This window comes from Stenotrophomonas sp. STEN030 (genome assembly GCF_056759995.1).
In genome coordinates this window covers 1-115,343 of record NZ_JBRREB010000002.1, presented here as the reverse complement: position 1 = coordinate 115,343, position 115,343 = coordinate 1, and the positions used below count along the sequence as shown (strand labels likewise).

The window sequence follows — 115,343 nt, the reverse complement described above, 5'->3', positions numbered from 1 at the left end:
CGTCACGACCCCTCCCGCAACCCGCGCGCACCTCGCGGCAACACGCTCAACTGCAAATCCTGGCAGACCGAAGCGCCGTTCCGCATGCTGCAGAACAACCTCGACGCCGAGGTCGCCGAAGACCCGACTTCGCTGGTGGTCTACGGCGGCATCGGCCGCGCCGCGCGTGATTGGGAAAGCTACGACAAGATTCTGGAAACCTTGAAGCGCCTGGACGACAACCAGACCCTTCTGGTGCAATCCGGCAAGCCGGTCGGCGTGTTTCCCACCCACCCGGATGCACCGCGCGTACTGATCGCCAACTCCAACCTGGTGCCGCATTGGGCCAACTGGGAGCACTTCAACGAGCTCGATAAGAAGGGCTTGATGATGTACGGGCAGATGACCGCCGGCAGCTGGATTTACATCGGTAGCCAGGGCATTGTCCAGGGCACCTACGAGACCTTCGTCGAGATGGGCCGTCAGCATTACGGTGGCAGCCTGAGCGGCAAGTGGATCCTCACTGCCGGCCTGGGCGGCATGGGCGGCGCGCAGCCGCTGGCCGCGTCGCTGGCAGGCGCCAGCAGCCTGACCATCGAATGCCGCCAGAGCAGCATCGACTTCCGCCTGCGCACCCGCTATGTCGACGAACAGGCCAGCGACATCGACGATGCGCTTGCACGTATCGCCAAGTACACGGCCAGCGGTGAAGCCAAGTCGATTGCCCTGCTCGGCAATGCCGCCGAGATCCTGCCGGAACTGGTACGCCGTGGCGTGCGTCCGGACTGCGTCACCGACCAGACCAGCGCCCACGATCCGGTGCACGGCTACCTGCCGATTGGCTGGAGCGTAGAGCAATGGCTTGCCGAACAGCAGGCCAATCCGGAGAAGGTCCGCGACGCTGCCAAGGCGGCGATGCGCGTGCACGTCGAAGCGATGCTTGCCTTCCATGCCGCCGGCATTCCCACCGTCGACTACGGCAACAACATCCGCCAGATGGCCTTCGACGAAGGCTTGAAGAACGCCTTCGACTTCCCCGGCTTCGTGCCGGCGTACGTGCGTCCGTTGTTCTGCCGCGGCATCGGCCCGTTCCGCTGGGTGGCGCTGAGCGGCGACCCGGAAGACATCTACAAGACCGATGCCAAGGTCAAGGAAATCATCGCCGATGATCCCAACCTGCATCGCTGGTTGGACATGGCACGTGAACGCATCGCCTTCCAGGGCCTGCCGGCGCGTATCTGCTGGGTTGGTCTGGGCCTGCGCCACAAGCTCGGTCTGGCCTTCAATGAGATGGTGCGCAATGGCGAACTGAGCGCACCGGTGGTGATCGGTCGTGATCACCTGGACAGTGGCAGCGTTGCGTCTCCGAACCGTGAAACGGAATCGATGAAGGATGGCTCCGATGCGGTTTCCGATTGGCCGTTGCTCAATGCCATGCTCAATGTCGCCGGCGGCGCCACCTGGGTAAGCCTGCACCACGGCGGCGGCGTTGGCATGGGTTACTCGCAGCATTCCGGCGTGGTCATCGTCTGCGACGGCAGCGAAGCCGCCGACCAACGCATCGCCCGCGTGCTGTGGAACGACCCCGGTACCGGCGTGATGCGCCATGCCGATGCCGGCTACGACATCGCCATCGACTGTGCCAAGGAGAAGGGATTGGATCTGCCGGGCATCCTCGGCTGATCCAGGATCTTGGCTGTAACCGCAACGGGCAGGCTGACGGCCTGCCCGTTCTCCGTTGCGTGGTTGCAAGTTCCAGCAAGCAGCGATACTTAGCTGCGGCGCCCGTCCAAGGAATAGCGGCCGCCCCCGGTAACCATCAGCAACAGCAGCGCGCCTGCGATAGAAAGGTTCTTCAGGAACTGGACCAGATTCATCGCCCTGTCCGTACCTTCCATCGTCCAGAACGGATGACCCAGAAAACTCGCACCCAGCGCGAACACTGCGAGTAACAGGCTCAACGGGCGAACCCACAAGCCAAGCATCAAGGCGGTACCGGCAAAGAACTCCATCGCCACCGCTATCACTGCCGCCAGCAGCGGTATTGGCGCATGCAGGGAATCCATGTATCCCACCGTTGCCTGGAAGTCGGTCAGCTTTCCGAAACCCGAGTACACGAACACCGCCGCAATCGCGATGCGTGCAAGCAGGATGATTCCATCGCGATTATGTCCCACCAGTCTGTCCAACATGGTATTGCTCCCACGTTCTGCACTGCATGGCAGCTGATATCGCCGCCGTTCCTGAGTGCGCCCCTGTCCGCGCCCGCCAGCTTGCCTGTTACCTTCATTCGAACGATGTGTTATTGAAGGCCATCGTCACAGCAATGGTCTCCCCATGCGCGGCCTGTTTGTCGTTCTGCTGCTGTTTTGTACGGGAAGTACGTCCGCGCAGAACCTATCCGTCGTTGCGCCTGCGCGGCAGCATGATCGCGCCATCGATGCGACCATGCCTGAATTGGCTCGGGCCACCCTGGCCAGTGACCAACATGCTGACCCGCAACGTCTCCTCGACAACCGCTTCCGCCTGCAGCTTGTTGCAGGGCAGTACGCGCAGGCGATAGAGAGCATCCACCAGCTACGCGCACTGCGCAAGGATTCATCACAGCAACCACCGCTGTACCTGCAATACGAGGTGTATGCCTCGGCCAAGCAACTGCAGCACGATAGGCGCATCAGCTTTGCGGATGCGTGGAATCTCAGCTTCGCCAAGCACTTTTCGCAGCTGGATGACGCAACCGCGCTCAGAGCCGAATTTTCTTTCGGCAGCAATCTTCAGCGTTTGCAGGCCGATAGAGACAAGCAGATCGATGCCGCCGGAAATCTCGATACATTGAGCGAGGAACAGGCCATCGCACTGCTTCGCGCCTGGCAGGTTCACACCGCCTATGCGGAGTTTCTTCCCTTGGTTACGCCAGCGATTGCCGCAGACGATGCGCGCCGTTACCGCATTGATCGCGATGTCGTGGTCACCACCAGCGATGGCGCACGCATCTCCGCCATCTCCGTGCATCCGGCCAACGCCACGACGCTACCGGTGCTGCTCACCTTCACCATCTACGCCAATGACGACTGGGCGTGGATGGATGCAAAAACCATGGCTGCGCACGGCTATGGCAGCGTGGTTGCTTACAGCCGCGGCAAGGGCCGCAGCCCTGATCCGATCCGCCCATATGAGCACGATGGCAGCGATGCCGCAGCCGTGATTGCCTGGGCCGCCGCCCAGCCATGGAGCAACGGCAAGGTCGGCATGTATGGAGGCAGCTACAGCGGCTTCACCCAATGGGCAGCGCTCAAGCAGCGTGCACCCGCACTCAAGGCCATCGCTACCTCGGCAACCACCGCACCCGGTATTGATGTGCCGATGGAAGGTGGGATATTCCTGAACTTCATCTACCCGTGGCCGTTCTACACAACCAACAACACCTCGCTGGACGACGCCACTTATGGCGATAGCGCCCGATGGAATGCACTGAACAGCCGTTGGTATCAAAGCGGGCAATCCTATCGCGAGCTGCCAAAGCTGGACGGCACCGCGAATCCCTTGTTCGAACACTGGCTGCAGCATCCAACCTACGATGCTTACTGGCAGGCGATGATTCCGCATGGGCGCGAGTTCGCCGATATCGGCATCCCAGTGCTGGCGACAACCGGTTACTTCGACGGCGCCCAGATCGGCGCCCTGCACTATTTCCGTGAGCACCTGAAGCAGCGCCCGGACGCCGACCACACACTTCTGATCGGCCCCTATGAGCACTTCACCATGCAGACCGGCGTGCCGGAACAGGTGCAGGGTTACAGCCCGGATCCGGTGGCACGCATCGACCTGCAGGCGTTGCGACTGGCATGGTTCGACCACGTGCTGAAAGGCGCCGCCAAACCAGCGTTGCTCAGTGATCGGGTCAACTGGCAGGTGATGGGCAGCAATCGCTGGCGGCACGCAGCAACGCTGGATGCCATGTCTACGCGTCAGCAGCGCCTCTACCTGGTACCGGGAAACGACGGCACTCAACAGCTGGCCGCTGAAGCTGCTCCGGCGCGCAGCAGCCTGCAGCGCGTCGATTTCCGCGACCGCAGCGATGCGGGCTGGCAAGCGCCACGCGACGTCATCAACCAGACGCTTGACCCGCATGCCGGGCTGGTCTTCCGCAGTGAGCCGCTGATGCGGGAAACCGAACTGGCAGGCGCGTTCAGCTGCATGCTCGATTTCAGCCTCAACAAGCGCGATGCCGATGTGGCGCTGGCAATCTACGAGCTCACCGCTGATGGCCAGTATCTCGATCTCGCGTATTGGCTGCAGCGGCTCAGCCATGCGCAGGATCCAAGTCAACGCCAGCTTCTCGCACCCTCTCAACGTCATCGCGTACGCGTTGCCAATACCCGCCTGATCGGCCGAAGACTCGCTGCGGGGAGTCGCGTTGTGGTCACCTTGGGAGTGATCAAACAGCCGGACCGCCAGCTCAACCTCGGCAGCGGCAAGGACCCCAGTGACGAAACACTGGCCGATGCCAGCGCGCCGCTGGAGATACGCTGGTATGGCAGCAGCCATATCGACCTGCCCGTTCGTGATTGAATATCAGCGCTGCCAGCAAGCGCCGCGCGAAAAGTGCGGACATTCGCAGCAATTGCCACAGATGTTCAGATGATTCCTGTAGCCAAAGCGCAGGAGTGGGTCCCGACGATTGCTGAATGAACTCAGCCAGGGCTGGTCCATTCCAGACCTGCAACCGGCCTCTACATTCTCTTGCCCATCGCCGGGCTAGAATCGGCCGGTAACCCACAATGAGATTTGCCATGCTGGATCAGGATGCCCTGCTGGCCCCGATTGACGGACAAGCTGCGACCGGTGAAGACCTGTCGTTCTCTGTCGAGTTCGATCGGATCATCGAAAACCGTCGCGCCGACGACCCTACCCTGGACCAGGGGGCGTGGCAGACCGACATCAAATACGCCGACTGGGGCAGTGTGCTGCGCGACTGCAACCAGTTGCTGCAGACCCGTACCAAGGACCTGAGACTGGCCGGCTGGCTGTGCGAAGCAGCAACCCAACAGGATGGCTTCAACGGCCTTGCTGCGGGCTTCCGGGTCACTGCAGGCCTGTGCGATCGCTACTGGGACGATGTGCATCCCGTGGCGCAAGACGGCGACTACGAGGAACGCATCGGCAACCTGAGCTGGCTGCTGACCAATACCTCACAGTGGCTGCGTGCAATCCCCATTGCCATCGCACCGCAGGGGCGCTTCAGTCTGGCTGATTTCGAACATGCGCATGCCAGCAACGGCGACCATTCCGATGGCCGCCCGAGCCTCGACGTTCTTGAAGCGGCGCGCCGCAGCACCTCGCACGATGTCTATCGGCAGCTGGTTGCCGCCCTGCCCGACTGCAGCCAAGCGCTGGATGAGCTGCAGGCCGCCGTGGACAGCCGCCTGGGCATGGATGGCCCCAGCTTCAGCGCGGTACGCGAACAGCTGGATCACCTGCAGCGCACGGTTCGGCGCTTTGCCCGCGAAGCCGGCATGTTGCTCGATGGCGAAGTGGATGACCCCGCTGATGATGCTGGCGACACCTTCAACGCGTCCACCGCTGCTACCGAGCCAACCGTGAACAGTGCCGCGCCACGCGGCCCGGCAGGTGCCCCGACCAGCCGCAAGGAAGCCTTGGCTCAGTTGCGTCAGGTGGCCGAGTTCTTCCGCCGCACCGAGCCGCACAGCCCTGTCGCCTATCTGGCCGAGAAGGCCGCAAGTTGGGGCGAGATGCCGCTGCATGTCTGGCTGAAGCGCGTCATCAAGGACCACACAACACTCGAGCAGATGGAAGAAATGCTCGATGTCAAAAGCGAAAACGACGGGCTTTAAGCCCGTCGTTCTCTTTCATAACTGACAAAGCGCTTTTACTGGATCTTGAACTCGATACGACGGTTGCGCGCGCGACCGTCATCGGTGACGTTGTCGGCCACCGGCTCATCCGGGCCTTTTCCAAGCACGTCCATATGCGTGCTGGGAATGCCCTTGGACATCATGTAGCTCTTCACTGCAGCTGCACGCGCATGGCTCAAAGACAGATTGGATGCGCGCTGCCCCACATTGTCGGTATGGCCAATGATCAGGAAACGGCTGTCCGGCATCTGCGCCATCTTGGCGACCATCTCGTCCAGGATACTCATGCCGAACGGCGTCAACCTGGCGCTGCCGCTCTGGAACTCAATGATGCGGTTGGCCAGCGTCTGATCCAGCACGCCCTGCTGTGAACCCACCTTCAAGGCATTGTTGACCGTGTAGCTGGTGTTGCTGGCCAGGCTGAGATCACTGGCCACCTGCTGACGCAGGGCTTCATTGGCCACCTCGCCGGTGACGCGTACAGATTGGCCGTTGACCTCGAGCTTGCCCGGCGACACGCGCTTGAGCCCTGGATTGATCATCCCGGCAACGTAGTCACCCCAATTGGGCGGCGTGGCGATGCTTTCGACCTGGATACGATCCACAACGCGCTCCGCGCCGTAAACCGCGCGCAGATTGTTGAGCAGCTTCGCCTTGGTGGCCTGATCCGGCACCACGCCTTCGATCACCACCGGTCGCTCGGCCGCTGCAGGCGATGCCCCGACTACAGGCGCAGCGGTCTGTGCCAAGGCCGGCATGGCCACACACAGCAACGCGGCGATGTAACTGACTTTGAACAAATGCATCTTCAGGTTCCCAGGAAGGTCTCGCCAAACAGCCGACGCGCGGTGACCAATGCAAGGTCGTCACGCTCAAGGAAGCTGCCGAAGCGGTTCAAGTTGTAGTCGCCGTGCAGGTAGTCATCCACCCACTCCGAGTGCTGCAGGTGAATCAGGTAGTCGCCAGCTTCGGACGGATCCAATGCCGCGCGCAGCACCAAACGATCAGCGCCATTGAAGCCGATCACCATGGTCGGCTTGGCATCGTTGCGGATCAGCACCGCCAGCTCGAAGTCACCCCGGCTGACGAAGCTGGACACCAGGTCCAGCCAGAACGCTGCAACCAGCGGCCGGTAGGCCGGGTCGCGCACGAGCGGCAGCACGAGTGCCTTGTCGATACTCACCTCACCGCCACTCAGCACCGGCTGCAGCAGCAGGCCCAATGCCGGCAGCATCTGCCGCAACGAAACCTCACCATGCCCTGCCTCACGCAGGCGCTGTTCGAAGCTGGCGATGGTGGTGCCTTCGAGGAAGTCCTGGAAGCTGGCGTTGTAGTCGGCCGGATCGGTGCTGATGCTGAAGCGAGCATCAGCCAGCTGGCTCAGCGCCTGCGTTGCATCGGCATCTTCGTTGGCCTGCCGTGCCAAACGGGCAAGTCCCGACCATGCATTGGACAGTGCCAAGGGGCTGCGGCCGATGAACGGCAGTGGCTCAGGTGCCTCCAGCCGCAATGCGGACAGCAGCGGGAAGCGCCGTTCAGAGGCATCGCGACTGGCCAGAAAGTGGCCGCACACAAGCATCTTGCTGCGCGAGCCGAGGAAGGCGTAATTAATCTCTGGCGCCTCGTCGTAACGCTGCTTCCAGTCCGGGCTTTGGCTCAACAGCTCCAAGGATTCGCCAGCCCAGCGATCAAGCCAGCCAAGCAATTGGTGATTGTCGGCAGCGCGCACGAAGTCACCGCGCGACGGGACTTTTCCGAAGTAGGAAACTCCGGCACTGACGACGCGGCTCATCGTGCGCCTCCCGCAGCCTGCTGTGGCGCGGCTGGCGCGCTCGCAGGCGCCTGCCCTTCCGGTACAACCGGAGCAGCAGCGGCAACTGGTGCACCACCAGCCACACGCTCTGGAAGCTGCAGACCGCGCTGCCAATCGGCGCCATCGGAACCCGTGCCAGCGCGCCGCACCACGCGCATTTCCACGGTCACGGCAACACCGCTGCCTTCCCAGGTGATACGGCTGGAATCATCAAGGCGTTCGTACTGGCCTTCGGACATCAGGCGCTTGAAGCCATTCGAGCCCGGTGCGTTGAACACCTCCACCGTACGGCCATCACCCGTAACCGCCGAGATCTTCACGCCAGGAATCTGGCCCGCGTTCGGGTATTGCATGGTGGTCCACTGCGGCGGCGTATTGCGGTAACGCAGCTGCTGGCCGTCGATCTCGATGGTGTATTCAACCGCACCAGTTGCAGGCGACGGTAACAACTCGAAGATCGTCGTGTCCTGTGCAGCGCCTGCAGCCGCGCCACTTACCCAATTGCCGTAGTTGGCGACCAGTTCGGAAGACAGGTTGATACCGATGCCGGCCCAACGGCGTGCTTCAAGCAAGGGACCGCGCTGGATGACCAGCGCACCCATCGCATCCTTGTTGAAGGTAGCGATGCTGCCACTGGCACCGAAGATGGCAGCTATGTCGCTGGCTGCAGCATCCACATCCGAGTTCAGGTTGAACGGATACTGCTGGCCGATGCGCGCCTTGAAGGGATCGTAGACCTGGGCTTTCCAAGTCTTGTTGACCTCATCCTCGGTCAGCGGCACCAGGGCTGCAAAGGTCTGCGTTAACGGACGCAGCAACAACGGACGCAGTGCCTCGCGCTGCTTCTCGTCCAGCCCGTTCAAGACCTGCTCGTCGACCAGCGCCAAGGCCACACTCAGCTCGGAGCCTTCATTGCTGAAGGTGTCCTGCATCAGCTTGCGCGCGCCGACGCCCACGTCGCCTTGCGACTTGATGGCGTTCAAGCGTGCCCGTAGCTTGCCCAGCGTATCGAAGTAGGCCGCGATCACCGCCGGCTGATCACCGCGCGGCATGGTCAGCCGTGCGATGCCTTCAAACGCTTTGCCAATCGGCCCCACCGGCGCGGCAGCGGCGGCCGCCGCCGGGTCCTTGCGCAGGATGGTGCGCTGGAACCAGGCCACGAAGCCCTTGCCGGACTTGCTCGAACGCGCCTGTGCAGGCGGGTTGTCCCAGATGGTTTCCTCGTTGATCTTCTCAAGCAAGGTCCGCAGCGGCGAGTTGCTGGCATCACCAAGGCGGTTGATGCGCGCCGTGGCCTCGTCGAAGGTATTGAACTCGGCAACACTCAAGCCGGCAACGAACTTGCCCCACTCGCGTGCGTACTCCTGCTTGTACATCGTCACCAGTTCACGCGACACGTGTTCCGGGCTGCCGGCCAGCGACAGGTCGCTTTGTTCGGTCGTGCCCAGCACCCAGTCGGTGGTGCTCAGCTGGGTATTGGCCGCTTCCTTGATCGCGTCCTGAACATAGTCTTCCCAGGCCTTGCGGCTGAAGGCGCCGGAGATGGCATAGCTGCCATTGATCAGGCGCGCATTGCGCTCCTCGCCCACCAGCCCATCCACCGTCACCGTGCCAAAGCGCGCGCCAGCACGCGCCTTGATCTGCGCGAACACGCGCTCCATCGCCGGCGCGCCCTTCATCACCTGCGACAAGGCCTGGCGCGAATCGGTGACCAGCGTCACCTTGTTTTGCACCTGCGGCCAGCCCGGCTTGCCGGCCTGCGCCACATAGAAGGTCATCAGCTTCTCGGCGGCCCGCACCATCTCCTCGCGGCTCATCTGGCCGCGGTTTGCTTCCAGCCAATTGCGCCAGAACAGCGTCAACTGCTGCGACAGATGTGCGCCTTCCACATACTTTGGGTTGCCCAGCATCAAGTAGGTCTTGAGTGCGTTGTAGGCGTCGTTGGTGCTGGTCGGCGATGCGTTCTGGTACAGCGTTTCGCTTTCCGCCGCGCCTGCGTTGGTCTGGCCCAGCTTGTCGCGTTCGGCAACCACCTGCCCAAGATAGTTCTCGAGATTGGAAACGGTGGGTGCCAGCATTACCTGCTGCATGCCGTGGTTGTACTCGCGCAGCAGCTTGTCGCGGATCGCGTCGCCCTGGTACAGGCCGAGGCTGGTGGTGATGCCGCCTTCCTTCTTGTAGCGGTCCAGCTGTTCCATGCGGTCCTGCAACAGCAGCAGCGCATCGACGCGGGACTTCAGATCCATGCGGTCCTTCTGTACACGCACAGCCTGGTCGAGGTCCTTGGTGGCATTTGCCACCAACTGCGCATTGGTGGTGTAGGACCAGGTCCACAGGCCAAGCCCAAGCGCGAGTACACCGACGGCGCCGAGGAACACGCCGTAGCGCAGGCGATTCTGGTGCGGGCTTGCGTACTGCCGCACCAGATCCCGGTCAGCAAAGATCACCTTGCGGAACAGGTCCTTCAGGAAGAAGGCGGTCTGCCCACTTGGTGCTTCGTCCACGTTCGAACCGCGTTGCAGGCCAAACTGCCTGCCCACGCGCTCGGACGCATGGTGGACCGAGCGACCTTCCTGCAGCGCACTGCTGAAGTAGAAGCCACGGAACACCGGCTTGAACTGATAGGGGTTGTCTTCAAACAGCGTGGCGATAAAGGTGCGCAGCGCGGGTTTGATGCCAACAAACTCCAGCGGCAAGGACAACAGGCCCGGCGATACTTCGCGCCCGCGCTGCATCGCCATGTGGGTCAGGCTCATTTCCTTGATGCCGTCGGCCAGCTCGTCAAAATGCTTGTCGAAGGCCGTCAGTGCATCACCCTGCTGCAGCACATCGGCCGGCAACGTAGCGCCCCAGACGTTCTCGCGTTCCCCCGGATCCAGATTGCCAAAGAATTCGCTGAAACCGGCAATCAGGTCGGCCTTGGTGAACAGCACATACACCGGCGCGAACACTTCCAGCTGCTCGGTGACTTCCTGCACACGCTGGCGCAGGTTCTTGGCCAGCTCCATCGCGAACTCGGGCTTGCTGCCAGACAGCTCAGCAATGCTCACCGCGATGATCACGCCATTGATGGGCGCGCGCGGACGGTTCTTCTTCAGCAGCCCGAGGAAGGTCAGCCACTCCATGCGGTCTTCGGTACTCACCGAATAACGGCCGGCCGTATCCAGCACGATACCGTTGGTGGTGAAGTACCAGTCGCAATTGCGGGTACCGCCGATGCCCTGGATGACGTTGCTGCGGTTGTCCTCGAACGGGAACTGCAGCCCGGAGTTGAGGATCGCCGTGCTCTTGCCCGCTGCGGGATTGCCGATGATCACGTACCAAGGCAACTCATACAGCGCAGCTTTGCCTTTGAGCATGCCCATCCGCGAGGACTTGATCTGCTTCACCGCATCCAGCATGCGCTTGCGCAAGGCTTCGGTATCAGCACGCTGCGACGGTTGCGCGTTGGCCACGGCCTTGTCGGCCTCGCCCTGCACCATCGCCTCCACACGCCGCGCCGCGCGCCGCGCCATGATCCGCTTGATGATCCAGACGATCAGCGCAATGACCAACAGCGCTGCAAGCACGATCGCCGCCCAAATCCCGATCTGCCTGGCCTCGGCCTCACCGTATTTGGCCAGACCGGCGGCGCCGATAAGACCAATCACCATCCACAAGCGATAGTCGCGCAGGTAGTAGCTGAAATTGCTCAAACTCATGCAAGGAATCCAGGGTTCAGGAGACTGCCGGCATTGCAACCGCCAGCGTCGGGGAAGGAAGCGGCTCTACGAGACCAAACAAACGTTGCTGCGCGTCGGCAACGCCTAGCAACACAACTGCCTCGGACTGGCGCTGCAGCTGCGCTTGGGCCAAGGCCAACAAAGCGACCGGCAACACCGGGCCGAGCTCACCAGAGCACAATGCCAGGGCAAGGCTCTGTGAACTGAAATCAAGATCAGGGTTGATCGCAGCGGTGACTGCCGCTGTATCAACCAGCGATTCAGGGCGTTGATCGGAATCGTGCAGCACGAACTGCACCCGCGCCGCGTCGGCAAGCAAAGGCTGCAACCACTGCGTTGCCGCGGTGGCGAGCTGACGGCGGAGCTCTGCAGGACGCGCGCCGTGAACCGGCTCCAGACGTTCAAACTGCGGCCGCCAGAAACGCGCTGCGCCCTCACCTGCAAGCTGGCTGCTGGCCAGCAACACACCAGCGGCACCCTCGCCCGGCACGTGACCGTCGGCGTGTTGCGCGGTTGCAAGCAGGCCGCGCGCCAACCAGTTGTTGATGACTGCAGCGTCTATCGCGGAATAGCAGGAAGCGATCAAGTGCCAGCGTGGCGTGCCCGAACTCAAGGCATCCACTACGCGCTGCAGATGCGGCCACACATCGCCGGAACGCTCGAACACGCTGATGCGCACATCAAACCGCCGCGCATCCAACCCGGCCTGCAGCGCCTGCTCTTGCAGCCATGTCTGAGCCCAGTGACGCAAACCGTCCGACCAGGATGGCGAAACAACGAGCTCTACGGTAAGAACATTCTCGACCCGATCTTCTTCGCGCCGACGCAGACCAGCAATCACAACTTCTTCACCACCAACAATTGCCGGCATCGCGCCATAAGCCGCGTCGAGTAATTGTTCGAGAACGGGCTGCAACAACGCCATCGCGCGCCGCTCATGGGCAGCGGTATCAATCGTACCTTCGCGTTCGGACAACACCGTCCACTCGTCAAGACCAGCGACGGCACTCACACGAATAGGAAGATTGTTGGCGTCGCGGAAACGCGTGTCCAACTGCGGCCGTGGCAACGCCGAGGCGACGGCCAACACCGCGTTCGCATCGTTGCCCGCAGGCAGGTGAACGCTTCCTGCGGTGATTGCCACCGAGGAAACATGCGTGCTGTTGGACTCGACTGCAGCAGCAGGTACGGCCTCTTCGGCATTCGCGCTTGCTGCAACCGCCTTGTCAACGCCACGTGAAAGCATGCCGCGCAGCATGTAGCCCGCACCGCTCAACCCCACCGGCAATACGCCGAGGTAGGCCAGCATCTGCATGCCATTGGGGGTGGTGCCACTGCTACGCCAGTACATGATGGCCGCCGCCCAGGTGGCGACAAAAACCATCATTACGCTCCCCGAGTTCTTCAACCATCCTGCCATCAGTCGCTGTGCTCCATGCGCTGCTCCTGTACCGCGTGTCGCGCTCAGCCCAACCCAGTGCTGCTCTGTGTGGCCATCAACGTGGCCCCACATGCAGTGCGATCTCCGTCACGTGCTACAGGCTGCCCGTCGATTACGACGGTAGCGTCACCACTGATGATTGAAGTTGCCCCGTGCACCGCGCAGATGGCGCGGTCCCCGATGCGGGAAACTGGTTTGCCGTTCACGTCTGTCTGGCCAGTGCCAGACACCACGCTACCGCCATGACTTAACTTGTCGCCGACAACGATAAACGGTCGTGCCATGCATCACACTCCTTGATTCGCCGTGACCCGGTCTTTCCATCGCCCCTGTCCAACGGCGACCCGAGTCATCACCGGCGTACGATACCAGCACTTGTTCGCGCTTATAAGCCTTGGCGTCGCAGTTCATCACGCTTCGCGTTGCGTGCCACCTTGCATCGCGCCGTGGCCTCTACGTGCACATAGTCCTTGATGCTGCGCCAGTTGCCGCCCCAATCCAGACCTGCCTGTTCAGCAAGCTCGCCGTACAGAAAATAACCGCGCCGGGTCCACGGATCTTCCATGTCCCATTGCAGACGTCCGTCACGAATTGGCGCACTGTCCACACCCAAACCGTACTGGTGACAGCTTTGCCAGGCACCGGCACGAGTCGCCTTGCCACCGGCCATCAACTCGGCCTGTCGCTCGGGGCTGCGATAGCCTTCGATCAACACCATCTCGTAACCATACTGACGACGCATGACTTCGTAGATAGCCAGAACGCGTTGCTGCAGATCCGGATCAATCTGGTTCCATTTGCGGTCAGCAGTGACTATCTCTGGACGCAGGCGGCGAATTTCTGTGGTCGTGAACACCTCCGGTGGCGGCGCAGGCGGCGGCGTCAGACGCTCGCCACGCAGCAATTGCGCAACCATGGAGCCGGACTCGGCAAGATCATCACCGCGGAAATCAGACAGCACCACTGTCTGTCGTGACATCAGAATTATCACCGGAGGAATGCACAGCAAGCCTATCGCGATGGCCAACACGGGCCAGTGACGACGCAGCGTGCCGCGTACACTCACAACCTCTTCACGAACCCCACTGCGCACACGCGCAGCACCTGCGCCAGCGCGATCGCCTGCACGTCCCGCCCTTTGTCGCACTGCAACCCAACGCGCCCGCAGACCCGCAAACACCGGACCCAGCGACTCAGGGAACAACAGGCCCCAGCAAAGCAACGCAACAAGCAGCAACAGCACAATGGCTACAACGACAATTACAGTCACCGGTCCTCCATGACGACAATGCAGGTTGACGCATCGAGAGGCTTACTCTACAAATGCGCGTATTCGTTTCGGCACTAGCCGACTCAAACCAAGGGCTGGAAGCACTTGAATAATGGCGGAATAAATCGGCCGAGTCTGCTCTCAGGGGGAGCGCAGAACAACGGCCCGGCACCGAACACGGGCCGCATTCTCGCAGACATGGAAGGTCGACAGGTTGCCGCATCATCGCGCGCCACCAAAGACCACTCCCCCCAAAGCCGGCGTGTCTGGTTGTGGGTTGGTGCGGGTTGCGCACTGCTGCTTGCATTCACAAGCGCAACACTGTGGTGGCTCTCAAGCAGCAGCACACAGGACGATGCCGAGTACTCGTTGAACCCTGACGCAGTTCCAGATTCGTCTGCAACTTCTGTCACCGGACACCCCGATGCACCCGCAGCTGCAGGTAGCAATGGTGCCGCGATGATTGTTGATGCACCGGACACCACGGACGCAAACAGCCGCAATGCAGCAACGCCGGCGCAGGCGCTGCCTGCGACAGCAAGTACAACTTCAAGTGCAACGGCTGCAGCTCCTGCAAGAGAAGCGCGTGCGCAGCGCGCACCAGCAGCTGCACGCACCGCTGCAGGCAGCAGGACGCAGGATGAAAACCTGCTCGGCACGCTGCTGGGCATCATCAAGGAAGAAGAAAGCAAGAAGAAGAGAGCTGCTGCAGCGCCACAGCCTCAGACCATGGACGATCTGATCGCGAAGATTGAAGCAGACGACAAGAAGCGTGCCGATGACGAACGCGTCGCGTTCGAGCAGGTGGCAACGCGGAAGACTGCTTCAACAGAATCGACCATCCAGACCCAGCTGCGTGCCTGCCCTGGTGCAAACACTACCAAGGGCCTGGAGTGCCGCGCGAAGATCTGTGCAGGCGTACGTGGAAGGGATCCGGCTTGTCCTGCTATGTGATGGCGTGTGTGCTGCGCTTGGGCATCGACGGGAAGTCAGCAATTCCCGAACGACGCTGACTCAGCCATCGGGAGGCTCTGCACTGCTTCTCAACGAGCCCGCCTAAGCGGGCTTTTTCTTAAACGAAGCAGGCATCGAACTACAAGGGGTCTGTACCGCCCCTTCCGCGCTTCCGCTCACGATGAAGCTGCCTCATTCTCGCCACTACGTCCGGGCGCTCACCAAACTGGTCGATGTATTCAGGCTCTTCCCAACGCCCCTCGTCATTTGGATCAAATCTACTCTCCGCAACGGTCGCGGGCGAAAAATGGGGCGTCGCACATGTTGCCATAACCAGCCAACGAGTTAGCGCCAATACCCCATACCAAGGAAACAGGAAGTGTCTTAAGGGAAACAACGACCTGCCAAGCAAGAAGCAGGTCCAGCGATATGAGTTCCTAAAGCTGTTCTTCATGGACAGCGTAATGATCTTATCCGCCTCGTGAGCAACAGCATAATCGGGCCCGCCGTCCATGTACCTATTAATAAACTCCCAACGACCACGAACTCGCGAAGGATCGTCAGTGAAAGTCCCTACAGTAAACGTATCTACTATCGTCCTATTTTTATCTAAAATATGGCAACGAAGGTCGCACAACTCCTTGTTTTGATTGCCCCAACCCACAAAGAAGAAGAGACGTTCACTTCCCCAGGAAACAACAACCTCGCCATTCGCGCCGTTATTCCTAAAAATATGAACCTTCTTCGTCAGCCTATTGAATCTAATCGGATAGTAACGGCATGCAAATAAGTCGTGTCGAAGCACCAGGTTCCAAAAAAAATATACCAACCCGCTCACCAGCAATAGAAATAGAACCACAACCGTGAACTCGGTCAATGTTGGATTCACCGGAAAGACCAAAACCACGGCGCAAATAGCAACAACGACAATGAAAAGGCTAAGAGCACCTGCGGCGAGTGTCGGGATAAAACCTTTCATTGAAAAGGTTCGATCCACGAAGTCCGCATATGTCGAGTTAAGGGATATCAGTGATGCGGAGTCATCTGGATGGAAATCACCGCTTACCCCCTGAGCAAGATGCTCTTTCTTTTCGACATTGAGCATCCCTCTCTCAGTCTCAAATTTTGGATACCAACCTGTCAACATATCAACTCACTCCATATGCACGTAAATCTCCATCCGCCGCTTGCATAACCATCAATACAGCATTGAGAACGACGCTCCTCGATCAGCCATAGGAAGGCCGCAATCGATTACAGAATCTCCAGTTAACAATACTGCTCTGATACCGATTAATAGCGAAAATAGAAAGGACCGAGCGCTGGCGGATCATCCGGCCGAATAGAACTCATAGTCTTCTTGCGCAAATTTATTTCCTCAGGGTTCTTCCAACCAACCGAAGTGAAAACAATCTCCGCCATCTTCACAAACGGAAGATACTTCCTGGAAACACTCCAGCCGATTAGTGAAAAAATCGCTGTACCTCCCAGTATCACAAAACCAATAGTAACCATCAACATGGCGACCTCACCTCCGCCACCTATAGCCCAAAAAAAAGTCAACATTACAACGGTGACAATCGCTACAACCAATGACATCCACAGCAACCCCCTAATTGTTGTCTTAACATGCGCCGATCGACCGGACACAACGTGAGGGAAAAGAGCGATGATCCGGTCACGTGGACGAAGCACGGCGAACGCCCGCATGTAACCATCGGCCTCTTCCGCCACCACTTCAACCTCATCCCCATCCTGAAAAGGGTTCGCCCATAAAATCGCACGCACTGCCTCATCGCCCAACTGAAAAGTCAGCGCAAAAGCCTCTTCGCGCATCTCTTCCATAGACATAGCCACCATCCCAGCAGCTAGCCCGCTCAATCCGGCAGCAGCTGCCAACGTTCCGGCAAGCGCACTGCGCTTTTGCAACTCCTCCCCCTGGAACGCGTCAACCGTTGTTACTTCAACTTCAAGGTTGCGCATGGTGCCCATCAGAACTCGCACCGACGACGACGCTTCAATGTTCATCTTTATCCTCCACCGACATCCCCGCCCCGCTGATCGAAGTGCAGCGCGCAACCAGAACTTGCGCCGGAAGGATTGCTAGCTACCAAGTGATTCCTTATCTACGGCTTCCGGCCAGATGACAGCAGGCGAGAATCGCATCGCAAAATAGTGCGCAACCCCCATCGGCAAAAATAGCCAGAATGTCAACAGCAGAAACGGCAAATTAAAAGACCAATCACCTGCCGTCATTCGACTGCGCACTTTCTCTCCATCTTTGGTTGGGTCAAACATACGCATATAGTGGAACAAGCTGCGCCGAAATGTTACGTCTTGATTTCTAGGCTCGCAAGCAGGAACACCCGACACGCCGGACTCCATGTATTCAACACAATAATCCCAAGCATCATGCATCTCTTTGGTGGTTGGCCAATTACCCATCAACTGAAAACACCCACCCACATCAGAGCGCCCTCGATCTATTAACCAAAGGGAAAACCTCTGCATATAGACCTTGCCCGTGAATCCCTTATAACAATATATCTTGGCATCAACATCACTCCAGTCGAAAATCTTTACAGTCACAGGCCACTCCCTAAATGGATTCAAGCTATAGGAATGCTCATAAACATAGATTTTCTTAAGAGCTCTATTAAAACGAACTGGCCGATCACTCGAAATACCAAGATCCGTTTTGAATAACAGAAAAACAATCCAAGATGCACCTATCAATAAAACTGGTAAAACAAAAACAACAGCAATAACCCCGCTATCCAACGGGAAAGCAATTTTTATAAGCAACGAAAAACAAGCGAAGAAACCAAAAAGACCTAAGATTGCGAACAATAAAGGGCCGCCCCGCATAATTATCGAAGACCTTGATATCTCCAAAACAACGTCGTCGATTCTGTTAACCAACTCGGCCGGCAATTTCGAATTTCTTATATACCCAACACAACTTCCTGCCAAATCCTCGACGCAGCGCCCCGGGATCAAATTCGAGCCAACCTCTCCGGAAACCATCAATCTTCGTCCTTTACTTCAAGAGTAGCCCGTACATCATCACCGGAAAAATCTGGCCCGCAGAGGGGCCAGGCTCACTGCTGGTCCTTGCGAACGGAAGTGGTGTGGGGATCCAGCGAATCGCCGGATCAGGTTTTTTTATGATCCGAAAGCCCTCACTATTGCTATGGATCGGCAGCCAAAGTTCGTACTCCTTGCTGTACTCATGGGCTACGCCTCAACCGGATCAACTGGTCAATCTCACCTTGATCCAAGGCTGATCCGCCAGCCTCAGCGATTATTCCGGTCGGAAATTCTGGTACGCGGGAGAAATCGGTTGCACGAAGCTTGTCGCCTGCCTGCAGTGGCGGCCCGTCTTCCTCCATGTACTGCCGGATGTGCTCCCATAGCGCTAACTGCGTGCTGTCGAAACCGTTGGACTGAACACCCAGTTGGATCAGCTGCTCCACTTCGTTCGCGGTGCCTTGACGAATAGCAAGCAGGCCGAGTTCAAAACCCTCCGATGCAAGATTCGCGCCTCGGAAGTAGATATAGTTATAGATGCGCGCTCGAATCTGATCATCCCATCTGTATGCTAGAGGTGTGCCATGAGAGCCGTTCTTCCAGAATCTAAAAAAACCTCCTTTTAGATACGGAAGGATATAGACGAACCTTGTTGCTTTGTTAAAGAGCACTGGATCATCCAGCGAGTTCTTTGTCGCTAGGCGCCAAAAATAGGTCCCGAAGCAAAAAAGAAAATATGACGGAAACCCAAAAAAAGCCAGCGTAAACAAAAGATCAACTGTTATAGGGATTTCGACCTGCACCAGCGCCATCAATAACAAAACAAAAAAAACGACCCCAACTGACCACATAAAATATGCGGAAAATTTCGACCAGCCAACACTCTTAGCGTATTCGCCACGAACGCTACCAATCTCCAGGCCTTCCGGATAGATTCGCAGTACCGCATCGAACGCAGCAGGATCAACATCAAGCGGCACTGAATGATCCGCCGGAAGAATACGATAAGGCGCACGTCGCGCATGCGCGTTATCCCGCGAAAGCGCAGAACTAAATTCGACCTCAGGCTCCGCCTGACTCCAAACTGGGACCGTTGTCTCCTTTAGCACCATGATCAACCTCTGCCGTCCACCATTTTCACATTAGTGACCATAAGGAATTACGTCGCATTCAACCCACGCTCTTGACGAATCGACAAACTGGACAGAAACCAGCGAGCCGATTTTTTGCTCGATGAGTACTCTTTAGCACATCATCCGTCTCCTTGTAGCTGGCTTGGCTGCAGGTCGTCAAGAATGCTTTAGCCAAAGAAGCCGACACCGCTGAAGAAATTCGCTTAGTACTTAAAATAGAACGGGCCAAGCTCCGGAGGATCTCCCGCCAGAATCCGCCTCATGGTCTGCTCGCGCAAATTGATTCGACCAACATCACGCCAACCCAAAACAGAGAAAATATTCTCGGCCATCATTACAAATGGCAAATATTTTCTAGAAACGCTCCAGCCGATTATCGTGAACATAGCAATAGCTGCCAGTATGACCGCCCCGACACACGCCATGAAGAACCCCGGGTCTCCGCCACCGCCTAAAAGCCAAAAGAAGGTCATGGACATACTAGTAAAGATTGCGATCGCCAAGTGCACCCAAAGCAGAATTTTTAAAGTAGATTTATTGTGCGCAGACCGACCAGAAACTACGTGGGGGAATAGAGCCACGATTCTATCTTTGGGACGAAGTACTGCAAACGCACGCAGGTAGTCGTCCTCTCGCTCTGCAACAATCTCAATCTCGTCTCCATCTTGAAACGGGCAACCCCACAATACGGCCCGTACATTATTATCGCCGAGCCGAAACGTCAGCGAAAATGCCCGCTCGCGCATCTCGTGCATAGACATTGCCACCATCCCGGCTGCTATCCCACTTAACCCAGCCGCAGCGGCCAAAGTCCCGGCTAATGCGGTCCGCCGTTGCAGCAGGTCCTGCTGAAAGGCGTCTACAGTTGTCACCTCAACCCGAAGATCGCGTACAACACCTGCCCAGACTAGTGCTGACGACTCCACTTTACTGCCCATCGCTAACCTCCAACAATCTGCGACTAACGGAGTCAGGTTCACTTCTGGTTCTTGCAGGGCGATGCGATGCGCATTTCCTCTAGCCCAGACCCGCAGTCCCCGTTGTATTCATGGCTACGCTTCGACTGGAGCAAGCGGTCAATCGCATCTTGGCCCAAAGCTGGCCCTCCGGCCTCAGCGACGATTTCTGCTGGAAATTCTGGGACTCGGGATAGATCAGTTGCGCGCAACTTGTCACCTGGCTGCAGCGGGGGGCCATCTTCTTCCATGTACTGCCTGATGTGCTCCCAAAGCGCCAATTGCGTACTGTCGAAACCGTTAGATTGAACACCCAACTGAATCAACTGCTCCACTTCGTTCGACGTCCCTTGGCGAATGGCGAGTAAGCCTAGTTCAAATCCTTCTGACGCAAGGTTTGCACCCCGGAAGTAGATGTAATTATAGATCCGCGCTCGAATCTGCTCGTCCCATCCATACGCTATGGGCGCGCCGTGAGAGCCACTCTTCCGGAACTTAAAAAAACCACCCTGTAAGTATGGAAGGATATAAACCAACTTTGTTTTTTTTGTTAAACAAAACTGGATCGTCTAGCGAACTAATTTTTGCCTGCCTCCAAAAATACGATCCAAAGCAAAAAAGAAAATATGACTTGAAACCCAATATGGAAGCAAGATAGATAAACCCGAGCGAAATTGAGAAGCCAGAATCCACCAATGACCACAGTATGTTCAAAAAAGCGAAACCCGCTACTGTCCACATGAAATAGGCAGAAAATTTTTACCAACCGACATTTTTAGTATATTCCCCACGAACTGTACCGACCTCCATACCGTGAGGATAGACCCTCAGCACCGCGTCAAACGCGGCAGGATCAACACCTAGCGACACCGAATGATCCGCAGGGAGAACACGATAAGGAGCGCGTCGCGCGTGCGCGTTGTCCCTGGAAAGTACAGGACTGAAAGTGACCTCAGGCTCTACCTGACTCCAGATGGCTACCGTTGTTTCCTTCAATGCCATGGCTGATCGCTACTGTCAGCCAGCTTCGCCTGAGGACCACAGGAAACGAGGTCACCATCGCGCAGAGCTCTTGGCGAGTCGACAAGCTGAGCGGATGCCGGCGAGCCGGGCGATCTTGGCTCCTCGACTACGACGAAGAAATACTGAGAATCCGAATGAGTGCTGATGCCGCAATATTTTACAGATCTGCTCAAATCCATCCTCGTAGTCGTAATGGTAATCACTGGCGTCGCTTCGCCTGGACCAACTGGTCAATTGCATCTTGGTCCAAGGCGGGTCCACCCGCTTCTTCGATAATCTCTGCGGGAAATTGTGGAACGCGGGATAGATCCGTTGCGCGTAATTTGTCACCTGGCTGCAGCGGCGGGCCGTCTTCTTCCATGTATTGCCTGATGTGCTCCCAAAGCGCCAATTGCGTGCTGTGGAAACCGTTAGATTGAACACCGAGCTGTATCAAGTTATCAACTTCGTTGGCAGAGCCCTCGCGAATGGTGAGCAAGCCTAGCTCAAACCCTTCGGACGCAAGATTTCCGCCACGAAAGTATATGTAGCTGTAGATCCTCGCGCGGATCTGATCACTCCATCTGTACCGTGTCGTTTCGCCATATCGACCTACCTCCCAAAACCTAAAGAACCCTCCCCTTATATATGGCATCGCGTACACAGATTTCGACGCTCTGCAGAACAAGACCGGATCATCTAGCGATTGATAGTGTGCACATCGCCAATACATGAATCCCATACAAAACATTCCGTACGCCAAAGATGCGAGCAGCGCCGCGTACGCAAAAGAGGCCACATTGACCGACGCGCCGATCCGACCGACAACCAACATCAAAATTACGAAAGAAAGCGCACTAACCGACCCCATAGCAAACGCTGAAAACCTCGTCCACCCCAAATTCTTTGCATATTCCCCTCGCACAGTACCGACCTCAATTGCTGCCGGATACACTCTCAAAATGGCATCAAAAGCTTCTGGGTCGACATCTAAAGACTTACCAAAATCCGACGGCAAAACTCGATACGGAACCCGGCGAGCGTGCGCGTTATCTCGGGAAAGCGCAGCACTAAAAGTGACCTCAGGCTCCGCCTGACTCCAGACGGCTACTGTTGTTTCCTTCACCGCCATGACCAACCGCTACCGTCAGCCAGGTTCGCCTGAGGACCACAGAAAACGAGGTCACGCCCCCTCCGAGCTCCTGGCGAGTCGACACGCTGAAGGGGTCCCAGCGAGTGGGTAGGTCTTGAATCCGCCATAACGACAAAAAAAAGCTGGCAATCTGAGGGGGTACTACTACCGCAACGTTTTGCGGCCCCACTGAAATCCATGCTCGCAGCCGTAATTGTAATCACTGGCGTCGCTTCGCCTGGACCAGCTGGTCAATCGCTTCTTGGTCCAAGGCGGGTCCACCCGCCTCTTCGATAATCTCTGCGGGAAATTCTGGAACGCGGGATAAATCCGTTGCGCGCAATTTGTCACCTGGTTGCAGCGGCGGGCCATCTTCTTCCATGTACTGCCTGATGTGCTCCCAAAGCGCCAATTGCGTACTGTCGAAACCGTTGGATTGAACACCCAACTGAATCAACTGCTCCACTTCGTTAACTGAGCCGCTACGAATTGCAAGGAGCCCAAGCTCGAAACCCTCCGAAGCCATACTCCCCCCCCGAAAATGGATGTAATTGTAGATCCGCGCACGGATTTGATCGTCCCATCGGTAGGCCAAGGGTGCACCGTGCTTACCCTTCTCCCAGAACTTAAAGAACCCTCCTTTCTTATACGGAAGAACATATACCGTACCGGCTCTTTGGTTAAACATAACCGGATCATCCAGGGACTGGATTCGAGCCATCCGCCAAAAATAGAACCCGAAGCAAAAAAGGAAATAAGCCATAAACCCAAATATTGAAGCCAAGAACAAAAAATCGAGCGACAGGCCATTGTGAGAATCAGCCACAGCCCAAGCAATTGAACACAGCAGAAATAGTACAAACCCCCACATAAAGAAAGCTGAGAATTTAGACCAACCAACATTTTTTGCGTACTCACCTCTAACGGTGCCGATTTGAATGCAATGAGGATAGACTCTCAACACTGCATCGAACGCGATCGGCTCAACACCTAAAGACTTCCCGTGATCTGAAGGCAAAACGCGATACGGTGTACGCTTAGCGTGCGCATTTCCGCGACAAAGCTCTGGCGAAAACACGACCTCAGGCTCAGGCTGCTTCCAAATTTCAACCCATGTTTCTTTAATTCCAAGCACGCCTATTCTCCATCCGCCAACTTTATCTTCAGATCCGCGACACCATCAAATTGCTCACCATCTCGATCAATTTCCTGCAGCCACACAATCGCATGTGCTTCCTTGTAGTCAGCAAAAGGAACTCCACATGCTCTCACGATTTCAAGATTTCCCTTCTCACGCTTCTCGCTTCCAATTTGAATAACATCATCTCGCACATCAATAGTATCAGGATATTCACCATCCAAAAAACCCCAGCGAGTACCTTCAGCCAAGTACGCTCCAAGCAGCGCCATACCTCTACCCCTACGAGGTTTGGCGTATATACCTATATATACTTTTACCAGACCCTGAAGCTCATCAGGCATATTAATTCTCACTCGACCTTCTCGGACACCAGCCCGCTTCCAACGATCCTTGTCTGTTATGAAATTCTTTATAGCCAACGGAAGAACGAAGTTGCCCCAAAAACCTTTTCCACCGGGACTTGATATATCCGAAAACGTTCTAACCTCAAACTCCATCTTCACCCCGGCCTGAAGCATATCAAGCTGCCGCTGCTCCTGACTTAGGCCCGAAAAACCACTACCAGTGCGATCCCCCCAAAAGCTCAATGCCCCCCACTCCTCCAGCGGCGAGTCCTTAATATAATAGTAAACAAAAGTAAGTCCGATGCCAGCCAGAACCAAAATTAAACCCCAGCCAGTAGCTCCGATACCGAGAAGCGTGGCAGAAGATCCCGCAGCAGAGGCCCAAGCAGCAGCTCCAGCACCAACTAAGACCAAGGATTGAATGGCCAACACCCCCATCGCAGCATAATCGCCCCGAGATCTAGCACGAAGCGCCTTCACAACAGAGACAGTGGCGTCGATAAACGAAGCACTCGCAACCAGTCGGCCCGCCCACATTTTCGCTGTTGCAGCACGCAGATCATTGGAGCGCGCCCTATATATTTGCTCCTGCAACGTTAGCGCGGCACCCCCAAATGCTAGTGCTCCCGTTAGCATACCCACCGCGGCCTCTCCACGCTCAGCCTGACTACCATTTGCAAACTGCTCATAGCTTTTCATTATAGAAATTATGGAAAGGACACCTGCTCCCCCAGCCATGACCGCAGTGCCATTGGCCAAGACTTTGCCAGTGGTGCCCGTGAGTTGCGCCAGTGTATTCCCGGTTATGTGCCGTGTGGCCTGAGTCCAAGTGGCACTGGCAACACCGGGCATCAGACGAATTGCGTAATGAGCAGCCCGCATCGCATGCCGCGTTACGCCTGTGGCCGCTACAGACTTAAGCGCATTTGCTTGCGCCCAAGCCTCCATTTCGCGCGGTGCTTTATCAATCCACATATACACTTCAACCAGGGCATCTGCGGCGGTAGTCGCGCCAATCGTCTTCAACATGCTGCCAAAACTCACAACTGCAGCTCTGTTTGCAGCGGTGACCTTGCCAGCTGAAATTGATGCATCCTGGATACTAATCATCATACGTCGCCAGACACGAAGCGCCTTGTACAATGGCATGGTAACCCCAACCAATGTCGCACTCGCATAACGTGCACCTGCATTACTAACTAGCGAGATCAAGTTCCCCATCCGCACCAACGCGACAGGCGTCAACCTCCCACTTAATTTAAGCAAACACGCGACACCACCGACGACTGGCAACAGCGCCGAAACATACCCCGAAGCAAGCATGCGCAGTCCGTTGGCGGTTTTTCCACCAAATCTTATCCAACCTGCGGCAGCCGGATTTCTTGCCAGCTCCTCGACGTTATCGACAACATTACTCATTAATCCAAAATGACCATCGCGTTTTTCTAACCATTCACTAAAACCCCTCGACGTATTACCTAGCAGAGCCCTCAGTAATATATTTTCCCGCAAACTAGGATCGTCGCTTAGATATTTTGAATACCAATCACCACCACCACCCTTCCCCAGGCTCCCAGGCGCAGCCTCTGCGCTTTCGCTTGGAGTATTGCCTGTTATGTGACCACCGCACAGTATTCGCGCGGTAGTACTTGCGTAGAAAAAACCACTCAACGCATCGCTTTCATCGAAGTCGTTTTCGTAGACTAATTTTCGTGGCGAACAATCAAGACAGGAGAAATGATCACCTTCCATCGCCAAAAGACCCTCGGCATCTCTCGCTGCGTGCTGTTCGTAAACACCAAGAAACGTTTTGTAGTCGGAACGCGTTCCGTAGCCACGCAGCTTTTTACGTAGCTTTTCGCATTGATCTTCTGCTTGCTTGACCGGAGAAGGCAATAGAACCGTGCCGGGAATCGAATAGTCAGGTATCGGCGGATTTCCGACCCCAGTAGATATTGAGGTCGCCTCCAAAAAGTCCGCTTCAGGTGGAAGCTGCTTTGCCTGTTGGAGTCGCACGAATTCGTCATACATCATCGACGTTTTGTGGTATTGAGAGTAGCCCGCCTCGTCGTAGTCTTGCTGCTTGCGCTGTCCGGCCTGCGTAAGACTGGCAATAAGCCCCTCGATGCTCAACGCAGACTTTAGCATCCAGTCTGCTTTATCTACATTGCCGTCAGCCCTGCCGAGAACGTACTCCCCAGCCGTTTTGAAATAGGTTGCACGCAACACCGCAGTTTCATGACTTATACCTATAACATCATTGACCATTACCAGCATCAAATCAGACTCTGCATACTGAGTGCGCCCGGTCGCTATAATTTCCCGGGCAGCAGATAAGACGTCATAGGCTCCCTCGGATCGAACAGGAACTTCCTCCTGCTCCGGAATCTTCGATTCGACCTCTCGCGCACCAACCATCCTTGGCAACCAGCGCTGATAGGGATTCCCTACCCCAGCAGACGAATATATATTCGGTGCATAGTCATAAACCAACTTTTCAACAGATGCAGCGGTTAGTGGCAAAGATGCTCCGGCACGCGCCTTTGACGCGTCGATGCAGGTCATTCGCCGATTTCTCAATGCTTCGTCTTTGGCGTAGCGCTCAAGAACTTTGGGGGCCCAAGGGCTCTCACTGAAAGCTACCCATACACGCCCCGTATTCTTCGCATCGGGAATGACAAACAACATCGCCGCGGCATAGCCGGCCGTACGCTCACACGAAAACTTTGGCACCTCACCTACGCCAACAAGCGGAATTGGCGAGAGTGGCACGGGCGTCAAGTATCCGCCTTCATCAACGAGATTTACCTGCCAACCGCTTTGAGCCTTAATTTCTGCTGTGTGCGGCTTTTCGTAAAAAGCGTAAAGATAGCCCTCGCGAAGTGTTCTTGCCGCATAATCAAGATACTTTAGCCGCGGCAACCCGATAGTGCGGAGCAGCGGCGCAAGGTGACCCTGGATATGACTCATATACGGCTTAGCCACGACACCCGGACGCACCAAAAGCATAGGCAATCCAGTCTTGACGCACGAGGGACAGCCTCCTTGGCTGCATTTCCCGCCTGCACTGGCAGCTACTGCAGCGTTGGCACCGTATGTTTTAAGTGGACCACTTCCGTTGAACATATCTGCTTTCCTTATTGATACGGTGAACTGAAGTGCACGCCATCAACATCCTGCGAATCCAGTTCTTTCTTGATTGCATCCCAGCCGTCAGGATCCGGCACTTCGCTAAGTACATTTATTAGCGGAATATTCTCCGCCAATGATCGCTGCACAAGCTCAGCCACCAATCTGTGACGATGCAGTAATGGATGTATCTGCAGGGTGTACGCAGCGAACAACAGCACATCCTGTCCCACCGATAAACCAAGCTGGGTCGCTCCGCTTACGGCACCCCGAGCTTGGTGAAGATAGTCGACCGGAAGTGACGGCGCGATGCGCTTCCAACCTCGCGTCATTTCTTGGACCAGCTGGCATTGCGATAAACCAGACCAATGCTCCTCATTGAGAGAGAGCCTGCCTTCACTTAGCGTCTCGCTTTTTGCAGCTTCGTGAGCTGCCTCATAAGTAACAATTTGATCGCAACGATTAACCGCGTGCCAAGAAACTATTGGACCCAAAAGCGCGCGCCGCGATTCCCCGCTCAGGAGGGTCCATGCGAACTCCATCACACGTCGATCAGACAAGCGGAGAAGCCTCCTCCCCTTGAATGAGGCGCCACGATGCACCATGACGCCCGACAAGTGCCGGGCTACGACTTCTGGCTCGTCAAATGTCTCGATCCATCCGGAAATTGACAGCCCATTAGCCCCTTCAAGGACGGGGTCTTGCTGTTCTGCGATGGCGGCCGACGCGGACAACCCCAATAGATCCGTATCCTGCGCACGAATCTGAATCAGAACCGGGGTAGTGTTAGACGCGAAACATGCTGGGTGCGCCAGTGGCACCTCCACAACTTTGCAACCCCTTGCCACGAATAAATTCAGGTCAACCGCAGTTTCCAGAAAACGATCGACCAAAAGAAGAACCCCAACCGGGCCCTCACCGGCTCGCTCTCCCAAGAATCGCGCTACTTTTTCTACGTTGTCAGACAGAAGCATGAGCTATATGAACGCCGCACCGGATGCGGCGGCCGCCTCATCCTTCGTTGGACATGTTTTCAGTTCAGCTGTTGGCAGTTCAGACGAACCATTCACACTAGCCGGCCCCACCCAGTCCCTCTGACTCGCCTTGAACTCAATCTTCCCTGGCGCACCCAGCTCGATGTTGTCGCCCTCAATCCGAATGTAAGCACCGGCCGCAGTAGCCAGCAGATGTTTGCTCGGTGCAGCTATCTCGATATCGGCTTCGGTGCTGGCGATGCGGACATTGGTCTTCGCCGCAATCGTGGCCTGGTTCTTGTGCGCGCGTGCGCTTACCTTGCCTTGTGCTGCGTGCAGGGCGATGCCGCGCTCCTGATTGGGGCTGTCTTTCCTGCCCTCGCTGCCCACCGTGTAGAGCACCAGACCTTGCGCGACTGCCAGGCTCAGCGAGCCCTGCGTCATCCAGTTCAATGCGACACTGCTGCTCAGCAAGGTGTGAGTACCGCTTACCCATGCTTGATCGGCCGGGGTCAGGCTCATCACGCCGGCTACGCCGCTGCCGAGTAGTACGGGCGCGCTCCAGCCGGGCGCTTCGCCATCGCCGCCATTGATGCTGCCGGCGCTGCTGCCGCTATGCGTTGCTTTCAGCTGTTCCTGCAGTTCGGTCAGGGTTTGATCGATGGGTAGTTCGGCGGGATCTTTGGGTAGCTGCGCGGTTTGATCAGTTGCGGAGTCGGCCAGACTTTTGAGCAGGTCATGGCCTTGCTGCAGCTGTGCGATGGCTTGTGGCGCTGCCATTTGCGGCGTGCCCTCCTCCGTTGTCAGCAGCAGGCCGCGACCGGCGCGCAGGCTTCCGTGTGCTTGGGTTGAAAGCTCGACGCCGAAACCGCGCTCGCCTTCGCGCACGTTGTCGTCGCCACCTTTAAGGTGGCCGAGGGTCAAGGTGGTGTCGTGCTGCGTTGTCGACAGCTGGGCGCGGCCCTGCCCCGGTGTGTCGTCGAAGCGCAGCTGCTGGTAACCGCCGGTGCCGCTTTGGCTTTCTGCCAGCGCCTGGCTCTTGAAGCCGGTATACACGGCGGCGTGATCGTTGCCTTCAAACCATGCGGCGGCATTGCCGGTGGCATTGGCGCCACCGCTGTTCAACTTGTTGTGCTGTGCGTCCTGTTGGCCGCGGCCGTTATAGAGCGCGCCAACAATCACCGGGCGGTCGATATCGCCCTCCAGGAACGCGACCAATACTTCCTGGCCGCGCCGCGGCAGCACTACGCCACCCCAGTTGTCACCGGCCCACGGGGTCATGACGCGCACCCACGTCCAGGCGTTACCGCTGGCGGGCGCGTTGTCGTCGCCGGCCGGGTGCGCCAAGCCGTTGCTGGCATTGCCGCCTCGCTGCCACGGGAACTGCACTTTGATGCGGTGGTCGCGGTCAGACAGCAAGGGATCGCCATCACTGACCACGACAGCGCTCAAGGTGCCGGTCACGCTGGGGCGCGGGTGCAGCTGTACGCCATGCCCGTCTTCAGTCTGCGGGCGGTAGATGACCTCGGCCGGAATCACCGCGAACTGGTTGTCGTAGAAACCTGTGTTGATGTCGTTACGGCCTGCACCATTGCGAATGCCGGCCAATGCCGTTGGCAGCTCCAGGGCGCGCTGGTTGATCGGGCCAAGCGTCTGCTCGAGTGCATCGAATACATCGGCATCCAGGTTATTGCGGGCCTGGTGTCGCACCGAGATACAGAGGAATGCAGCGCCCTCGGCCACCTGCGGGTGCTGTGACAGGGCGAGCTTGGCGCCTGGCGCAAGTGCACGCCACTGGCCGCCGCCTTCAATCAGGTGCGAGCGCACGCGCAGTGCATCCAGATGCTGTTGCGCGCGACGTTGCCCGCGCGCATTGTCCTGCCAGCCATAAGGCCCGCTGGTGTCCTGGTCAACCACACCGAGATCGGCGCCCTGCGCTGCTTCGGCGCTTGCCTGGCGGCGCTCAAGGCTGCGGTAATCCCAGGTTGCCCGCTCCACCTTCGGCGTGCACCAGCTGCGGGCTTCCTGCCACTGCTGGATGGCATCGCTGCGTTCGCTTTCATTGCTGCGATGGAAGCGAACGCTGCCGAGATCGGTAACGTCATGCGCGTGATCGGCCAATACCAGGGTGTGCTTGCCGAAAGCCGCTGCATCCGGGTCGCCTTCATGCTCGAACCAATAGAAGATGCCTTCTTCGGCCAGCAGGCGCTGTACGAACGCCAGATCGCTCTCCTGGTACTGGGTGGTCAGGCTGCGCTTGGCGTACTGGCCAGCATCGTTAAGCACCCAGCGCCACTCAGGCGCCAAGCTACCGTAGTCGGCGAAGATGTCTTCGATGATCTCGACCACGGTCTTGTCGTGGAAAACATAGCTGTCCACGCGCTGCGACAGAAATGCCAACCATGGCTGCAGGCGCAGGCGATAACGGGCGAGCCCGCCATTGCTGCCAATCCGTTCGGCGGCGGTGATGCGTCCGTGCAATGGCCGGTGATTGCCGTCTGCCTGCTGCAGCTGGAGCAAGGCAGGCTTGCCGATCAGCGGCTGCAATTGCAGGCCGGCATCAGTTGATAGCGCGGTGATCATCCATTGAAAGCCGATGCCGTCGATCTGCTCGACGCCATCTAGGGTTTCCGCAACCAGCACGTCGCTGCCCAACGCGGTATGCAGCCGCAGGAAGCGCTGTGTCTGTGCGGGCCCGGCCAGGGCTGCCAATACGTTGTTTACCAAATCCATGGTGTTGATCTGCCTTCATGGGCTGTAGTGCGCACTACGGCCCGGACTGAAAACTGCTGGATGCATCTGTTTGTTGCCATCCATTCCGGTGCCCGCCAGCACCGGAATGGCGTTGTTACCGTTGCATCAAGCGACCTGCGCGATTTCCTCAAGGCGCAGACGCACGCCTTCGCTGACCTGCAGGCGATAGTCACGCCCACCAGCGGAAATAAGCACCTCACGCATATTGCTCACCAGCTGCGGCTTGCCGACCGGCGCGCTATCCATGTGGATGCGCCAGGAGCCACGGCTGATCTGGCCAGCCACAATGCGTGCATCCTGGCGCGCTGCCGGCACTGCAGTTTCGAGCAGCTCGACGATGTGCTCCGGGCGCAGGCGATTCCATGCGCGCACGCGGTCGAGGTCGCGCCCCAGGCCCAGCTCGAGGCTGTCGCAGTGGTTCAGTGCTGCCTGGCGGTCAAATCCGAAAAATTCCATGCTGTTCTCCTTCTTCCGTAATCAAGAAACTTTGTACTTGAAGTCGCCCTTCTTGCCGGCGCTGACTTTGATGCTGTTGATACGGGTGCCTTCGGCCATGGCAGTCAACACGTTCTCCGCAATCTCCGGCAACAATGTGCCGTTGAGAATGTGATCGACATTGCGTGCGCCCGAGTCCACCTCGGTGCAGCGCGCCAGTACAGCTTCAACCAGACCTTCGTCCCAGCTGAAGCTGGCCTTGTGGTTTGCGCTGACGCGGTCACGAATGCGGCCGAGCTTGAGGCTGATGATGCGCACCAGCACGTCATCGCTGATCGGGTAATACGGCACCACCTTCAAGCGACCGAGGAAGGCCGGCTTGAACGTGCGCATCAGGATTGGCCGCAGTGCTTCGGCAAGCGCCTCGGCGCCGGGGATTTCCTCGGCTGGCTTGTTCAGGCAGGACTGCATGATCTGCGAGGAGCCGATGTTGGAGGTGAGGATGATCAAGGTATTGCGGAAGTCGATCTCGCGGCCTTCGGCGTCATCCATCATGCCCTTGTCGAACACCTGGAAGAACATTTCCAGCACATCCGGATGCGCCTTCTCCACTTCGTCGAGCAGCACCACGCTGTACGGGTTGCGGCGAACAGCTTCGGTCAGCACGCCGCCTTCGCCGTAACCCACGTAACCCGGCGGGGAACCCTTCAAGCCGGACACGCTATGCGCCTCCTGGTACTCACTCATATTGATGGTGATCAACTTGCGCTCACCGCCATACAGAATGTCGGCCAAGGCCAGCGCGGTCTCGGTCTTGCCCACGCCGGAGGGCCCCACAAACATGAACACGCCGCGCGGCTTGTTCGGGTCTTCCAACTTGGCGGTCGCGGTACGCACGCGCTGGGCGATGGCGTCGAGCGCGTGGTCCTGGCCGATAACCCGCTCTTCCAGCAGGCTGCCCAGCGAGCGGATGGTGCGGATCTCATCCTTGACCATGCGACCAAGCGGCACGCCGGTCCATGCCGACACGATTTCAGCGACGACGGTGCCATCCACCTGCAGCGGAACCATCGGGGTCTCGCCCTGCAGGTCACGCAGCTCCGCCTGCAACTTCGCCAGCTCTGCATGTTGTGGCGAGAGCTCACGCGTTGACTTGCTACGCTTGCCAGTTGTTTTTGCGACAGCGACGTCGGCTTGTTCTTCCGCCGAGGCATCCGCATCACCCTCGCCCGTCAGACCCTGTTCAAGATGCTGGCGCAGTGCTGCAACGCGCCCGGCCAGTTCGCGCTCGACGCTCAAACGCTGCTCATTGCTGGCAAGCACAGCCTGCGCTTCAATCTGCTGCGCCTTCAGTTCGGCAAGACGTTCCTCATGCAAGATGCTGCCGCCGGCAGTCTCGCGCTGCAACGCGGCCAGCTCGGCCTCGAGCCGATCCAGGTGCTTGCGGGTGTCTTCGATGATAGCGGGCGTCGCGCTTTGCCCAAGTGCGACCTTGGCGCAGGCGGTATCGAGCACGCTGACGGCCTTGTCCGGCAGCTGGCGGCCGCTGATATAGCGGTGCGACAGGCGCACGGCTTCGGTCACGGCTTCATCCAGCACGCGGATGCCAAAGTGCGCCTCCATCAGGCTGACCATGCCGCGCAGCATGGCGGCGGCCAGCACTTCGCTGGGCTCCTCCACCTTCACTACCTGGAAACGACGCGCCAAGGCGGCGTCCTTTTCAAAGTATTTCTTGTACTCGCTCCAGGTGGTGGCGGCGATGGTGCGCAACTCGCCTCGCGCCAGGGCCGGCTTGAGCAGGTTGGCGGCGTCGTTCTGGCCAGCGGAGCCGCCGGCACCAATCATGGTGTGGGCTTCGTCGATGAACAGGATGATCGGGTGCGGGCTCTTCTTGACCTCGTCGATCACGTTCTTCAAGCGGTTCTCGAACTCGCCCTTGACGCTGGCACCGGCCTGCAACAAACCCATGTCCAAGGTATGCAGCTCAACGCCTTGCAGCACGTCGGGCACATCCTTCTCGGCAATGCGACGGGCCAGGCCTTCGACGACGGCGGTCTTACCGACGCCGGCCTCACCGGTGAGGATCGGATTGTTCTGGCGGCGGCGCATCAGGATGTCGATGACCTGGCGGATCTCGGCATCCCTGCCAATCACCGGGTCGATCTTGCCGTCACGCGCACGCTGGGTAAGGTTGGTGGTGAACTGATCCAGCGCCGGGGTCTTGGACAGACCGCCCTTGGCCTCGCCCGGCACTGCATCCGCATCTTCGCCAGCACCTTCGCCCGTTGCCGAAGCATCGGCGAAGCGGACGGTCTGCGCTTCCTGCGAGCCTTCGGTCAGCTTGGCAAAATCGTGCTTCAGCTCTTCACGCTTGAAGCGCACGAACAATTTAGAGCCGCGGTAGGCCAGCTGCGCAAGATCAGGCTCGGTCAGCAGCGCCAGCAGCAGGTGACCGCTGCGGATGCGGGTGGTTTCCGAATCCAGCGAGGCGATCAGCCAGGCGTGCTCGAACAGGGCCGGCAGATGCTGGGAGAACACTGGCGTGCGTGTATTGCCGGTCTTGAACTGGCCGATCTCGTCGCTGAGATCCCGCTCAAGTGATTCAGGCGATATGCCACTGCGCTGGGCGATCAGCACGAAGTCGCTCTTGGGCTGCTCCAGCAGCGCCAGGAACAGGTGCTCCAGATCCACCTCGTAGTTGCCACGCGTCATGCACAGATTGGCTGCGCGCTGAGTCGCCTGACGGCAGGTGTCGTCCAACTTGCTGATAAGTGTTTTGAGGTTGATGCTCATTCGGAACCACGCACTCCCTGCTGAAACCGTTCAATTACCGGCAGCGTCATCGCTGCCGGCGCCTCGTTATTGCAATGTATGGATGCCATAGGTGGTGTCATCGCGTGCACCGTCCTGCCCGCGTGTACACATATAACTGTCCCAACCCAAGCGCGCTCCTTTTCCCAGTGCGCTTCCATGGACGTCCTCGGCACGCAGCACCAGCCGCACCTCGTATTCAAGCGTCCCGCCGGTAAGCAGCGACAGCCACTTGGCCAAGGCCAGAGCTGCAGTTCCGCCGGGCAGGAAATCATCAAACGCCTGCTTTGAAAGCGGGCCGATGCGCAGGCGCAGGCGCAGATCGCGCTGCCAGACGCGATCACCTGCCAACGCACTGGCACCCAACACGGCATTGGCTTGCCCCAGGCGGGTCGCCTGCCCTGCCGGTACGCGGTACCAGGCACCAACAAACTGCTGCACTTCGAGCGGCACCTGGAAGTAGTCCGAGAGCACGCGCTGCATCAACGCTGCCGATACCGGTCGCTGCCGGATGGCGCCTGCGTAGTACGCCACTGCCTGGTCGAAGATGTCGCCTTCGCCGTCGTGCAGGCGATCGCGCAGCTCGTGCATGCCCATGCCAAGCAGCGACAGCACCAACGGCAGGAAGCGCTCACGCCGGTCCAGCTCATACTGCAGCGCCAATCGGTGCTTCTTCCACGCCGCGTAGTGCAGCGCAACGGCGCGGGTTGAGAAGATATCGAGGAAGGCACGAGCGGTGCGATCGCGCTCATAGAGCTCGCGGATCTGCAGCGTCTCTGTGTAGTGCAGCGGCAATGCGCCGGAGGTGCCAAGCAAGCCCATGAACTGCGGCGTCAGATGCACTTCGCCCAGGGTTTCGGCAGCCAGCGCCTGCTCGATGTCTTCGCGCTCCTGCAGGCGATCACCTGACAGCGAATACACCTCGCCATCGGCGGACAGTTCGGTTGCCGGGAAACCCAATGACAGGTTGTTGCGGAAGCGAACCCGCATTGGAATGGCCTGGCCCGACTTGACACCTTGCCGCTCGAACACCTGCTCAAGCAGGCGCACCGCCTGGAAGAACTCGAAGCGGTGCGGCTCGGCCAGCAGCTGCTGGGCTACGCCAGGATCGATTCGCCGCTGCGCGCTTCGCATCGGACGATCTCCTCCCCGCTGTCGCCAGAAATCAGCACCAGTCGGGTAAAGCTATTGGCATGCACATACAGTGCGAAGAAGTGATCCATCACCTGCGCGAAAGCAGCCACGCCGGTGCCGACAAAATGGGCCTCATTGATGGTCAAGCGAATTTCAAGACCGCGTACGACAGATGCGAACTGGCGACCAGACATCCAGGTCGTCGCCGGCACCTGCTCCAGTGCAAGAATGCCGTCGACCTGCCGCGCGGATACGTTGCTGCCAGACAGGTCGTACAGACGCAGCATTTCTTTCAGCGCAGCCAAGCCACTGCCACTCAGGGACAGCTGGTTCAGGGACAGATGCGAGATCAGGCGCCACTGTGCGCTGCGCCCATGGCGGAAGCGCAGTGGCCGGGTTGGCTTGCGCAGCAGCGTGATGGCTTTGGCGGGACTGCCGCCTTCGACACTCAAGTCGCCACCGGCCACGCCGTAGGCGAGCTGATGCGGCAGATCACGGTTGCTGCAGGTCAGCTCCAGGCTGACCGTATCGGTCTGCGGCAGCACCGGGTTGAAAGACAGATCAACGAAGCTGATCTCCATCTCGAAGCCCGGGCTTTGCCTTGCGATGTCTTCGTCATGGCGAGCGACCCAGTATTGCCCGGTACGATCCGGGTCTTCGCCGTGATGCAGCGAATAGAACGGGCGGAACTCGTGAATCGCCTCGCCCTGCGGTGTCTGTCGGATGCGGTACACCGAATCGATGGAATGCACCTCGAAGGCATAGGCACGGCGTGCGTCCGCCAACACTGGATAATTCACCGTGCGATGGGTTACACGGATTGGCTCACCGTTGATCTTGAACAGGTTGACGATGGGCGTGCAGCCCAGCCGCACGTTATGCAGGCCGATATCCTCCAGCACCATCGCATTCGCCCGTTCCTGCTGCCCAGCCGGCAGGATCAGGTGCAAGGTGAAGCGGCGGCTGGCGCCTGCGCTGGTGGCAGTCAAGTCCAGGTCAACGAAACCGAACTTCTCCGGATAGCCGAACAGTTCGGTCAACAAACGATACGCCGGGTGCGAGCGCGCCGGGAAATCGATCAGCGCTTCGCTGTCAGCGAAGCCAACCGGGCTGATCGGAACTGACTCAAGCCGGCGCCAGCGACCGTCGCCGTCGGACTCAACATACGCGGCCTTCACGCCAAGCAGCAGTGCGTCGCGCAAAGCAGCGCGCACCGACGGCTCGCCGTCGAGGAACAGGCGCAATTTATCGGTACCCAGCTGGGCGAAGCCAAGCTGATCTGAAAGCAGATTGAAGCTCAGTGAGATCTGTCCTCCACTACCGCCTGGCAATGCCGTTGCCATGGGCGCGTCAGCCACCGCCCGGTAGGTGACGGCGGAGATACCGATGGGCGCCAGCACCACGTCGTAACTGGTACGGAAATCACAAGGGACGCCGCGAACTGCGCGACTCTGCAAGGAGGTGCCGCGCGGAATCCGCACTGGCGCGCTCAGCTTGGACGCCACGCCGTCCATATCGAAATAGGCGATCGAGCAGGCTGGGAACGGCCGCAGATAGTGCGGGTACAGCACATCCAGCAGCGCATCGGTGAACTCAGGGTAGTCGTCATCGATGCGCTTGGATACGCGTGCGCTCAAAAGCGCGAAGGCCTCGATCAGGCGCTCGACGTGCGGGTCCTGGCTGCCATCCGCGGACAACTGCAGACGGCCGGCGATCTTTGGGTATCGCTCGGCGAACTCGCGGCCATAACGGCGCAGGTAGGCCAGTTCGCGCTCATAGAAGGGCAACAGATCCTGCATCAGAGCGCCTGCTGGGTGCGACGAGCGCGGGTAACCTGGTACTGCAGCGTGGACGGCTGCAGCATCGCGTCGAAGCTTACCGGCTCACGCGCGGGCTCGAGATCCAGCAGCGCGTGAATGGTGAAATGCAGGCCACCGGCAAACTGGTTACCGGCATCAAGCTGCACACTGACATTCTTCAAACGACGCTCATGCCGACCAACCGCTTGTTCCAACGAACGGCAGATGGAAGATCGATCATAGGCATTGGCAAGGCTCATTGCCGAGAAATCGGCAAGCCCGTAGGTCAGCAGCGACTGGCGGCAGTTTGGGAACTCCGCCATATCACTCTCCTGGAATGCGGCGCGCGAATTCAGCAGCCCCTCCAGGTCACGCGCGATGGACTCTTTGTACTGCTCCAGCGATACGGACTTGAAGATCGGCCCGGCACCCGCACTGCGCGGATTATCGTCAAACAGCTTTTCCAACAGGCTGGGTTCGAGTCCCTTCATCGTTGTTTCCGGTAGCTGGGCATCCGTGCGAAAAGGCATCGATGCAACTGCAGGGCCGTTCCTGGCCTTGCCGGGATTGAGACTGCGATGGCGCTTGACGCGCCATCGCAGAACACATCATCAAACGGTGTAGTTCGGGATGTTCTTGGTTGCGCTCCACTGTGCCACGGTCTTGCCACCAACTCCGCCTTCCGGCTTCTGCTGCTGGTAAGTCCACTTGATTGCACCGAAGCTCAACTGAACCACTTCCTGCGGCATACCTTCCTTGTCAACCGTGGTGGTGACGCGGTGTACCAGCACGTTCAGCAGCTCGACCAGGTAGTAATTGATCGCGTTGCCGTCCTTGTCCGCACGCATGAACTCAACGCGTGCCTTCGGGAAGGTGGTGCCGTTTGCGGCGGCCTGGTTAAGGGCCGTGGAAGCGAGATCGATCGACTTGATGATTTCGATCGGCGACAGATTCACGCGGGCTGCCGTGGTACCACCAGAGGTGGAGGCAGTGGCCGAGCGAGGCTGCAGCAGATCCTGCGAGAAGGACTGGATTTCAATCCAATCCTTGTGCTTGTCGTCGTGCGACTCACCTTTGATGGTGTCAATTGAAAGAAAAGCATGTTGCATATCTGGTCTCCTAAATTCCGTTCTTCCGTGAGATTGTTTGCCGGGCGGGGGCCCGGCGATTGAGGGGGGCTTCGCCCTCTAGAAATGTGCGCCACCGCTAGGCAGGGACCGAAGTCCCCACCCGACGCTAAAGCAACATCAAAACGTTACGCCTTCTTTGCCGACGCCGGCAGTTCAGCAACAAGACGCAACGAAACAGACAGCTCATCGAGCTGGAAATGCGGCCTGATGAAGGCCACAGCGCGGTAGACACCGGGCTTGCCCGGAACTTCCGAAACCTGCACAGATGCTTCACGCAACGGGAACTGCGCCTTGGCTTCCTGGCTGGCGTTGTCGTCCAACAATACGTATTGGGCGATCCAGCGATTCAGGAATTCTTCGACGTTGCCCGCGGATGCGAAGCTGCCGATCTTCTCGCGCATCATCGCCTTCAAGTAGTGAGCGATACGCGAAACCGCGAAAATGTACTGCAGCTGCGCAGACAGGATCGCGTTGGCATTGGCCGAATCGGTGTTGTACTTCTTCGGCTTCTGTGCCGACTGCGCACCAAAGAAGGCGGCGTAGTCGGTGTTTTTGCAGTGCACCAGCGGCATGAAGCCGAGGTCACTGAGTTCTTTTTCACGACGGTCGGTGATGGCAACCTCGGTCGGGCACTTCAGTGCCACTTCGCCGTCATCGGTGCGGAAGGTGTGCGTCGGCAGGTCTTCGACCAGGCCGCCACCTTCAACACCACGAATCGCTGCGCACCAACCGTAGCTCTCAAATGCCTGGGTCAGGCGCGCACCGGCCGCATAGGCGGTGTTGCACCACAGGAACTTGCTGTGATCGGCGGCCTCGATCTCTTCAACGAAGTTGAAGCCTTCAACCGTGGTGCCGTCCTTGGGGTTGTATGGCAAACGGCCAAGGAAGCGCGGCAGCGTGAGGCCAACGTAGCGGCTGTCCTCGCTCTCGCGGAACGACTTCCACTTGGCGTACTCGACCGTGTCGAACACCTTGGCCAGATCGCGCGGCTTGCCCAGGTCGGTGAACGACTCCAGGCCGAACATGCCTTCGCTGGCAGCAGACAGGAACGGTGCATGCGCGGCAGCCGCCACGTGCGACATCTGCTCGATGAAGTACATGTCTTCCGGCTGACGGCCAAGGAAGTAGTCACCGATCAAGGCACCGAACGGCGCACCACCGAATGTGCCGAACTCTTCCTCATAGACCTTCTTGAACAGCGCGCTCTGGTCGAAGTCGATAGCCGACTTGAAGTCCTTGACCAAGTCCTTCTTCGGCGAATTGAAGACCTTGATCTTCATGTTCGGGCCGGTAGAGGTCTGCGAGCACAGATAGTGCAAGCCGCGCCAGCTACCTTCCAGCGCCTGGAACTCCTGGGCATGCATCACCGCGCTGAGCTGCTCGGAAATGATCCGGTCGATCTCGGCGATACGGGCATCCAGGGTCAGGTTGAGGTTGTCAGACACCACGACCGTGCCATCCATCACTTCCTGCGCGAGCGCGGAGATGATGTCCTTGGCACGTTCATGCTCGGTGCGCGACTTGGCGACCTTGCTCTTCTCGACGATCTGGTCGAGCAGATCGATTCCTTCGGTAGCCGCGACCGGCGCGGACAGTTGACTGGCTTCAGACGCCATCGCTTATTCCTCCTTCGCCGCGCCGAGCTTCTTGAGCTGCTCGGTGTTGTTGAGCACGTCGGTCAACAGGTCTTCGAGCTTTTCATTGCCCGCCAACTTGTTGCGCAGATCAGCCAGCTTTGTCCGCGACTCGAGCAGACGACGCAGCGGATCTATCTGCTGCACCACCGATTCGGGACGGAAGTCCTCGATCGAGTTGAACTTCAACTCGACGCCGAACTCGCCACCGCTCTCGCTGATCTTGTTGGGCACGCGATAGACCGCGCGCGGGCCGGCCGCTTCCATCACCTCGTCGAAATTGTCGAGGTCGACGTTGACGAACTTGCGGTCCTTGACCTTGGGCAGCGCATTCTCCGGCGTGCCACTGAAGTCACCCATCACACCGACCACAAACGGCAGCTCTTTCTGCTCGATCGCGTCGCCCTTTTCCACGTCATACGTAAGCTGCACGCGTGGCGGCCGGATCTTCTGCAACCGCTTTTGAACGCTGTCCTTCTTGGCCATGAGTGTCTCCTGACTGGTCCTGTTGATCCGGCTTAGTTGCCAATGTTCTGGAAGGGGTCCGCGCCGCTGTCACGCGCCGGGCGCGCCGGTGCGGGCTGGGCGGCTGCTGGCTGAGCGGCACGACGGCTCGCTGCCGTCGAACGCGTCGCCTGTCGCGTCGCACGCGGCTTTGGCTTGCCGGTTTCAAGAATGGCGTCACCCATGGTGCTACGCAGCGTGGTCACCAACGTCTGCGCTTCACGCTGTGCGGTTTCCGACGCCAACGCACCGCGCCCACCCAGGCGCTGCAGAGATTCGTTGGCAATGCGGAAGCCAGCGACGGTCAGAACGCCGTCGGCAACAAGGTCATCAGGATCCCGCTGCAATACTTCTTCAGCCGCAACGATTGCGCGTGCATAGCGATTCTGGTCGAACTGCAATTGCGCAATGCGCACCCACGGCTCCTTGCGTGTCGGATCGGCTTTCGCAGCAACCTCGAACGCACTGATCGCCGCATCCGCACCTGCCGTAGCGACCTGCGCCTCGGCATTTGCCAACGTTACATCGAAAGGAATTTCTGCTGCCTTCTTTGGTGTCGACGCACAGGCGCCCAACCCCGCGACCAGTGCCAACGCCAAAACCGAACGACGTGTTGCCGCCCCAAACACCTTCACATCCATAGTGATTCCTTCGTCGAAATAAGTTCCTAAAGGGAGCCGCATTTCCGCCGATACATCTTGCGGGAATCCAGTCCCAGCGGCGGCAGTGTACATTCGCAAATGCGCGTGGGTATAGTTATTTTCAAATTCGCGATGTGTTTGCTCTAGACATTTCCTTCACATCGTCGTGCTGCACTTGCACCGACATGTCGTCACTTCCCCGCTGTTTTCTTGGCGCCCATCACTAAATGAATGCGTACATGAGCAAACTTCTACGTGTGGCTTCCGTCACAACTTTCGCCCTTGTTAGCACCATTGGATTAGCTGGTTGTGCGTCCGGTGGCAAGTTGAGCAAGGCGATGGACAGTACACTGCAAGCAGTTGGGCTGCGTGAAAGCAAACCTGAAAAACCCCCTGTAATACCGCTGAAAATCTACGCCGGGACAAATCTCAATGCCGGAAATGACAAGCGCGCAAGTGCTGCCGTGCTGAAGATCTATCACCTGCGCAGTGCGCAACGGTTTGAACAAGCCACCTTCAATTCCTTTCTCGACCAAGCGGGTGAACAATCCGCACTTGGAGCGGACCTTCTTTCTGTGAACGAAGTAGTACTGACACCGGGTGTACGCCAGGAATTGTCCGAACAACTTAGTGATGGCACCGCTGTCATTGGCGTCGTCGCCTTGTTCCGCTCGCCAGCAGAAGCACGATGGCGCATGGCGTTCGATGCACGCAACAAGACTCTTCCCAATGATGGGCTGACAATTGGTGTACACGCGTGTGCACTAACAACCGATAGCCCCGCATTAAGCTCACGCATCTCTGGTGATCCAGGCAGTTTGGCCTCCATACGCTGTGCAGGCGCGCGCTGAACGACGGTGCGTTTTTGCTGTAACAACAACATTGAGGCGCGGGCATGCGCTAGTATCTGGCGCATTCGAACCACAAGATGTGATGCGAATCCGGATGTGAATGGAGTTTTCACATCAAGCTGCGAAGCTGCCGGTGCAGCGGCAATGCACCGAAGGGCAAAACGCCTGAAGCAACGCGCCAACGAAGTTTCCAAGGACTGAAATGTGGCTTACGTAAGCAGGATGTCGAAGGTCTTATGGGGTGAAGGCTTGTTCCTCCGCCCTCAGCACTTCCAGCGTCAAGATGCCTATCACGAGGCGCGCCTACAAGACCTGTCGCAGACATTGCACCCCTATGCATGGGGCGCACGTCGCGTGCGCTTTGATACGCATGCTCTGACAGGCGGTACGCTGCGCCCCCTAGATCTATCCGCAGTGTTTCCTGACGGCGAAAGCTACGACGCTCCGGTACACGACGGCCTGCCAGATGCTGTATCACTACAGGACCTTCCACCGGGGATACAGTCAACGATTGTGTATCTCGCATTACCGCTATTACGTGATGATGGTCGCAATTGTTCTGACGTCGAAGGCACAGCGCTCGCGCGCTATCGGCAGGCCAACCGGGTTTCGGATGATTTGTTCACCGATGCTGCCGAAGCTGAGTTGGCATATCTCAGCAAAGCGGTAAAGCTGCTCACCGACGATCAGCCCAAGGATGCCTACACAACGGTTCCTGTTGCGCGTGTTCGCAGGACCTCGAGTGGCGGCTTCGAGTTGGATGACGAATTCATTCCGCCGTGCGCACAATTGCAGGCATCGCCGTTCCTGCATCGTGAACTGCGCTCCGTGCTGGATGCACTGCAGGCAAAGGTCGACGCGCTTTATGGCCTGCATCGGCAGACCTCACAGAACATCATTGAATTCCGTTCGGGCGATATCGCATCGTTCTGGCTGCTGCATACAATCAACTCTTCATTCAGCGCACTGGCGCATCTGCTGCATCATCCGCAGCTGCACCCGGAGCGCCTGCATCAGGAGCTGCTGCGCATGGCAGGCGCCCTGCTGACCTTCTCCAACACCTACCAGCTCAATGACCTGCCGGTGTATCGCCACGATCAACCGGAGGCATCGTTCCGCAAGTTGCTGGAGATCGTGCGTGCCTTGCTGGAGACGGTGATCTCCACGCGCTACTTCAAGATCGCGCTGAATGAGATCAAGCCGTCCTATCACCTGGGCCGGCTCGACTCGCAGCGCATCGATGGCGAGGCTTCGTTCTATCTTTCCGTATCGGCATCGATGCCGGCACAGGATCTCATCCAGACCGTTCCGATCCGTTTCAAGATCGGCGCACCGGATGACGTCGAGAAGTGTGTACTCTCCGCACTGCCTGGCGTGAAGCTCACACACGCAGCGCAGGTTCCTGCGGCAATTCCTGTACGACCGGGCAGCCACTATTTCGAGATTGATCCTCGCGGCGCGCTCTACGAGCGCATGCTCAAATCACAATCGCTGATGATCTATGTCCCGGCCGGCATTTCCGACCTGAAGCTGGAACTCGTTGCGGTGACCACCTGATGAACTCACATCTGCCTCCAACCCCTGGTCCGATGCCGTCACTGACCGGCAACGCAGCCATGGCCAGCAACACGCCTATTTCGACAGCGCCGCAAAGCCTGCAGGATCTGATGTCGGACGGCTTCTACCTGCTGCTGTTGCTGAAGCGCGGCCAGCTGCCAAATGATGCCGAAGGCTTCGTGCAGACCGTGCAGAAGTTCCTCGACAGCGTCGAGCGCAATGCGATGCGTCTGGGTATTGCCGCCGAAGACGTTTACGCCTCCAAGTATGCATTCTGTGCAGCGGTTGACGAGGCCATCCTCTCGCAACCTTCGGCGTTGCATGAAGTATGGGAGCGCAACCCGCTGCAGTTGCGCATGTTTGGCGAGCATCTTGCCGGTGAACACTTCTTCGACAAGCTTGAGGAGCTGCGCCGCCAGGGTGGCCCGCGGCTGCCGTCGTTGGAGGTATACCACTACTGCCTGCTGATGGGTTTCGAGGGCAAATACCGCCTGGAAGGAACGGAGAAGCTTGGCTACCTCACCGCGCGCCTGGGCGACGAGATCGTCTACCTCAAAGGCAAGCGCCACGGTTTCGCGCCGCATGCACTGCCACCGGACAACATCAGAAACCAGCTGCGGCGGGTAATTCCCCTGTGGCTGCCCGCTGCAGTTGTCGGCTGCTTCGGTGTGCTCGCCTTCATTGGCCTGCGTACCTACATGGGTCACGACACCCGCCAACAGCTGGCTGCTTACAATAATGTCGTGCAGATGCCAGAACGCACCGCACACATCACGATCACTTTGCCATGAGCCTGTCGATATGGACGTCCCGAGCTCCTCGTTGTCTACCGCGCTCGCCGCGATCTCACATAGCAATCGGCTGATCAAGCTACAAGCGCCGAACGAAGGGTTGGTGGTTGAACGTTTCGAGGGCGAAGAAGCCCTGTGCGGCGATATGCAATTGCAGATTGACTGCCTCAGCACCGACGCCTATCTGCAGACGGACAGCTGGTTGGAGCAAGCGCTTACCCTGCAACTGCAGCTGCCCGATGGTTCGCAGCGCCAATGGCATGGACTGTGCACCAACGTGGCGCAGCTCGGCAGCGACGGCGGCCTGGCCCGTTATCAACTCACCCTGGAGCCCTGGACCGCGCTGCTGCGCCTGCGCCGCAATGCGGTGATCTTCCAGGAGCTGGATGTGCGCGCGATCTGCGGGCAGATATTTGATGACTATCCGCAGGCAGCGTATCGCTTCGACGTCGAATCGAGCCTGCCGCAACGCGCTATCACCACCCAGTATCGCGAGACTGATTGGGATTTCGTCAGTCGGTTGTTGGCGGAAAGCGGGCTTGCCTGGCGCATCGAGCAGACACAGGATGGCGACGGCGCCCATACTCTGGTCGTGTTCGATCCACAGGGCGAACTTCCCGATATCGGAACTGTGCGCTTCCATCGCATCGCGGCCAGCGAGTCCAGCGATGGCATCACCCATTTCGGTGAGCAGCGGCAATTGGTGCCAAACAGCAGCACGGTTGCGAGTTGGCATGGCGACAAACTTTCGGCCATTGCTGCACAGGCGAACGCCGAAAGTGGCGACGTTCCGTCGCTCGAAGTCTATGTACAACCACGTGCCGGCCGCTTCAACGAATCGAGCTGGGCGCAAAGCGAGGCGCAGGCAAGGCTGGATGCGCTGCAGCTTGCACAGGTTCTTTACAGCGGCAGCAGCAGTGAACGGCGCATGGCTGCCGGTTCCCGTTTCGCGCTTTCCCAGCACCCGCAACACGAAGGCAGCGAGTTCCAGCTGTTGGTCGTCGCCCATACCGCGGTCAACAATCTCGACAGCGGCATCGCCGAACTGCTTGGCAACAGCGCGCTTGAGCGCGGCAGCTACCGAAACCATTTTCTCGCGACCGATGCCAGCGTCCCGGTGCGTGCGCTGCCCCACGATCGCCCTGCCCTGCACGGCCTGCAGACCGCACGCGTCGTCGGCGTCGCCGAAGCCGCTCTCAGCCCGAACCGCGAGCACCAGGTCCGCGTCCAGTTTTCGTGGCAGCGTGGCAGCACGCCCAATGCGGGTGGCCTCAGCGAAACAGGCAGTGCGCAAGCGGGACACGCCCCCGGCGACCACACCAGCGGCAGCTGGGTCTCGGTTGCCGAATGGGTTGCCGGCCCCAACTGGGGTACTGCATTCTTGCCGCGTATCGGCAGCGAAGTACTGGTTGAATTTCTGCACGGCGATATCGACCAACCACGCATCACCGGCCAGCTTTACAACGGCAACGTAGCACCGCCGTTCGGCGGCGGTATCGATGAGGACGCGAAGCATCCCGGCGTGCTCAGCGGCTTGCATACGCGCGCGCATGACGGCGGTGGCAGCCAGCAATGGATGATGGACGACACGCCCGGACAGTTGCGCACGCGCCTGCACAGTTCGCTTGCCGACAGTCGCCTGGAGCTCGGCTACCTGGTCCAGCATGAGGACACCGCGCGCGGTGCACTGCGTGGCGAAGGCTTTGAGCTCGCAACACAAGGCTGGGGCAACGTACACGCCGCGCAGGGCTTGTTGCTTTCCGCCAGCACACAAGAGCGCGCTGCTTCCACGGTGATGGACAACGCCGAGGTTGTTGCGCAGCTGAAAGGCGCAGAGCGTAGTCTTGAGCAGATGCAGCAGACGCTGCAGCAACAGCAGGTGCCCGGGCTCAAAGCCTGGCAACAGACCGGCCAGCTGCGCGAGCAGGTAGATCCAACGGCGGAAGGCAGCTTCAAATCCGTGGTCAATGGCCAATCGCAGTTCAAGCCCAGCGATGGTCGCGCAACTGGTGATCAACCGGTCGAGCGTTTCGCCAAACCCGTGCTGCTTGCCGAGGCGCCGAACCACATTGCATGGACCACCCCGGCGAGCGCGATTGCCTTCGCCGGACAGAACCTGCAGCTCACCGTGCAGCAGGATCTGCATGCGAGCAGCGGCGAAACCATTGCTGCGGTTTCTGGCGGCCAGGTGTCGCTGTTCGCGCAAGCTGGCCCGGTGCGCTTGATTGCCGCCAATGGCCCGGTCAGCCTTCAGGCCAACGATGGTGAACTCGAGCTGCTGGCCGATCAAGCCATCACCGTTACCGCTACGGACCAGCGCATCGACGTACTCGCCAAGAGCAAGGTCGTGCTGCAGGCCGGCAGCAGCGCAATCACGCTTGAAGGCGGCGACATCACCTTCAGCTGCCCCGGTGAATTCAAGGTCAAGGCCGGCGATCATCCGTTCAAGAGCGGCAGCAGTGCATCGCCGCGACTGCCGCCCTTGCCTGCATTCAAGATCAAACCCGATCCGGCGCGAAAGATCGAAAGCACCTTCGCCTACGATCAGTTGCGCAGCGCTGCCGAAAAGTCGACCACCATCGAATTCGTGATGATGATGGCACCGACATTCGGCTTCGATATACCTGCCAGAACCTACATGAAGCTGCAGGAGGCATTGAAGAGCGGCAGCTTCCCGCCGCCCAAGCACGAGGTGCTCAGCGGCGGCCCCTACCCTGCCGACTACGACAACAAGAAGCGTCTCATTCGCGTACACGCCTCGGCGGCCGATCAGGCATCGACGTCGATCGAGGCCTCACGCGAATTGCTAGCGGTGCTTCTGCACGAATTTGGTCACCACGTCGACAACGTGCTTCGCAACGACCTGGCGGAGAAAGATGCCAGTGGAAAGCCAAGCATCGCCGCCGACAGCGCGCATGAAGAAGGCACGAGCATGGCGTACCGGTTCGCGTTCTTCGATCTCGAAGGCAGCCATGAAGCGACCTACGCCGACTACACTTCGCCCGAATTCAGCGGCCCGCTGAAGGTCAACTATGCCGAGGTGCAGGCTGCACTGCGGCAGCAAGGCCCGGTTGCCGCGCAGGACAACCAGTCACACGACGGCCGCTACGAAGGTTTCAGCGCAGGTGATGGCGAGAACCACGCCAAGAACCCGGGCCAGTCATTTGGCCACCGCTCGATCGAAGCCGTGCTGGGCAGGGTCGGCTTCAGCCGCCGGGACCTGGCGGCGATCTACTTCGGCAATTGGCTGCGCGACTATTCGCAGCTGCTCGATCCGAAGATCGTGCGCCCGCCGAACATGCCGAAAGACCTCGGCAAGTACATTTCCCGCGAGGCACTGACCAAGATCGTCGACATCCTTGCTGGCGGCGAATTCCACGAGCTGCGTTACCGCGACAAGGCCCATTACGAGGTCACGCCTGCGCGCCTTGGTGTCTATCGGCCCAGCGAGCATATCGACAACCCAAAGAACATAAAGCCCGATCCAGCCGACCCGAAAACCATCGACAAGGACTTCGAGCCCTGGGTCACTGCCAACAGCCCGCTGCTTGGTGTCGACAAGAACACATCGCTGAAGCGCTACATCAGCAGCTCCAGCGCCTTCATGGCTTCGGAACTGAGGCAGGCGATTTCCCTGGGCCGCACTGCCGACGGTATGCGTCACTTTGGCTCCGCGCTGCATGTGCTGGAGGACTATTTCGCCCACTCCAATTTCTGCGAACTGAGCCTGCGCAAGATCGGGCACAACAACGTACTGCTCTGGACGGGGAAGGCGGACTGCAAACATACGTACCCGGTGGTTACCGGCATGTTCGGTTCCACCGACGTGATTGCCAGCCTGGCCGAACCTATCGCGCACAAACTGTTCAGCGTGGAGAGTTGGGAGTTCAAGGCCAGCAAGCCAGGTGATCGTTCGGACAGCGAAAGAATCATGCTCGTCCTGCTTTCAGAGCAGAGCGACCAGCGCTACTTCACCGCCTTCCAGAACTTCCTGAAACTGCGCGACCGCATGCTCAGCATTCCTGGCCACGAGTACCTGGAACGCGCTGGCTGGATTGCCTCGGCACCGATGCGGCTGATACTGAACAGCTACAACCTTGTCTACCAGCAGCTGCTGCTGCTGATCGGCAACAGCGTCGACGACGCCCAGACCATGTTCGACTCAGACCCGAACAAGAACGGTTCGACCGACCCCAGCCATTCGCAGCTTGCCAAGGATCATGACGTGCATCCGCTGCATACACTGGCCGCGAAGCTCGCCCAGCAGGCAGTGACCGAGGTTGGCAAGGCCATGATTGGCCGCTGGAACGGCAATGGGCTTTGTGATCCGGTGAAGATCGCGCAAGGCTACCTGGTGCATCCTTACGACAGCACCTGGCAATGTCCACATGTATCGGCCTGGGCCAAAGACCATGCCGCCAACATCCGCAGGGCTGCATCGGCGACCGAGATCGAGCACCTGCACGAAGAACATGGCAAAGATGCACTCGAGGGTATCCGCCGCGTTGGCCGCTACGGCACCGACAGCTGGGATTACATCACCAAGTTCTATGAAGATCTTTTCGGCGAGAAGAACCAGGTCAAAGGGAGCGGCAAGAAGTGAAAAAGCGCGTATTGGCCACCGCACTGCTCGGCTTGGCACTCATCGGCTGCGATGTCAGCTCATCGCATGCAGAGTCGTCGAAGACCACAAGCGCCGCGCCGGCCAGCACCGCGAAGCCCGCACTTGAAACCACGCCAACGGGCCTGATCTACCAAGGCAAGGCGCTGGAGCTTGGTGCACCGATGAGTGCGTGGATCCAGGCACTGGGGCCAGACCATCGAAGCACGCAACCAAACCCCAGTCTCACGGTTCTGGTCTGGGACAAACTCGGCATCCGCGTCTATCCGGACAACGCCAAAGAGCCCAACGCCAGCATCGTCACCATTGTCCTGAATCACATGGACAGCGAAGCAGCCGGCTTTGAAGTCCCCGCGCCCGGCACGGAGCTCGAACCACTGAGCGTTTTCAATCAGTCTCTGTCCTTGCAAGGGCTGCCGATCACCAACAGGACCACGGTACGCGAGCTGCGCGCTACCGGCGGTGATACCTGGGATGTCAGCTGCACCAAAGGCGTGGCTACCTGCTTCACCCATCGCAACGACTTGGCAACAGACCAGCTGTCCATCGCCTTTGCCGTCGATGGGCGGATCGAAGACAGCGTGATCTACACAGTGGAACTGCAGATGGCAGATAAGCGATAACCACGCAATCGGCGTTGGCAAATCGCTGGCAGGTCGCCACTACATCATGCCGACAAAACGCTCGACGGCAGCTTAGGAACTGAATACCTTTTGCCAAGGTGGCGCCAGCGACCGGCCATGGAAACAGGTACACCTGCACTCGCACCTTCTTCACCATCTCTAGCGCATCAATGATGCGGAAGGTGATTCAAGGGCAGCAGGCGTCTACAGCCTCAATCCCAGAAGTCACTCTTGGTATACGACGTGATTTCTTCGAAACCCATGCCTTGCAAGCCAGCACCTTCACACGCTGCACGAAACAACGCGTTGCAAACCAAGGTGTGGCCGAGATCCAAGCAAAGGAACGCCGCACTTCCAGGCACCTTTTTTTCATCGACAACAAAACGTTCAACCGACTCCAGGACCGGCGCATCCGGAAAATACTTTTGATACAAGATTTCGCCAGTCGCCAGGTCTTTCTCGAGCTCATAACGAGAACGATCCAAATCGATGACAGAAGCCCATGCGGACCATCTTAGATAGAAGTATTTCTTAACCGACGACGCACCATCGGAAAGCACTACATCCACCGGAACGGCATCAACGCCAACATCAAACTTCCGGCATATCTCAACAAACTGCTCCGACGCCATCCAGTTCAGGTCCCAGTAGTCGAAGTTCAGAAATTTGTGCTTGGCTTCGTAAACATATCCGACCTCAAATCCGGCATTTGACAAATCCGGATCGAACGCGTTCCACGCCCAAGGCTTGTTCAACTTTCCTTTCAAGACTACAGGGCATCCAGCGTTGTCAGGAATGTAACGAACCATGTAAAGCATAATCAATCACCCCATCCTGCATGCATTTGATAGCGCGCGTGCCACATTGCCGCTTTCAATATCGGCAAAAGCCCGCGACTGCACATTGCGAATACCTAACAAGAGCTGCATATCCGACAGCTTTCCACTGCTCCAAGCTGTGTTCAGCTTATCAATCTTTGCGGTGATATCGGCGGTATACATGTCATGATTACTCCAGTGCCCCACCATACCTGTCTTTTTTGAAAGACTCTCAGAGCCCGGCATATGTATGCCATTTGCAGCGCCGTTTCTATCGAAGCCCATCGATTCCAGGTGATCAAACATGTCCTTGAAGGCAGGATTGTCCATCACCTCCTCAGGGATTAGATGATGCGCCTGCATGCCATCACCGACCCTGCCACCGATATTTCTGTCGAGCTCGGTACTTCCTCCCTTCAAGCCAAGCGGATCGGCCCACCTCAGCGTATTGACTGCGTACTCATATATGTTGATACCGCCGAGTATCCTGATGGGATCCTTCGAAACAAACGCACATATGTCAGAGGAAAAGTACCTATGCCTGGCATACGCAAGCCCGGTCTCTTCATCGTGGTACTGCCCTTGCAGGCCAATCCGGTTGGCTACCCGACCATGATAGGAGCCTGATGAATTGCAGGTGCCAGAGCCTGCGGACCAAGCAATAGTTCCGAACCTGTCAATCAGGGCATGCGGAGCTCCATTCGGGTCACACTGGTAGATGTAGACCCGGTGCAGCTCCTTCCCCACCAGAACCGACCCACTGTCTGGACGGGATCCCATTACCACGGCTACGGGCGTGGGTTTTGAGTCCTCGATTCCGCCAATACGTTGCGGCGTCACCAAAGATATCCCCATCGAACGCACCGGGCCCACCCCCACAGAGGCACCAAGCTCCGTGGCTCTCTCCCCCAGAACCATCCCACCCAATCGACCAATCGATGATTGATCTATCGATGTACCGATCTGCGCTCGTTGTTCCAATGATATAGACGAATCGACAGCGGAAATTTCGCGGATGGCGCCCGCCGTGATCTCGGCCTGAGCGACTGGTGCGAGCCCATCGTTGGCCGCTTTGCCAGGTTCAATCAGGGCCAGGGGAACAAACGACTTGGCGCAGTAAACATACTCCCGCACGCGTTCATGCAAGCTGGAGAGCTGCTGCTGTCGCGCCCTTACCTCCACCAGACTTGCAACATTTCCGACCCAGATCGGTGCGACCTCATCTTCATCGTTCGCCTGCTGGACTTCGCCCAGCAACGCGTCACCATCCCAGAAGAACCAGGTTGTGCAAGCCTGATTCCGTTTGAATACACGTCGCCCAAGGGGGTCGTATCCATAGTCGGTCGTTACGCGATCCTTTGTACTCTCAGCAAGCCGATGATTCGCATCCCAGACAAGAGTGAGATCATCCGATCCACCTTGCGGACTCCCCCTACGCACCAGGTCACCGCCCCTATCGAACACATAGTGCACTCCCTGATAGGTCCCCTCGCGCGTCCATGTCCCTTGAGCGTCACTTTCACCACCCACGATCCTGCGCGCTTGTACCTGCTTGATCTCTGTTCGCAGACGATCACCCGCTGGATCAGTGAAAAAGCGCTCTATCTTGCCCTTTGGATCAGTGTGCTGCAGCAGCCGCCCAATGACGTCGTACCGATACTCGTCCACGCCTTGGTCACTGTCACTGCGCCGTACCAGGTTACCGCTCCGATCGTAGTCGTAACTTGTTTCAAGCAGCGGCGCCGCGTCCTTCAGGATGGACTGGGAGGTCATCAGGTTGCGACTGTTGTAGCCGAAGTTGCGCAGCAGATGCGGGCTTAGTACTTCCTGCGTAATCCGACCCAACGCATCGCGCTGCATCAGGATTGGCGAATCATCATTGATCGCGATCGACACCGCTTGATCGAGAAGATCGTAGACAATCGCCACACAGTTGCCGGCGGAAGTCTGGCGCGACACGCGATTTCCAACCTCATCGTATCCATAGCTGACCTTGAAGCCGTCCTGCAGCTCCTCCAGCACTTGCCCGGTAGGATCGTAGCGTCGCTTTATGCTCCTCGCCGGATTCCGCAGTTCAGTCAGGCGTCCGATCTTGTCGTAGCCGAAATGCTCCTGCACCTGCCTTCCTGGATGCCTTACATCAGGCATAGTCTTGCGAACGATGCGCCCCAGCTTGTCGTTTGAGAAAGAGATTCGCTGCCCAAGCGCATCCACCACGCTTTTGAGGCGCCCCGCCGCATCGTAGTCATAGCGGCGTTCCTGACCCCAATAATCGACCTCGTTGACGATACGTCCAAGCGCGTCGCGTACCAGCTGATAGGACTCACCGCGCTGGTTGATCACCGCGATCAGTTGCTGCTCGCTATCGTAACGGTACTGCACGCTATGGCCATCAGCCTGCATGCGGCTAGACACCTGCCCGACACCCACATACTCCAGACGAGTCTCCGTACCCGCCTCGTCAACGTACCGGATCAACTGGTCTTCAGCATCGTACTCGCATCGAATGCTGGTTCCTTCTGGAGTTCGGACAACCAACAGGCGGCCCTTTTTGTCGTATTCGTAATGATTGGTCTGCCCTAGCGCATCCACCTGTTCCAACAGATTGCCGAGAGGGTCGCTTGCATAGCGCGCTTCGGAGCCGAGCGCATCAATCACCGCACAGACCAGACCGTGCCGATCGTAACGCAACCGTGTCATCGCCTTCCGGGCATTCTGCTGGGCTAGAAGTTGACCTTCCAGGCTGTACTCGAAGCTTGTTCTCGCACCGAGTGGATCCACCTGTGCCACCAGCTTGAACTTATCGTCGAATTCCTGCCGCCAAGTCGCGCCGTCCGGGGTCCGCAGAACAACCATGTTGTCCAGCGGATCATAGTCAAACTGAAAGCTGCTTCCGTCTGCCCGTGTCAGGCAGCACAAGTTGCCGTGTGCATCGTAAGCAAAGCCAGTACGCAGGCCTTCCGGATCCGTGACCGCCACCGTACGCCCGAAGTCGTCGTACTCAAAGAAGGTGACGCCATCGAGCGGATCAATCTCGCACAGTGGTAGCTGGTTCTCATCGAACTTGATCACACTCAGGTGGCCGAGCGAATCAGTCACGCGCGTCTCGCGCAGCAGTGCGTCGTACTCGAAATGGTAGTCGTACAGGCCGCCATCGCCCCAGGAGTGCACTACCCGCCCCTGCGCATCGAACGCGTAGTAGAACGACAGCCCGACCCGGTCCGTGTGCTGCACCAATCGATGCTGTTGATAGACAAATGTGCGCGCCGCACCCAAAGCGTCCAGCGCTGCAGCCAGATCACCTTCACCGCTGTAGCGGTAGCCCACCAGCGGATGCACCAACCCGGTTGCCGGGTCGTGCAGCGCCATCCGTTCAATGCGGCCCTGACGCGCATCCACGTCGATGAAGCGGCCTTGCAGACCGTCGACGCCGCTTTCGACGATGCGCACCAGGTGGCCATCGTTGCGCTCGAAGCGCCAGTAGTTGCCACTGGCGTCTTCGATGCGGTCCAACGCCAGCAGGCAATGCACTGGTAGCGCAGCAACTCCACTCGGCAGGTCCCCGCCGAACACGTATTGCAGTCCGCCCTTGAAGCGCACTCGCAGTTGGCCTTGCCGGCGCAGCAGGCGCGCGCCATCCACAAAATCGAGTATCGCTGCCGCTTCACCATCAACCGGTGGCAGCTCGGGGAAGAACGCAACCTGCCCCGGCGCCGCCATCCATACCGATCCATCGGCCAGCACTTCCAAAGTGATGTCGGCAGGTGTCTGCCAGCCGATACCACAGGCACCGCCGCGTCCGGTCTGGGCGGAACTGTAGCTGCGCTGCCACGCGAACGGCAGACGGCCGGGAATATCAAAATCCTGGTGACTGACAACCACGCTGCCGTCGCGGATATCAACCGGCTCGGCGCGCAGGATCTTGCATTTAAGCGTGCCCGACGGCAGATGCCCCCACTTGCCTTGACGCCACTTCTTGAAGGCATCCATCTTGCCTTGGAAGAATTTGCTCTTGCGTAGCTTACCCAGCCCGGCAAACGCTGCGCGGAACGCCATCGCCGTCCACGAAATAGTTGGCGGCCCGCCCACGGTCACGCTGCTGGGAATGGCCACGTTCAAACCGGTAGGCAAGGACATCGCGCGCAGCGGTTTCTTCGGCTTCTTCACCCGGAAGGGATTGATCATCCCGGCCAGGTTGCAGTCCAGCACCGGCATCGCCAGCCGGGAGAACGGCTCGCCATCCGCGGATACGGTACGGCTGCCCATGAAGATTTCTTCGCCGTCGAACTGCGGACCCATTGGTGCAGCCAACGGTGGCGCCCAAACGCCCAACGGAATATGCACGTCCAGCCCGCCAGTTCCGGCGGTGGCGCGATGCACACCATTGACCTTGATCGTTGAGCCGATAAACGGAATGTAATCGAACGGGTCCAGTACCAGACCGATATGCGGCGTGGGCAGCGGGCTTGGCGGCACCGCGTACATGTGGATGTCGATACCGAGCTGCGGATCGAGATGTTTGGCGGCGGTGCTCATGGCAACACTCCTTGTCGCTCAGATCGCGCGCAGCAACGCACGCAGGAAGGCTTTGACTTCGTCGCGATAGTCGGCGCTGATCCAGGCCACCACGATGACCCCGACCACGATAGCCACCGCCATCACTGCTGTTTTTCTACTTGGCGTCATGCCAGTGCTGCTCCTGCCGTTGTTGATGCGTCACGTGTTACAGCCGATGGCTGCAGTAGAGCTGATGGGTCGGGCAATGGCTGCATCGCCGGCGGCTCGCTCCATACGGGTATCTCGTGGTCCAACGGGTGCTCAAGCGTCGGAATACCGTTCCAATGGGGATCGAGGAAGTCGCGGCCCACGGCGACGATCTTGCGGAAGAACTCATCACCGGCCTGGATCAAGCGCTCACGTTCCTGCTGGGCGCGATGGAATCCCTGCTCCAATGCCGCGTCCAACTGCACCTCGATGGCGTCGAGCGCTGCGCGTGCGGGGCGCGGGCCCAGCGCCATGGCGCTGCTCTCGGCATCAACAAACACCTTGGTACTGGCCTGCACATAGCCTACCGAAATCTCCTGCAGCTTCTCGCAGCGTCGCACGTCCTGCAGCAACAGCAGATCCCACAAAGCCTGCGGCAAGGTCGTCGTCTTGCGGTCTGCCGGCGACAGCGGCTTTGCGATGCGAACCGCTTCCAACAGCTCGGTGCGCGCGACTTCTTTATTACCCGCCTGCAACTGGCACCAACCGGCCATGCGCTGCCCTTCCAGCTGGAACATGGGATTGGGGATACTGGCAGCCGACGCGGATGCCTGCAGATAGGTCTGTGCGGCGCGTTCTGGCTGCTTCGCAGTCAACCAGCAACCGGCTTCGCCAAACCAGCTCTGCATCACCAGATCCGCGCCTGCGGCATTGCCGCCTGAGCGGGCACTCTCAGCAGCGCTGCGGGCAGTGCGGTAAGCATTGATGGCATTGGCGTGGTCGCCGTGCTTGAGCCAGCTGCCCGCCACCATCATCTGCACTACCGATTGCTGGTCGTGCCAGCCGCTGCGCGACGCCAGCGTTTGCGCGCGCTCGGCACGGGCAAGCACCTGTGTTGGGCTGCCGCGTTCGATCAGCAACATCAGGTCAGCTAGCAGCTGGCGGTACAGCACCTCTGGGCCACGCCCACTTGCCTGCGCGGCGGTGTCGCGCGCAATAGCGAACATATCGACGTCGCCGCCGATCAAGGCTGCCGTGTCGCCGTGCTTCTCCAACAGCGGCTGCCAACGCGGATCTTCCTGGGTGTCGACCAACACCAATCGCAGGCGCTTGCCCGGGCCGGCGCTGAGCGCTGCCGACACCCAGCGTTCAAAACCATCACCCGGGGCATGGCGTTCTGGTTCCAACACTGCCGCCATCAAGCGCATATGGTCGCCATGATGTTCAACAAAGCTCTCAAGCACCTCGACCACGCCCGCAGCCGAATCCGGGTGGGTTTCATTGGGGCCGCGCCAGCCGAGTGACACGCCCTGCTCGCGCAGTTCATCCTGACTGCCGAGGTAGCGCTCCAACAAGTCCTGCTTGATCTGCCGGCTGTAGCGGAAGCCGAGCTCGTAGCGCGCATCGATACGCAGGAAATAGTCCGGCGTATTGCGTCCTTCGTCGTGCCGCTGCATCTCGAAGAAAGCAGCGAGCAGGCGACTGGCGTTGGCCGGCAAGCGCCATATCAGCAATCGTCTGGATGGATCGGAACTGGCCTGTAACCAGGCTTCGCGCAAGGTATCGAGGCCGCGCAACATGGGGGTGTCCTGCACGCTGAATCTCCGTTCTGCTTAGCAGTTGAGCTTGATCTCGCTACCGTTGACCGAGACGCCGCTGGCGTTGATCACCACCTCTGAACCACCAGCGCTGATCCTGATCTCACCGGCGGTTATCTCGATGGCGGAGGATTCGCCCACTGCAGCGATCAGCTTGGCTGCGGACGACAAGGTCATGTCACCTGTTGAGAACTGCGAATGGGTTTCAGTGACACCCTGCTCGAACGTTCCCTCCACACCGATGGTGCGCGAGCCCTTGTTGGCATCCTCCACCGCGCCGGTCACGCCGCGCTTGTCCAGGCCAGTAATCGTGGTTTCCCGTCCCGCCAGGTACTGCTCGGTAACTTTTCCCTGCACCTGCTCCCACGAGGTCGAAGTGATGGTCTGCTTCCACGTGCCAGTGCGCTGGCTGATGTAGTTGCCGGTCAATGTCGTGGTGAAAGGACCGGTGATGGTTTCGGTATAGCCGGCAGCGAGAATCGTCTTGGTCTGACCGGTGTGATAGGTCTCGGCGACTGCGCCGGTGACATCAGTAGTGCGAGTGCCGGTGACGGTCGAGGTATCAGTGCCGGTAACGGTGATGCCTCGATTGCCGGTGATGCCGATGGTCTGGTTGCCGCCCACCGTCATGCCGTGGTCAACCGTCACACTTGTGGTCTTGTTGTTGAGGATGCTCGCGGTCTGATCATTGAGCACGGTGGTGACCATGTCGCGCTGCGCGCGCATGTTCAACAGCTCGCCACCCGCACCATCGTGCATGGTGACTTCGTTCCAGCCGCCACCCTTGACCGTTTTCGACTTCAGACCACTGACTTCCATGCCGAACGGCGGCATGTTCTGCTCGTTGTAGACACGACCGGTGATGATCGGGCGATCCGGATCGCCATCAAGAAAATCGACGATGACTTCCTGGCCAATGCGTGGCGGCGACACGCCGCCCATGTCAGCGCCCGCCCAAGGGCTGGAGCTACGGATCCAGCATGAGGCGTTCTCACGTCGATCCAGCTTCCTGTCCCAGTGGAACTGCACCTTCACCCGGCCATAGGCATCTGCGTGCAGCTCCTCGCCCGGCGGGCCGACCACGGTTGCGGTCTGCGGCCCAGGCATGCGTGGCCACGGTGTCTGTCGCAAGGGGCGGTACGGAATACGCCGACGCAATACCTGCGCCTGCATCTCAACGCTGGGCAATTCCGCACTGGAGAAATCGCTAGCGAAGTTGTTGTGGCCCTCGCGCTGCATCGACACCACGAAGAACTCACGATCCGCCTCGTCGCGGCCAATGAAATCAGGATGCCGCTCCAGACTGAAGCAGGCGCCTGCCCCAAGTTCCCCCGCATTACCGGCGCACTCGAACAATTTGGTCGGCCAGCTGACCTCCTCATTACGCACGGCCGCCAGCGCTTCTCCAATGCGACTGTTCGCAAAGCGCGCTGCACCGTCATAACGGTATTGCTCCAGTGGCGGCAATAAACCCATCGGCACCTGATTGCCCTGGTTTCCGTCGAGTTGTTGCTTGGGCTGCTTGAAATCGAAACTGCGCAACGTCTGCGCGCTCGGCCCTACCCTGCGCCGCGCACCCCAGCGATGCAGGCCGGTACGCGCCAAGGTGCCTTGATCGGACACATACGCGATCTCTGCTGGTTCACCGTGTACCACACTGAGTGTGGAGTCATCGCTGATGATCAGCGTATGCCCTTCGTCATCGTGCACGAAGCTGTAATACAGGCCCGCGTCTTCCAGCAGGCGACTGACGAAGGCAAAATCGGATTCGTTGTACTGCACACAATACGACAAGGGCGGCAGCTTGCCGGCATTGAGATCGTAGCGGTAGCGCGCCAGCTGCTCGTAGCCGGCAAACACTTCTTCGATGATCTGCAGGACATTCTTGTCCTGGAAGATGCGGCAATTGCTGGTGTAATCGAGGAAGGCGAACCACGGCGCCACCTCGGCGCGGTAGCTGTTGAATTGCGCCTGTTGCCCGGTGCTGGCGAACTCGCGTACATAGCCGTGCACGCTACGGCCACCAAACTCATCGCCAAGCAGCAGACGTAGCGGCTGCCCAACCAGCTGCTTCAGCTCCAGCCTTGGCTGGGTAGACAGCAACTCGACGTGATAGAGGAATGGTGCGGAGACCGATTCATTGCCGTCGAAACGCTTGACCAGAAAGGTCTCTGGAGAAAGCGCGGTTTCCACTCGAACCAGGCGGCGGTCTTGATGCAGGCGTTGCAAGCCGCCTGCTGCTGAAAGTGATTCTGCAAACATCGGGCGTTCCGTCGTCCCATGCGTTGTGGAGAACCCGACTGTGCCATCGCTTTATGAAACGCGCCAGTTTTCTGACACCCATATCGGGTCATTGAATGCTGAATTCGTAGGAATGTATTGGCCGAAGATGGGCTTCATCACGCAGTCCTCACGCAATCAAAGCAAGGTCTGGCGGTGAACTGCGCAGATTCTGTTGTCGGTGGCTTGCAGACGGTGTTCGTTGTCTGGGCATTCGAGACAGGTCTTTAGCGATGTAGTTCACACAAAGCTGTGCAGACAAGTGTTGTAGCCCGGGTAAGCGCAGCGCAACCGGGGTGCGTGCTACGAGTGCTGATGGATCGGGGGGGGAAGCCACTGCCGAGCATGGCTCGGCACTACAAGGGGGGCGCCAGCGTTGGATCAAGCGGATGCGCAGTGCTCGACTATCAGCTGGATGGCTTTGCCGCCGCGGTAGTCGTCGCTCACCAGTCGGTAGGCGAGCTGCACGTGCTGGGCGGGCGCGGTGCCGGTCCAGCCGCTGAAATGGATCGCATTGATCCGCGCCGTGCTGCCGGCCTGACGCACTACGAACTTCAGATGGCGCTCCTTGAGCACGCGCCATTCAAGCACTTCGAAAGCACCGTCAAACAAAGGTTCGGCGAAGCCCTGCCCCCACGGACCGGCAAGACGCAGTGCTTCGGCGTGCTGGAAATCAAGTTCGGCAGGCGACAACTCGCCATCGCTGAGCAGCTGCTGTTGCAACGTTGCCGGGTCCAGGCTGCGTTGCACCTGCTGCTCGAACGCAGTCTTAAACGCATGCAGATTTGCCAATGGCAAACTCAGCCCCGCAGCCATCGCGTGACCACCGAACTTCTCCATCAATCCTGGATGATTGGCGTTGATCGCGGCCAAGGCATCGCGGATGTGGAAGCCGCTGATCGAACGCGCCGAACCACGCAATGCATCGCCACCGGGTTCAGCCGGTGCGAAGGCAATCACCGGCCGATGCAGGCGATCCTTCATTTTCGATGCAACCAGGCCCACCACACCCGGGTGCCACTCTGCATCGAACAAACATGCCGCAACCGGGCGCTGCATGTCGTCATCCAGCACTGCGCGGGCAACAGCACGTTCGGCATCGTCGGTCATGATCTGCTGCACAGCGCGGCGCTCGGCATTGATCTCTTCGAGCAGCGTGGCGATATGTCGCGCCTGGGCGGGATCTTCGGTCAGCAACAGCTCGATGCCCAGCGCCATGTCTTCCAGACGCCCTGCCGCATTCAAACGCGGCGCAACGGCGTAACCGATGTCGCTGGCGCTGAGCCGGCGCGGGTCACGTCCGCTCACCTCGATCAAGGCCTGCAGGCCGACGCTGGCCTTGCCGGCGCGCAGTCGACGCAAACCTGCTGAAACAAGGGCGCGATTATTCTCATCCAGTGCCACCAGATCGGCGACAGTGCCGACGGCAACCAGGTCCAGCAGGGTCAGCAGATCAGGTTCCGGCTGCGTCCCGAATGCTGCCTGCTCGCGCAGATGCCGACGCAACGCCATCAGCACGTAAAAAATGACGCCGACACCGGCCAGCGACTTGCTGGGAAATGCGTCACCGTCCACGTTCGGGTCGACGATCGCATCGGCTGGCGGCAGCTGCTCACCAGGAAGATGGTGATCGGTGACCAGCACCTGCCAACCCAAGGCTTTTGCTGCGCACACACCAGCATGACAGGCGATGCCGTGATCGACCGTGACCAGCAGGTCCGGCTTCAACGCGGCAAGTTCTTCCACCAAGGATGGCGACAGACCATAGCCATGCAGCATCCGGTTCGGCACGGCATGCACCACATCGCGTGCGCCAAGCATGCGCAGGCCGCGCACGCCTACCGCGCAGGCAGTGGCGCCGTCGCAGTCGAAATCACCGACGATAAGAATGCGCTTGTCGTTGGCGATTGCAGCGGCCAGCAACTGCACCGCAGCCTGCATACCACCCAGCAGATCAGGCGCGTGCAACTGGGCAAGCCGGGGCTGTGCCTGCTCTGGCGTTGCAGCACCGCGTGCGGCATAGATACGGCGCAGCAGCGGCAGGGTCTCATCGTTCCAGCCGTCGACCGCAACCATGTCGCGGCGAACGATCTTCAAGCTGTCACTCATCAGCAAGCGTCATGATCGGTTTCTTCCACAGCAGCCAGCGCTGCCCGCGGGTGATGCGATAGCCGGTGCCGTCTTCGAAATCCAGCTGCAACTCGCTCAGTTCTCCACGTTTGAGTGCATCGAGCAAGGGGGCGATTGCGTCGCGCGCGAGCTGCTGCAGCGAACGCAGCTGGCGCAGATCGACCAGCGCATCTACGCTCTGCTCGCCACCCAGTCGCACGCCCGCCATCGCCGCCAAGCCCTGCACCAGCGCATCGCGGCTGCGTACTTGCGCGTGCGCGGTATGCACGGTCTGCGGCAGGCTTCCCGCGCCCCAGAACCACAGCGAGTTCACCGCACGCTGGCCTTGGGCAACGCGCTGCTCATTCCATGGATGCTGGTGCAGCACCACCTGTGCTTCGGTCAGCAAGGCGCGCCATCGGCGTCCGTTCTCGCCACTGGGTAGATGCGAGAACAGGTCATCGCCGAGTACCGCATCGGGTTCTGCGAATTCGGGCAGCGGCGTATCAGCCGGCAGGCGCAGATACCAGCGCGACGGCGTCGGCGCATCAAGCTGGTAGCCAAAACCGGCAAACAAGGGCTGCAGTGCGGGCAAAAATGCATCCACGTCAGCCTGCTCCAAGCGCAGTGTCTCGGCGGCTGCCATCAGACGCGCACCCTGCATGTCCGGCACGATATTGGCCGGATCGGCACGCAGCCAGAAGCCATCGGCGGCATCACCGGCATCGGTCTGGCGGGTCAAGGCCGCAGCCGACCAGTCGGCCGGCTGCACGCTGAAGTGACGGCGCAGCTGCGCCGATTCACCTGCCGTACCGAGCGAGCGCTCGGCACGACCCAGGGCCGCAGCCACCTGCGCCGGCAGTTCGCCTGCCGGAAAACGGCTGCGCGCGGGCAGCAGCAGTGTGGCTTTGGCCATCGTCAGTCGAGGTATTCGACGCTGACGATTTCGTACTCACGCTGGCCAGCCGGCGCGTCGATGGCGATGGCGTCGCCTTCGTGCTTGCCGATCATGGCGCGCGCCACCGGCGAGGAAATGGCGATCAAGCCCAGCTTGATGTCCGCCTCCAGGTCGCCAACGATCTGGTAACGCTTCTCTTCGTCGCTTTCCACGTCAGCCAGCGTCACCGTCGCGCCGAACACCACCTTGCTGCCGGCGTTGAGCTTGCTGATGTCGATGACTTCCGAGTGCGACAGTTCACCTTCCAGCTGCTTGATGCGGCCTTCGATGAAGCCCTGCTCTTCGCGTGCGGCGTGGTACTCGGCGTTTTCCTTCAGGTCGCCGTGCTCGCGCGCTTCGGCGATGGCAGCGATGACCTTGGGGCGCTTTTCCGACTTGAGGTGATCCAGTTCCTCACGCAGGCGCTTGGCGCCCTTCATCGTGATGGGGGCTCTCATGCATTCAACTCCTTGTGCAGTTCCTGCAGCGACAACACCGGACCGGTGCCACGGAACTCCAGCGACTGCACCAGCGCCTTGGCGCCAGCAACGGTGGTGGAGTACGTGATGCGGTTCTGCAGTGCCTCGCGGCGGATCGAGAACGAGTCGTTGATCGCAGCACGGCCTTCGGTCGTGTTGACGATGTAGACGATCTCGCCATTCTTGATGCTGTCCACGATGTGCGGACGGCCTTCAACCACCTTGTTGACCACGTCACAGGTGTAACCGTGCTGCTGCAACCACGCGGCGGTGCCACGGGTAGCCACCAGCGAGTAGCCACGTTCGACCAGGCCCTGCACCGCCGGCATCACGCGCTGCTTGTCAGCGTCACGCACCGAGATGAAGACCTTGCCGACCGGCGGGGTCTTGATGCTGCCGGCTTCCTGCGCGCGTGCGAAGGCGGCGCTGAAGCTGCGGCCTACGCCCATTACTTCGCCGGTCGAGCGCATCTCCGGCCCGAGGATCGGATCGACGCCCTGGAACTTGGCGAACGGGAAGATGGCTTCCTTGACCGAGTAGTAGCCCGGCACGATTTCCTTGGTCGCGCCCTGCTCGGCCAGCGTCTTGCCGGCCATGCAGCGGGCGGCAATCTTGGCAAGCGCCATGCCGGTTGCCTTGGACACGAACGGCACGGTGCGCGAGGCACGCGGGTTCACTTCCAGCAGGTAGATCACGTCCTTGCCGTCGGCATCGGTCTGGACCGCGAACTGGGTGTTCATCAGGCCGACAACCTGCAGTGCCTTTGCCAGCTCGGTGACCTGGCGACGCAGCTCGGCCTGGGTTTCAGCCGACAGCGAGTACGGCGGCAGCGAGCAGGACGAGTCACCGGAGTGCACACCGGCTTCTTCGATGTGCTCCATCACGCCGCCGATCAGGACGTTGCCGTCCTTGTCGCAGATGATGTCGACGTCGGCTTCGACAGCCGCGTCAAGGAAGTGATCCAGCAGCACCGGCGAATCGTTGGATACCTTGACCGCGTCGCGCACGTAGCGGGCCAGGTCGGATTCGCTGTAGACGATTTCCATCGCACGACCGCCAAGCACGTAGCTCGGACGCACCACCAGCGGGTAGCCGATTTCGCGGGCCAGCAGCAGTGCTTCCTGGTCGTTGCGGGCGATGCGGTTCGGCGGCTGCTTCAGGCCGAGCTTGTCGACCAGCTGCTGGAAGCGCTCACGGTCTTCGGCCAGATCGATGGAGTCCGGCGAGGTGCCGATCACCGGCACGCCATTGGCTTCCAGTGCACGCGCCAGCTTCAGCGGGGTCTGGCCGCCGTACTGCACGATCACGCCCTTGGGCTGTTCCAGCTCGACGATCTCCAGCACGTCTTCCAGCGTCAGCGGCTCGAAGTACAAGCGGTCGGAGGTGTCGTAATCGGTCGAAACGGTTTCCGGGTTGCAGTTGACCATGATGGTTTCGAAACCATCCTCGCGCAGGGCGAGCGCGGCGTGCACGCAGCAGTAGTCGAACTCGATGCCCTGGCCGATGCGGTTCGGGCCACCGCCCAGGATCATGATCTTGTCGCGGTTGCTCGGTGCGGCCTCGCACTCGTCCTCGTAGGTCGAGTAGAGGTAGGCGGTGCCGGTGGCGAATTCGCCAGCGCAGGAGTCAACACGCTTGTAGACCGGGCGTACCTTGTGGGCGCGGCGCAGTGCACGGACGGCGGCTTCGTTGGTGCCGGTCAGCTGTGCCAGGCGTGCATCGGAGAAACCGGCGCGCTTGAGCTTGCGCAGGCGCGCAGCGTCCAGCGCGTCGATGCCTTCGGCATGCACCTGCTTTTCATCGGCAATGATTTCTTCGATCTGGTCGAGGAACCACGGGTCGATATGCGACAGACCGTAGATTTCTTCAACGCTCATGCCGGTACGGAAGGCATCACCCACGTAGAACAGACGCTCCGGGCCCGGGGCCTTGAGCTCGCGCTTCATGGTGGCGATGTCGTCTTCGTTGCCCAGGTCCAGCTCGGTCGGGTCGAGGCCAACCTTGCCGGTTTCCAGGCCTCGCAGCGCCTTCTGCAGCGATTCCTTGAAGGTGCGGCCCATCGCCATCACCTCGCCCACCGACTTCATCTGGGTGGTCAGGCGCGCGTCGGCGGCCGGGAACTTCTCGAAGGCGAAGCGCGGAATCTTGGTGACGACGTAATCGATCGACGGCTCGAACGAGGCCGGGGTCAGGCCGCCGGTGATTTCGTTCTTCAATTCGTCCAGGGTGTAACCCACGGCCAGCTTGGCGGCGACCTTGGCGATCGGGAAGCCGGTGGCCTTGGAGGCCAGTGCCGAGGAACGCGACACGCGCGGGTTCATCTCGATCACCACCACGCGGCCGGTGGTCGGGCTGATGCCGAACTGCACGTTGGAGCCGCCGGTGTCCACGCCGATCTTGCGCAGCACGGCGATGGAGGCATCGCGCAGGCGCTGGTATTCCTTGTCGGTCAGAGTCTGTGCCGGCGCCACGGTAATCGAGTCACCGGTGTGCACGCCCATCGGGTCGAGGTTCTCGATCGAGCAGACGATGATGCAGTTGTCCGCGGTGTCGCGGACCACTTCCATCTCGAACTCCTTCCAGCCCAGCACCGACTCTTCCACCAGCACTTCGCTGGTCGGCGACAGTTCCAGGCCGCGGCTGACGATCTCGATCAGCTCTTCGCGGTTGTAGGCGATGCCGCCGCCGCTGCCGCCGAGGGTGAAGGACGGGCGGATGATGGTCGGGTAGCCAACGCGGGTCTGGATCTCCAGCGCCTCTTCCAGCGTGTGGGCGACGGCGGCGGTCGGGCATTCCAGACCGATCTCGCCCATCGCCACGCGGAACAGCTCGCGGTCTTCGGCCATCATGATCGCTTCGCGCTTGGCGCCGATCAGTTCGACGTTGTACTTCTCCAGCACGCCGTTGTCAGCCAGGTCCAGCGCGCAGTTCAGCGCGGTCTGGCCACCCATGGTCGGCAGCAGCGCGTCGGGGCGCTCCTTCTCGATGATCTTCGCCACCGTCTGCCAGTTGATCGGCTCGATGTAGACGGCGTCGGCCATCTCCGGGTCGGTCATGATCGTGGCCGGGTTGGAGTTCACCAACACCACGCGGTAACCCTCATCACGCAGCGCCTTGCACGCCTGCGCGCCGGAGTAGTCGAACTCACAGGCTTGGCCGATGACGATCGGGCCGGCGCCGATGATCAGGATGGTTTTTAGGTCGGTGCGCTTTGGCATTTTCTTCTCTAAGTCAGTACAGCGTGTCTGGGGGAAGTGATCGCACGCTGTCGATCAGGAAAACTCTTCTGGATCAATCGTGACACCGCATTGGCTCTGGATGCGCTCGCTCAGGCGCAGCGGCAGGCCATCAGGCATGTCGCCCAGTTCCGCAAGCACGGCGCCCAATGCTTCATAGGAGCCGCTTGCCATGAACTCACCTACCTGCTTGCGCTCCAGTTCACTGGGCTCGCCCTCGAACTCGGCAGGCAGCGCCGCGCCGTACATCATCTGGCGCTGGCTGGCGACCATCCGCTTGCCGCCCTGGCTTGAGTAGAACGCCTGCCAGCGCTTGAGGTGCTGCTGCCCGTCATTGCCGAGATTGGCGACCAGGCGATCCACCAGTGCTTCATTCAGGACATCGCCGATCGGCTTGGCCATGCACTCGCGTTGTGGTGCTGGAATCTGCGGGAAGATCGCGACATTGGCCAGCATGGAAGTGGCTGCGTCATTGCCCATGCGCTCGAAGCCGGTCATCGGCAGCAGATCGCGGATCTCCTGCGCGGTCACTGGCGCCGCGCTGGCCACCGAGGTGGCCAGCAGCGCCGGCAACATCAGCCAGCGCGCCTTGCTCACGCCTTGGCCCCTTCCATCAGGACGATGAAGCGGTCAAACAACGGTGCTACATCGCGCGGGCCCGGCGAGGCTTCCGGGTGTCCCTGGAAGGAGAATGCCGGCGCATCGGTCAGCGCGATGCCCTGGATGGTCTGGTCGAACAACGAGCGGTGGGTGACACGCACGTTGGCCGGCAGCACGCTTTCGTCGATGGCGAAGCCGTGGTTCTGCGAGGTGATCATCACCCGGCCGTCGTCGATGTCCTGCACCGGATGGTTGGCGCCATGGTGGCCGTGGCCCATCTTCATGGTCTTGGCGCCTGCAGCCAGGCCCAGCAGCTGGTGGCCCAGGCAGATACCGAAGGTCGGGATCTTCTGCTCGACGAAGGTCTTGATCGCGCTGATGGCGTAGTCGCAGGGTTCCGGGTCGCCCGGGCCGTTGGACAGGAACACGCCGTCCGGCTTCAGCGCCAGCACTTCGGCAGCTGGAGTCTGTGCCGGCACCACGGTCAGCTCGCAACCGCGCTCGGCCAGCATGCGCAGGATGTTGGTCTTGACGCCGAAGTCGTAGGCCACAACCTTGAACTTCGGTTCGGCGCGCACGAATTCATTGCGGTCCAGGTCCAGCTGGCCATCGGTCCAGCCGTAGGTCTTGTCGGTGCTGACCACCTTGGCCAGATCCATGCCCTTCAGGCCGGGGAACTTGCGGGCGGCTTCCAGCGCCTTCTCGACGTCGATGTCGGGGCCAGCCATCAGCGCGCCGTTCTGGGCGCCGCGCTCACGCAGGATGCGGGTCAGCTTGCGGGTGTCGATGCCGGAGATGGCCACCACACCGCGCTGGATCAACCAATCCTGCAGCGACACCTGGTTGCGCCAGTTGCTTGGGCGACGCGGCACATCGCGAACGATCAGGCCCGATGCCCATACCTTGGAGGCTTCATCGTCCTGGTCGTTCATACCGGTGTTGCCGATATGCGGATACGTCAGGGTGATCATCTGCCGGGCGTAGGACGGATCGGTCAGCATTTCCTGGTAACCGGTCATGGCGGTGTTGAACACCACCTCACCCACGGATAGGCCGGGCGCGCCTACGGATTCGCCCTCGAATACGGTGCCGTCTTCGAGCACGAGAATTGCGGCTTGGGTCACGGGAATCTCACTTTGGCTACCGGGGGACTCCGAAGCCACGCCTGCGTCCACGGTCAAAAACCGGTTGCAAAAAAGCGCGGACGGCGGTCTGGGAACCGGTCCGGCTAACGTGTTTCGGCGAGCCGGAATTGTAAAGGCAAGGGGGCACCAACGCCAGCGCCCCGTGCGCTTTCCTTCAGCTGTTCAGAGTGGACAAAAGCCAGCTTCCGGGCAGAACCTGCCCCGCATTCAGCTATTTCAGGCCTGCTTGAGTGCCCCGACCAGGTCCCGTACCCGGTACTGGCCCGGACCGCGCTGACGCAGTTGCTTGGCGGCATGCAGGGCCCCGCGCGCAAAAATATCGCGATTGGTAGCCCGGTGCACCAGCTCCACCCGCTCGCCCAGCCCGGTGAACTGCACGAAATGCTCGCCGATGATGTCGCCGGCGCGCAGACTGGCGTAACGGGGCTCGGCACCGCCGTGCTGAGCAGACTCACCGAGCGTCAACGCGGTACCGGAGGGCGCGTCCTTCTTATGCACATGGTGCGATTCGACAATGTCGCAGTCCCAGCCTGGCAGGGTCGCCGCTGCGCGTTCCACCAGCTCGGCCAGCACGGCCACGCCAAGGCTGAAGTTGGTCGCCCAAACCAGAGGAATCCTGTCTGCCGCAGCGGCCAAAGCGGCCTGCTGCTGCTCGCTGATCCCGGTCGTCCCTGACACCAAGCCGACGCCGCGCTCCAGGCACAGCGCCAGCACCGGGTCAAAACCCTCCGGCAAGCTGAAATCAATCGCCACATCAAATGCCGGCGCGCCGGACAGCTCGCTGGCGGCGAAATGCGGGATGCCGTCGATCACGCGCTGAATCGGCGGTTTGCGCACCACCGCAGCAACCACCTGCAACGAGGAATCTTCTGCCGCAAGACGCAGCAGGGCTTGGCCCATGCGGCCGGAGGCGCCATGGATCAGCAAACGGGTTGGAGTCGTATTCATGCCCGCACGCTAACGCTTCAACGGCCTGGCGCACAAGCGCGCAGCGTGCGATTACATCCTGCCGACGTGGGTAACCGCACGGCTACCAGTCATATAGGTCCGCCAGCGACTGCGCTCTACGGTGTCGCGGCCGCGACTGACCATGCGAACACCCGCCATTTCGACAATGGCCGAAACCTCAACCTCGGCCGAACGGCCATCGCTGGCAATGCTGATGCTGTTCACCTTCTGCTCGTAGCGTAGCGGCATGCGACCGCCGAAGGCTTCCCGGAACTGACGCAGCTGGCCCATGCTTTCAGCCAGGGAGGCGCAGTACTGCGCCCTGTCATAGCGCTGCTCGGCCTGCTGGGTTTCGGTCTTGGTTACCGTGGTTTGCACATAGTCTTTCGACAACATCTCGCACAGCGGTTTGTCGTCGCCTGCTGCAAGCGCTTGATCGGCGCGCAGGTACAACGCGCGCACCTGGGACTCGGTGATCTTGTTGCCGCCACGCAGATAGACCGATCCGCCCACGGCCAACACCACGACCAACACCACAACGCCAATCAATGACTTCATGTCTTTCCCCTGGTTGCTTCCTGCAATCTGCGCAGTGTACAGCCGACGCGCATCTACCTGCACAGAACCTCTGCCTGCGCCGTTGCCAGCTTGGCTATCCCGCCGAGCCACCCAGCGCTGCGTATCCAGGACCGCAGGTCGAGTAAGCGTTGCGCACTCGGGGACAAGTATCTACTGGTCCTTCAGGCCGCCTGCCAACGGCCCTGTGCCCACTGATGGCGCTCGAGCTTCGCGGCTTACGCCGCTCCTACAAATGCGTGGCCACAACTCTAGCCCGGGCTAACGCCGCGTATGGCTTTCCGAGCTACCCGCCAACGGCCTTGCCAACTGATGGTGTTCGAGCTTCGCGGCTTACGCCGCTCCTACAAAAACGCCGGGTTTCCCCGGCGCTGTTGTCTTGTTCAATGCTGCTTGGGCTCATTTGGTCCGCAGCTGTTGCAGCCACCGCATGCGCCCGCAGCACTGGCTGCAGGCGGCGCTAGACGCCGCCCCCATGCCTGCAGCCGCGGCGAACGCTGCGGCTTCACCAGCCACAGCGCCAACACGCCACGCAACTTGCGCAATACACCGGGAAACTGCTTCTTCAGCACCACCCAGGCGCTGACCAGCACCGCCAAGGCGATGATCAGGTATTGCAGCAGCAGGCCCTTGTCCATCAGCCCGCCCCCAACGCCACCGCCACCTGATAGGTGACAAAGGCCGCCAGATAGGCCGCACCGAACAGGTAGACCGTGGCGAACGCCATCTGCTTCCACGAGTTGGTCTCGCGCTTGATGGTGGCCAGGGTGGAGATGCACATCGGCGCGTAGATGAACCACACCATCAGCGACAAGCCAGTCGCCAGGGTCCAGCCATCGCTGATAACCGGCGTCAGAGCCTGGATCGCTGCGTCGTCATCGGCCGCCGACAAGGCATAGATCGTGGCCAGCGAAGACACCGCCACTTCACGCGCGCCCATACCCGGAATCAAGGCAATACAAATCTGCCAGTTGAAACCCAGCGGCGCGAAGATCACCGCCATCGCGTGGCCGATCTGGCCGGCGAAGCTGTAGTCGATGGCCGGCATGGTGGCGTTCTCGGGCGCGCCCGGGTATGACAACAGGAACCACAACAGAATGGTCAGCGACAGGATGATGCCACCCACACGCTTGAGGAAGATCATCGCGCGCTCGTACAGACCCACCAGCAGATCGCGCGGATTGGGCAGACGGTAAGAAGGCAGTTCCAGCATCAACGGGTGCTCGCTCTTGTCGCGACGGAATTTCTTCATCGTCCACGACATCACCAGCGCGCTGAGGATGCCAGCCAGATACAGCGCAAACAGCACCAGACCCTGCTGGTTGAACACACCCCACACGGTTTTTGCCGGAATGAAGGCACCAATCAGCAAGGCATACACCGGCAGACGCGCCGAGCAGGTCATCAGCGGCGCCACCAGAATCGTTGCCAGACGATCACGCGGGTCCTGGATGGAACGGGTCGACATGATGCCCGGCACCGCACAGGCGAAGCTGGACAATAGCGGGATGAACGAACGGCCAGACAAGCCGGCCGAGGCCATCATCCGATCCAGCAGGAAGGCAGCGCGCGGCAGATAGCCGGACTCTTCCAACGCCAGAATGAAGGCGAACAGGATCAGGATCTGCGGCAGAAACACCAGCACACCGCCGACGCCGGCGATGATGCCGTCCACGAGCAGGCTGCTCAGCGGCCCTTCCGGCAGATTCTCGGCCACCACCGGCCCCAGCCAGCCGAAGGCCGCTTCGATGCCGTCCATCAACGGCGTCGCCCAGGCATACACCGCCTGGAAGATCAGGAACATCACCACGGCCAAGGTCAGCAGACCATACACCGGGTGCAGCAACCAGCGGTCCAGCGCGTCGTCCACCTTGGCGGTCGGTGCCGGCATGCGCACGGCCGAGGCAAGAATGTCACGCACCTGTACGTGGTAGTCGGCGCCCGGCTCCACCGCATGCACCGGCATGGCGTCCAGGTGCGGCATAAGCGTATCGATACGCTCAACCAGCGCGCGCGCACCGTTGTGGCGCACCGCGACGGTTTCCACCACCGGCACACCAAGGGCCTTTTCCAGCGCCGGCACGTCGATCTCGATGCCACGCTTGCGCGCCGCATCAACCATGTTCAGGGCAACCACCATCGGCTTGCCGAGCTCGCGCACTTCCAGCGCAAAGCGCAGATGCAGGCGCAGGTTGGTAGCGTCGATCACGCAGATCAGGGCATCCGGAGCAGCCTCGCCCGGGTAGAAACCCCGGCACAGATCACGGGTGATGGCTTCATCCAGGCTGGCCGGATGCAAGCTATAGGCGCCCGGCAGATCCAGCACCGCGTATTCCTGCCCGGACGGCCCGCGCATGCGGCCTTCCTTGCGCTCGACGGTGACGCCGGTGTAGTTGGCCACCTTCTGGCGGCTGCCGGTCAGCTGGTTGAACAGTGCGGTCTTGCCGCTGTTCGGGTTGCCAACCAACGCCAACCGGGCAATAGCGGTACTCATGCCTGTGCTCCTTCGGCGCTGATCTGGACGCGCGCGGCCTCGCTACGACGCAGCGCAAAGCGGGTGAAACCGACCTGGAACAGCAGCGGCTCGCCGCCGACCGGGCCACGCGCGACCAAACGAACTTCTTCTCCGTTCACGAAACCCAGTTCGCGCAGACGGCGCGCGATCGCATCGTTTGCATGCAGGTCCTGAACGCTTTCCACGCGCGCTGAAGCATGCAGCGGCAAATCTGACAACGTCACTGAATGGGCGCCTATGTAAAGTTGATAAGAATGGTTATCAATTCTAGCATCGCCGCGCTGCGTCATGGCGTCCCACCCCCGCACCGCTATGATTCAACGGATTACCATTTAGACAGGCATTACCTATGAGCGATGCATTGCTCGTGCAGCAGCAAGGCGCGGTAGCGATCCTTTCCATGAACCGGCCGGACCTGCACAACGCCTTCGACGCGGCGCTGATCCAGTCCTTGACCGAGACCCTGTCCAGCCTGGGTGCCGACCCGGCCGTTCGTGCGGTGGTACTAGCAAGTACCGGCCCCTCCTTCTCGGCCGGTGCCGACCTGCAGTGGATGCGTTCCATGGCCAGTGCCAGTCAGGAGGAGAACCGCACCGACTCGCTGGCGCTGGCACGGCTGATGCGCACCCTGGATGAGCTACCCAAGCCGACCATCGCCCGCGTACAAGGGGCCGCCTTCGGTGGCGGCGTCGGCCTGGTCGCCTGCTGCGATATCGCCATCGCTGCCGAAGGCGCACGCTTTGGGCTGACCGAAAGCCGGCTCGGCCTGCTGCCGGCGGTGATCTCGCCCTATGTGATCGCCGCGATCGGCCCGCGCCAGGCACGGCGTTGGTTTGCCACCGGCGAGCACTTCGACGCCACTACCGCGCAGCAGATCGGTCTGGTCCACCAAGTCGTGGCCGCTGACGCGTTGGATGCCGCCGTGCAGACCCAGCTCAATCTGCTGGGCAAGGCCGGCCCGGTTGCGTCCGCATCGGCCAAGGTACTGGTCCGCGAGGTCCATGCTGCGCTGGCTGACCGCGACGGGCTGGACCGTGCCAATGCCGGCTTGATCGCTGCCCTGCGCGCCTCCGATGAAGGCCGCGAAGGGCTGACCGCCTTCCTTGAGAAGCGCCCTCCCCGTTGGGCCTCGCAGTAATCTGCGCTCCAGTCCAAGCCGCGCCCTCCTCCAGCCAAAGACCGCTCCATGAATGATTTCGTCCGTATCGTCGAAGTAGGCCCGCGTGATGGCCTGCAGAATGAGAAGCAGCAGGTCGCCACCGCCGACAAGATCGAATTGATCGACCGCCTCTCGGCCACCGGCCTGCGCAGCATCGAAGCCACCAGCTTCGTCAGCCCCAACTGGGTGCCCCAGCTGGCCGATGCCGCCGAGGTGTTTACCGGCATCCAGCGCAAGCCCGGTGTCAGCTACCCGGTGCTGGTGCCCAACGAACAGGGTTACGAACGTGCCTTGGCGGTAGGCGTCACCGAAGTTGCCGTGTTCACTGCCGCCTCCGAGCAGTTCAACCGCACCAATACAAATGCCGGCATTGATGAGTCGCTGCAACGCTTCGAACCGATCCTGGCGCGGGCCAAGGCCGATGGCATACGGGTGCGCGGCTATGTGTCCACGGTCTTGGGCTGCCCCTATCAGGGCGAAGTACCGCTGGCCGATGTGGTGCGCGTTGCCGGCCGCCTGCACGCCATGGGCTGTTATGAAATATCACTGGGCGACACCATTGGTGTCGGTACCCCGCTCAAGGCCCGCGCGATGCTGCAGGCCGTGGCCGCGGAATTGCCGATAGAGGCCCTGGCCGTGCACTTCCACGATACCTATGGGCAGGCATTGGCCAATATCGCCAGCTGCCTGGAAGAAGGCGTGCGGGTGGTTGATTCGGCCGTAGCTGGCACCGGCGGCTGCCCCTATGCACGCGGCGCTAGTGGTAATGTCGCCAGCGAAGATGTTATTTACATGCTGCACGGCATGGGGATGCGTACCGGCGTGGATCTGCCGGCGCTGGCCGCTACGGGGAACTGGCTCGCAGAACGACTGGGCCGGCAGACAGGCAGCAAGACAGGAAGGGCATTGACAGTGTCATGACCGGAACCAGCCAGCTTGGAGTATCTGACGACGGCGATCACCGCGCCGCGCATGTCGACGCGCTGGCTGGACTTGAACAAGCACTGCTACAACCCTTGCCATTGAGCCTGCAGCAGGCCTTGCTCGCTGCACGCTCGGCCTTGACCGAGGCCATGGCCGAGCGGCGGCTGGCACAACGTCGCTACGCCGCCCTGTTCAATGCGGTACCCGACCCGGTCAGCATTCTCAGCGCCACCGGCGTGGTGCTGGACGTCAACAGCGCCGGTGTCCGCGCCTATGGGCGCACCCGCGAAGAGATCGTCGGCCAGCCCATTGAGCTGCTCAACCCCGACCTGCCGGCTGACCATCTTGAGCCGGTCTGGGAAACCCTCAATCGTGGCGAAACCTATGTGGTGGAAGTCACCAACATGCGCGGTGACGGCAGCCGCTTCCCGGTGGAGGTGCACTCGGCCACCATCGAGCATGACGATGCGCATTGCATCGTCGCTGTTGCCCGCGACCTGAGCCGACGCTGGCAGGCTGAAACCCGTTACCGCCTGCTGCTGGAGTCCATCGACAAAGGCGTGATGCTGTTCGACCGCCAGCTGGGCATCATTTCCGCCAATCCCGCCGCACACCGCATTTTCAACCTCGGCAGTGTTGCCCCGGCCAAGGTGCCGCTGCACAGCGATGAGTGGATCAGCGTTGACGAACACGGTCGCCGGCTGCGGCCCGAGCAGTGGCCGGTCACCCGTTCCTTTGCCGAAGGCAGGACCATCCCCAGCACCATCATCGGCCTGTACCACCGGCCCAATGGCCGGATGATCTGGATCTCGATCACCACGGTGCCGGTGTTTTCGGCCGGCTGCGATCTGCCCGACCATGTATTTTCCCTGTTCAGTGACATCACCGAACTCAAGCGCGACCACGCCCTGTTCGACCGCGCCCAATCGCTGGCGCATATCGGCGGCTGGGAGTGGGACCGGGGCCAGCAACGCCTTTACCTGACTGGTGAAGCACAGCGCATCCTCGGCCAACAGTCGCCCCCCACCGATCTGGAACAACTGCTGGCCTGTCTGAGCAGTCTGTCGCGCCAGCAGCTACGCGATGCGATGGAGCGCGTGGTGGAGCAACGCACCGGCTTCGAGCTGGAACTGCAGGGCCAACGTGCCAGCGGCCACAGCTTCTGGATCAGGATGATCGGCGAGGTGGAGCTTGGAGATCTGGCCTCAACCCGTATTGCAGGGACCCTGCAGGACATCACCGAGCCCAAGCACGCCGAGCAGACCCTCAAGAATCAGGCCCGCACCGACCCGCTGACCGGCATCATGAACCGCGATGCCGCCCTTACCGATCTGGAAGCCCGCCTGAGCAATCCCTCGCACGCCGAGGTCGCTGTGCTCTACATCGATCTGGACCGTTTCAAGACCGTCAACGATGTGCTTGGCCACAACGCCGGCGACCTGCTGCTGATCGAAGCCACCCGCCGCATTGCCGATGCGATCGGCACCGAGGGCCTGTTGGCCCGCTTCGGCGGTGATGAATTCGTGGTCACCTGCGACGCCCGCGAGCTGCCCGGCCGACCGGAAAAGCTGGCCGAAGCAATCACCCGCGCGTTCGTCCCTCCGTTCCAGTTCGGCAAGGACGAATTCCCGGTCACCACCAGCATTGGTATTGCCCGCGCCCCCAAGGACGGCGTGCGCCCGCAGCAGCTGATCCAGAACGCCGATCTGGCCATGTACGAATGCAAGCGCCGCGAGCGCAATGGCTGGCAGCTGTTCTCGCCCGAACTGGCCCGGCGCCAACGCGACCGCCTGCAGATCGAGCGGCGCCTGCGCAAGGCACTGGATCGCGACGAGTTCCGGCTGGTCTACCAGCCGCAGGTGGATCTGCGCAGCGGTCAGATCATCGCCTGCGAAGCATTGATCCGCTGGCGCAACCGCCAGCTTGGCGAGCTGCGCCCAGACATCTTCATCAGCCACGCCGAGAACACCGGCGACATCGTCCGCATCGGCGAATGGGTGCTGCACCAGGCCTGCCGGCAGATCCGCGAATGGCAGCGCGAAGGGCTGGGCATGATGCGGGTGGCGATCAACGTCTCCTACCGCCAGTTCAGTGGCGATCGTCTGGCCCGCCAGGTGCGCGAGGTTCTTGATCACTACAGCCTGCCGGGCAGCGCGCTGGAGCTGGAGTTCACCGAGCGGGTGCTGATCGAAGACGCCCCGGCGACTTTGCGCACCTTCGCCGAGCTGCGTGCCATGGGCGTGGTGCTGACCATCGACGACTTCGGCGAGGGCTATAGCGCACTCAATTATCTGCGTACCCTGCCCATCCACGGCCTCAAGCTCAGCCAGCTGTTCATCAGTGGTGTGCCCGGCAACCCTTCCGATGTTGCCGTCTGCGAGGCGGTCTGTGGCATCGCCCGCAGCCTCGGCTTGGGGCTGGTAGCCGAAGGCATCGAATCCGAAGCGCAACGCCAGTTCCTGCTGGAACTGGGGGTGCCGGTTGGCCAGGGCTTCCTGTTCGCCCCCGGCTTGTCGCCAATGGACTTCAGCCGACGCCTGCCCATGGCTGACATGGCAGGCCCGGTGCCGCAGGTCTGATCACGCCAACTAGGCACCGATCGGCATCAGCTAGAATCGGCGGATCACCCAGCAGGATTGTTCCAATGCAGCTGTCTTCCGTTCGTGCCGTCATCACCGGCGGTGTCTCTGGTCTTGGCCTCGGTGTCGCTCAGTTCCTGGTTGCCAATGGCGGCAAGGTCGCCCTGTTCGACCTCAATGATGAAAAGGGCGCCGCAGCGGTCGCCGAACTGGGCGCCGACAATGCCCGCTACTTCACCACCAATGTCACCGACGAAGCCGGCGTGGCCGCCAATCTGGCTGTCGCGCGTGAGTTCCTGGGCGGCTTGAACGTAGTGATGAACTGCGCCGGTATCCTCGGTGCCGGCCGCGTGCTCGGCCGCGAAGCAGCGATGCCGCTGGCCAACTTCCAGAGCACGGTAATGGTCAACCTGGTCGGCAGCTTCAATGTCGCCAAGGCCGGCGCCGAGCTGATGCAGCACAACGAAGCCAATGCCGATGGCGAGCGCGGCGTGATCATCAACACCGCCTCGGTGGCCGCCTATGAAGGCCAGATCGGCCAGGCCGCCTATTCCGCCTCCAAGGGCGGCGTGGTCGGCATGACCCTGCCGATGGCGCGCGAGCTCTCACGCTTCGGCATCCGCGTGCTGACCATTGCCCCCGGCGTGTTCTGGACCCCGATGGTCGACGGCATGCCGCCGAACGTGCAGGAATCGCTGGCCGCCTCCATCCCGTTCCCGTCGCGTCTGGGCCAGCCGGCCGATTTCGCCAGCCTGGTCGGCCACATCATTGGCAATACCTACCTCAACGGTGAGACTATTCGCCTCGACGGCGCCGTACGTTTGGCACCGAAGTGACTCCGGAGCGGGGCTTGGGGATTCGGGACGGCGCGAAAGTGCCGCCCGATCAACCCCGGGACCCGCTTCTGGTTTTGCGAATAACCCATCCCGATTCCCTGATACCAGCGCTCAATCCATGAAAGCCAACGACATCAAGAAAGGCAACGTCGTCGAGTACAACAACGGCGTCTACCAGATCCGCGACATCGAGCGCAGCTCACCGCAGGGCCGTGGCGGCAACGTCCGCTTCCGTTTCATCATGTACAGCGTACCGGGCGGCAACAAGCTCGATGCCAGCTTCGATGCCGATGACAACCTGCCGGAAGTCGAGCTGCTGCGTCGCCAGTCCACCTTCTCGTACATGGATGGCGACGCCTTCGTGTTCATGGATGACGAGGACTACACCCCGTATACGCTGGACGCGGACGTGATCGGCGACGACGCGGGCTACATCACCGAAGGCCTGACCGGTATCTTCGTGCAGGTCATCGACGACCAGCCGGTTGCGATCCAGCTGCCGCAGCACGTGACCCTGGAAGTGGTGGAGACCCCGCCGGAACTGAAGGGCGGCACCGCCACCAAGCGCCCGAAGCCGGCCAAGCTCAGCACCGGCCTGGAAATCATGGTGCCGGAGTACATCGTCAACGGCGAACGCATCCTGGTGAACACCACCACCGGTGAGTTCGGCGGCCGCGCTGATTGATTGACTGCAGCCTCCCGCCAAATGGTGGGAGGCTGTAATGGCTGGTTTGTGGGAGCGGCGTAAGCCGCGAAGCTGGCTATCCGTAACGACGCCGGTTTTCTGAGGATCTCAGGGTCTGTAGCCCTGTCGGCTTCGCGGCTTACGCCGCTCCCACAGTCCCAGCAGCCCCAGCCTCGATGACGACCGGGAAATACAGCGACACCGCTGCCCCGCCCAGCGCCGACGTGCCGATTGTGGCCGTGCCGCCCGACTGCGCCGCAAAGCCATACACCTGGCTCAGCCCCAAGCCGCTGCCATCACCCACGCTCTTGGTGGTGAAGAACGGCTCGAACACGCTCTCCTGGATCTCGGCCTGGATGCCCGGCCCGCTGTCGCCAACGCAGATGCAGACAAACTGCCCGGCCTCACCCGCGCCCGACGGCACGATGATGCTTTCAAGCCGTGCCGACAACAGCACCTTGCCGACACCGTGCATGGCATCGCGACTATTGCTCAGCAGATTCAACAGCGCCGCTTCCAGCTGACCAATGTCCACCGAAATCGGCGGCAGCTGCTCGGCAATACTCACGTTCAACTGGATGGTCTCGCCACAGACGCGGCGATAGAGCTCCAGTGACGCATTGAGCAGATCATCCACCTGGCTCAGCTGCGGCACCAGCGTCTGCCCGCGCCCGAACGCCAGCATCTGCCGGGTCAACTGGGTGCCACGCCCGACGGCGCGATGGGCGATGTCCAGAATGCGGCGCACGCTCTCGTCGCCGGAGCGGCGCAGCGACAGCATGTCCAGGCTGTTGCCGATCACCGACAGCAGGTTGTTGAAGTCATGCGACAGGCCCAAGGTCAGCTTGCCCACCGCGTCCAGACGCTGCGCGCGCAGGGCGACCTCCTGTGCCTCGCGCACCCGCTTCTGGGTCTGGAATGCCTCGGTGACATCACGGATCAAGACCAGCACCCGTACCCCACCCTGGTCGGCTACCCGCTCCAATATCATCGATGCGCGGAAACGCCCCCCGTCCTTGCGCACCATCGCCAGGCTGAGCTGGTCGCTGCCCTGCTGCAGCGTGCGCGCAACTGCCTGCTGTGCTGCGCCGCGCTGCGTATCGGCAGCGCTGAACAACTTCGAGAACGGCAGTCCGCGGACTTCTTCGCAGGGATAGCCAAACACCGTTGCCACCCCGGCATTGCAGCCGAGCACCTGACCATCAGGATCAAGCCGGAGAATCGCGCAGGAGCGCAGCTTCAACACATCCTCGGCCATCGCATCGGCCGTCTGCTGCTCAGTACCAATCAACCGCGCTCTCCTGAAAACCGACCCGGACGCCGCTCATCGAGCATCGCCGCCTCCCCTGCTTGCGTACCGTACCCTAAACGCAGCCTCTGCCGCAGGTACAGCAGGTTCGCTTCGATCTGCTCCATCCGCGCGCGCTGCGCTCCGGGCAAGCCGGCCAAGGCAGCCTCGCGCAGGCCCTGCCATTGTTGCTGGGCAAGCCCCGCCCCAGCGGCAGCCTCGGCGCGCAAACGCGCCTGTTCATCCGCATCGGGAATGCCATAGCCCTGACCCGGCCCCAACAGGCTACCCGGAGCCAGCAACGCAGCAGACCGTTCCATCAGCGCCTGGAAGTCCGCCATTTCCGGCAGCCGCTTGCCGCCGGCAAGCAGACTGCGCTTGAGCACATCAGCTGCAGCCACCTCCCCCCGTCGCCACGCGGCCTGCTCCAGCAGCAACATGGCCGCCAGCACCTGATCATCGGCTTGCTGCATCCACGTCCGCCGTTGTGCGGGCGGCAGAGCCAACCATGCCTTCACGTCCTTGGCCGGCAACGGCAGGGCTTTGCGGGCGACCTCGAACACCAGCGCGTAGTGGGCCGCCGCCGACTCGAAGTAATAGCCACCACGCAGCGCCTGTGCACGATCACGTGGCGGATCGGCTAGTGCTTCGGCGCGCAGGCTGCGCAGCAAGCCGGTCGGAGTGATCGACAGCAGCTCGGCCGTGCCCAGCCGCGGCGCGCCGTCGCCCAGCAGCTTGCCGGTTTCCACCGCGCAGTTGTTACTGATGAAGTAGTAGCGCCCGTCGTAATCCCAGTGCAGCCGCGCCGCCTGCTGCAGCACCGCGTTGATCTCATCACGCTGCAGGCGCAGTGGTGTGGATGACACCCCGCGCAGTTCGACCTTGGTGTATTCCTCGATCACCCGGCTCAGCGGCAACACGAACAAGCGCGACGGATAGGACCCGGTCAGGCCGCGCCAGCTGGATATCTGCACATCGCCGACGAAGGCGCGGAACGACAGCACCAGGTGGTATTGCAGATCCATCCGGCAGGCCGGGCCAGGTGTACGCCCGGGCGCACACACCACCAGCCGCAACATGCTGTGGCCCCAGCGGCTCATCAGCTTCTCATTGCCTTCGGCCAGCAGGTAGTCGATTTCGTAGACCCGCGCCGGGTCGAGAGCAAGCAGATCAGCCTGGCCTTCCTGCTCGCCGGCCTGCATGAACGGCATTGTCTGCGGGCACGGCACCAGGTCCAGTTGCCGCGGCGCGCCTAGATTCTCGCCAAACCAGGCGTGCAGAAGCGGACGCCGACAAGCGTAGTCCGGGTCCAGCAGATAGTGCTCGAGGTTTACCGCGAAGAACTCAGCGGGGCTTTCCAGTTCGTAGCGATCCGGGCTGCGCAAACTGAAGTGGTTGCGGCCACGGCCCGGCCACAATGGGCGCTGCTGCCAACCGGCCAGATCCAGAAAACGTGATTGACCTGACCAGCCGCGCTTGGCGGACCGGTCCAGCGCATGTCCCAGCTCATGGATCAGCGCAGCTCGTGCCTGACGCCAGGCCTGGGCGGAGCTGGCAGAGGATGCAGGACCACCCTGCAACAACAGCGGCAGCAGGCGCTTGTCCAAGCCAAGCTCACGCCCGCGCGCCCTGCCCTGCACATGCTCGGGCAAGTCGTCACGCCAGCGTAGCTGCAGCGTCAAGGCGCCGCTGCCCTCGATACCGGCGGGAATCCGCGCCAGTACATCGTCGATCAGTTGCTGGCTGGCCAGTAGCTGCGCCGAATCCAGCGCCGGCACAGTTGCCTGCAGCTCGATGCGCACTGCCGCCTGCAAGGGCGCGCTGACGCAGAGCAGCAGCAACACCGCCAGCCACCGCGCGGGCGGCAGCCGGCGGAAGTTCGTCACAGGGCCAGGATCTTCCGGGCCAAGGCCATGTCGCTGGCATCGCGCGCGGCAGCATCACGCTCGCGCAGCTGGATCAGGGCCGCTTCCAGCCATGCGCCACGGATCTCGCCATTGCTGGCAACAAAACCAGCCGCGTCTTCGCGTGCATCCAGCAACACCTTGTCATCGCCCGAAGAGCTGCCCGACGAATTGGACGATGCGCCCGATGCGGAGCCGGCCGACGTACCTGCAAAGCTGGAGGCGAATGCCGTCATCGGCAGGGCAATCAAGGCGCAGAACAGGATCTTACGGATCATCGGCAGGTCAACATCGGGTGTGAAGGACGCCAAGAGTAACCACCGCCGCCGTTGGTTGGAACCTGCAACCGGCCTGCCCGCCTGATCCGTTCATCATCCCCCGCCTGCAGGACTCCTGCGCAAACCCGGCAGACGCTGGCGCAACCAGCGCCAACTGCCATCCACCACGACATAGAACACCGGCACGAAGAACACCGCCAGCACCGTTGCCGTCACCATCCCGCCAAACACGCCGGTACCAATGGCCTGCTGGGTTTCCCGCGACGCGCCCTGCGCCAGCATCAACGGCACCACACCCAGTGCGAACGCCATCGACGTCATCAGGATCGGCCGCAGACGCAGCCGTGCGGCCCGCAGTGCGGCCTGCGCCGCAGTCATCCCCTGCTGCTGCAACTGCCGTGCGTATTCCACGATCAGGATCGCATTCTTCGCCGACAGGCCGATCACCGTGATCATGCCGACCTTGAAGAAAACATCATTGGGCATGCCACGCAGCAACACCGCCGCCACCGCACCCAGCAGGCCGAGCGGCACCACCAGCATCACCGCCATCGGTATCGACCAACTCTCGTACAGGGCGGCCAGCACCAGGAAGACCACCAGCATCGATATCAGCAGCAGCCAAGGAGCCTGTGACCCGGACGTTTTCTCCTGCAGCGACTGGCTGGTCCATTGCAGGGCAAAACCCGGCGGCAACTGCGCCGCAAGCCGCTCCATCTCGGCCATGGCCTGACCGGTGGAGACGCCTTCGGCTGGCGCACCCGAGACATTCAATGCAGGAAAGCCAAGGTAGCGCTGCAGCTGCAATGGCGACTCCTCCCACTGCGGGCTGACCAGCTCCGCAAGTGCAACCATGCCGCCCTGCGCATTGCGCACGTATAGACGCAACACATCCTCGACCTCCATCCGGAATGGTGCATCCGCCTGCAGGATCACCTGTTGCAGACGCCCCGCATTGGGAAAGTCATTGACGTACTGCGAGCCCATCGCCACCGACAAAGTACTGCTGATGTCGGCAAAGCCGACGCCCATCGCCTCGGCCTTGGCGCGATCTATCTGCAGCCGCACGCTGTTGCCCGATGGCAGGCCATCGGCGTGCACCTCGCCCAGCAACGGGCTGGCCTGAGCCAACGCCAACAATTGCTTCTGAGCGGCGCGCAGCTGCAGCTGGGTCTGGCCACTGCGGGCCTGCAGCGCCAGACTGAAGCCGGAGGAGTTACCGAGGCTGTCGATGGCCGGCGGCATCACGCTGATCACCTCACCCTCGCTGCTGGCCGCCATCGCCTCCAAGGTCGCTGCCACCTCACCGGCAGCGGTCGCCCCGCCGCGCTCGCCCCAGTCCTTGAGCATGGTGTACGCCATGGCGGCACTGGGACCCGAACCGGCAAAGCTATAACCAGTGATGACCTGATTGGCGGCGATGCCCGGTCGCGACGCGATATGTGCCTCATAGTCCTGGACCACGGCCAGGGTGCGCTCGGCGGTCGCCTCGGCAGGCAGCTGGATCGAGGTTATGAAGTAGCCCTGATCCTCCTCGGGCAAGAAGGCGCCCGGCAGCCATTGCAGGCCAAGCAACAGCACCAGCAGCAAGCCGGCGAACACTCCCATGACCCGTCCACCGCGACGCAGCACCGCGGCCACGCTGCGGTGATAGCGCCCACTCATGCGCGCGAATCCGCGATTGAATGCTGCGAACACACGCCCGCGCGGCCGCTCGTGCGCGACCGGCCGTAGCAGGGTTGCGCACAGTGCCGGGGTCAGGCTCAACGCCAGCAGCGCCGAGATCAGGATCGCCACCGCCATCGACACGGTGAACTGGCGATAGATCGCGCCCACCGAGCCACTGGCAAACGCCATCGGAATGAACACTGCGGTCAGCACCAGGGTGATGCCAACCACCGCACTGGTCAGCTCACGCATGGCCTTGATCGTGGCCTCGCGCGGCGCCAGCCCCTGCTCGGCCATGATCCGCTCAACGCCTTCGACCACCACGATCGCATCGTCGACGATGATGCCAATGGCCAGCACCATGCCGAACATGGTCAGCACATTGATAGAGAAGCCCAACGCCAGCATCACTGCGAAGGTGCCCAGCAGCGCAATCGGCGCGACCAGCGCCGGCACCAGGGTGTAACGCCAGTCCTGCAGGAACAGGAACATCACCGCGAACACCAGCAGCATAGCTTCCAGCAGGGTCTGCAACACCTTCTGGATGGAGATCTTCACGAACGGCGCGGTATCGAACGGAATGCTGGCTTCCACGCCGACCGGCAGCAGCGACTGCAACTCGGCCATGCGCGCTCGCACCGCCGAAGACGTGCTCACCGCATTTGCGCCCGGACGCAGCTGGATGCCTGCGGCAGTTGCTACCTGGCCGTCCTCGCGGGTACCCCATGCATAGCTCTGCGCGCCGATCTCCACCCGCGCCACGTCACCCAGCAACACCCGCGAGCCATCAGCACCGGCACGCAGCACAATCGCCGCGAACTGCGCCGGCGTCGTCAGCTGGCCATCGGCGACCAAGGGCACGGTAATGCGCTGCCCAGCCACGCTGGGCGAGTCGCCGATACGGCCCGGGGCGATGTTCTGATTCTGCTGCTCGATGGCGGCGACCACATCGCCGATGGTGAGCTCATAACCGGCTAATGTGGATGGGTCCAGCCAGATGCGCATGGCCTGCTCGGCACCGAACAACTGGACGCGGCCGACCCCGTCGATACGGCGCAGCTCCTCGATGATGTTGCGCGCCATGAAGTCGCCCAACTGCGCTTCGTCCACGCTGCCATCGGGCGACTTCAGCCCGACAAGCATCAAGAAACCGGAACCAGCCGCCTCCACGAACACGCCGTTCTGGCGCACGCTGGCAGGCAACCGCGGCTCGATCGCCTTGATCCGGTTCTGTACGTCGACCTGCGCCAATTCCGGATTGGTGCCCGGAGCGAAGGTGGCGGTGATGGAGGCCTCACCGGAAGTATCCACCGACGATTGGAAGTACAGCAGGTGTTTGACGCTGGACAGCTCGCGCTCGATCAAGCCAACAACCGAGTCATCCAGGGTCTGCGGACTGGCACCGGGATAGCTGGCATAGATGCTGACACTGGTCGGCGCCACCGACGGATAGCGTTCCACCGCAAGCTGCGGAATCGCCAGTACGCCGGCCAGCACGATGAAGATCGCCAGCACCCAGGCGAATACCGGGCGATCAATGAAGAAACGAGCCATGGCTTACCTTCAGTGGTTACTGGATGCAACGGTGGCCTTGCCCTGCGCGGACAGCGGCTGCCAAGGCGAGGTTTCGACCAGGCGCCCTTCCTGCAGACGTTCCTGACCTTCAACCACCACTCGCTCGCCGACCTTCAGGCCGCTGCGCACGATCCACTGCCGGTCCACGCTGCCGTCGATTTCGATGGTGCGGATGATGGCCTTGCCGTCACCACCGATCACCCAGGCATAAGCCTGACCACCGGCACTGCGCAGCACCGCCTGCTGCGGCAGTAGCGGCAGCTGGCTGGCCGCGCCACGCGGCACCCGCGCACGCACGAACATGCCCGGCAACAGCTCGCGACGAGGATTGTCGACCAGCACCCGCAACACCACATCGCCAGTACGCGCGTCGACATTGATGCCCGAGAACAACAGCTGCCCTGGTTGCTCATGAACCTGACCATTGGCGCCGATGATCGCCACCGAAAGCGCGCTGCCATCGACCACACCCTTGCGCATTTCTGGCAACTGCGAGGCTGGCTGGCGCACATCGACATAGACCTGGTCGATCTGCTGCACCAGCGCCATCGGCTCGCTGTCGGCGGAGTTCACCAAGGCGCCTTCGGTCACCATTGCCTGATCGATACGACCGTCAATGGGCGCGCTGACCGTGGCATAGCGCAGATCCAGTTGGCGCCTTGCCAGGATTGCCCTGGCCTCGGCCACCGCGGCACGCGCCTGCTCGTATTCGAACGTCGCGTCATCGCGATTCTGCTGGCTCACCGCCTGCGCGGCGGCCAGCGCCTGCAGGCGCTGCGCCTGCACCCGGCTGCGCGCCAGTGCCGCCTCGCTGCGCTGCAATGCCGCCAGCGCTGAGTCGACATCCGCACGGAATGCCGCCGGATCGATCTGGAACAGCGCCTGCCCGGCAGCAACTTCGGCACCCTGCTCGAACAGGCGCTTGCGCACGATGCCGCCTACCTGCGCGCGGATCTGCGCGGTGCGCAGCGCAGACACCCGCCCCTGCAGCTCGTCATCGCGCTGCACGCGTTGTGCGGCAACGGTCAGCACGCTGACCTTGGCTACCGCTTGCGGAGGTGCTTCAGGGGAGGAGCAGGCCGTCATGGCCAAAACCAGAGCCGCACACACGGCCGTCGTAATCCGTCGAATGGTCATCGCTACACGTGGTACTGGAAAGCCTGCAGGAACGCAGGCGCGCAGTGTGCGGGCCGATGATGGGGTTTCGATGGAGGGAATGTGGAGATAGCATGGAGGCCAGAACCTTTCGGTCCCACCCGGCAATGACTGCACACCTACCCGCCGCCGCGATGGCGCAATGGGACCGCTCCCATGATGCACTTGTCCTGATCGTCGAGGACGAAACCGAGATCGCCGACATCATTGCTGCCTATTTGGAGCGGGAGAAGCTGCGCGTTGTGCGCGCCGCCGACGGCCGCACAGCACTTGAGCTGCACCGCAGTGCCCGCCCCGATCTGGTGCTGCTGGATGTCCAGCTACCCGGCATCGATGGTTGGGGCGTGCTGTCGCAGCTGCGCCAGAGCAGCGATACGCCGATCATCATGCTGACCGCACTGGATCAGGATCTGGACAAGCTCACCGCCTTGCGGATGGGCGCAGACGACTACGTGGTCAAGCCATTCAACCCGGCCGAAGTTGCCGCGCGGGTACGTGCGGTACTGCGCCGCACCCTGCGTGCAGCGCCGCGACAGGCCGCCGCATCATTGCGCGCAGGGCCATTGCTGATCGATCCGCAAACCCATTGCGTGCACGTCGAGGGCGAAGGCTATAGCCACGAGCTGTTGCTCACCCTGACCGAGTTCAAGTTGCTGCACTGCATGGCACTGGCACCTACCCGCATCTTCAGCCGCAGCGAACTCATGCACCAATGCCTGCCCGAGAGCGAGGCACTGGAACGCACCGTCGACAGCCATGTCAGCAAGTTGCGGCGCAAGCTCGATGACGTAGGCGTGGCCAACATGCCGGCCAGTGTGCGCGGTGTCGGCTACCGCCTGGCGGCGGATCGCTGATGCGCCGCCTCGGTCTCAATCGACACATCACCGTGTCGATGTCGCTGATGGTGGTCAGTGTCATCGTGATCACGATCCTGTCTTCCTGCATGCTGTGGGCGATTCTGGTCGAGTTCTTTCCAGCCAGCGCAGTGGAACAACCAGAAGGCTGGCTGCCGACGGGTCCTGAGCTGGCCTGGATGGCGAGTGTCACCGTGGTCGGTTTGGCCTTGGCATTGGCCACATCGATCCGCCTCACCCGACGCATCGTGTCCCCGCTCAACACCTTGATGGAGTCGGTGCGCGCGCTCGCCGATGGTGACCTGGGCGTACGTGCCAGCGCCAGCGACGATGCGCTGGATGAGGTTGCCTTGCTGGTCGAGGACTTCAACACCATGGCCGCACGCCTGCAGCACATGGACCGCGAACGCACGCTGTGGCACGCGGCGATCGCACATGAACTGCGCACGCCGCTGACCATCCTGCGCGGCCGTTTGCAGGGCTTGGCGGATGGCGTGTTCCAGCCGGACGAAGCGCAGTTCCGCAGCCTGCTATCGCAGGTGGAAGGCCTGTCGCGACTGATCGAGGACCTGCGCGTGCTTGGGCTGGCCGGCAACGGCAGGCTCGACGTACGACGTGCGCCAACCGATGTGGTGCAGGAAGTGCATTCGGTGATGACCATGGTTGATCCCGCTTTCCGCAGCGCCGGTTCCGTGCTGGAGCTGAAAACCCACCGCGACGAACACCTGGCGTATTGCGACCCGACCCGACTGCGTCAGGCCCTGCTCGCCCTGCTGGAGAACGCGCGCCGTTATGCCAGCCCAGGACGGGTGCGGATTTCAATCCAGGACGGCAAGGACCACGTGCAGCTGGCCATCGAGGACAACGGCCCGGGCATCGAGGCGAACCTGCAGCCGCATGTCTTCGATCCGTTCATGCGCGGCGATGGCTCGCGCTCGCGCCAAGGTGGCGGCAGCGGGCTCGGCCTGGCGGTGGTCAAGGCGATCGCCGATGCCCACGGCGGCCATGTGTCCTGCAGCAGCGGCGCCGAGGGCGGCAGCCGCTTCGTGCTGGAACTACCGCGCGAGTAGTCCAGCGTTCAACGAGGCAAGCGTGTCCGCCGTCCGCTCAGGGATCGAACAGCTTGCCCGGGTTCAACAACCAGTTCGGGTCGAACGCGCGCTTGACCCCGCGCATCAAGGCGACTTCGGCCTCGCTACGGGTGCTGGAGAGATAGGCCTTCTTGACCAGGCCAATACCATGCTCGGCCGAGATGCTGCCATCAAACCGCAACAGCACCTGCGCCAGCAGCTTGGTCACATGCTCGCACTGGCTGAGGAACTCAGCGTCGCTGGTGTCATCGGGTTTGAGCACATTGATGTGCAGGTTGCCGTCGCCGATATGTCCGAACCACACCACTTCAAAGTGCGGATAGGCGCCATTGATCAGCGCCTGGGTTTCGGCCAGGAACGCCGGCATCGCCGAGATCCGCACCGAAACATCGTTCTTGTACGGCTTGTAGCGCGCCACCGACTCGGTGATGCCTTCGCGCAGACGCCACAGCTGCTGCGCCTGTGCCTCGCTGGTGCTGATCACACCATCCAGCACCCAGCCCTGCTCCATGCAGTGCTCAAACGCAGCCAGCGCGGCCGCTTCGCCGGCCTCATCGGCCGAGGCGTATTCGGTCACCACGTAGTAAGGGTGAATCTCGTCAAACGGATACTGCGCGCCGTGCGCGGTGACGTGCTTGACCGCCAGGTCGGTGAAGAACTCGAAGGCCTCCAGCTGCAAGCGCTCGCGGAAGGCGGAGAACACCTGCATCAACACTTCAAACGAGGGCAGCGCCAACACCATCACATTGGTGGTCGGCGGTGGATCGGTCAGCTTCAGCGTCGCCTCGACCACGATGCCGAGCGTGCCTTCTGAGCCGATCATCAGCTGGCGGAAGTCGTAGCCGCTGGAATTCTTGATCAAGCCCTTGTTGAGCTCCAGCAGTTCGCCATTACCGGCAACCACCTTGAGCCCGGCAATCCACTCGCGGGTATTGCCGTAACGGATCACGCGGATGCCGCCAGCATTGGTGGCGATATTGCCGCCGATGGAACAGGAGCCACGCGCGGCGAAATCCACCGGGTAGATCAGCCCATGTTCCTTGGCGGTGTTGTGCACCGCTTCCAGCGGCATGCCGGCCTGCACTACCAAGGTGCGATCCACCGCGTCGAAGCCCAGCGGCTTGTTCATGCGCTCCAGGCTCAGTACCAGCTCGCCGTTGGCGGCAACCGCGCCGCCGGACAGGCCGGTACGGCCGCCCGATGGCACCACGGCCACATTGTGCTGATTGGCCCAGCGCACTACCGCCTGCACTTCTTCGACGTTGCCCGGCAAGGCGATGGCCAACGGGGCCGGCGTCCAGCGCCGGGTCCAATCGCGCCCGTAGTGCTCCAGATCGCCCGGCTCGGTCTTCAGACGCAGGTCGGGGCAGGACTGCAACAGGGATTCCAGGCGCGGATCGGTCATGGCGGTGCTTCGGCGACGTGAAAGCCGCCAAGCGTGACACCGGCATGGCGTCGCGTCCAGTCTGAGCCCCGGCAATTGACGTCAACCCTGGATTTCAGATGAAACCTCTTGCCATCAAGGCTTTGCGGCATTGCGCAGCGCACAAAAGCGGGCGCGGTTCTGGCATAGTTGACGGCCCACCCCTCTATGCCGCCGTTCACGACATGTCGCCCAAGAAGACCTCGTTTCCGAAGCAGGACATCCGCGTTTTGTTGCTTGAGGGGGTCAGCCAGACCGCCGTGGACGTCTTCAAGGCGGCCGGTTACTCGCAGATCGAGCTGCACAGCAAGTCGCTGCCCGAGGACGAACTGAAGGCGCGCATCGCCGAAGCACATATCGTCGGCATCCGCTCACGCACCCATCTCAGCGCCGAGGTGCTGGCCGAAGCCAAGCGCCTGATCGCGGTCGGCTGCTTCTGCATCGGCACCAACCAGGTCGACCTGGAAGCGGCCGAGCTGGCCGGTATTCCGGTGTTCAACGCGCCCTACTCCAACACCCGCTCGGTCGCCGAGCTGGTGATTGCCGAGGCGATCATGTTGACCCGCGGCATTCCGCAGAAGAACGCCGAATGCCATCGCGGCGGCTGGTCGAAGTCGGCCGCCGGCAGCCACGAAGTGCGCGGCAAGACGCTGGGCATCATCGGTTACGGCCATATCGGCACCCAGGTAGGCGTGCTGGCCGAGGCGCTGGGCATGCACGTGATTTTCCACGACATCGAAACCAAGCTGTCGTTGGGCAATGCGCACCCAGCCATCAGCCTGGACGACCTGCTGAAGCGCTCGGACGTGGTCACCCTGCACGTGCCGGAGAACGCCTCCACGCAGTGGATGATGGGCGCTGAGCAACTGGGCAAGATGAAGAAGGGTGCGCACCTGATCAATGCAGCGCGCGGCACCGTGGTTGATATCGACGCGCTGGACGCGGCATTGGCTTCGGGCCACCTCGGTGGCGCTGCCGTGGACGTGTTCCCGGTCGAGCCCAAGGGCAATGGCGACCTGTTCGAATCGCCGTTGACCGCGCATGACAACGTGATCCTGACCCCGCACGTCGGCGGCTCCACGCTGGAAGCGCAGGAAAACATTGGCGTGGAAGTGGCGGCCAAGCTGGTGCGTTACAGCGACAACGGCTCGACCCTGTCTGCGGTCAACTTCCCGGAAGTAACCCTGCCGGAGCACGAGCAGAGCCTGCGCCTGCTGCACATCCACCGCAACGTGCCGGGCGTGCTGTCCAAGATCAACGAGATCTTCTCGCGTCACAACCTCAACATCGACGGCCAGTTCCTGCGCACCGACCCCAAGGTCGGTTATGTGGTGATCGACATCACCGCCAGCGAAGAACAGGCTGCTGCGATCCGCGAAGAGCTGGCGACGATCCAGGGCACCCTGCGTACCCGCATCCTGTACTGACAAGCCGCCCCCACCTCTCTCCTGCGCGGGAGAGGGGACTGTAGTGCCGAGCCATGCTCGGCAGGGCCTTCCCGGTAGCACCCCCAGCGGAATGATGGATGCTCAGATTGCAGGAAATTCCTGCCATCGAGCCATGCCTGCTTCGCGGCTGACGCCGCTCCTACAAGACCACCAGCGGTTCTGTGGGAGCGGCGTAAGCCGCGAAGCTGATGGACACTCAGATTGCAGGCATTGCCAGCGATCAAGCATTGCCTGCTTCGCGGCTGACGCCGCTCCTACATGCCCCTTCTATCTCTGCAGCCACCGGTTTGCCATCCGCCGCATGGATTCGTCTTCCTCGCTGGCGATCTCGGTTACCGGCCGCCACGCCAGCTCCAGCGACTCCTCGCTGACCACGAACGCCTCGTTGCTACCGGCAACGACCACATAGCGCACGTCGTAGTGCCAATGACCAGGAACATCCTTGCGCTCAGGAATCCAATGCCGATCCAGATCAAAAATCTCAGCCGACGCCAAGGTCAGGCCAGACAGGCCGGACTCCTCTTCGGCCTCGCGCAGCGCTACCGCGGCAAGATCGTGGTCGCCATCGGCATGCCCGCCCAACTGTAACCAGCGTTGCAGCTTGCGGTGATGGGTGAGCAGCGCGCGCCGGCCATCGGCGCTGACCAGCCAGGCGCTACCAGTGAAGTGCCCGGCCAGCCGCTCGCGGGTGAATGGGTCCACCCCGCCTTCATCAAGCAAGGCCAGGAATTCCCGCGCCACCTCCTCGTGCTCCGGATGCCGCCGGGAATAGCCCTCAAATGCCTGTAGCAACTGCTGATCCTGTCCAAGCATGACTGTAAGCACATCCCATCTTTTCGATCCGGCGGTCATTATCGCTGTCGATGTTGCAGTTGCGCTTGTCGAGTTTCGCTAGCTTTGGCAAGGTAGAGTGGTTGCCGACCGTTCAGCTTGCGTCGCCATACAAATCGGTCCCGTCGCCTCAGCGCGTTCGGGCCAATACACAGCTCGGGAATTTGCGGAATGCTTAAAGCACTGTTGAGGGTCAAGCCGGTCGAACCGGCCGCACATGTTGATGCCGGTGAGCCGGTCGAAGGCAGCCTGCAAGGCGAAGCCACACTCAAGCGCACCCTCACAGCCAAGCATCTGATCCTGCTAGGCATCGGTGCGGTGATCGGCGCGGGCATCTTCGTGCTGACCGGCCAGGCCGCGGCCAACCACGCTGGGCCGGCGGTGATGCTGTCCTTCGTCTTCGCCGGCATCGCCTGCGCGCTGGCCGGCCTGTGTTACGCCGAGTTCGCGGCGATGATGCCGGTCTCCGGCAGCGCCTACTCCTATTCGTACGCCACTTTGGGCGAAGGCATGGCCTGGTTCATCGGCTGGTGCCTGGTACTGGAATACCTGTTCGCTTCGGCCTCGGTAGCGGTCGGTTGGTCGGCCTATCTGATCAGCTTCATCACCACCACGCTGCACATGCCCTTCCCCGATGCCTTGTCGGCGGCGCCGCTGGCCTGGACCGGCAGCGAGTTCGTCAACTCCGGCAAGCTGTTCAACCTGCCTGCGGTGCTGATCGTGGCGGCCATCACCGGCCTGCTCTACGTCGGCGTTACCCAGTCCACCCTAGTCAATGCCATCATCGTGGCGATCAAGGTCATCGTGATCTGCCTGTTCGTCGGCTTCGGCATCCAGTACATCGACCCGGCAAACTGGCACCCGTTCATCCCGGAAAACACCGGCACCTTCGGTGAATTTGGCTGGAGTGGCGTGTTCCGTGCCGCCACCATCGTGTTCTTCGCCTATATCGGCTTCGATGCGGTCTCCACCGCCGCCGGCGAAACCAAGGACCCGCAGAAGAACATGCCGATCGGCCTGCTCGGCTCGTTGGCCATCTGCACCATCGTCTACATCGTCGTCTGCGCCGTGTTGACCGGCATGCTGCCGTACAACCTGCTGGGCACCGACAAGCCGGTGGCCACCGCGCTGGAAGCCTACCCGACCCTGTCCTGGCTGAAGACCGCAGTCGAGATCGGCGCCATCGCCGGCCTGTCCTCGGTGGTGCTGGTGATGATGATGGGTCAGTCGCGCATCGCCTACACCATCTCCCGCGACGGCCTGCTGCCGAAGATGTTCGGCAAGGTCCATCCGCGCTTCCGCACCCCGTACGTCAGCACCGTGGTAGTCGGCGTGCTGGCCGCCCTGCTGGCCGGTCTGGTGCCGTTGAACGTGCTGGGCGAGCTGGTGTCGATGGGCACCCTGTTGGCCTTCGCCACGGTCTGCATCGGCGTGCTGGTGCTGCGTCGTACCAAGCCCGACATCGTGCGCCCGTTCAAGGTGCCGGCCGCATGGCTGATCTGCCCGCTGGGCGCGCTCGCTTGCCTGGCGCTGTTCATGCAGGCCTTCGTTGTGCATTGGCACCTGTTCGTTGGCTGGACGCTGCTGGGACTGTGTATCTATTTCGGCTACGGCATCCGCAACAGCAAGCTGAACAAGCAAGCCTGATCTACCCCCTGACCGGCGCCCCGCGCGCCGGTTTTCTTTTGCGCGCCCGCCGCGCACCGATGAGCGAAGACCCGAAACATGTTCAAGCAACTCTGGGCCACCAAACATCCGCACGCCGCACATGAGGAAGCCAATGGCCTGAGCCTGCGCCGAACCCTTGGGCCCTGGGGGCTCACTGCATTGGGCATCGGTGCGGTGATCGGCGGCGGTATTTTCGTCATCACTGGCCAGGCCGCGGCCAACCATGCCGGCCCGGCAATCATGCTGTCCTTCGTGCTGGCGGCCATCTGCTGCGCCTTCTGTGCGCTGGCCTATGCCGAGTTCGCCTCGATGGTGCCGGTCTCCGGCAGCGCCTATACCTACACCTACGCGACCTTTGGCGAGCTGTCGGCCTGGTTCATCGGCTGGATGCTGGTGCTGGAGTACGGCGTCTCGGCTTCGGCAGTGGCGGTCAGCTGGACCGGTTACTTCCTCAGCTTCCTCAACCATTTCGACATCCACCTGCCAGCGGCGCTGGTCAGCGCCCCGCTGGACGCCCAGCTCAAGCCCACCGGTGCCATTGCCAACATCCCAGCGGCCATCCTGGTACTGCTGCTGACCTGGCTGTGCTACGTCGGCATCAGCAAGTCCTCGGCGATGAACATGGCCATGGTGGTGCTCAAGACCGGCCTGATCATCCTGGTGATCGTTGCCGGCTGGAAGTACGTGGACACCAGCAACTGGACTCCGTTCATTCCGGCCAACGAAGGCCCCGGCAAGTACGGCTTTGAAGGCGTACTGCGCGGCGCGGCAATGGTGTTCTTCGCCTATATCGGCTTTGAAGCGGTGTCGGTGGCGGCACAGGAATCGCACCGCCCGCAGCGCGACCTGCCGATCGGCATGTTGTTGTCGCTGGTGATCTGCACCGTGCTGTACATCGCAATGGCTGCGGTGATGACCGGTCTGGTGCCATATCAGCTGCTGGGCACCGCCGAGCCGGTGGTCACCGCCGTTGCCGCGCACCCGCAGCTGGATTGGCTGCGCATCATCGTCGAAGTCGGCGCGCTGATCGGCCTGGCCTCAGTGGTGCTGGTGATGGTGATCGGCCAGCCGCGCATCTTCATGATCATGGGCCGCGACGGCCTGCTGCCGCCGGTATTCACCAAGATCCACCCCAAGTACCGCACCCCGCACATCAATACCGTCATCACCGGTATCGGCATCGCCCTGCTGGCGGCATTGTTCCCGCTGGATATCCTCGGTGAACTGACCTCGATGGGCACGCTGATCGCCTTTGCCGCGGTCTGCGCCGGCGTGCTGGTCCTGCGCCGCACCCAGCCGGACCTGCCGCGCCCGTTCCGCATCCCGATGGCCTGGTTGATCTGCAGCCTGGGCGTGCTCAGCTGCATCGCCCTGTTGACCGCGATGACCCTGCACAACTGGATGCTGATGGGTGTCTGGACGGCAACCGGCTTCATCATCTATTTCCTTTATGGCGTGCGTCACAGCAAATTGAACGCAGCCAACAAGGCCGGCAAGAACTGATCCTTACCCATGCCCCGGGTCAATGCACCCGGGGCATGCCGTCCCATGCGCTTGCAGGCGGACGGCCGGTGATTCCGGTTATCGCATGCCGCATGGCAACGTCATCAGTGCCGCCAGAACCAGTCAGATTTCAGGGTCCAGCCCTGTCTGCTCATACAGGCCGTGTACTCTTGGTCCCGGTCGTACTCGTTTACGTCCAGCACGTAGGTCTCGATTTCCTGGTGCTCGACATTATTTATCTTGCGTTTCTCGTCATCGCACTTTTCGCCGGCGCCCCGGCAAGGTTCTTCGCGATTTACATAGATCGTGCGGTAAGCGACTTCGTTCTTGATCGGAAACTGTAGCCGTCCCTTGCTACGACACAGCGACGATGCGTCACTGAAAGGTGGCGCGCCAGGGTTTGGATACCACATGCTGGTGCACCCACTTAGCAGAGACGCAGCAAAAGCCGCCATCGCAACAACGGTATAACGCCGTGATGATGCATTTCCTTCCATGTCACCCCCTGATCAAAGCTTCACCCCGATTCTGTTGCAGTCGCATTTCGCCTGTCCATACCACGACGCACGGCCAGCTCAGGGAAATGCCACTTGTCTCGATCCAAATGATGAACCATGACTGTCCGGACTAAACGTATAGCCAACTGGCCTCATCCCGAGAGGGAATATGGCTCCAGTAGTCCCGACGGAACGCCAACGGCCGACAAACTCCCCGGCGCTGGCAAGGACACGTAAAATGCTGTCCATGAACGCGCCTACCGTCCCCTATGACGCCCAGCGACTGAGCGAACTGGCTCAGCTGCTGATCGACAACATCCGTGAGCTGGCCCACGCCGGCTGGACACCTGCCACCAGCAGCAACTTCTCGCACCGGCTGGACGACCAGCATGCGGCCATCACCGTGTCCGGCAAGGACAAGGGGCGGCTGATCGAAAGCGACATCATGGTGGTGGATTTCGACGGCAAGGCCGTGGGCCGCCCGCTGCGCCCGTCCGCTGAGACCCAACTGCACACCCAGCTCTATGCCCGCTTCCCGGAAATCGGCTGCGTGTTGCATACCCATTCGCCGGTGCAGACCATCGCCTCACGTCTGTACGGCAGCGACGGTCATATCCGCCTGGAGGGCTATGAGCTGCTCAAGGCCCTGCATGGCAACACCACCCACGAGACCGCCGTCGACCTGAAGGTGTTCCCCAACACCCAGGACATGGATGTACTGGCCGCCCAGGTTGAGGCCGAACTCGACAAGGGGCCGATGTGGGGCTACCTGATCGACGGCCATGGCCTGTATGCCTGGGGCCGCGACATGGGCGAAGCCCGTCGCCACCTGGAGGCGTTCGAGTTCCTGCTGCATTGCGAACTGGAGCTGCGCCGCCTGCGCGGCCACGCCTGATCCTTCTTCCTACTACGTCGAGTCCCCCATGAGCCGACTGCGCATTTTCAACGAAACCGCCCCTGACGCGCCGCTGTTCGACAGCCGCGACGGCGCCGTCATTGCCGCCGAACTGAACAAGATCGGCGTCACCTTTGAACGCTGGCGGGCCAAGCACCCGGTTACCCCGGGTGCCAGCCAGGAAGAAGTGTTTGCCGCCTACCGCGAGGACATCGACCGCCTGGTCGCCGAGCACGGCTTCAAGAGCGTGGACGTGGCCTCGATCGCACCGGACAACCCGGCCCGCGCCGAGATCCGCAAGAAGTTCCTCGACGAGCACTACCACAAGGAAGACGAAGTCCGTTTCTTCGTCGCCGGCTCGGGCCTGTTCACCCTGCACGTGGGCGACAAGGTCTACGAGGTGGAATGCGTAAAGGACGACCTGATCGCAGTGCCCGACAGCGTCAACCATTGGTTCGACATGGGCGAGGAACCCAGCTTCGCCGCGATCCGCTTCTTTACCGAACCGGACGGCTGGGTCGGCCACTTCACCGGCACCGACATCGCCCAGCGCTTCCCCCGCTACGAGCCCAGCGCGGCCTGAAACGGCTCTGCTCCATAAGCCCCTCTCCCGTTCACGGGAGAGGGGTTGGGGTGAGGGCAGCTCTTAGCCGTTGCACCTCGCTCCTCACCAACCAAGCATCGGCGCCCTTAGAAGCACCATGCAGGAAGACCAGCATGACCATCAAAGCCATCCTCACCGACATCGAGGGCACCACCTCCAGCATCTCCTTCGTCAAGGAAGTGCTGTTCCCGTATGCCCGCAACGCCCTGCCCGGCTTCGTGCAGGCGCACGGCAATGAACCGCAGGTCCGCCAGTGGCTGGACGCGGTGGCTACCGAAATTTCCGCCAGCGCCTGTCAGGACGAGGTCATCGTCGAAACCCTGCAGGGCTGGATCGACCAGGACCGCAAGCACACCGCGCTCAAGGCGCTGCAAGGCATGCTCTGGGACGTGGGCTACCGCAGCGGCGACTACACCGCCCACCTGTACCCGGAAGTGGCCGATGTACTACGCGGCTGGCAGGCCAGCGGCCTGCCGTTGTACGTGTATTCCTCTGGTTCGGTGCCGGCGCAGAAGCTGTTCTTCGGCTTCAGCGACGCAGGTGATCTCAACGACCTGTTCTCCGGCAACTTCGACACCGAAGTCGGCGGCAAGCGCGAGGCGCCTAGCTACGCGCATATCGCCAAGGCCATCAACATCGATCCGTCTGAAATCCTGTTCCTGTCCGACGTGGTCGAAGAACTGGACGCCGCGCGCGAGGCCGGCTTGCAGACGGTACTGGTCGACCGACTGAGCGACTACCCGCAGCCGCGCAGCGGTGAAGCCACCCACGGTCACACCCGGGTCGAGCGCTTCGACCAGATCGTGCTTTGATCACCTGAGCTGCAATCCGCACCACGACGGCCCCTGACGGGGCCGTTTTTGTATCCTCGGCATCACCCCCGGTAAAGGAAAACCAACGCACGATCAGCCTTCAACGGCCCGCCCACCGATCACGCCAGCAACAAAGGACGCCATCGTATGAGCATCGCTGCAGAAATCGGCCAGGCACTGGCCGCCGAGTTTGCCATTCCCGACGTCGGCACCCTGACCGTCATCGTCTCGCGGCTGGCCACAGCCATCGTGCTCGGCGGCCTGCTCGGCCTGGAGCGGGAGCGCAAAGGGCGCGCAGCCGGCTTGAAGACCCATATTCTGGTCTCGGCAGGTTCGGCGCTGTTCGTATTGGCGCCCTTGCAGATGGGCATTTCGGGCGCCGATGTCACCCGGGTGATGCAGGGCATCGTCTCCGGCATCGGCTTCCTTGGCGCTGGCGCCATCCTCAAGCTCGACAGCGAAGAGCGTATCCAGGGCCTGACTACCGCCGCCGGCATCTGGATGACGGCGGCCATTGGCATGGCTGCAGGCATGGGCATGGAGATGGTGGCTTTCATCACCACGCTTGCGGCGCTGGCAGTGGTCAGCACCTTGCCGAGATTGATGCCGGACAAGCGCAGGAATGTTGACGGCAGCGAGGCCGATCACGACACCTGACCAAACTGGCATCGAGCTCTGCTTTTTGTGGGAGCGGCGTCAGCCGCGAAGCAAGCACATCATCAGATGCCAAGATGCCAAGAGGCTGAGCACCCCAGCTTCGCGGCTCACGCCGCTCCCACAAAGTCCAGTGGTTACTTGGCCGGACTGCGCAGCACCAGCACATCGATGCTGGAAGGCACGCCCAGGCGCGCGGTGAAGCCGTCCCATTGGCCCACGCCGCTGCTGACGAACAAGGTCATCTCCCGCACCCTGTATTCGCCGCGCACAAACCCGTGGTTGAAGGGAGCTACCACCCAGCGGTCGAATCCCAGCATGTGCCCGCCATGGGTATGCCCGGAAATCTGCAGGTCGATCGCGCCGGTCGCGGCGGCCGCGCGCGCCTGCTTGGGCTGGTGGGCCAGCAATATATGGACTTCGCCGCCCCTGCCACCATCCACGACGGCCTGCATGTCTGGCGCCAGACCACCATGCATGTACGAGCTCGGCTTCAGCGCCGCGAGGTCGCCAATGCCCGAGACCGTCAGTCTGCGGCCGTTGATGGTCAGCAGTGCGGTCTGGTTCTCCAGCACACCCAGACCCATCTGCCGGAAATGCGCCATCCACGCGCTGTAGTCGTAGTAGTACTCGTGGTTGCCCGGTGCCAACCAGACGCCGTATGGCGCCTTGAGCTGCGCCAACGGCGCGGCGAAACGACCGCTGTCCTCCAGACCACCGTCGGCCATGTCGCCAGGCAACACAATCATGTCGGGTTTGACCGCCAGGGTTGCATCGACGATGCGCTGGGTACGCCATGTGCGTTTGACCGGGCTGATATGCAGGTCGGCCAATACCGCCACGCGCAGGCCGTCCATTTCCTTGGGCAGATGCGGCACGACCAGCTCACGCTCGTGTACTCGCGGTGGCTTGAGGCCGTTGTAGATGCCCAGCGTGGCCAGCAGCACGATCACCGCTGCTGCACCTTGATTGAAGCCGACGCCGTGCCACAGCGTTGCGATGCGTGATGCGCGCGGCAGCAGGCGTGACAGCAGCCAAGCGGCTTCGCGCAGCAGCACGAACACCAGCACCAGCATGAACATCACCAGCACCCAACCGAATACCAGCTGGATCCAGGCTTCGACCGTGTAACTGAAGATATCCAGCCGCCACAAGGTGGCGAAGCTCAAGCCGATCAGGGCAAGCAGCACACTGATGCCGGTCCGCCACCGGCGTTGCGGCTTGGACAAGGGATGGACCGGCCACCAGAACAGGATGGCCAACAACGGCAGCAGCAGCGATACGATAAAAGTCATCAGCGGTACGCGGTAGGTAAACGACGAACGCCCGCGACCAGACCGCCAGCGGGCTCAAAAGACTGCCGTGCACTGTGGCACAGCAAGATGCCAGACCGAGCGCCTACAGCTGGAACACTACGTAGCCCAACTGTAGAGCCGACCCACGCTCGGCTGGGGCTTTGCCGGCAATGTCGTTGTAGCCCGCAATCAACTGATTGCGGACCGTTCTGCCGTTTCATCATTGCCAGCTTCGCGACTGACGCCGCTCCTACAAGCAATTGCTGTAGAGCCGAGCCATGCTCGGCTGAGGCATTGCCGGGAAAGCCCCTGCCGAGCATGGCTCGGCACTACCGGGCTGTTGGGTTGCTGGTGAAGCCCCATGCCGAGCATGGCTCGGCACTACCGGGCTGTTGGATTGCTGGTGAAGCCCCCTGCCGAGCATGGCTCGGCACTACATGTAAGCGGCTGCGCCGCTTACTTGGACTTTTCGGCGATCCAGGCGTTGAGCTTCTCGTCGAGAACGTCCAGCGGCACCGAGCCGTCCTTCAGCACTTCAGCGTGGAACTCGCGGATGTCGAACTTGGCACCCAGCTTGTCCTGCGCGCGCTTGCGCAGTTCCTGGATCTTCAGCTCGCCGGTCTTGTAAGCCAGTGCCTGACCCGGCCAGGCGATGTAACGCTCGGCTTCGGCAACAGCATCAGGTTCGCTCACCGATGAATTGGCGAACATGTAGTCCAGCACCTGCTGACGGGTCCAGCCCTTGGAATGCAGGCCGGTGTCCACCACCAGGCGCACTGCGCGCCACAGCTCGCCCTGCAGGCGGCCGAAGTAGCTGTACGGATCGGTGTAGACACCCAAGTCCTTGCCCAGGCTTTCGGCATACAGGCCCCAACCCTCGATGAAGGCGGTCTCGCCACCGAAGCGACGGAACGCCGGCACACCCTTCAGCTCCTGCTGCAACGCCAGCTGGAAGTGATGGCCCGGGATGGCTTCATGCAGGAACAGGTCTTCGGCGTCCCAGGTCTTGCGCGTCGGCAAGTCGTAGGTGTTGACGTAGAAGATGCCAGGACGGCTGCCGTCTTCGCTGGGCTGCATGTACTCGCCGCCGGCAGCCGACTTGGCGCGGAACGCCTCGATCGGGCGGATTTCGAAACCAGCCTTCGGGGTCAGCGAGAACAGCTTCGGCACGTTCGCGTTGATTTTGGCCTCAAGCCCGCGGTAATGCTCCAGCAGTTCCGGCTCGGACTTGAACTCGAACTGCTTGTCCTTCTGCATGAAGGTGAAGAATTCCTGCAGCGAGCCCTTGAAGCCCACTTCGGTCATCACCGTCTGGATTTCAGCGTGGATGCGCGCCACTTCCTTCAGGCCGATCTCGTGGATCTGCTCCGGAGTCTGCGCGGTTGTGGTGCTCTGCTTGGCGTTGAAGGCGTACCACGCCTTGCCATCAGGCAGCGAGTCCAGACCAACCGTATCGCGGGTAGCCGGCAGGTACTCGTTGGCGATGAAATCACGCTGCTGCTTGATCGCCGGCATCAGCGTGTCGTTGATCACGGCGCGGAAGGCTTCGGTCAGACGATCCTTGTCGGCCTGCGAAAAATCAGCCGGCAGCAGCTTGATCGGACCCCAGAACTGGCTGTCCTCGGCCTTGGCAGTGATGATCTCGTCGAACTGCGGCACGACCTTTTCCATCAGCACGCGCGGCTGCACCACGCCGGCCTTAATGCCTTCACGCATATTGGCGTTTTCGGTCGCCAGCAGCACCGGCATGCGCGCGGCACGTGCCAGCCAATTGTCGTAATCCTTGACCGTCTTGAACGGCTGCGCCACCTGGCCCGAACCCAGCATCACCGCATAACTGACGGTGGAGCCCATCTGGTTGACCGGCATCATCCAGGTCGGGAACTTCTCCCCTTCCAGCGACTGCTTCTGCTCTTCGACGAAGATGCGGTAGCTGAGCAGATCCTGGCCGGAAAGGCCGGCGTCGCCAATCTTCTCGGCCTTGCCCAGCCATTCCTGGGTGAAGTCATGGCTCTGCTTGCGGAACTCGGCCGAGCCGAAGTCCGGCAGCTGGTCGTTGTAACGATTGTCGCCCTGGAAGGTGGCCTGCAGCGGGTTCAGCTTTAGCACGCCTTCCCAATAGTCGGCGTACAGCTGGTTCAGCTGCGCGGCTTTGTCGGCCTGCGGTGCCTGCGCAGTGCTGTCGCCAGCGGCTGGCTGCGATGACGGCGAACAGGCGGCCAGCACGGTGGCCAGGGAAAACGAGACGGCTAGCGCCAGCGGTCGAACGGTCATCGGGGTTTCCAGAACAGGGAACAAGGCCGCCAGCGTCAGCGCTACTGTGCCCTGCTGGAAGGGCCAAAGGTCATTACCGCCAGGTTTCACATCGCGGTCCGGCCTGCAAACCGTCATAATCCGTCCCCTGCTGCGGCCGCCACCGGCGTCCGCCAACCTTGTTCACGCTCTCCCGGGCCTTCCGTGCCCGGCGCGAGCCTTTGCCGTTGCTGTATTTATGACTACTTCGCGTCGCCCGCTGGGCTTCTGGTCCGCTACCGCCCTGGTCGTGGGCAGCATGATCGGCTCGGGCACCTTCCTGTTGCCAGCCACCCTCGCCCCCTATGGTGCGGCCACCCTGATCGGCTGGGGCATCACCTTGTGCGGCGCGCTGCTGCTGGCGGTGACCTTTGCCCAGCTGGCCAAGCGCTGGCCGCAGACTGGCGGTCCCTACGTGTTCGCCCGCAACGCCTTTGGCGAGCTGCCCGGCTTTCTGGTTGCCTGGAGCTACTGGATCTCAATGTGGTGTGCGATTGCCGCGATCGCAGTGGCCTTCGCCGGCAGCATCGGCGCCATCTTCCCGGCCCTGACCGCCACCCCGGTGCGCGCTGCGGCCTGCGGCCTGATCGCGCTGTGGTTGTGTGCAGGCGTCAACCTGATCGGTGTGCGCGAAGCCGGACGCCTGCAGCTGGCAACCACTGTGCTCAAAGTAGTACCGCTGCTGATGTTCGGCCTGGTCGCACTGTGGCTGGTGGATACCAGCCACTACGTACCGTTCAACCCGTCCGGCGAATCGCTGGGCAGCGTGGCTGCCGCCACCGTGGCGTTGACCCTGTGGGCGATGATCGGCCTGGAAGCCGCCACGGTCCCGGCCGAGTCCGTCGATGACGCACCGCGCACAGTCGCCCGTGCCACCGTCGCCGGCACCGCCATCGCAGGTATCGCCACGGTTTTGGCCTGCACCACCGTGCTGGGCCTGCTGCCGGCCGACGTACTGGCCAGTTCCAGCGCGCCAATGGCCGATGCAGCCGCCGCTTTGTGGGGCCCGACTGCCGGCATGTTGCTGGCCGTGGTGATGGCCATCTCCTGCGTCGGCGCACTCAATGGCTGGACGCTGCTGGCAGCACAGCTGCCGATGGCGGCGGCTCGTGATGGCGTGCTGCCGCGCGCCTTCGCCTATGAGAACAAGCGCGGTGCGCCGGTGTTCGGCGTCATCGTCAGTTGCCTGCTGGCCACCGTGCTGGTGATCTGCAATTACAACCGCTCGCTGGTCGACCTGTTCAAGTTCTCGGTGCTGCTGTCCACCGCCGCCACCCTGCTGCCCTACCTCGCTGGCGCCGCCGCATGGCTGTGGCGTGGCAGCGGCATTGCGTCGCGCATCGCCGCTGCTGGCGCATTGATCTTCAGCCTGTACGCGATTGCCGGCATCGGCAGCGAGGCCCTGTTGTGGGGTGTGGCATTGATCGCCTCCGGCCTGCCGATCTATTTCTGGTTGCGCCGACGCTGAGTACCAATCTGCTGTTGATTGCGGGAGCGGCGTAAGCCGCGAAACTCGCAGGTCATCAGGAGCCAAAGCTGGCAAGCGTTGAGCAACGCCAGCTTCGCGGCTTACGCCGCTCCCACAAACGTTCTCCGATGCCGAGGCGGGTCTCGGGTTCAGCCCGCAGCGCCCTCACCAAGCGCCCGGTAGCGGAAATCACTGATCATCAGTTCGCCGCTTCCGGCGGCATAGATGCCGATCTTCAGGCTGAGAAAGCCACCGAACACATTGTGGTGCAGGCCGGATACTTCCATGCGGGTCGGGTGCAACTGCCAGCTGCGGCCACCGTCATGCGAGTAATGGAAGGTCACCACGTTGTTGGTATTGTTCAAACGCACCCTTATTGGGCCAGCGGCGCGTGGCGCACGTGCCCACACCAGCTCTTCGGCGTATTGGAAGTTCTTGATGGTGTTGTCATCAAAGCCGACGCCGATGAACGCCTTGTTGTTGTAGAACAGCAGCAGGCCAGCTTCCGCACCCGCGCCGGGTGACAGAGTGACTTCGATCTCATAGGAACGGTCAGGCACCACGCAGGTCAGTGGCGAGCTGTCGATAGGTGAGACACCGCTGGCTTTCAGTCGCAGCATGCCTTTGTCATAGCGTGCGCGCTGGCGCTCGTCCGGCCCCGGATTGTGGAACGCCCATTGGGTGCCAAAACGATCACCCGAGAAGTCGTCCGACAGTGCGAATCCCGCCGCGCCGGCCTTGCCACCTGCCGGCTTGCGCAGCGGCCGCGACAGATCCCCGCCAAGCGCCCGGAACCAACCGTCATCGGTCCACTCGATGGGCTCAAGCAGTGTCTGTCGCCCCAGCGTTCGGAAGCCGTTCTCGTAGGCGTGATAGACCATCCACCAATCGCCAGCAGGGCCTTCCACCAGCGTTGCATGACCACGCGACCACCATGGCTCAGCTTCTGATTGGGTACGCACCAACGGGTTCTGCGGGCAGTGCTCCCACGGCCCGTGGATGGAACGCGAACGTGCGGCGATCACCATGTGCCCGGTCACCGGGCCGGCGGTGCCGCCCACAGCAGTGATCAGATAGAACCAATCACCATGACGCAGCAGCTTCGGGCCTTCGGGCGCGAAATTCTCGGTGACCCAGTCATCCGGATAGCGCCACGGACTATAGGCCGCTTCCAGGGCGCCATCGGTGGCCAAGCCGTCATCGCTTAAACGCACCCGGCGGATGCCGTTGACGAACAGGTAGCGCTTGCCATCCTCGCCGACGATATGGCCGGGATCTATGCAACCGTCGATCCTCAGGTCAATCGGCTCGCTCCAGGGGCCGGCGATGTCGTCGGCCCAGATAACGAAGATCGACCAGCCATCACCGGTCGGATTGGCCGGCAGGTAAATAAAGTAGCGATCGCCGTGCTTGCACAGGTCCACTGCCCAGATATCGCCGAGTGTCTTGTGTAGCGCCGGCCCGATCGGTGCCCAGTTGACGAGGTCAGTGGAATGCCAGATGACCAGGCCCGGATAGGAATAGAACGACGAGAAGGTCATGAAATAATCGTCACCATCCTTGAGGATGGTCGGGTCCGGATGATCACCGGCGACGATGGGATTGAGATAGGTGCCATCCCCGAGGTCAGCGATGCGCTGACCTTCCGGCCCCTGACCCCAACGCGGCGTTGTGCTCGCACAGGCACCAGCGACAGCGGGCTCCGCCAGCAGTGACAGCGGCGCCACCACGGCGCCGGCAGCGATGGCTTTGAACAGATCCCTGCGGGAAGTATCGGGCATGCAACTCACTCTGGGTCAGTGGAAGGCCGTCGCGACACCTTGGCGGCCGGAGCTGTTCGAGTGTAGCCGCAGATGGACGCAGCTCATCCATCCTGCCCAAGCCCCCTGGTACAGCACTTTCAATCAGTCGCTCGGTGGCGGTGCATTGCCAACGGCCTTGTTGACCGCGACGAACTGGCTACGCAGCAGCGCCTCGCTATCAACCAGGTCGCGCCGCGTCTGCAGATAGCCTCTGCGTGCATCAAGCACCGCCAGGAAGTCGATCAGGCCTGCTTCGTGCCGTGCCTGGGCGATCTTGTAGGCGTCCGCCGTGGCCTGCTCGCGCACACGCAGCTGCGTGCGCTGCTGCTGGGCGGCGCTGTAGCCGTTCAAGGCATTGTCGATTTCCTGCCAGGCCTGCAGCACGGTCTTCTGGTAGGCCACGGCAGCTTCTTGTTGTTCCAGCTCACGCAGTTGCACCACGCTCTTGCGCCGGCCGTGATCGAACAGTGGCAGGTTCAGCACTGGGCCGATTGACCAGGTGCGGCTGCCCCAGTCCGAGAACTCACCTGACAGATACGACTCGTAACCGAAATTGGCACCGAGGCGGATGCTGGGATACAGATCGGCCTGCGCAACACCGATGCTGGCCGTCGCCTGCTGCAGGCGTGCCTGCGCGGCACGGATATCCGGGCGTCGCTGCGCCACTTCCGATGGCAGGCCCAGCGACAGATCCGGCAGCGCGTCGCTGACAGCAGCCGCAGGCGTTGCGAGCAGGGTTCGCAGAGCGCCGGGGCGCTCGCCGAGCAATAGCGCGAGTTGATTGCTGCTGCTGGCTTCCTCTACGAGCAGGCCCGGCAAGCGCGCGCGTACAGCAGCCAGATCGGCCTGCTGACGGTCCAGATCCAGATGATCCTGCAGGCCGCCGTCCACCCGTGCCTGCAGCAGCGACAAGCGCTCTTCCAATGCAGCGATGTCCTCGCGAGCCAGTTCGATCTGGCGCTGTGCGGCGCGCAACTGCACATAGCTGCGCGCCACTTCGCTAATGACGCTCAGCCTGGCTAGATCCAACAGGGCCGCCTGTTGTGCCACACCGGCATCGGCCGCCTCGATCGAGCGCCGCACCCTGCCCCATAGATCCAGTTCCCAGGACGCATCGAAACCGGCCTGATACAGATTGAACGGTTCCGCCAGCAGCTGCTTCAGCGCGTCACTGTCATTGCTGAGAATATCGAGCATACGCGTACCAGCGCCGTTCTCGCTTTGACGCTGGCGATTGACACCTCCCGAGGCGGTCACATCCACGCCGCGCTGCGCGGCAACGGTACGCCGTTGCGCGCGGGCCTGGGCGAAGTGCAGAGCAGCTGTGCGCAGGTCCGGGCTCCCCTGCAAGGCACGCCGCTGCAGTTCATCCAATGTCGGATCGGACAGCTGCGTCCACCACTCCGGCTGCAGCGCCTGCGTGCCGACTTCGGCATTTAGTGACGCGTCACCGCCCCGCCATTGCGTCCAGTCCGTGGGCGCCGCTGCGTCCGGGCGCACGAAGTCCGGCCCGACCGCGCAACCGCCCAGCATCAGGCCGACAGCAAGCGGCGACAGCAGCAGCGACGCGTTCAACAGTGAGCGTAAGTGCGGGAACATGGATCGAGTCCTAGGTAAGCCGGTTACGGAACAGCCACGCCGCCAACGGCAAGGTAATCGCCGCTACCGCCAGCATGGGGATGAAGTTGAAGCCCACTTCCTGCAAGCCGGCACCTTCCAGATAGACCCGGCGGACCAGATCGATGCCAAAGCGCAACGGATTGGCATAGGTCGCCACCTGCAGCACCTTGGGCATGTTGGCCACCGGCGTCATCAAGCCCGACAGCAGCATCAACGGCATGATCAACAGGAAGGTGTAGAGCATCGCCTGCTGCATGTTGGCTGCCACCGCCGAGATCGACAGGCCGATGCCCACCGACGCCACGGTGAACACCGCCAACGCCAGATACAGCACCCCCACCGAGCCGGCCATCGGAATCTGGAACCAGAAGCGGATGATCAGCAGGATGATGGTGGACTGCACCAGGCCCACAAGAATCGACGGCAAGGCCTTGCCGATCAGAATCTGCATTGGCGTCAGCGGCGTGACCAGCAACTGATCAAAGGTGCCCTGCTCACGTTCGCGCGCCACCGACAGCGCCGCGATCAGCAAGGTCTGCAACATGCTCAGGGCGGCGATCAACGCTGGCATCAACTGCCAGCGCGATTCGAGATTGGGGTTGTACCAGCTGCGCGTGACCAGCTGCACCGCTTGGCCATCGGCAGCGCGCGCCCGATTGAAGTCGGCGACGATTGAACCAATGTAACCGGCAGCGGCACCTGCGGTGGTCGAATTGCGACCATCCATGATCAACTGCAGCGGCGCGCTCTGCCCTGACGCGAGCCTTTGCTCAAAATCAGCCGGGAAGCTGATCACCAGCAGCGCTTCATTGGCGTCGATCAAGCCCGCAATCTGCCTCGACGAATGCAACGTGGCCACACGCTCGAACATACCCGCGCCGTCCACCCGCGACAGCAGCTCGCTCGAGGCCTGCCCGCCACTGAGGTCGAGCACCGCGTACGGCACATGACGCAGGTCGAAGGTCGCGCCGTATCCAAACAACAACGCCTGCATCAGCGCCGGCATGAACAGCATGGCGCGGCTGGAGGGTTCCTTCAGCAGGGTGATCAGCTCCTTCCTGCACAGGAAGGCAATGCGCCGGAAATAGATGGCGATGGCTTCCATGCTTACACCAGCCGCTTGCGCAGTTTGTAGCGGGTGCCGGCAAACAGCAGCAACGCATACAACAGCAGGATCGCTGATTTCTGCAGGAACAACAGCCAGTTGTCGCCAGTCAGGAACAGCGACTTGATCAGCCCCATGAAGTGGGTGGCAGGCAGCAGTTGGCTGATGACCTGCACCGCCACCGGCATGTTGCGCAGGTCGAAGACGAAACCGGACAGCATCATCGCCGGCATGAAACTGGTCAGCAATGCCACCTGGCTGGCCTGGAACTGGTTGCGGGTCACCGCCGATATGAACAGACCCAGCAGCAGTGATACGGCCAGGTAGAGCAGCGAGCTGATCACGATCGCCAGCAGCGAACCACGCATCGGCACCTCGAACAGGAAGCGTGCGGTCAACAGGCAAATCGCCAGGTTGATCGCGCCGATACCGAGATACGGCAGCAGTTTGGCCAGCACCAGTTCGGTTGGCCGCACCGGCGTCACGAACAGCGCTTCCAAGGTGCCGCGCTCCCATTCGCGCGCGACCAGCAGCGAGGTCAGGAAGGCACCGATCAAGGTCATCACCAGAACGATCAAGCCCGGCACCAGATACCAGGTACTGGTGCTTGCCTCGTTGAACCACATGCGCTGGATCACATTGACGCCAGCGCCCGCACTGCCGCCACCTTGCCGATCGAATGTGGTTTGCAACTGCGTCGCCAAGGCGCCGCCCACATAGCCTTCCAAAGTCCGCGCGGTATTTGCATCCACGCCATTGAGGATCAGCTGCACCTGCGCGTTGCCATCCGCCATGCGCCGGCTGAAATCCACCGGCACATGCACGATGCCACCGACCTTGCCTTGCCGCATCAAGTCCACCGCAGCGGTCATGCCACGGACCTGCACAGGCGCCAGATACGGCGAGCCCTGCAGCCCTGCGACCAGCGACTGCGTAGTCGGTGAGCGCTCATCCAACACCACCGCAACCGGTGCGTGGCTGACATCGAACGACAGCCCATAACCAAACAGCAGGATCAACGCCGCCGGCAGCAACAGACCGACCGCAAGGCTGCTGCGCTCGCGCAGCATCTGCCGGGTCTCCTTGCGCACCAGCGCCCATAAGCGGGACAGAAAGCCGGACATCACGCAGCCCTGCCACCGGCAGCGGCACTGCGCTGCGCGCGGCCCTGCTCGACGATGCCAATGAAGGCGGCATTCATGTCGATGCCGTCAGCGCCGGCCTGCTCGCGCACCTGCTGCGGCGTTCCCAGGGCCAGCAGTTCACCGGCGTCCTGGATCGCGATGCGGTCGCAGTATTCCGCTTCCTCCATGAAATGGGTGGTGACGATGATGGTCACGCCCTGCTGCGCCAGCCCGGTGATGGTGCGCCAGAAGGCGCGCCGCGCCAGCGGATCGATGCCGCTGGTCGGTTCATCCAGGAACAGTATTTCCGGCGCATGCAGCAAACCCACTGCCATTGCCAGCCGTTGTTTGTAGCCGGCCGGCAGTTCGCCGCTGCGGGCGTCGCCCTGCAGGTCGAAACGGCCAATGGCATCGGCTACGCGCTGGCGCAACTGCGCACCGCCCAGACCGTAGGCACCGCCGAAGAACTCCAGGTTCTCGCGCACAGTGAGGTTGGCGTAGAGGGCGAATTTCTGTGAGACATAGCCAATGCGTGCGCGGGCCTGGGCACGGGCGCTGCGCAGATTGAGGCCGGCTACTTCCAGATGTCCGCTGCTGGCGGGAAGCAGTCCACAGAGCATGCGGAAAGTGGTGGTCTTGCCCGCGCCATTCGGGCCGAGCAGCCCGAAGATCTCGCCACGATGCACATCGAAACTGGTGCTCGCCACCGCGGTGAAGTCACCGAAGCGACGCACCAGATCGCGCACCACGATGACCGGCGCATCATCCTGCGCGATCGCTATCGGTGCGACCTCCGCCACCGGCAACGACGCTGGCGATTCCTGCGCGCGCAGCAACATCATGAACGCATCTTCCAACTCAGCCGACCGCTGGCTGGGCAACTGGTCCTGCAGCAGCCCAGCGATATCCGACGGCGTTGCCGAGGGCTGCAGGATGAAACGTACCGCGCCGGCCCGCGGCACCGCATCCAGCACGTGGCGGCTATCGTCGATCAGCTGCGCCTGCAGGTCACGCGGCTGCAGCGGCGGCGCTGGCGCTACCGTCCAGGTCAGGCCCTGCGCCTTGCCGGTCAGCGCGGCTGGATTGCCCTGCGCCAGCAAACGCCCCTGATGCAACACAAAGATCTGCTCGCAGCGTTCGGCCTCGTCCATATAGGCGGTGCTGACCAGCACGCTGAGCTGCTCCTCGCGCACCAACTGCTGGATGATCTTCCATAGTTCGCGCCGCGACAGCGGGTCCACGCCGACGCTGGGCTCGTCCAGCAGCAACAGCTGCGGCGAACGCACCAAGGTGCAGGCCAGGCCCAGCTTCTGCTTCATGCCACCGGACAATTTGCCGGCCGGGCGCTGTTTGAACGCGGCCAGGTCGGTCATCTGCAGCAGCCGCTCGAAGCGCGCATGGGGCTCGGCCAGCGGCACACCATGTAGATCCGCGTACAGATCCAGGTTCTCCTGCACGCTCAAGTCTTCATACAGGCCAAAGCGCTGCGGCATGTAACTGATACGGTCCTGCACCTGCTGTGGCTGCCTTGCCACGTCATAGCCCAACACCTGCAGCTGACCAGCATCGGCCGGCAGCAAGCCGGCAACCATGCGCAGGAAGGTGGTCTTGCCAGCACCATCCGGTCCAACCAGCGCGGTCAGCTCGCCCTTGCGCACGCTCAAGGAAACCCCGGCCAGCGCCTCCACCTGCCCGCCACCGGCCGCCGGAAAACACTTGCGCAGGTCGACCGCGACTACCGTGGCAGCAGCCGCTTCCATCAGTGCGCCGCCCTCTGCAGCCGAACGCTTACCGGCTGGCCCAAGCGCAACTGATCCTGTGGATCCTCGACCACCACACGTACCTCATAGACGAGGCTGGTGCGAAGTTCTTCGGTCTGCACCGATTTCGGGGTGAACTCGGCCACGGACGAAATAAAGCCGACCTTGCCCGCCACCGGCTTGTCGGGATGGCTGTCACTGGTCACCTGCGCGAGCTGACCGCTGCGGATGCGACCGAGCTCGGTTTCGCTGGCAAATACCCGTACCCACTTGGGCTGGGTCAACGCCAGCGCAAATGCCGCCCGTTGCGGACCGGCCATGTCGCCGACTTCCACCAGCCGCGAACGCACCACCGCTGCCACCGGTGCGGTGAGCTGACCTTGCGCAATCTGGTGTTGCAGCAAAGCGAGCTGCGCATCGGCTGCCTGCAGCTGTGCTTCGGCTGCGGCAATGTCTTCCTTGCGCGGCCCCTGCTGCACCAGCACCAACGCCTGTTGCTGCAGTTCAACCGTCGCTGCGGCCACCTTCGCCACACTGCGTGCGCGGTCCATTTCCAGCGCACTTACGCCGCGCCCATCAGTGGCGCTGGCCACGCCCTGCAATCGCTGCAGGTCCTGCGCTGCGCGAGCTGCATCGGCCTGCGCCGCAGCCAACTGACTCCTGGCCTGCACGACTTCCTGTGGCCGCGCGCCGTTGTGCAGCCGCGCCACCGTCTGCCGTTGGGTCTCGATCTGTGCCTTGGCTTGATCGGCCTGCAGTTGCAAGGTGCGGATATCAAGCGTCGCCAGCACATCACCGGCCTTGACCTTGTCACCCTCCTCCACCCGCACTTCCTGCACCCGGCCACTGCCATCGAAGGCAAGCGACACCTGGCGGATGTCCACATTGCCCTGCAACTGCAGGCCATCGCCAGCCGGTTTATCCCGGCTGCTCCACCACAGCAGCAGCGCGACCAACAACGCGACGGCGGCCACCACGACAAGGACGGGCTTCTTCATCAGGACGCTTCCGCAAGCAGGACTGTATCTGCCGAACAGCCTAATTCAAATTAAATTTAATTTAAAGTAGTGCCGGACGGGGCGATGAAGCAGGCTAAACTTGCCACGCAATGAGCACTCAGAAAACCACCCCACGCGGACCACGCACCGACGGCGAGGCCACCCGTGCCCGCCTGCTGGAGGCGGCCGGCCAGCTGTTCTCGCAGCAGGGCTTCGCCGAAACCACCAGCAAGGCCGTCGCCCAGGCCGCCGCTGCTGACCTGGCGTCCATCAATTACCACTTTGGCAGTCGCAATGGTCTGTATCAGGCGGTGCTGCTGGAAGCGCACCGGCAACTGCTCGATCTTGACGATCTGCAGCGTATCGCTGGCAGCGCGCTGAGCGCGGAGCAGCGCCTGTACGAACTGCTGGCTGGCCTGGTCCAGCGCGCGCAGCAACCAGAGGCCTGGGCACCACGCGTGCTGGCGCGCGAGTTGCTTGCGCCCTCCTCGCACCTGCAGGTGCTGATGGAAGAAGCCGTTCCGCCGAAGATGATGGCGGTGGCGCAGATCCTCAGCGAGATATCCGGCATCCCGGCCAACGAGCCCGCCTTGTTGCGCTGCCTGCTCAGCGTCGCCGCACCCTGCATGATGCTGATCGTGATCGGGCGCGGCGTGCCGGGCCCGTTGCAGGCAGTAGTGCAAGGCCCGTCGCAGGCCCTGCTGGCGCATCTGCATCGGTTTGCGATTGCTGGGTTACAGGCGGTTGGCGAGGGTTACCGCAGCAAACCTGCAGCTGTGGATGTGGGAGCGGCGTAAGCCGCGAAGCTGGGATAGTGGGTCACCAGCAGAACTGCACTCTGATCGACCATGAGCTTCGCGGCTTACGCCGCTCCTACAAGCGCCCCCGACCGTCCGCCAGAAACCCGCCGCCAGCACTCTGGCACCGCTCTTGCATCTGCCCTGGCATGAGTCCCGAACTTGCCCTTACCGAACTCCGCGGCGGCCTGGTTGCCACCTTGTGGATCGCCGGCCCGCTGCTGCTTGTCGTACTGGTCGTCGGTGTGGTGATCGGCGTGATCCAGGCGGCCACCCAGATCAACGAGCCCACCATCGCCTTTGTCGCCAAGGCCGCCGCACTGACCGCGGCACTGTTTGCGCTGGGCAGCCTGCTGCTTGGCCATCTGGTCGAATTCACCATCTTGCTGTTCCAACGCATCCCGCATCTGATCGGCTAGCGTCATGGATTCGGTCACCCAGACTGTCATCGACGGCCAACAGGCCTTTGCCATCATCGGCAATACCCTGTGGATCATGCTGCGCATCGGCGCGATGCTGATGGCCATGCCGATGGTCGGTACCCGCGCGGTGCCGGCGCGGGTGCGCGCACTGCTGGCAGTAGCCTTGTCGGTGGCGCTTGCGCCCGTCTTGCCAGCGGTGCCGGTCTTCAACGGTTTTGACTCGATGACCGTGCTCAGCATCCTGCGCGAGGTAGCCGTGGGGGTCAGCATCGGCTTCCTGCTGCGGCTGATCTTCGAAGCCGGCGCCATGGCCGGTGAAATGATCGCGCAGAGTACCGGCCTGGCCTTCGCGCAGATGGCCGACCCGATGCGCGGCGGCAGCTCCGGCGTGATCGGGCAATGGTTCTATCTGATGTTTGGCCTGCTGTTCTTCACCAGCAACGGGCATCTGGCGCTGATCTCGCTGTTGGTAGACAGCTACAAGGCATTGCCCATCGGCACCGCCCTGCCCGATCCACATGCAGTGGCCGCGCTGGTCCCAACCCTGGCCCTGCAGATTTTCCGTGGTGCCCTGTCGCTGGCCTTGCCGCTGGTGGTGGCGATGCTGGCAATCAATCTGGCCTTTGGCGTCCTTTCCCGCGCTGCGCCAGCGCTCAATCCCATGCAGCTGGGCCTGCCGGTTGCGCTGTTGCTGGGCCTGTCCCTGCTTACCCTGCTGGCAGGGGAAATGGGGCCGCCGGTGCAGCGCCTGTTCGACACCGCCTTTGATACGGCGCGGCAAGTAACAATGTGACGCCCTACACAGCTCACGTTTTTCGATTTCACATTGCCTGAAGGCCCCCTTGCCGGTTCCCCTATACCGGTGGATAGTCCGGGTACAGCACGGACCGCAGGGGAATGCGGAACCAAGTACGACATCTCGCTTCCGCGACCGCGGCGCGACAACCTTAGGGAGAGGTTTGATGCTCGTTGGCAGCTACAACCCGTTGTTTGTCGTGCTGTCGATCCTGGTGGCGATCCTGGCCTCGTTCACGGCCTTGGATATGGCCTCAAGGGTTTCCGCCTCGCAACCACGTCGGGCCGCAGCCCGCTGGCTGTTGGCCGGTGGCGTGGCCATGGGTGCCGGTATCTGGTCGATGCACTTTGTCGGCATGCTGGCTTTCCGCCTGCCGATACCGCTGGGCTACGACCTGTGGTTGACCGTGGAGTCGCTGCTGGTTGCGGTTGCCGCCTCGATTTTCGCGCTATGGCTGGTCTCGCGGCCGACCCTGCCGCACCTGCGCCTGGCACTGGGCGCATTGCTGATGGGTCTGGGCATCGCCTGGATGCACTACGTCGGCATGTCGGCGCTGAAGATGAACCCCGGCATCGACTACGACCGGGTCTGGTTTGTGCTTTCGATCGTGATTGCGGTCGGCGCCTCCTGGAGTGCGCTGTACATCGCTTTCCGTCTACGCACCGTCGAGCACGCGCTGCCGCCGCGATTGATCGCCGCCGCGGTGATGGGCCTGGCCATCGTCGGCATGCACTACACCGGCATGGCTGCGGCACGCTTCCCGGCCAACTCCGTCTGCACAGCGGCTACCACCGGCGGCGTTCCCACCGAATGGCTGGCCGCCTGCGTGGTGCTGCTGACCGTCGGCGTGATGGGCGTGGTACTGACCATCTCCCTGTTCGAGCAACGCATGCAGGCGCGCTTGCTGCATCTGCGTAATTCCATGTTGTCGGCCTCGCTGGACGATGCCCGCAAGGAGTTGTTCCATGCCAGCCAGCACGACTCGCTGACCCGCCTGCCCAACCGCCAGCTTTCGCATGAGCGTATCGAGCAGCTGCTGCAGGGCGGCCAGCCGTTCGCAGTGATGTCCATCGACCTGGATGGCTTCCGCCATATCAATGGCACCTTTGGCTCGCAGACTGGCGATGCCGCCTTGGTCGATATTGGCGAACGCCTGCGCCAGTTACTGCCTGCCGATGACCTGGTCGGCCGCCTTGGTGGCGATCAGTTCGTGATCGCCTGCCAGCTAAGGCAGAGCGAAGAACTCGACTCGCTGGCGGACCGCATCATTCTGGCGGTCAATTCGGTGCGGGTAAGTGGACGCGAACTGCGGATCACCGCCAGCCTTGGCATTGCCCAGTATCCGCAGACTGGCACCTCCACCACCGCCGCGCAGCTGATTGCCATGGCCGAGACCGCCATGGCCTATGCCAGGCAGTCCGGACGCAACACGCATGCGGTGTTTGCGGACTGGATGAACGACAACGTCGAACAGGACCGGCGCCTGCTGGAAGACCTGCGCAAGGCCCTGGGCACGCCGCAGCTGTCGCTGCATTACCAACCGCGTGTGCACGCCGACAGCGGCCGCATCAGCGGTGCCGAGGCGTTGATCCGCTGGCGCCATCCCGAGCACGGTTATGTGCCTGCCGAACGCATCATCAGGCTCACTGAGCAGAGCGGCTTGATGGATGTGATCGGTAACTGGGTGCTGGATGAGGCATGCAGGCAGATGCGCAGCTGGCAGGATGCAGGCAACGCCGAGTGGCGGGTGGCGGTGAATCTGTCAGGGCGCCAACTGGGCTCGCCCAAATTGATTGAAGACGTGCGTGCCGCATTGGACCGGAATGATCTTGAGCCTTCACGACTGATTCTGGAAATCAGCGAAGGCGCAGTGATGCGCGATACCGACAACGCCATTTCGGTACTGCGCAGCGTTGACGGCCTCGGCGTTGGTATATCCATCGATGATTTCGGTATCGGCGTGTCCAGCCTGCTGCACCTGAAGCGGCTGCCCGCCACCGAGATCAAGATAGACCGCGCTTTCGTGCTGGCGCTGGAGGAAAGCGACGAGGACGTGGTGATCGTCTCGGCCATCGTCGCGCTTGGTCATGCGCTGAACATGGAGATCGTCGCCGAAGGCATCGAGACCCAGGGGCAGCGTTCGTACGTGGAACGGCTGGGCTGCGACCATCTGCAGGGCTACCTGCTGGGCCGCCCGGTCAGCGCGGAGAACTTCATGCGCCTGCACGGCGGCGACGCCCAGCATGCGGCGTTGGAAGCACGGCTGGCCTCGTTCCAGCCCAGCCCGGAGTAAGGGATTCCCTGTAGTGCCGAGCCATGCTCGGCAAGGGCCTTACCAATAAACCCAAACCGGTAGTGCCGAGCCATGCTCGGCAGAGGCTTTACCGCTAGAGCCCCTGCCGAGCAT

General features: G+C 61.3%; 86 protein-coding genes (1 of these 86 running past the window's edge). 28 read left to right on the top strand and 58 right to left on the bottom strand.

Annotated features, from left to right (window positions below):
* A protein-coding gene (gene hutU / locus ACVOLR_RS01120) for a urocanate hydratase (RefSeq protein ID WP_481534809.1) crosses the window boundary here: on the top strand, positions 1-1,662 show its 3' portion. The gene continues 6 nt to the left of window position 1, outside the view; the window shows 1,662 of its 1,668 coding nt (coding positions 7-1,668); its start codon lies off the left edge, out of view; its stop codon occupies positions 1,660-1,662.
* Between the two features lie 89 nt (positions 1,663-1,751).
* Here the strand turns inward: hutU and ACVOLR_RS01115 are convergent, their stop codons facing one another.
* Positions 1,752-2,171, bottom strand: coding sequence for a DoxX family protein (locus ACVOLR_RS01115; protein ID WP_481534808.1), 420 nt, complete (start codon positions 2,169-2,171; stop codon positions 1,752-1,754).
* A gap of 256 nt (positions 2,172-2,427) precedes the next feature.
* Here ACVOLR_RS01115 and ACVOLR_RS01110 point away from each other — a divergent pair, with 256 nt between their 5' ends.
* Positions 2,428-4,551 carry a CocE/NonD family hydrolase gene (locus ACVOLR_RS01110; RefSeq protein ID WP_481534807.1) on the top strand — a complete coding sequence of 708 codons (2,124 nt, stop codon included), beginning with the start codon at positions 2,428-2,430 and terminating at the stop codon, positions 4,549-4,551.
* A gap of 221 nt (positions 4,552-4,772) precedes the next feature.
* On the top strand, positions 4,773-5,834 hold the full coding sequence (gene tssA / locus ACVOLR_RS01105) for a type VI secretion system protein TssA (protein ID WP_481534806.1): 1,062 nt from the start codon (positions 4,773-4,775) through the stop codon (positions 5,832-5,834).
* Between the two features lie 35 nt (positions 5,835-5,869).
* Here tssA and ACVOLR_RS01100 read toward each other — a convergent pair whose 3' ends face one another.
* The 6 genes from ACVOLR_RS01100 to ACVOLR_RS01075 form a co-directional block, all read right to left on the bottom strand.
* Positions 5,870-6,661 (bottom strand): OmpA family protein, encoded by a 792-nt coding sequence (locus tag ACVOLR_RS01100; RefSeq protein WP_481534805.1) that lies wholly within the window; start codon positions 6,659-6,661, stop codon positions 5,870-5,872.
* Positions 6,662-6,663: 2 nt separating this feature from the next.
* Positions 6,664-7,647 (bottom strand): type VI secretion system-associated protein TagF, encoded by a 984-nt coding sequence (gene tagF / locus ACVOLR_RS01095; RefSeq protein ID WP_481534804.1) that lies wholly within the window; start codon positions 7,645-7,647, stop codon positions 6,664-6,666.
* Positions 7,644-11,369, bottom strand: coding sequence for a type VI secretion system membrane subunit TssM (gene tssM / locus ACVOLR_RS01090; RefSeq protein WP_481534803.1), 3,726 nt, complete (start codon positions 11,367-11,369; stop codon positions 7,644-7,646). The genes tagF and tssM overlap by 4 nt, the downstream gene beginning before the upstream one ends.
* Before the next feature lie 16 nt (positions 11,370-11,385).
* Positions 11,386-12,777 (bottom strand): hypothetical protein, encoded by a 1,392-nt coding sequence (locus ACVOLR_RS01085; RefSeq protein ID WP_481534802.1) that lies wholly within the window; start codon positions 12,775-12,777, stop codon positions 11,386-11,388.
* A 77-nt stretch (positions 12,778-12,854) separates the two neighbouring features.
* Positions 12,855-13,115 carry a PAAR domain-containing protein gene (locus ACVOLR_RS01080; protein ID WP_481514723.1) on the bottom strand — a complete coding sequence of 87 codons (261 nt, stop codon included), beginning with the start codon at positions 13,113-13,115 and terminating at the stop codon, positions 12,855-12,857.
* 101 nt (positions 13,116-13,216) lie between these two features.
* A complete protein-coding gene (locus ACVOLR_RS01075; protein WP_303749870.1) occupies positions 13,217-13,810 on the bottom strand; it encodes a M15 family metallopeptidase in 594 nt (197 codons plus the stop codon).
* A gap of 750 nt (positions 13,811-14,560) precedes the next feature.
* On the opposite strand from ACVOLR_RS01075, the gene ACVOLR_RS01070 reads away from it, so the two are divergent.
* A complete protein-coding gene (locus ACVOLR_RS01070) occupies positions 14,561-15,055 on the top strand; it encodes a hypothetical protein (RefSeq protein WP_481534801.1) in 495 nt (164 codons plus the stop codon).
* A 139-nt stretch (positions 15,056-15,194) separates the two neighbouring features.
* Here ACVOLR_RS01070 and ACVOLR_RS01065 read toward each other — a convergent pair whose 3' ends face one another.
* The 19 genes from ACVOLR_RS01065 to ACVOLR_RS00975 all read right to left on the bottom strand — a co-directional run bounded on the left by ACVOLR_RS01065 (position 15,195) and on the right by ACVOLR_RS00975 (position 40,738).
* Positions 15,195-16,160, bottom strand: coding sequence for a DUF6708 domain-containing protein (locus tag ACVOLR_RS01065; protein WP_481534800.1), 966 nt, complete (start codon positions 16,158-16,160; stop codon positions 15,195-15,197).
* 188 nt (positions 16,161-16,348) lie between these two features.
* Positions 16,349-17,083 carry a putative type VI secretion system effector gene (locus tag ACVOLR_RS01060; protein ID WP_481534799.1) on the bottom strand — a complete coding sequence of 245 codons (735 nt, stop codon included), beginning with the start codon at positions 17,081-17,083 and terminating at the stop codon, positions 16,349-16,351.
* Between the two features lie 75 nt (positions 17,084-17,158).
* Positions 17,159-18,082 carry a DUF6708 domain-containing protein gene (locus ACVOLR_RS01055; protein WP_481534842.1) on the bottom strand — a complete coding sequence of 308 codons (924 nt, stop codon included), beginning with the start codon at positions 18,080-18,082 and terminating at the stop codon, positions 17,159-17,161.
* Positions 18,083-18,285: 203 nt separating this feature from the next.
* A complete protein-coding gene (locus tag ACVOLR_RS01050; protein ID WP_481534798.1) occupies positions 18,286-19,197 on the bottom strand; it encodes a DUF6708 domain-containing protein in 912 nt (303 codons plus the stop codon).
* A 224-nt stretch (positions 19,198-19,421) separates the two neighbouring features.
* Positions 19,422-20,156: a putative type VI secretion system effector gene (locus ACVOLR_RS01045; protein WP_481534797.1), complete on the bottom strand. Its 735-nt coding sequence runs from the start codon at positions 20,154-20,156 to the stop codon at positions 19,422-19,424.
* A 1,240-nt stretch (positions 20,157-21,396) separates the two neighbouring features.
* On the bottom strand, positions 21,397-22,308 hold the full coding sequence (locus tag ACVOLR_RS01040; RefSeq protein ID WP_481534796.1) for a DUF6708 domain-containing protein: 912 nt from the start codon (positions 22,306-22,308) through the stop codon (positions 21,397-21,399).
* A gap of 220 nt (positions 22,309-22,528) precedes the next feature.
* Positions 22,529-23,443: a DUF6708 domain-containing protein gene (locus ACVOLR_RS01035; RefSeq protein WP_481534795.1), complete on the bottom strand. Its 915-nt coding sequence runs from the start codon at positions 23,441-23,443 to the stop codon at positions 22,529-22,531.
* A 2-nt stretch (positions 23,444-23,445) separates the two neighbouring features.
* Positions 23,446-26,919, bottom strand: a complete 3,474-nt coding sequence (locus tag ACVOLR_RS01030) for a T6SS effector BTH_I2691 family protein (RefSeq protein WP_481534794.1) — start codon at positions 26,917-26,919, stop codon at positions 23,446-23,448.
* A gap of 11 nt (positions 26,920-26,930) precedes the next feature.
* The gene (locus tag ACVOLR_RS01025; RefSeq protein ID WP_481534793.1) at positions 26,931-27,896 is read right to left on the bottom strand and encodes a hypothetical protein; all 966 of its coding nucleotides are present in this window, start codon (positions 27,894-27,896) and stop codon (positions 26,931-26,933) included.
* Between the two features lie 3 nt (positions 27,897-27,899).
* Positions 27,900-30,629: a type VI secretion system Vgr family protein gene (locus tag ACVOLR_RS01020; RefSeq protein ID WP_481534792.1), complete on the bottom strand. Its 2,730-nt coding sequence runs from the start codon at positions 30,627-30,629 to the stop codon at positions 27,900-27,902.
* A gap of 126 nt (positions 30,630-30,755) precedes the next feature.
* The gene (locus ACVOLR_RS01015) at positions 30,756-31,106 is read right to left on the bottom strand and encodes a hypothetical protein (protein ID WP_303749862.1); all 351 of its coding nucleotides are present in this window, start codon (positions 31,104-31,106) and stop codon (positions 30,756-30,758) included.
* A gap of 21 nt (positions 31,107-31,127) precedes the next feature.
* Entirely contained in the window at positions 31,128-33,878 is a 2,751-nt protein-coding gene (gene tssH / locus ACVOLR_RS01010; protein ID WP_481534791.1) for a type VI secretion system ATPase TssH, read from the bottom strand.
* 66 nt (positions 33,879-33,944) lie between these two features.
* Positions 33,945-35,030 (bottom strand): type VI secretion system baseplate subunit TssG, encoded by a 1,086-nt coding sequence (tssG, locus tag ACVOLR_RS01005; RefSeq protein ID WP_481534790.1) that lies wholly within the window; start codon positions 35,028-35,030, stop codon positions 33,945-33,947.
* Positions 34,994-36,829 (bottom strand): type VI secretion system baseplate subunit TssF, encoded by a 1,836-nt coding sequence (gene tssF, locus ACVOLR_RS01000; protein WP_481534789.1) that lies wholly within the window; start codon positions 36,827-36,829, stop codon positions 34,994-34,996. Before tssF ends, tssG begins: the two co-directional genes overlap by 37 nt.
* Positions 36,829-37,320, bottom strand: a complete 492-nt coding sequence (gene tssE / locus ACVOLR_RS00995; RefSeq protein ID WP_481514708.1) for a type VI secretion system baseplate subunit TssE — start codon at positions 37,318-37,320, stop codon at positions 36,829-36,831. The genes tssF and tssE overlap by 1 nt, the downstream gene beginning before the upstream one ends.
* A gap of 120 nt (positions 37,321-37,440) precedes the next feature.
* Positions 37,441-37,938: an Hcp family type VI secretion system effector gene (locus tag ACVOLR_RS00990; protein WP_057628616.1), complete on the bottom strand. Its 498-nt coding sequence runs from the start codon at positions 37,936-37,938 to the stop codon at positions 37,441-37,443.
* 146 nt (positions 37,939-38,084) lie between these two features.
* On the bottom strand, positions 38,085-39,575 hold the full coding sequence (tssC, locus tag ACVOLR_RS00985) for a type VI secretion system contractile sheath large subunit (protein ID WP_481534788.1): 1,491 nt from the start codon (positions 39,573-39,575) through the stop codon (positions 38,085-38,087).
* A 3-nt stretch (positions 39,576-39,578) separates the two neighbouring features.
* Positions 39,579-40,079, bottom strand: coding sequence for a type VI secretion system contractile sheath small subunit (tssB, locus tag ACVOLR_RS00980; RefSeq protein ID WP_481534787.1), 501 nt, complete (start codon positions 40,077-40,079; stop codon positions 39,579-39,581).
* 32 nt (positions 40,080-40,111) lie between these two features.
* Complete coding sequence (locus ACVOLR_RS00975; RefSeq protein ID WP_481534786.1) at positions 40,112-40,738, bottom strand: tetratricopeptide repeat protein; 627 nt, start codon at positions 40,736-40,738, stop codon at positions 40,112-40,114.
* Between the two features lie 239 nt (positions 40,739-40,977).
* Here ACVOLR_RS00975 and tssJ point away from each other — a divergent pair, with 239 nt between their 5' ends.
* The 5 genes from tssJ to ACVOLR_RS00950 all read left to right on the top strand — a co-directional run bounded on the left by tssJ (position 40,978) and on the right by ACVOLR_RS00950 (position 49,181).
* Positions 40,978-41,589: a type VI secretion system lipoprotein TssJ gene (gene tssJ, locus ACVOLR_RS00970; protein ID WP_481534785.1), complete on the top strand. Its 612-nt coding sequence runs from the start codon at positions 40,978-40,980 to the stop codon at positions 41,587-41,589.
* Between the two features lie 222 nt (positions 41,590-41,811).
* Positions 41,812-43,146: a type VI secretion system baseplate subunit TssK gene (gene tssK / locus ACVOLR_RS00965; protein WP_481534841.1), complete on the top strand. Its 1,335-nt coding sequence runs from the start codon at positions 41,812-41,814 to the stop codon at positions 43,144-43,146.
* Entirely contained in the window at positions 43,146-43,937 is a 792-nt protein-coding gene (gene icmH / locus ACVOLR_RS00960) for a type IVB secretion system protein IcmH/DotU (protein WP_481534784.1), read from the top strand. Before tssK ends, icmH begins: the two co-directional genes overlap by 1 nt.
* A gap of 10 nt (positions 43,938-43,947) precedes the next feature.
* Positions 43,948-48,540, top strand: coding sequence for a type VI secretion system tip protein TssI/VgrG (tssI, locus tag ACVOLR_RS00955; protein WP_481534783.1), 4,593 nt, complete (start codon positions 43,948-43,950; stop codon positions 48,538-48,540).
* An 11-nt stretch (positions 48,541-48,551) separates the two neighbouring features.
* Positions 48,552-49,181 (top strand): DUF7738 domain-containing protein, encoded by a 630-nt coding sequence (locus ACVOLR_RS00950; protein ID WP_481534782.1) that lies wholly within the window; start codon positions 48,552-48,554, stop codon positions 49,179-49,181.
* 212 nt (positions 49,182-49,393) lie between these two features.
* Here the strand turns inward: ACVOLR_RS00950 and ACVOLR_RS00945 are convergent, their stop codons facing one another.
* The 16 genes from ACVOLR_RS00945 to ACVOLR_RS00870 form a co-directional block, all read right to left on the bottom strand.
* Positions 49,394-49,999, bottom strand: a complete 606-nt coding sequence (locus ACVOLR_RS00945; protein ID WP_481534840.1) for an imm11 family protein — start codon at positions 49,997-49,999, stop codon at positions 49,394-49,396.
* Positions 50,000-50,005: 6 nt separating this feature from the next.
* Complete coding sequence (locus ACVOLR_RS00940) at positions 50,006-54,535, bottom strand: RHS repeat-associated core domain-containing protein (protein ID WP_481534781.1); 4,530 nt, start codon at positions 54,533-54,535, stop codon at positions 50,006-50,008.
* Between the two features lie 18 nt (positions 54,536-54,553).
* Positions 54,554-54,685 (bottom strand): hypothetical protein, encoded by a 132-nt coding sequence (locus ACVOLR_RS00935; RefSeq protein ID WP_481534780.1) that lies wholly within the window; start codon positions 54,683-54,685, stop codon positions 54,554-54,556.
* On the bottom strand, positions 54,682-56,298 hold the full coding sequence (locus tag ACVOLR_RS00930; RefSeq protein WP_481534779.1) for a hypothetical protein: 1,617 nt from the start codon (positions 56,296-56,298) through the stop codon (positions 54,682-54,684). Before ACVOLR_RS00930 ends, ACVOLR_RS00935 begins: the two co-directional genes overlap by 4 nt.
* Before the next feature lie 18 nt (positions 56,299-56,316).
* Positions 56,317-58,563, bottom strand: a complete 2,247-nt coding sequence (locus tag ACVOLR_RS00925) for a type VI secretion system Vgr family protein (protein ID WP_481534778.1) — start codon at positions 58,561-58,563, stop codon at positions 56,317-56,319.
* A gap of 399 nt (positions 58,564-58,962) precedes the next feature.
* Positions 58,963-60,690: a single-stranded-DNA-specific exonuclease RecJ gene (gene recJ / locus ACVOLR_RS00920; RefSeq protein WP_481534777.1), complete on the bottom strand. Its 1,728-nt coding sequence runs from the start codon at positions 60,688-60,690 to the stop codon at positions 58,963-58,965.
* A complete protein-coding gene (locus tag ACVOLR_RS00915; RefSeq protein WP_481534776.1) occupies positions 60,683-61,606 on the bottom strand; it encodes a phosphoglycerate mutase in 924 nt (307 codons plus the stop codon). The genes recJ and ACVOLR_RS00915 overlap by 8 nt, the downstream gene beginning before the upstream one ends.
* Before the next feature lie 2 nt (positions 61,607-61,608).
* On the bottom strand, positions 61,609-62,073 hold the full coding sequence (gene greA, locus ACVOLR_RS00910) for a transcription elongation factor GreA (protein WP_481514788.1): 465 nt from the start codon (positions 62,071-62,073) through the stop codon (positions 61,609-61,611).
* An 8-nt stretch (positions 62,074-62,081) separates the two neighbouring features.
* Complete coding sequence (gene carB / locus ACVOLR_RS00905; protein WP_481534775.1) at positions 62,082-65,324, bottom strand: carbamoyl-phosphate synthase large subunit; 3,243 nt, start codon at positions 65,322-65,324, stop codon at positions 62,082-62,084.
* A 54-nt stretch (positions 65,325-65,378) separates the two neighbouring features.
* Positions 65,379-65,939, bottom strand: coding sequence for a DUF2059 domain-containing protein (locus ACVOLR_RS00900; RefSeq protein WP_481534774.1), 561 nt, complete (start codon positions 65,937-65,939; stop codon positions 65,379-65,381).
* Positions 65,936-67,066: a glutamine-hydrolyzing carbamoyl-phosphate synthase small subunit gene (carA, locus tag ACVOLR_RS00895; RefSeq protein ID WP_481534773.1), complete on the bottom strand. Its 1,131-nt coding sequence runs from the start codon at positions 67,064-67,066 to the stop codon at positions 65,936-65,938. The genes ACVOLR_RS00900 and carA overlap by 4 nt, the downstream gene beginning before the upstream one ends.
* A gap of 237 nt (positions 67,067-67,303) precedes the next feature.
* Positions 67,304-68,035: a 4-hydroxy-tetrahydrodipicolinate reductase gene (gene dapB / locus ACVOLR_RS00890; RefSeq protein ID WP_481534772.1), complete on the bottom strand. Its 732-nt coding sequence runs from the start codon at positions 68,033-68,035 to the stop codon at positions 67,304-67,306.
* A gap of 51 nt (positions 68,036-68,086) precedes the next feature.
* Positions 68,087-68,593 carry a hypothetical protein gene (locus ACVOLR_RS00885; protein WP_481534771.1) on the bottom strand — a complete coding sequence of 169 codons (507 nt, stop codon included), beginning with the start codon at positions 68,591-68,593 and terminating at the stop codon, positions 68,087-68,089.
* A gap of 401 nt (positions 68,594-68,994) precedes the next feature.
* A complete protein-coding gene (locus ACVOLR_RS00880; protein WP_481534770.1) occupies positions 68,995-69,249 on the bottom strand; it encodes a DUF6587 family protein in 255 nt (84 codons plus the stop codon).
* On the bottom strand, positions 69,249-71,105 hold the full coding sequence (gene feoB, locus ACVOLR_RS00875; RefSeq protein ID WP_481534769.1) for a ferrous iron transport protein B: 1,857 nt from the start codon (positions 71,103-71,105) through the stop codon (positions 69,249-69,251). Before feoB ends, ACVOLR_RS00880 begins: the two co-directional genes overlap by 1 nt.
* The gene (locus ACVOLR_RS00870; protein WP_282270780.1) at positions 71,102-71,350 is read right to left on the bottom strand and encodes a FeoA family protein; all 249 of its coding nucleotides are present in this window, start codon (positions 71,348-71,350) and stop codon (positions 71,102-71,104) included. The genes feoB and ACVOLR_RS00870 overlap by 4 nt, the downstream gene beginning before the upstream one ends.
* 125 nt (positions 71,351-71,475) lie before the next feature.
* On the opposite strand from ACVOLR_RS00870, the gene ACVOLR_RS00865 reads away from it, so the two are divergent.
* From ACVOLR_RS00865 to yeiP, 5 genes are all read left to right on the top strand, one after another.
* Positions 71,476-72,264: an enoyl-CoA hydratase-related protein gene (locus tag ACVOLR_RS00865; RefSeq protein WP_481534768.1), complete on the top strand. Its 789-nt coding sequence runs from the start codon at positions 71,476-71,478 to the stop codon at positions 72,262-72,264.
* 48 nt (positions 72,265-72,312) lie between these two features.
* On the top strand, positions 72,313-73,206 hold the full coding sequence (locus ACVOLR_RS00860; protein WP_481534767.1) for a hydroxymethylglutaryl-CoA lyase: 894 nt from the start codon (positions 72,313-72,315) through the stop codon (positions 73,204-73,206).
* Complete coding sequence (locus ACVOLR_RS00855; RefSeq protein WP_481534766.1) at positions 73,203-75,788, top strand: sensor domain-containing protein; 2,586 nt, start codon at positions 73,203-73,205, stop codon at positions 75,786-75,788. Before ACVOLR_RS00860 ends, ACVOLR_RS00855 begins: the two co-directional genes overlap by 4 nt.
* A 65-nt stretch (positions 75,789-75,853) precedes the next feature.
* Entirely contained in the window at positions 75,854-76,624 is a 771-nt protein-coding gene (locus ACVOLR_RS00850) for an SDR family NAD(P)-dependent oxidoreductase (RefSeq protein ID WP_481534765.1), read from the top strand.
* A 118-nt stretch (positions 76,625-76,742) separates the two neighbouring features.
* Positions 76,743-77,309 (top strand): elongation factor P-like protein YeiP, encoded by a 567-nt coding sequence (gene yeiP / locus ACVOLR_RS00845; RefSeq protein WP_062167704.1) that lies wholly within the window; start codon positions 76,743-76,745, stop codon positions 77,307-77,309.
* Positions 77,310-77,448: 139 nt separating this feature from the next.
* Here yeiP and ACVOLR_RS00840 read toward each other — a convergent pair whose 3' ends face one another.
* From ACVOLR_RS00840 to ACVOLR_RS00820, 5 genes are all read right to left on the bottom strand, one after another.
* A complete protein-coding gene (locus tag ACVOLR_RS00840; protein ID WP_481534764.1) occupies positions 77,449-78,600 on the bottom strand; it encodes a two-component system sensor histidine kinase NtrB in 1,152 nt (383 codons plus the stop codon).
* Complete coding sequence (locus ACVOLR_RS00835) at positions 78,597-80,465, bottom strand: DUF7844 domain-containing protein (RefSeq protein ID WP_481534839.1); 1,869 nt, start codon at positions 80,463-80,465, stop codon at positions 78,597-78,599. Before ACVOLR_RS00835 ends, ACVOLR_RS00840 begins: the two co-directional genes overlap by 4 nt.
* A 14-nt stretch (positions 80,466-80,479) precedes the next feature.
* Complete coding sequence (locus ACVOLR_RS00830; RefSeq protein WP_481534763.1) at positions 80,480-80,779, bottom strand: DUF2388 domain-containing protein; 300 nt, start codon at positions 80,777-80,779, stop codon at positions 80,480-80,482.
* Positions 80,780-80,872: 93 nt separating this feature from the next.
* Positions 80,873-84,001 carry a multidrug efflux RND transporter permease subunit gene (locus tag ACVOLR_RS00825; protein WP_481534762.1) on the bottom strand — a complete coding sequence of 1,043 codons (3,129 nt, stop codon included), beginning with the start codon at positions 83,999-84,001 and terminating at the stop codon, positions 80,873-80,875.
* 9 nt (positions 84,002-84,010) lie between these two features.
* The gene (locus ACVOLR_RS00820) at positions 84,011-85,108 is read right to left on the bottom strand and encodes an efflux RND transporter periplasmic adaptor subunit (protein ID WP_481534761.1); all 1,098 of its coding nucleotides are present in this window, start codon (positions 85,106-85,108) and stop codon (positions 84,011-84,013) included.
* Between the two features lie 176 nt (positions 85,109-85,284).
* Between ACVOLR_RS00820 and ACVOLR_RS00815 the strand changes: the two genes are divergently transcribed.
* Positions 85,285-86,031 carry a response regulator gene (locus ACVOLR_RS00815; protein WP_481529853.1) on the top strand — a complete coding sequence of 249 codons (747 nt, stop codon included), beginning with the start codon at positions 85,285-85,287 and terminating at the stop codon, positions 86,029-86,031.
* Positions 86,031-87,101: an ATP-binding protein gene (locus ACVOLR_RS00810; RefSeq protein WP_481534760.1), complete on the top strand. Its 1,071-nt coding sequence runs from the start codon at positions 86,031-86,033 to the stop codon at positions 87,099-87,101. Before ACVOLR_RS00815 ends, ACVOLR_RS00810 begins: the two co-directional genes overlap by 1 nt.
* 37 nt (positions 87,102-87,138) lie before the next feature.
* Here ACVOLR_RS00810 and ACVOLR_RS00805 read toward each other — a convergent pair whose 3' ends face one another.
* Positions 87,139-88,527 (bottom strand): FAD-binding oxidoreductase, encoded by a 1,389-nt coding sequence (locus ACVOLR_RS00805; protein WP_481534759.1) that lies wholly within the window; start codon positions 88,525-88,527, stop codon positions 87,139-87,141.
* Between the two features lie 203 nt (positions 88,528-88,730).
* Here ACVOLR_RS00805 and serA point away from each other — a divergent pair, with 203 nt between their 5' ends.
* Positions 88,731-89,972 carry a phosphoglycerate dehydrogenase gene (gene serA, locus ACVOLR_RS00800; RefSeq protein ID WP_481514673.1) on the top strand — a complete coding sequence of 414 codons (1,242 nt, stop codon included), beginning with the start codon at positions 88,731-88,733 and terminating at the stop codon, positions 89,970-89,972.
* 288 nt (positions 89,973-90,260) lie between these two features.
* On the opposite strand, the gene ACVOLR_RS00795 is transcribed toward serA, so the two are convergent.
* Positions 90,261-90,806 carry an NUDIX hydrolase gene (locus tag ACVOLR_RS00795; protein WP_481534758.1) on the bottom strand — a complete coding sequence of 182 codons (546 nt, stop codon included), beginning with the start codon at positions 90,804-90,806 and terminating at the stop codon, positions 90,261-90,263.
* A 189-nt stretch (positions 90,807-90,995) separates the two neighbouring features.
* Here ACVOLR_RS00795 and ACVOLR_RS00790 point away from each other — a divergent pair, with 189 nt between their 5' ends.
* Both ACVOLR_RS00790 and ACVOLR_RS00785 read left to right on the top strand, forming a co-directional pair.
* Positions 90,996-92,471 carry an amino acid permease gene (locus tag ACVOLR_RS00790; RefSeq protein ID WP_481534757.1) on the top strand — a complete coding sequence of 492 codons (1,476 nt, stop codon included), beginning with the start codon at positions 90,996-90,998 and terminating at the stop codon, positions 92,469-92,471.
* Positions 92,472-92,549: 78 nt separating this feature from the next.
* Positions 92,550-93,995 (top strand): amino acid permease, encoded by a 1,446-nt coding sequence (locus ACVOLR_RS00785; RefSeq protein ID WP_481534756.1) that lies wholly within the window; start codon positions 92,550-92,552, stop codon positions 93,993-93,995.
* Between the two features lie 104 nt (positions 93,996-94,099).
* On the opposite strand, the gene ACVOLR_RS00780 is transcribed toward ACVOLR_RS00785, so the two are convergent.
* Entirely contained in the window at positions 94,100-94,492 is a 393-nt protein-coding gene (locus ACVOLR_RS00780; RefSeq protein WP_481534755.1) for a hypothetical protein, read from the bottom strand.
* A gap of 247 nt (positions 94,493-94,739) precedes the next feature.
* Here ACVOLR_RS00780 and ACVOLR_RS00775 point away from each other — a divergent pair, with 247 nt between their 5' ends.
* The 4 genes from ACVOLR_RS00775 to ACVOLR_RS00760 all read left to right on the top strand — a co-directional run bounded on the left by ACVOLR_RS00775 (position 94,740) and on the right by ACVOLR_RS00760 (position 97,460).
* Positions 94,740-95,387: a methylthioribulose 1-phosphate dehydratase gene (locus ACVOLR_RS00775; protein WP_481529848.1), complete on the top strand. Its 648-nt coding sequence runs from the start codon at positions 94,740-94,742 to the stop codon at positions 95,385-95,387.
* A gap of 28 nt (positions 95,388-95,415) precedes the next feature.
* Positions 95,416-95,970, top strand: coding sequence for a 1,2-dihydroxy-3-keto-5-methylthiopentene dioxygenase (locus tag ACVOLR_RS00770; protein ID WP_481534754.1), 555 nt, complete (start codon positions 95,416-95,418; stop codon positions 95,968-95,970).
* Positions 95,971-96,104: 134 nt separating this feature from the next.
* Positions 96,105-96,803: an acireductone synthase gene (gene mtnC / locus ACVOLR_RS00765; protein WP_481534753.1), complete on the top strand. Its 699-nt coding sequence runs from the start codon at positions 96,105-96,107 to the stop codon at positions 96,801-96,803.
* 147 nt (positions 96,804-96,950) lie between these two features.
* Positions 96,951-97,460 (top strand): MgtC/SapB family protein, encoded by a 510-nt coding sequence (locus tag ACVOLR_RS00760; RefSeq protein ID WP_481534752.1) that lies wholly within the window; start codon positions 96,951-96,953, stop codon positions 97,458-97,460.
* A 134-nt stretch (positions 97,461-97,594) separates the two neighbouring features.
* On the opposite strand, the gene ACVOLR_RS00755 is transcribed toward ACVOLR_RS00760, so the two are convergent.
* Positions 97,595-98,752 carry a metallophosphoesterase gene (locus ACVOLR_RS00755; RefSeq protein ID WP_481534751.1) on the bottom strand — a complete coding sequence of 386 codons (1,158 nt, stop codon included), beginning with the start codon at positions 98,750-98,752 and terminating at the stop codon, positions 97,595-97,597.
* A gap of 456 nt (positions 98,753-99,208) precedes the next feature.
* Complete coding sequence (locus ACVOLR_RS00750) at positions 99,209-101,026, bottom strand: DUF885 domain-containing protein (protein WP_481534750.1); 1,818 nt, start codon at positions 101,024-101,026, stop codon at positions 99,209-99,211.
* A gap of 217 nt (positions 101,027-101,243) precedes the next feature.
* Between ACVOLR_RS00750 and ACVOLR_RS00745 the strand changes: the two genes are divergently transcribed.
* On the top strand, positions 101,244-102,512 hold the full coding sequence (locus tag ACVOLR_RS00745; RefSeq protein ID WP_481534749.1) for an amino acid permease: 1,269 nt from the start codon (positions 101,244-101,246) through the stop codon (positions 102,510-102,512).
* 149 nt (positions 102,513-102,661) lie between these two features.
* On the opposite strand, the gene ACVOLR_RS00740 is transcribed toward ACVOLR_RS00745, so the two are convergent.
* From ACVOLR_RS00740 to ACVOLR_RS00715, 6 genes are all read right to left on the bottom strand, one after another.
* The gene (locus ACVOLR_RS00740; RefSeq protein ID WP_481534748.1) at positions 102,662-104,293 is read right to left on the bottom strand and encodes a family 43 glycosylhydrolase; all 1,632 of its coding nucleotides are present in this window, start codon (positions 104,291-104,293) and stop codon (positions 102,662-102,664) included.
* Positions 104,294-104,416: 123 nt separating this feature from the next.
* Positions 104,417-105,913, bottom strand: a complete 1,497-nt coding sequence (locus tag ACVOLR_RS00735; RefSeq protein ID WP_481534747.1) for an efflux transporter outer membrane subunit — start codon at positions 105,911-105,913, stop codon at positions 104,417-104,419.
* 10 nt (positions 105,914-105,923) lie between these two features.
* The gene (locus ACVOLR_RS00730; protein WP_481534746.1) at positions 105,924-107,039 is read right to left on the bottom strand and encodes an ABC transporter permease; all 1,116 of its coding nucleotides are present in this window, start codon (positions 107,037-107,039) and stop codon (positions 105,924-105,926) included.
* Positions 107,040-107,041: 2 nt separating this feature from the next.
* Complete coding sequence (locus ACVOLR_RS00725) at positions 107,042-108,163, bottom strand: ABC transporter permease (protein WP_481534745.1); 1,122 nt, start codon at positions 108,161-108,163, stop codon at positions 107,042-107,044.
* Complete coding sequence (locus ACVOLR_RS00720) at positions 108,163-109,923, bottom strand: ATP-binding cassette domain-containing protein (protein ID WP_481534744.1); 1,761 nt, start codon at positions 109,921-109,923, stop codon at positions 108,163-108,165. Before ACVOLR_RS00720 ends, ACVOLR_RS00725 begins: the two co-directional genes overlap by 1 nt.
* Positions 109,923-110,921, bottom strand: a complete 999-nt coding sequence (locus tag ACVOLR_RS00715; RefSeq protein ID WP_481534743.1) for an HlyD family secretion protein — start codon at positions 110,919-110,921, stop codon at positions 109,923-109,925. Before ACVOLR_RS00715 ends, ACVOLR_RS00720 begins: the two co-directional genes overlap by 1 nt.
* Positions 110,922-111,031: 110 nt before the next feature.
* Here ACVOLR_RS00715 and ACVOLR_RS00710 point away from each other — a divergent pair, with 110 nt between their 5' ends.
* The 4 genes from ACVOLR_RS00710 (at position 111,032) to ACVOLR_RS00695 (ending at position 115,229) form a co-directional block, all read left to right on the top strand.
* Positions 111,032-111,718, top strand: a complete 687-nt coding sequence (locus tag ACVOLR_RS00710) for a TetR/AcrR family transcriptional regulator (protein ID WP_481534742.1) — start codon at positions 111,032-111,034, stop codon at positions 111,716-111,718.
* Positions 111,719-111,867: 149 nt separating this feature from the next.
* On the top strand, positions 111,868-112,137 hold the full coding sequence (locus tag ACVOLR_RS00705; RefSeq protein ID WP_481511224.1) for a flagellar biosynthetic protein FliQ: 270 nt from the start codon (positions 111,868-111,870) through the stop codon (positions 112,135-112,137).
* Positions 112,138-112,141: 4 nt separating this feature from the next.
* The gene (gene fliR / locus ACVOLR_RS00700; RefSeq protein WP_481534741.1) at positions 112,142-112,933 is read left to right on the top strand and encodes a flagellar biosynthetic protein FliR; all 792 of its coding nucleotides are present in this window, start codon (positions 112,142-112,144) and stop codon (positions 112,931-112,933) included.
* 169 nt (positions 112,934-113,102) lie between these two features.
* Positions 113,103-115,229, top strand: a complete 2,127-nt coding sequence (locus ACVOLR_RS00695) for a putative bifunctional diguanylate cyclase/phosphodiesterase (RefSeq protein WP_481534740.1) — start codon at positions 113,103-113,105, stop codon at positions 115,227-115,229.
* Positions 115,230-115,343 lie beyond the last annotated feature (114 nt).

Coding starts and splice junctions, on each gene's coding strand:
- mtnC (WP_481534753.1), top strand. CDS start 96,105: ATGACCATCAAAGCCATCCTCACCGACATCGAGGGCACCACCTCCAGC.
- ACVOLR_RS00850 (WP_481534765.1), top strand. CDS start 75,854: ATGCAGCTGTCTTCCGTTCGTGCCGTCATCACCGGCGGTGTCTCTGGT.
- ACVOLR_RS00730 (WP_481534746.1), bottom strand. CDS start 107,039: ATGGAAGCCATCGCCATCTATTTCCGGCGCATTGCCTTCCTGTGCAGG.
- ACVOLR_RS00775 (WP_481529848.1), top strand. CDS start 94,740: ATGAACGCGCCTACCGTCCCCTATGACGCCCAGCGACTGAGCGAACTG.
- tssA (WP_481534806.1), top strand. CDS start 4,773: ATGCTGGATCAGGATGCCCTGCTGGCCCCGATTGACGGACAAGCTGCG.
- ACVOLR_RS00725 (WP_481534745.1), bottom strand. CDS start 108,163: ATGTCCGGCTTTCTGTCCCGCTTATGGGCGCTGGTGCGCAAGGAGACC.
- ACVOLR_RS01055 (WP_481534842.1), bottom strand. CDS start 18,082: ATGGTTTCCGGAGAGGTTGGCTCGAATTTGATCCCGGGGCGCTGCGTC.
- ACVOLR_RS00885 (WP_481534771.1), bottom strand. CDS start 68,593: ATGAAGTCATTGATTGGCGTTGTGGTGTTGGTCGTGGTGTTGGCCGTG.
- tssH (WP_481534791.1), bottom strand. CDS start 33,878: ATGAGCATCAACCTCAAAACACTTATCAGCAAGTTGGACGACACCTGC.
- ACVOLR_RS00925 (WP_481534778.1), bottom strand. CDS start 58,563: ATGTTTGCAGAATCACTTTCAGCAGCAGGCGGCTTGCAACGCCTGCAT.
- ACVOLR_RS00705 (WP_481511224.1), top strand. CDS start 111,868: ATGAGTCCCGAACTTGCCCTTACCGAACTCCGCGGCGGCCTGGTTGCC.
- ACVOLR_RS01070 (WP_481534801.1), top strand. CDS start 14,561: ATGATTGTTGATGCACCGGACACCACGGACGCAAACAGCCGCAATGCA.
- recJ (WP_481534777.1), bottom strand. CDS start 60,690: ATGAGTGACAGCTTGAAGATCGTTCGCCGCGACATGGTTGCGGTCGAC.
- carB (WP_481534775.1), bottom strand. CDS start 65,324: ATGCCAAAGCGCACCGACCTAAAAACCATCCTGATCATCGGCGCCGGC.
- ACVOLR_RS01075 (WP_303749870.1), bottom strand. CDS start 13,810: ATGTCACGACAGACAGTGGTGCTGTCTGATTTCCGCGGTGATGATCTT.
- ACVOLR_RS01060 (WP_481534799.1), bottom strand. CDS start 17,083: ATGAACATTGAAGCGTCGTCGTCGGTGCGAGTTCTGATGGGCACCATG.
- tssB (WP_481534787.1), bottom strand. CDS start 40,079: ATGGCCAAGAAGGACAGCGTTCAAAAGCGGTTGCAGAAGATCCGGCCG.
- ACVOLR_RS00830 (WP_481534763.1), bottom strand. CDS start 80,779: ATGATCCGTAAGATCCTGTTCTGCGCCTTGATTGCCCTGCCGATGACG.
- tssC (WP_481534788.1), bottom strand. CDS start 39,575: ATGGCGTCTGAAGCCAGTCAACTGTCCGCGCCGGTCGCGGCTACCGAA.
- ACVOLR_RS00990 (WP_057628616.1), bottom strand. CDS start 37,938: ATGCAACATGCTTTTCTTTCAATTGACACCATCAAAGGTGAGTCGCAC.
- fliR (WP_481534741.1), top strand. CDS start 112,142: ATGGATTCGGTCACCCAGACTGTCATCGACGGCCAACAGGCCTTTGCC.
- ACVOLR_RS00745 (WP_481534749.1), top strand. CDS start 101,244: ATGACTACTTCGCGTCGCCCGCTGGGCTTCTGGTCCGCTACCGCCCTG.
- ACVOLR_RS00855 (WP_481534766.1), top strand. CDS start 73,203: ATGACCGGAACCAGCCAGCTTGGAGTATCTGACGACGGCGATCACCGC.
- tssF (WP_481534789.1), bottom strand. CDS start 36,829: ATGCAGGATCTGTTGCCCTTCTATGAGCGCGAACTGGCCTACCTGCGC.
- ACVOLR_RS00880 (WP_481534770.1), bottom strand. CDS start 69,249: ATGGACAAGGGCCTGCTGCTGCAATACCTGATCATCGCCTTGGCGGTG.
- ACVOLR_RS00770 (WP_481534754.1), top strand. CDS start 95,416: ATGAGCCGACTGCGCATTTTCAACGAAACCGCCCCTGACGCGCCGCTG.
- ACVOLR_RS00805 (WP_481534759.1), bottom strand. CDS start 88,527: ATGACCGATCCGCGCCTGGAATCCCTGTTGCAGTCCTGCCCCGACCTG.
- ACVOLR_RS00755 (WP_481534751.1), bottom strand. CDS start 98,752: ATGACTTTTATCGTATCGCTGCTGCTGCCGTTGTTGGCCATCCTGTTC.
- tssK (WP_481534841.1), top strand. CDS start 41,812: ATGTCGAAGGTCTTATGGGGTGAAGGCTTGTTCCTCCGCCCTCAGCAC.
- ACVOLR_RS01050 (WP_481534798.1), bottom strand. CDS start 19,197: ATGGTGCTAAAGGAGACAACGGTCCCAGTTTGGAGTCAGGCGGAGCCT.
- ACVOLR_RS00935 (WP_481534780.1), bottom strand. CDS start 54,685: ATGACGCCAAGTAGAAAAACAGCAGTGATGGCGGTGGCTATCGTGGTC.
- ACVOLR_RS01080 (WP_481514723.1), bottom strand. CDS start 13,115: ATGGCACGACCGTTTATCGTTGTCGGCGACAAGTTAAGTCATGGCGGT.
- ACVOLR_RS01045 (WP_481534797.1), bottom strand. CDS start 20,156: ATGGGCAGTAAAGTGGAGTCGTCAGCACTAGTCTGGGCAGGTGTTGTA.
- ACVOLR_RS01030 (WP_481534794.1), bottom strand. CDS start 26,919: ATGTTCAACGGAAGTGGTCCACTTAAAACATACGGTGCCAACGCTGCA.
- tagF (WP_481534804.1), bottom strand. CDS start 7,647: ATGAGCCGCGTCGTCAGTGCCGGAGTTTCCTACTTCGGAAAAGTCCCG.
- ACVOLR_RS00795 (WP_481534758.1), bottom strand. CDS start 90,806: ATGCTTGGACAGGATCAGCAGTTGCTACAGGCATTTGAGGGCTATTCC.
- ACVOLR_RS00760 (WP_481534752.1), top strand. CDS start 96,951: ATGAGCATCGCTGCAGAAATCGGCCAGGCACTGGCCGCCGAGTTTGCC.
- tssE (WP_481514708.1), bottom strand. CDS start 37,320: ATGAAGGGACTCGAACCCAGCCTGTTGGAAAAGCTGTTTGACGATAAT.
- ACVOLR_RS00780 (WP_481534755.1), bottom strand. CDS start 94,492: ATGGAAGGAAATGCATCATCACGGCGTTATACCGTTGTTGCGATGGCG.
- ACVOLR_RS00710 (WP_481534742.1), top strand. CDS start 111,032: ATGAGCACTCAGAAAACCACCCCACGCGGACCACGCACCGACGGCGAG.
- ACVOLR_RS00865 (WP_481534768.1), top strand. CDS start 71,476: ATGAGCGATGCATTGCTCGTGCAGCAGCAAGGCGCGGTAGCGATCCTT.
- tssI (WP_481534783.1), top strand. CDS start 43,948: ATGGACGTCCCGAGCTCCTCGTTGTCTACCGCGCTCGCCGCGATCTCA.
- tssM (WP_481534803.1), bottom strand. CDS start 11,369: ATGAGTTTGAGCAATTTCAGCTACTACCTGCGCGACTATCGCTTGTGG.
- ACVOLR_RS00720 (WP_481534744.1), bottom strand. CDS start 109,923: ATGGAAGCGGCTGCTGCCACGGTAGTCGCGGTCGACCTGCGCAAGTGT.
- ACVOLR_RS00740 (WP_481534748.1), bottom strand. CDS start 104,293: ATGCCCGATACTTCCCGCAGGGATCTGTTCAAAGCCATCGCTGCCGGC.
- tssG (WP_481534790.1), bottom strand. CDS start 35,030: ATGCGAAGCGCGCAGCGGCGAATCGATCCTGGCGTAGCCCAGCAGCTG.
- ACVOLR_RS00715 (WP_481534743.1), bottom strand. CDS start 110,921: ATGAAGAAGCCCGTCCTTGTCGTGGTGGCCGCCGTCGCGTTGTTGGTC.
- ACVOLR_RS00735 (WP_481534747.1), bottom strand. CDS start 105,913: ATGTTCCCGCACTTACGCTCACTGTTGAACGCGTCGCTGCTGCTGTCG.
- dapB (WP_481534772.1), bottom strand. CDS start 68,035: ATGAATACGACTCCAACCCGTTTGCTGATCCATGGCGCCTCCGGCCGC.
- serA (WP_481514673.1), top strand. CDS start 88,731: ATGTCGCCCAAGAAGACCTCGTTTCCGAAGCAGGACATCCGCGTTTTG.
- ACVOLR_RS00940 (WP_481534781.1), bottom strand. CDS start 54,535: ATGAGCACCGCCGCCAAACATCTCGATCCGCAGCTCGGTATCGACATC.
- ACVOLR_RS00825 (WP_481534762.1), bottom strand. CDS start 84,001: ATGGCTCGTTTCTTCATTGATCGCCCGGTATTCGCCTGGGTGCTGGCG.
- ACVOLR_RS01085 (WP_481534802.1), bottom strand. CDS start 12,777: ATGATGGTTTTTGTCGCCACCTGGGCGGCGGCCATCATGTACTGGCGT.
- ACVOLR_RS00785 (WP_481534756.1), top strand. CDS start 92,550: ATGTTCAAGCAACTCTGGGCCACCAAACATCCGCACGCCGCACATGAG.
- ACVOLR_RS01040 (WP_481534796.1), bottom strand. CDS start 22,308: ATGGCGGTGAAGGAAACAACAGTAGCCGTCTGGAGTCAGGCGGAGCCT.
- ACVOLR_RS00820 (WP_481534761.1), bottom strand. CDS start 85,108: ATGACGGCCTGCTCCTCCCCTGAAGCACCTCCGCAAGCGGTAGCCAAG.
- feoB (WP_481534769.1), bottom strand. CDS start 71,105: ATGAGTACCGCTATTGCCCGGTTGGCGTTGGTTGGCAACCCGAACAGC.
- ACVOLR_RS01110 (WP_481534807.1), top strand. CDS start 2,428: ATGCCTGAATTGGCTCGGGCCACCCTGGCCAGTGACCAACATGCTGAC.
- ACVOLR_RS00915 (WP_481534776.1), bottom strand. CDS start 61,606: ATGGCCAAAGCCACACTGCTGCTGCCCGCGCGCAGCCGTTTTCCGGCA.
- ACVOLR_RS00750 (WP_481534750.1), bottom strand. CDS start 101,026: ATGACCGTTCGACCGCTGGCGCTAGCCGTCTCGTTTTCCCTGGCCACC.
- ACVOLR_RS00810 (WP_481534760.1), top strand. CDS start 86,031: ATGCGCCGCCTCGGTCTCAATCGACACATCACCGTGTCGATGTCGCTG.
- ACVOLR_RS00975 (WP_481534786.1), bottom strand. CDS start 40,738: ATGGATGTGAAGGTGTTTGGGGCGGCAACACGTCGTTCGGTTTTGGCG.
- tssJ (WP_481534785.1), top strand. CDS start 40,978: ATGAGCAAACTTCTACGTGTGGCTTCCGTCACAACTTTCGCCCTTGTT.
- ACVOLR_RS00945 (WP_481534840.1), bottom strand. CDS start 49,999: ATGCTTTACATGGTTCGTTACATTCCTGACAACGCTGGATGCCCTGTA.
- ACVOLR_RS00790 (WP_481534757.1), top strand. CDS start 90,996: ATGCTTAAAGCACTGTTGAGGGTCAAGCCGGTCGAACCGGCCGCACAT.
- ACVOLR_RS00815 (WP_481529853.1), top strand. CDS start 85,285: ATGACTGCACACCTACCCGCCGCCGCGATGGCGCAATGGGACCGCTCC.
- ACVOLR_RS01065 (WP_481534800.1), bottom strand. CDS start 16,160: ATGCTCAATGTCGAAAAGAAAGAGCATCTTGCTCAGGGGGTAAGCGGT.
- yeiP (WP_062167704.1), top strand. CDS start 76,743: ATGAAAGCCAACGACATCAAGAAAGGCAACGTCGTCGAGTACAACAAC.
- ACVOLR_RS01025 (WP_481534793.1), bottom strand. CDS start 27,896: ATGCTTCTGTCTGACAACGTAGAAAAAGTAGCGCGATTCTTGGGAGAG.
- ACVOLR_RS00860 (WP_481534767.1), top strand. CDS start 72,313: ATGAATGATTTCGTCCGTATCGTCGAAGTAGGCCCGCGTGATGGCCTG.
- ACVOLR_RS01015 (WP_303749862.1), bottom strand. CDS start 31,106: ATGGAATTTTTCGGATTTGACCGCCAGGCAGCACTGAACCACTGCGAC.
- icmH (WP_481534784.1), top strand. CDS start 43,146: ATGAACTCACATCTGCCTCCAACCCCTGGTCCGATGCCGTCACTGACC.
- ACVOLR_RS00695 (WP_481534740.1), top strand. CDS start 113,103: ATGCTCGTTGGCAGCTACAACCCGTTGTTTGTCGTGCTGTCGATCCTG.
- ACVOLR_RS01100 (WP_481534805.1), bottom strand. CDS start 6,661: ATGCATTTGTTCAAAGTCAGTTACATCGCCGCGTTGCTGTGTGTGGCC.
- ACVOLR_RS01115 (WP_481534808.1), bottom strand. CDS start 2,171: ATGTTGGACAGACTGGTGGGACATAATCGCGATGGAATCATCCTGCTT.
- ACVOLR_RS01020 (WP_481534792.1), bottom strand. CDS start 30,629: ATGGATTTGGTAAACAACGTATTGGCAGCCCTGGCCGGGCCCGCACAG.